We start from the raw sequence: 111,449 nt of genomic DNA, 5'->3' as shown, positions 1-111,449 counted from the left end.
CGCCCGCAGACCGTTCCTCGCCCGCAGACGTCCCTCGCCCGCAGACCGTCCCTTCCCTTCTGCAGGAAGAACGGCGCCGAACGCGGCGTGCCGCCCGTTCCGCCACGGCGTGTCCTCCGGATCTTCCTGCAAAGGCACGTGACGCGCGCGTCCGTGCCGGAAATGCGCAAGGCGCTCTCGCAACTTCACGAAACCAACCGCAAGCTGATGCTTGATTGTTGAAAAGTTGCATCAATCTGTTGCTCTCATTACGTTTCCCCGTATCGACGCCGTCGTCCCCTCGGGAATCGGCGCGCCGCCCGCCCCCGCACCGAGGAGAACGACAGCGTGACCATGCCACTCACGGAACCCGGCACGGTGCCCCCCGCACTGGTGGAGGACCCGCTGTGGTGGCGTGACGCCGTGATCTACCAGGTCTACGTGCGCAGCTTCGCCGACTCCGACGGCGACGGCACGGGCGACCTCCGCGGCGTGCGCAGCCGGCTCGGCTACCTCAAGGAACTCGGCGTCGACGCGCTCTGGTTCACTCCGTGGTACCCGTCGCCGCTCGCCGACGGCGGCTACGACGTGTCGGACTACCGCGGCATCCACCCGACCTTCGGCACCCTCGAGGACGCCGAGCTGCTCATCAGCGAGGCGCTCGAGCTCGGCATCCGCACCATCATCGACGTCGTCCCGAACCACGTCTCGAGCGAGCACCCGTGGTTCCGGCAGGCGCTCACCGCCGGCCCGGGCAGCCCCGAGCGGGAGCGGTTCTGGTTCCACCCCGGCACGGGCGAGGGCGGCAACGGGATGCCGACGAAGTGGGTCTCGAACTTCCAGGGCGACACGTGGACCCGCACGACGAACCCCGACGGCACGCCGGGGGAGTGGTACCTGCACCTCTTCACGCCCGAGCAGCCCGACCTCAACTGGAACCACCCCGACGTGCGCGCCGAGCACGAGGACATCCTGCGGTTCTGGTTCGACCGCGGCGTCGCCGGCGTGCGCATCGACTCGGCGGGCTTGCTCATCAAGGACCCCGCGCTGCCCGAGGTGCCCGAGGTGGTCGCGCCGGGCCAGCATCCCACGGAGGACCGCGACGAGGTGCACGACGTCTACCGCTCGTGGCGGAGCGTCGCCGACTCGTACGAGGGCACCCGGGTGCTCGTCGGCGAGGTCTGGGTGCCGGATGCCGCCCGGTTCGCGGCCTACCTGCGCCCCGACGAGATGCACACGGCGTTCAACTTCGACTTCATGGCCCGGCCGTGGGATGCCGCGGAGCTGCGCGCCTCGATCGACCTCATGCTCGACGCCCACGCGCCCGTCGGTGCGCCCAGCACCTGGGTGCTCTCGAACCACGACGTCACCCGGCCGGTCACGAGGTACGGGCGCGAGGACTCCGGCTTCGCGTTCGCACGGAAGCGGTTCGGCACCCCGACCGACCTCGAGCTCGGCCGTCGCCGCGCCCGTGCCGCCGCGCTGCTCACCGCGGCGCTGCCCGGCTCGCTCTACCTCTACCAGGGCGACGAACTCGGCCTGCCCGAGGTCGAACTGCCGCGCGACGTGCTCGAGGACCCGATGCACTTCCGCTCGGGCGGCGTCGACCCTGGCCGCGACGGATGCCGCGTGCCGCTGCCCTGGCGGGGCACCGAGCCGCCCTTCGGGTTCAGCCCGGCTGCGGCATCCGTGGGCGACGGCCGGGTCGCCGCACCGTGGCTGCCCCAACCGACCGAGTGGGCCGCCCTCACCGTGCAGGCGCAGGAGGCCGACCCGGGTTCGATGCTCTGGCTCTACCGGCAGGCGCTGCGCATCCGCAAGCGCGAGGCCTCGCTCGGCGACGGCGCCCTGACCTGGCTCCCGAGCGCGCCCACGGCGCTCGTCTTCCGACGCGGCGACGACATGGTGAACGTCACGAATCTCGGCAGCGAGCCGATGGCCCTGCCCGACCATGACCGCATCCTCCTCGCAAGCACCCCGCTCGTCGGCGGGCTGCTGCCACCCGACTCCACGGCCTGGCTCCACCGAACCGCCTGACCGTCGAGGCCGCGGCCCGCACCACGCCGCGGCAGTCCCACACCACACCTCAACACAGCACCGAAAGGACCGGACAATGAAGTCACCACGCAGCATCGCGATCGCGGGCATCGCCGCCGTCGCGATGGTGGGCGCGCTCTCCGCGTGCAGCCAGGGCGCCGCCGACGACGGGAAGCTCGAGCTGCGCGTCGCCACGTTCCCGCCCGGGGCCGACCAGGCCGCATACGACGCCTTCGCCGAGCAGGAGCAGCAGTTCGAGGAACTGCACCCCGACATCGACATCGTCGGCCTCGAGTACGAGTGGACCGCCCCGACCTTCGCCGCGCAGCTCGCCGGCGGCAGCCTGCCCGACGTCTTCACGGTGCCGTTCACCGACTCGAAGACGCTCCTCGAGAACGACCAGCTCAAGGACGTGACCGACGAGCTGGAGGAGCTCGGCTACGCCGACAAGTTCAACCCGATCATCATCTCGGAGGTCACCGACGCCGACGGCCGGATCTACGGCTTCCCGCGCCAGGCGTACGCGAACGGCCTGCACTACAACCGCGACCTGTTCGAGCAGGCCGGCCTCGACCCCGACCAGCCGCCGGCGACGTGGGACGAGGTCCGCGAGGCCGCGAAGACCATCGCCGAGAAGACCGGCAAGGCCGGGTACGCGACGATGGCGACCGGCAACACGGGCGGCTGGCAGCTGTCGGTGCAGGCCGACTCGCGTGGCGCCCAGCTCCAGGAGGACAACGGCGACGGCACCTACACGTCGACGATCGACAACGACGCGACGAAGGCCACGCTCGAGTTCCTCCACGACCTCCGCTGGGAGGACAACTCGATGGGCGCGAACTTCGACCTCGACTGGGGCAGCATCAACCAGGAGTTCGCCGCGGGCAACATCGGCATGTACACGTCGGGCTCCGACGTCTACACGGCACTCGTGCGCGACTTCGGCATGGAGCCCGCCCAGTACGGCCTCACCGTCATCCCGACGGAGGACGGCGGCGGCGTGCTCGGCGGCGGCGACATCGCCGTGATGCCGCCGACGCTCGACGACGAGACCAAGGCCGCGGCCGTCGAGTGGATCGACTGGTACTACATGCAGAAGCTCCTGGACGAGGATGCCGCGGTCGCCGACGCCAAGGCGCTCGCCGCGTCCGACCAGGCGGTCGGCACGCCGGTGCTGCCGGTGCTCGACCGCGAGACCTACGACCAGCAGCAGGAGTGGATCGCGCCCTACGTCAACGTGCCGCAGGACCAGATGACCGGATTCATCGACGGGATCTTCGACCAGACCCCGGTCGGCGAGTTCAAGGGCCAGACGCAGCCGATCTACGCCCTGATGGACAACCTGGTGCAGGCGGTGCTGACCGAGCAGAACGCCGACATCGACGCGCTCCTCGGGCAGATCGACGTCGACGCGCAGGCGCTGCTCGACGAGTAGGCCGTTCCGGTCGTCGAGGAGCGCCGCGCGGAGCGCGACGCGTCTCGAGACGCCTCCCCATTCCGGTCGTCGAGGAGCGCCGCGCGGAGCGCGACGCGTATCGAGACGCCTCCCCAGGTCTCGATACGCGTCCGCCTTCGGCGGGCGCTACTCGACCACCGGTCCCGAAAGGATCACCGATGACCCTCACCGCCAAGCCCGCGGCCGCGCGGCCCGCGCCCGACGGGGACGCGCCGCCCGCGGCATCCGCTCGCCCGGCCCGCAGGCGCAACCTGCAGACCTGGATCCGCGGCGGCGGCCTCTGGAACCTCGCCTTCCTGGCCCCGATGCTCATCGTGTTCGGGGTGTTCAGCTGGTCGCCGATCGTGCAGTCGGTCGTCATGAGCTTCCAGCGCACCAACCTCGTGACGACGCCCGAGTGGGTCGGCATCGACAACTTCGTGAACGTGCTGAGCGATCCGAACCTCGGGGTCGCGATCGTGAACACGCTGTACTTCGCGGTGCTGGCGCTCATCCTCGGGTTCCCGCTGCCGCTCATCCTCGCGGTCATGATGAGCGAGGTGCGCCGGGGCAAGGGCCTCTACAGCGCGCTCGCGTACCTGCCGGTCGTCATCCCGCCGGTGGTCGCGGTGCTCCTGTGGAAGGTCTTCTACAACGCGAGCCCCGACGGGGTGTTCAACACGATCCTCGGGTGGTTCGGCATCCCGCCGCAGCCGTGGCTGCAGTCCGCGGCGACCGCGATGCCCTCGCTCGTCATCGAGGCGACGTGGGCGGCGGCCGGCGGGTCGATCATCATCTACCTCGCGGCGCTCATCTCGGTGCCGCCCGAGCTGTACGACGCGGCGGAGGTCGATGGCGCCGGCATCTGGCGCAAGCTCTGGCACGTGACGCTGCCGCAGCTGCGCGGCGTGCTCTTCATCATGCTGATCCTGCAGGTCATCGCGACGTCGCAGGTGTTCCTCGAGCCGTTCCTCTTCACCGGGGGCGGTCCGAACAACGCGACCCTGACGATCCTCCTCCTCATCTACCGCTACGCCTTCCAGAACAGCCTCGGCGGCGACTACGGCGAGGCCACCGCGCTCAGCCTGATGCTCGCGATCTTCCTGGGACTCCTGAGCTGGCTGTACTTCAAGCTCACCGAACGTTGGAGCACGAATTGACCAGCGCACCCGTCCAGCCCCTCCTCGAGCGGCCCGACGGCGCCGAGGCCGACGCCGCCGAGGACTCCGGCCGAGCCGGTCGGACCGGGCGCCGCGGCTCGCGGTGGTTCCTCCGGCGCCGCCGGACGGACGCGACCTACGAGTTCGGCGACCGCGGCGTCCTCTCGGCGTTCGACCGTCGCCGCGGCAGCGTGCGCGGGTCGCTCAGCCTCGTGCACCTGTTCCTCTTCGTCGGTCTCGTCGTGGCCGGACTCGGCCCGCTGCTCTGGCTCGCCAAGGCCGCGGTCACGCCCACCCAGGACACGCTGAGCCAGCCGTTCGCGCTCTGGCCGAACGGCATCGACTGGGCGAACCTCGAGACGGCGTGGAACGACATCCACATCGACCAGTACTTCCTCAACACGATCTGGGTCGCGGCGGGCTCCTGGTTCTTCCAGCTGCTCATCGCCACCACAGCCGGTTACGCGCTGTCGGTGCTGCGCCCGAGGTACGCGCCGATCCTCAACGCGCTCGTGCTCGCGACCCTGTTCATCCCCGCGGTGGTGCTGCTCGTGCCGCTCTACCTCACGGTGCTGCACCCGCCGCTCATCGACGTGTCGCTGCTCAACACCTACTGGGCGGTGTGGCTGCCCGCTGCGGCGAACGCCTTCAACATCCTGCTCGTGAAGCGCTTCTTCGACAGCCTCCCGCGGGAGGTGTTCGAGGCCGCGAAGACCGACGGCGCCGGCCCGTTCCGGGTGTTCTGGTCGATCGTGCTGCCGATGTCGAAGCCCGTGCTCGGCGTCGTGTCGGTGTTCGCGGTGATCTCGGCGTGGAAGGACTTCCTCTGGCCGCTGCTCGTGCTGCCCGACCCGGCGGTGCAGCCGCTGTCGGTCCGCCTCCCGGCGGTGCAGTCGCAGACCGAGCTCGACGTGTTCCTCGCCGCGCTCGCCATCTCGACGCTGATCCCCGTGCTGCTGTTCCTGATGTTCCAGCGGTTGTTCCTCCGCAGCGCCGGGCTCGGGGGCGCGGTCAAGGGGTGAGCGTGACGGTGACGGATGCCGCGGCGGCGGCCCGCGGCATCCGTGCCACGACCCGGCGACGGATGCCGCCGCGCCGGCCTCGCCCGTAGGCTGGCGCCGTGGAGCATCCGCGCGTGGTCGACCCGGGGCATCCGCTCGTCGAGCGGGTGCGGCGGATCTGCCTCGCGCTGCCGGAGGCCGTCGAGGTCGAGGCGTGGGGACGGCCGACGTTCCGCGCCGCGAAGCCGATCTTCGTGCACGTCGCCGCGACGTCGGAGCGGCCGCTGTCGATCGTCGTGAAGACCGACCCCGAGGAGCACCTCGCGCTGCTCCAGGACGGGCGCTTCTCCGGCGTGCCCTACTACAGCCGCGACCACTGGGTCGGCGCCGACCTCGACGCGCCCGACACCGACTGGGAGCTGCTCGCCGAGCTCATCGAGACGTCGTACCGGCAGGTGGCGAACCGTCGCCAGCTGGCCGCGCTCGACGCGCTCCGGCCCGATCACGCCGACCACTGACCGACGAGCGGATGCCGCGGCCGAGCCCGCCCGGCTCGATTGGCGTGAACGGAGCGCGTGGGTTAGAGTTACGTGGTTGCCTGATCGCCGATGACGCGCGGGCGACGTCCCATGCGCCCGTAGCTCAATGGATAGAGCATCTGACTACGGATCAGAAGGTTGGGGGTTCGAGTCCCTCCGGGCGCGCGGTGGAGAAGGCGGTTCGCGATTGCGGGCCGCTTTCGTCGTTCCTGGAGCATCGTGCGCCGTGACGCCCCGAATGGCGAGGGATGCCCCGAACGGGGGGTGCACACCGTCGGACACGCCGGGCAGGCTGGGAATCAGCCGAAGATCGATAGGTGCGTGGTGTAACGCCGATGGCCGGTGTCGTCGGCCGCCGTTATGCTCGGCACACATCTGATTCCCGTGATCGAGAGTTCGGATATGAGGGGTGCGCGGGCTGGGAGCTTCCCGGCGTCGTCGAACCGGGGGGATCGGCGACAGCGGCGCAAGGTCCGCCCGGGCAGCGTCGGCCGTGAGGGGCACGGTCGGCCGTTCAGTGGACCCGCGAGCGGTGCCGGGCTCCGGCGTCCCGACTCGCAGCGGTTCGACCCGATGCGGGCTGCCGCGATCATGCGGCGGGCGTATGCCGCGCTCATCGCGCTCGCGGTGGCCATCATCGCGTTCCACGAGTTCTCGTCGAGTTTCACGAGCGGGGCGGCCGACGACGGAGTCGCCGCCGGACTCGCGCCGATCGGCTTCATGTGGGGGCTGCCGTCACTCGCCGCGGGGGCCGTCGTGGGCGCCGCGCTCGTCGTGGCATCCGCTTCTCGAGGCGGCGTGACCGCGCTGCGGCGGCTCGGACTGCCCGGCCTCGGCCCCGACGCCCGGGCCCGCGCCAACGGCATGACCTGGGGCGCCATCGCGCTGCTCGGCGTGCACTTCACCCGCGAGGCGTTCGAGGTCTTCCCGGGCGGGAACGTGGTAGCGGCCGTCGCGCTCGGGTCGGCGCTCGGCTATGGGACGTTCCGCCTGCACCGCCACGCGATCGACCACGAGGCGTACCGCACCTTCAACCTCGTCGCCATGCTGCTCGCGGCCGGCAGCCTCGCGAGCATGAGCCTCACGCCGACGGGCGAGTGGTGGACGCACAACTTCAGCACGCTCGGCACCTCGGACGACTTCGCCGCGGCGTGCTTCAACATCGCGATCGTCGTGTCGGGTGCCGGCATGGCGGCGATGTCGGCCGGACTCACCCGCGCCGTCTCCGACCCGAGGTACGGGGTGCGGCGTGGCGGCCTCACGGCGATGCGCGTGCTCATCGTGCTGATCGGCCTGAGCCTCATGGGCGTCGGCCTGGTGCCGATCGACGGCGCGACCGACCTCCACAACCTCGCCGCGTGCGGTGCGGCGGCCTCGTTCGCCGTGCTCTGCCTGGGCGTCCAGGTCTGGGCGCGCCGCCTCCCGCGCTCCATGGTGATCGCGTCGTACGGGTCGATCGCGGTGGAGGTCGTCGCCATGGTCGCCTACGACGGCATGGGCGTCTTCAACCTCACGGTCTTCGAGATCGTCGCGTTCACGCTCGTGTTCGCCTGGCTCATCGCCCTCGTCGCGATCACGCACGCCGCGCCCGACCCCGTCGTCGAGCCGCGGCGTCACGTCGGACGCATCCGTGCCGGGGCGGCCCTGCACGCCGGTGCCGTCACGGCCGATCGCCCGCGCACCCGCGTCACCCAGGACCATACGTCCCCGAGGGCGCGGGGCCGGACTCCGCGCGCACCGGCCCGAGCCGCCGCGTCGCACGACGTGCACCGCGCGCTGCGCCGCAACGCGAAGCGAGCCGACGAGCCGCCCGACACCCGAATCGGTCGTGCGCAGGAATTCCGCATGGCCCGTGCCGCGTTGTCCTGAGCAGGAGGACGCATGAACGACACCATCACCATCGAACGCAACGACGCGACCCGTCGCTACGAGGTCACCCTCGGTGACGAGCTCGCCGGCTTCGCGGAGTTCCGCACCACCCCCGACGGCATCGTCTTCACGCACACGGTCGTGCGCCCCGAGTTCGGTGGCCAGGGCCTCGGCACGCGACTCGCGAAGTTCGCACTCGACGACGCCGTGGCACGCGGCGAGCGCATCGTGCCACGCTGCCCCTTCATCGCCGCGTACCTCCGCGAGCACCCCGGTTACGAGGCATCCGTCGACTGGCCGACCGCCTAGCGGTCGCCCGCTTCCGCGCCATCACGCGCGTGCGCGCACGGCGCGCGAAAACCGAATGTCCCTCATTCGGGGCGGTGCGGGTACCGGATGCCGCGATTACGATTCGAGCAAACCCGAGTCGGTCCCGAACCCGACTGATCGTCGCGCGTCGACGACCTTGGCCCGTCCTCCCAAGGATGATCCCTCGGGTCCTGCTCGCCGAGCTCAGTTCGGGTCGCTCGGCGGGAGAGGCCTCCCCTGGAGGCCGCGGCGGGGTGGGAGGTAGGGTTCCCACCCCGCCGTCCTCAGCGAAGCGTCCTCGGTGCCTCGCCTGTGTTCACGGGCGAGTTCAGCGCATGCGTGGCTTCGACTGACGCCGAAGACGGTCGCAGCTGCTGCACGGCTTCGTCCGCTTCGGCGACGATGGCGGCCATCGCGCGCTCGGCTTCCTCAGGTCGGCCTTCCGCGATGTAGGACGCCACGTCCTGGTGGAGGCGCAATGCGACCGGATTCGCTTCAGCCGGCATGAGGGCATGTTGCGTCCGCCCCCGGAGCACCTCGCCGATCACCTCGCCCAGTGCAGCCAGGAACGGGTTGCACGACGCGTCGAGCACCGCTGCATGGAAGGCGATGTCGTGCTCGAGGTACGTCCCTTCGTCGGCGTGGCGCGCGTGCTCGACCATGCCCATGACGGCACCGACGAGTGCGGCGCGTTGCTCCGAGGTCGCGGCCGACGCGGCCAGGCGCGCCGCGAGCGGTTCCACCACGGACCGCAACTGACTGAGCTGATGCAGCACGCCGATGCGATCGGCGCCCGCGAGGCGCCAGCGGATGAGTCGTGTGGCGTACGGGTTCCAGCGCGCCGGTGGCAGGATCTCGACGCCGGCCCGACGACGGACCTCGACCAGGCCCATCGACTCGAGCACCCGCACGACCTCGCGCAAGGCAGCGCGTGAGGCGCCGAAGCGCTCGGCCACATCGGCCGTGAGGACACGCGTGCCGGGCGGCAGTCGCCCCGCGACGATGTCGGCGCCGAGCGATTCGAGCACTTGCTCATGCAGCGCGGACGAACTGCTCAGGGAGGCATCCATGCCTTCGATTATCGGGGAAGATGACACGGTTTCGCCAGACATCTTCGGCTTCGGCTTGCAATAAGTACGACATATTGCTAACGTCCCTCCAACCCAATCCGCCAGACCGAGGAAGCTCATGGCCATGCACTCGACCATCGACGACGTCCGCACCCTGTTGCTCCGGGCGACCGAACCGTTGCCCCCGACCACCACCGCACCCGAATGGCAGCTGATCGTCGCCGCGCTCATCGGGATCACCGTGATCGTGGTGCTCATCACCTGGCTGAAGCTGCACCCCTTCATCTCGCTCATGATCGGCGGCCTGGTCACGGGCCTCGCCGCGGGAATGAGCGCCACCCAGACCATCACGAGCTTCTCGACGGGCTTCGGCAACACCATGGCCGGTGTCGGCGTGCTGGTCGCGCTCGGCGCGATCTTCGGCAAGCTCCTCGCCGACTCCGGAGGTGCGGACCGGATCGTCGACACGCTCATCGCGCGCTCGAGCGTGCAGTCCTTGCCGTGGGTGATGGCGTTCGTGGGTGCCCTGATCGGCTTGCCGATGTTCTTCGAGGTCGGGCTCGTCCTGCTCGTGCCCGTCATCATCCTCGTCGCCCGCCGTTCGGGCCTTCCGCTGATGCGGATCGCGATCCCAACCCTCGCGGGCCTCTCGGCCATGCACGGGCTCGTGCCCCCGCACCCTGGCCCACTGGCCGCGATCGACCTCGTCCAGGCCGACCTCGGCACGACCTTGCTGTTCGGCTTCATCGTGGCGATCCCGACGGTGATCATCGCCGGCCCCGTGTTCTCGCGACTGGCGGCACGCTGGGTCAAGGTGCCCGTGCCGGCGCTGTACGTGACCGCAGAGGACCGCGGCGAGGACGTCGAGCACAAGCCGCGCCCCTCGTTCGGCGCGGCGCTGTTCAGCATCCTGCTTCCGGTCGTGCTCATGCTCGTCGCCTCGATCGCCGATATCGTCGCACCGGCGAGCACCGACGTGTGGGCCGTGGTCGTGGACTTCCTCGGCAAGCCCGTGATCGCGCTGCTCATCGCCGTCATCGTCGGCATGTTCGTGCTCGGGCGCGGCGGCCGGATGGGTCTGAGGCAGGTCGCGGACTCCGTGGGCTCCGCGCTGCCGCCCATCGCCGGAATCCTGCTCATCGTCGGTGCCGGCGGCGGCTTCAAGCAGGTGCTCGTCGATTCGACGATCGGCGCCGTGATCGCCGAAGCGATCTCCGGCTTCGGCGGCTCGCTCGCGGTCGTGCTCTTCCTCGCCTGGCTCGTGGCCGTGCTCATCCGCGTCGCCACCGGCTCCGCGACGGTCGCCACGATCACCGCCGCCGGCATCCTGCAGCCTCTGGTCGCCGACCTCGACATGTCGACCGGCGCCGCATCGTTGCTCGTGCTGGCGATCGGATCCGGTTCGGTGTTCCTCTCGCACGTCAACGACGCCGGCTTCTGGCTCATCAAGGAGTACTTCGGGCTCACGATCGGCCAGACCCTCAAGTCGTGGACCGTGATGGAGTGCATCATCTCGATCGTCGGCCTGGCGGGCGTGCTCGCGATCAGCCCGTTCGTCGGCTGACGGTGAGGGGATGAAGATGGCAACGCGGTCGCGACCGGACGCAGCCCGAGCCCGATCCGCTCCCGAGGCACCGCCGATCCTGGTGATCATGGGCGTCTCCGGGAGCGGCAAGACCACGGTGGCGAACCTGCTCGCCGACCGGCTGAGATGGGACCGGCAGGAGGGCGACGAGCTGCATCCCCGGGCCAACATCGACAAGATGGCGCGCGGCGAGCCACTCACCGATGAGGATCGTGGGCCCTGGCTCGACCGGATCGCCGAATGGATCGACGGCCGCCGCCACGCCGGCCTGCCCGGCGTCATCACATGCTCGGCGCTGAAGGCCGCGTATCGCGAGCGGCTCGCCCGGCCAGAGGTGATCTTCGTCCACCTCGCGGGCGGCCGCGGCGTCATCGCCGACCGACTCGCCAGGAGAACCGGCCACTACATGCCAGCTTCATTGCTCGACTCGCAGCTCGAAACGCTCGAGCCACTCCAGCCGGGCGAGCACGGCCTCGTCGTCGACGCAGCCGGCGCCCCTGAGGGCGAGGTGGACGAGATACTCAGGAGGCTTGCGCTCACGGTACCGCCGATCGATGGTGCGTCCACCAGCTGAACCGACTGATCCACCGGTCGACTCGGTGAACGGTGCGGCCCGCTTCCGCGACGAGACGAGTCGCCGGCAACGAGCGCACGCCTCAGCTGCGCCGGATGATGCGCCGTTCGATCGCAGCCGCGACCGCCCCTGCGCGGGTGTCGACCCCGAGCTTCGTGTAGATGTGCGAGAGGTGCGACTTGACGGTCGCCTCCGACACGAGCAGTTCGCGGGCCATCTCCTTGTTGCCGAGTCCGCCGGCGAGCAGCTCCAGCACCTCGACCTCGCGTTCCGTGATGGTCGGCTCGGGTGAGGCGGTGCGCCGCACGAGCGTGGCGGCGACGGATGCCGCGAGCACCGTCTCACCCCGAGCGGTGGCGCGGATCCCGCCGAACAGCTCCTCGGCGGGGGCATCCTTCAGCAGGTAGCCGCTCGCTCCGGCGTCGAGGGCACGCAGGATGTCGGCCTCGGTGTCGTAGGTGGTGAGCACCAGCACCCGGGGCGGTCGGTCGAGCGCGCGGAGCTCGGCCGTCACCTCGGCGCCGCCCGCGCCTTCGCCGAGGTTCAGGTCCATGAGCACGACGTCGGGATGCCGCTGGGACACCACGGCGCAGGCACTGGCGAGGTCGCTCGCCTCGCCCACGACCTCGAGGTCGTCGGTGCCGCCGATCAGCGCGCTGAGCCCGGCCCGCACCACGGGGTGGTCGTCGACGAGGACGACGCGGACGGTCATCGGACCGCGTCCAGGGGCAATGCGATCGACAGTGTCGTGCCCTCACCGGGTGCGCTCTCCACCGAGGCGCGGCCGCCGAGACCTTCGGCACGGTCGCGGATGCCGGCGATCCCGTGGCCGCGGTCGGCCGGTGCGCGCACCTCGTCGGGCGTGAATCCCGACCCGTCGTCGCGCACGTCGAGGCGCACCTCGTCGGGCTGGAACGTGAGGCTCACCGCCACGTGACGCGCACCGGAGTGCTCGACGACGTTGGCGAGCGCGCCGCGGGCGGAGCGGAGCAGCGCCCCCGCGACATCCGTCGGCAGCGGCGCGGGCTCGCCGTGCACGTGCAGCCGCGCCTGGAGCGGCGCGCGGATCTCGTCGATCAGCTGCCGCAGGGCGATCGGCAGCGCGTCGGCCGTGTCGTCGGCGAGCTCCACCGGGGGCAAGGCGTGCACCACGCGGCGCACCTCGTCGAGGCCGTCGCGAGCGGTCGTGGCGGCGACGCGCACGTGATCATGGGCGAGCGCGGGCCGGCGCTCCCAGTCCTGCTCGGTCGCCGCGAGCAGGAGGGTGATGCTGGCGAAGCGCTGCCCGATCGAGTCGTGGATCTCCCGCGACATCCGATTGCGCTCGGCGAGCGCGCCTGCGCGATGCTGCGCCGAGAGCAGGTCGGCCTGGGCGTCGGTGAGCTCGTCGAGCAGGCGTTGCCGAGCCGAGGCCTCGCGCTGCAGCGCGCGGTAGACGACGACGGCCACGACGGCGATGCCGATCGGCCCGACGATGACGGTGGGGTCGAATCCGTCGGCGAGGCGCAGCTCGGCTGCCGTGACGACGGCCGTCATCAGCACGACCACCCAGACGGCGGCGCGGAACGGGAGCACCTGCAGCACTGCGAACGCCAGCGGCGCGGCGCACCAGGCGAACGACGGCGCGGCAAGGGTGAGCAGGGCCCACAGCACGGTGACGGCGACCACCCAGAGGGCGGGCCACGGTGCGCGGGCCGGCAGCAGCGGGCGGAGCGAGAACGTCGCCGCGAGGAGGACCGCGCCCGCCAGCACGAGAACGCCCTCGGGGCCGAGCCCGTGGCGTTCGAGGTAGCGCAGCACGCACGTTGCGAGCACCGCGAGGAAGACGACGTACAACCAGCGGTCGAGGCGGGCCACCGGGGCGAGGATGCCGCGGACGCCGGCGCGGTCGGGGACGGACATGATCCGCCAGCCTAGGCAATCCCGATGCACGGCGGCATCATCCGATCGGCTATCGAGAAGCAGCCGTTCGCCCGACGTGCCGCACCGCGCGTGCGCCGCACGCTGGGATGACGCGTCGATCATCGGCGTGAACGGACTCGAGGAGCATCATGCAACGCACCATCGCCACCCTGCTCGCCGCGGCGAGCCTCACGACCGGCCTCACCGCGACCGCACTCACCGCCGGCGTGGGCGCGGCGTTCGCCGCCGACGCCGGCCGCCCCGACCGGTACACCCTCACGGCCGACGAGGGCGGGTCGAAGTTCGAGGGCATCGGCGCCGACGAGCGCCGGGGACTGTTCTACGTCAGCGAGGTCACGGGCGGCGAGATCCACCGCGGGAGCATGCAGGACCCCGCTGCCGAGGAGTGGCTCGCCGGCGACGGCACCGACGGCCGCTTCACCGCGCGTGGCGTCACGGTCGACGACGACGGCAACGTCTACATCGCCGGCGGCCCGAACGGCATCGGGCAGCCCGGCCGTCCCGACCTGTGGGTGTACGCACCCGACGGCGAGCTGCTCGCTGCCCTGCGCGTGCCCGCCGGCGAGGCGTTCCTCAACGACGTGGCGATCGGCCCAGACGGCGCGGCGTACTTCACGAACTCCAACGACCCGCAGGTCTTCCGCGTCGCCGACGGCCCGGCCGGCTGGTCGGCCGAGCTGTGGGCGGATGCCACGGGCACGGTCGAGCGGCTCGCGGGATTCAACCTCGGGGGCATCGTGCTCACGGCCGACCGCAGCGCGTTCGTCGTCGCCCAGGGCAACACGGGACGGCTGTGGCGCTTCGCGACCGCCGACGGCGCGGTCTCGGAGGTCGCCACCGGCGGCGCCGATCTCGTGAACGCCGACGGCCTCGTGCGCCAGGGCAACGACCTCACCGTGATCCGCAACTTCTCGAGGATGGTGGCGAGCCTGCACCTCCCCGCAGACGGCTCCGCCGCGACGCTGCGCTCGCAGGAGGCGAGCGACCCCGATCGCGTCTACACCACGGCGAAGATGCTGCACGGCCGCCTCCTCGCCGTCGACAGCAAGTTCGACGAGCCCGTGGCCACCGGCCCGTACGACGTCGTCGGGTCGCCGTGGCGCTGACCATCCGGAGCAGCGTCGTCGCGGCACTCGCGGCGACGCTGCTCCTCTCCGGCTGCGCGACGAACGCCGAGCCACCCGCGGTCGCGGACGGGACCGCCGCGGCACGAGAGGATTTCCGCATGACCGACCCATCCGCACCTCCGCTCGCCGACCCCGACGGCACGCTGCTGGCGGCGGCCGCAGCCGGCGATGCCGCACAGGTGTCGCTGGCCCTGCGCGCGGGCGCCGCGATCGAGGCGCGCGACGATCACCAGCGCACCGCCCTGCTGCTCGCCGCCGCGGCGGACCACGTCGAGGTGGCGAAGGTGCTCGTCGCCGCGGGGGCCGACCCCGACGCGCTCGACGACCGTCACGACACCCCGTGGCTCGTGACCGGCGTCACCGGCAGCGTTCCGATGCTCGAGGTGCTCCTCCCGGCGGAGCCCGACCTCACGATCCGCAACCGCTTCGGCGGCGTCTCCGTCATTCCGGCGAGCGAGCGCGGACACGTCGAGTACGTGCGTCGCGTCGTCGAGACCGGCATCGACGTGAACCACGTCAACGACCTCGGCTGGACCGCGCTGCTCGAGGCGGTCATCCTCGGCGACGGCGGGTCCCGCCACCAGGAGATCGTGCGGATCCTCCTCGACGCCGGCGCCGACCCCTCGATCGGCGACCACGACGGCGTCACCGCCCTCGAGCACGCCCGATCGCGCGGGTACGTCGAGCTCGCTCGCATCCTGGGCGGCTGACGCCGGAGCCGGCCGCGGAAGCGCGCGTGACGGGCGGACCTCGATTGCGGCCGAAGATGCCCCGGATTACACTCCGAGCCAACCGAGCCTCCGCCATCCCTGCCTCCGTGTCGCCACCGGCTCCGCTCCGACAGCCTGATGCGACGCGATGTCCGACCCACGCGTTCCCTCGACACCGGCAGGATCGAGCGGATCGGTTGCGAGGAGGCCTCACCATGGGCGTGCACGACGACAGGATCCTCCTGGATCGTGCGCGCGAGCGTGAGGTGCTGGACGAGCTCCTGACGCACGCGCGAGGGGGTCATGGCGGCGTCCTGGTGATCCGCGGCGAGGCCGGGGTGGGCAAGACCAGCCTCCTGCGCCACTGCGCCGAGCACGCGTCAGGCCTCCATCTTCGCCGGACGGCCGGAGTGCAGTCGGAGATGCAGTTGCCGTTCGCGTCCCTTCATCAACTCTGCCGGCCGATCCTCGATCGAGTGGGCTCGCTTCCTCCGCCGCAGGCGGCAGCGCTGAGCGTCGCGCTGGGGATCAAGGAGGGAGAGACGCCCGATCCGTTCCTCGTGTCGCTCGCCGCACTGAGCCTCCTCTCCGAGTCGGCTGCGCAGCAACCGATGCTCTGCGTGATCGATGATGCGCAATGGGTCGACAGCGCCTCGGGGCAGGCGCTCGCCTTCGTGGCGAGGCGGCTGCTCGCGGACTCGATCGCCATGGTCTTCGCGGTCCGGGAGCCGGCCGTCAACCGCGACCTCGACGGCCTGCCGGACCTGTGGTTGGAGGGTCTCGCCGACGACGACGCTCGTGCACTCCTCCATACGGTCATCCCCGGCCGGATCGATTCGCGGGTGCGCGATCGCCTGCTGACGGAGACCCGTGGCAATCCGCTCGCGTTGCTGGAACTGCCGCGGCGGCTGAGCTCGACGCAACTCCCGGGCGCCTTCGTCGTGGGCGACGAACGCGAGCTTCCCGAGCGGATCGAAGACGCCTTCCTCGCTCGCCTCGATGCACTCTCCCGAGAGGCGCAACTCCTGCTCCTCCTCGCCGCTGCCGATCCGGCCGATGATCCGATCCTGCTCTGGCGTGCAGCGGATCGGCTCGGCATCGATGCCTCGGCCGCGGAGGCGACCGAGGCGGAGGGCCTGCTCACCGTCGACAGCGGCGTGCGGTTCCGGCATCCGCTCGTGCGCTCCGCCATCTACCGCGCGGCGTCGCCGCGGGACCGGCGTGCCGTCCACCTCGCGCTCGCCGAGTCCATCGATCCGACGACCGAGCCCGACCGACGCGCGTGGCATCTCGCGGCGGCGACGATCGGACCGGACGAGACCGTCGCCCAGGAGTTGGAGCGATCAGCAGGGCGAGCGCGCGCCCGAGGGGGACTCTCTGCGGCGGCGGCGTTCCTCAGGCGCTCCGTCGAGTTGACGGGCGACCCGACCGCGCGAGCGGACCGCGCCCTCGCGGCAGCACAGGCCAGCCTGCAGGCCGGCGAGTTCGAGTCCGCGTCGCATGTGCTCCAGACGGCCGAGGAATTCGCGTTCGACGAGCTGCACCGCGCTCGGGCCGACCTCGTGCATGCCCAGATCGTCTCGGCCTCGGGAGCGCTCGACGAGGTGCCTGCCCTCCTGCTCGCCGCCGCAAGACGGCTGGAGCCCCTCGATCCGGTCCGGTCGCGCGAGGCCTATCTCGACGCATGGGGAGCGGCGCTCTTCGCGGGCGACCGCGCCGGCGCGGACATGCGCGAGGTCTCGCGCGTGGTGCGCAGCCGGCGACTCTTCCGAGACGATCAGCACGGTACCGACCTCCTCCTGCACGCGATGTCCGTGCTGATGACCGACGGTCGCCAGGCGGCGGCACCCGGGATCCGCCGCGCGCTCAGCGAATTCCTCGTCGAGGACCTTCCGGTGGACCGGGGCATGCGGTGGAGCGTGATCGCGTCGGCCGCAGCCCTGGAGACGTGGGATTTCGAGACCCGGAACGCGATCACGATGCGGCAGTTGCAGCGGGCGCGAGACGCCGGCGCCCTGACCCCCCTCGCGTTCGGCTTGAACGGTGCCGCGATCACGATGGCCATGACGGGCCGATTCGAAGCGGCCCTCCGACTCTGTGCCGAAGCGAGTGCGGTGAATCAGGCGATCGGCAGCCGGGTTCCTCCATTCGGGGGGATGCTCCTGGCTGCCCTTCGCGGTCGTGAGTCCCCGGCGTTCACCCTGTTCGAGGAGGCCACGCGGAAGGCCGACGAGAGCGGATCGGGCTTCGGGCTCCAGTGGGCGCACTGGACCGGCGCCATCCTGCTGAATGGCCTCCGACGGTATGACGAGGCGCTGGATGCCGCGCAGCGAGCGTGGGATGCGTGGCCGGACTGGTTCGTCTCGATCTTCGCGTCGTCGGAGCTCATCGAGGCGGCGGCGCGGCTCGGCCGACCGAACCGAGCAGCGGAATCGCTCGAGCGACTCACGGCGAGCGCGAGGGTGGGTGGAACCGAATGGGCGGTCGGCATCTCGGAGCGCTCCACCGCCCTGCTCAGCGAGGCGGCCGACGCCGAACCGCACTACGTCGCGGCCATCCGATCCCTCAGCACCACCCGGCTGCGTCCGGAGCTGGCGCGGACGCATCTCGTCTTCGGCGAATGGCTTCGACGCGAGGGCCGACGGGTCGACGCCCGCGAGCAATTGCGGATCGCGCACTCGATGTTCACGGACCTGGGCGCCGAAGGGTTCGCGGAACGCGCTCGGGCCGAGCTGCTCGCGACCGGCGAGACGGTGCGCAAGCGCACCCCGTCGCAGCACGAGGAGCTCACGCCCCAGGAAGCGCATGTGGCACGACTGGCCGCCGACGGGAGGACGAACGCCGAGATCGGCGCCACGCTCTACCTGAGCCCCCGCACGGTCGAATGGCATCTCAAGAAGGTCTTCCTCAAGCTCCAGATCAACTCCCGCAGGGCGCTTCGAAGCTCGCTCCCGAAGTACGAGCCCGTCGCCGGCTAGCGTCATCGCAGACGTGCCGGCCGGGAGCTCGTGGCTCCCCGCCGGCACGTCCGCGGGCGCGGCCTGCTAGCCGCCGGCCACGGCGAGCACCACCTTGCCGGGCCCGCTCCGCCGAGCGTGGGGCCCGTAGGCCTCGGCACCCCTGGCGAGCGGCAGGACGTCCGAGACGATCGACCGGACGAGCCCGGCGTCGAGCAGTCGGCCGATCTCGACCAGCTGTCCGACATCTGGCCGGACGACGAACCAGATCGCCAGTCGACCGTCGCCATCGTCGCGCTCAGGTGGGCGCGGGACGGCGATCGAGACGAGGCGCCCGCCGGGGCGGATCACGTCCCATGAACGCGACCACGTCTCACCGCCGACGGTGTCGAGGACGAGATCCACGTCGGGCACCGCGTCCTCGAAGCGCGTCCCGCGATAGTCGATCACCACGTCGGCTCCGAGCTCGCTCACGAACGACCGATCGCGCTCGGAACTCGTCGCGACGACGCGAGCACCGCGCCAGCGGGCGAACTGGACGGCGAACGTCCCGACGCCCCCGGCCGCGCCGTGGACGAGCACCGCCTGACCGGGCTGCAGGTCCCCGTGATCGAAGAGCGCCTGCCACGCCGTCAGGGCGGAGAGCGGGACCGCCGATGCCTCGACATGGGTCAGCGAGGCGGGCTTGGGTGCGAGCTCGCCGGCGTCGGCCCGGACGGCGACGTACTCCGCGTCCCCGCCGTCACGTCGGACATCGGTGTAGCCGAAGACCTCGTCCGCGACGGCGAAACCCGTCGCGTCGGGACCGACCGCCTCGACGACACCGGAGATTTCGTGGCCCGGAACGATCGGCGGCATGCGAGGCGTGCCGTCATGGTCGAGCCACGCCCCGGGCCAGTCCAGCTCGCCCGGGCTGACGCCGCTGGCGTGCACCCGGACCAGGACGTCGTGGGGGCCGAGCCCGGGCGACGGCGCCCCCTCGTAGACGAGTCGGGCGGCGTCGCTCCGGGCGTAGGCGCGGAGTGCGAACATCAGCGCAGCGACCTGAACGCGGCCCGCACCTCGGCCGTGAAGAGCTCGGGCTCCTCCCAGGCCGCGAAGTGGCCACCGCGGCCGACCGCGTTGAAGTACGTGGTCGTCGGGTAGACGGCCTCGACCCAGGTGCGAGGGGACGGGAAGAGCTCGCCCGGGAACGTCGTGAACGCGACCGGAACCTGCACCGGCGGCGGCGTGTGGCCGTGGGTCGCGGCCAGGAACCGGCCGAACTCCCAGTACCAGCGGGCGGCCGACGCACCGGTGCCCGTCAACCAGTACAGCGTGATGTTGTCCAGGATCTGGTCCCGGGTGAGGTTGCCGACGGGGTCGCCGTCGACGAACGCGCGGCTGATCTTGAGGTAGCTGTCGGTGTCGTGGTCGAGCATCCATGCGGCGAGCCCGATCGGCGAGTCGAGCAGCGAGTAGCCGATGGTCTGCGGCCGCGTGGACTGCTCGAGGAAGTAGCCGAAGCCGTCGGTGGTGAACGTCTCGAGCGCGGCGTGCGCGGCACGCTCCTGCTCGGATTCGGCCGGAAGGATGTCCTTGACGCCGATCGCGAGGGCGAGCAGGTTCATGTGGATGCCGACGAGTCCGTCGGGGCCCTGGCGGCCCATCGCGTCGGTGACCGCGGCGCCGACGTCGCCACCCTGGGCGACGTAGCGCGTGTAGCCGAGGCCGGCCATCAGCTTCGCCCAGGCGCCGGCGATGGGGCCGTTCTCCCAGCCGAGCTCGGTGGGGGCGCTGGAGAAGCCGTAGCCGGGCAGGGACGGGAGGACGACGTGGAACGCATCCTCGGCCGAGCCGCCGTGCGCGGTGGGGTCGGTCAGCGGGCCGATGGTGTCCAGCAGCTCGATGACCGAGCCCGGCCAGCCGTGCGTCATGATCAGGGGCATCGCATTGTCATGCGGCGACCTCACGTGGATGAAGTGGATCTCGACGCCGTCGATCTCGGTCGTGAACTGGGGCAGCGCATTCAGCCGTCGTTCGACCCTGCGCCAGTCGTAGTCGTCCGACCAGTACCGCGCGAGCGCCTGCAGCGTCGCGAGCTGCACCCCTTGGGAGCGGTCCTGGACGAGCTCCCGGCTCGGGAATCGGGTCGCCGCGATCCGCCGGCGCGCGTCGTCGAGCTGTTCCTGCGGGAACTCGACCGTGAAGGGCCGGATGCTGGTGGGGGTGTCGATGATGGTGCTCATGATTTCCTCTCGGTGACCGGGTTCGGTCAGTGACTGCAACGAGACTGCCCGTCGCACCCCGCTCGTCGCGCCCGTCGTCGCTACTGGTCGGAGACCCGGGGGTACGACCCCCGGGGGTCGCGCGGACCCGAGGCGGCGCCAGTGACTCGTGTTCGTTCCGGGTCGTTCAGCGCAGCCTCGATTCGGCCAGTCCGCTGATTCATGGTTTGATGGATTCATCAATCCATGAGGAGTCGCCGTGTTCACGGATGCCAGCCGCCCGCTGTACGAGGTCAAGGCCAACCTGTTCAAGGGCCTCGCGCACCCGCTGCGCGTTCGCGTGCTCGAGGTGCTCGTCGCGGCGAACGGCGAGGAGACGCCGGTCGGCGAGCTCCTCGAGGCGACCGGCCTCGAGGCGTCGCACCTGTCGCAGCACCTCGCGGTGCTGCGCACGCACCGGCTCGTCACCGCCGAGCGACGGGGCAACCAGGTGCTCTACCGGCTGGCCTATCCGCAGGTCGCCGACCTGCTCCGCGTCGCGCGCGTCCTGCTCGGCGAGATCCTCCAGACGACCGAGCAGCAGCTCGTCGCGCAGGCGGAGCTTCCTGAGCTGCCGGAGCGGTCGCAGGCGGCTGCCCGCGCATGACCGGCACGACCGTGCGGCGCGTCGCGAGCGGCATCCGCTCGCTGCTGCCCGCGGCCGCGGACTATCGCGACCTGCGGCGAACCTGGAAGGGCGACCTCATCGCGGGCGTCACCGTGGGCATCGTCGCACTGCCGCTCGCCCTCGCGTTCGGCGTCAGCTCGGGCGCGGGCGCCGAGAGCGGACTCGTCACCGCGATCGTGGCCGGCATCGTCGCGGCGGTGTTCGGCGGGTCGAACGTGCAGGTGTCGGGGCCGACGGGCGCGATGGTCGTCGTGCTCGCCCCCATCATCGCGACGCACGGGCCGGGCGCGCTCGCGGTCGTCGGACTGCTCGCCGGCGCCATGGTGCTCGTCGCCGGCGCGCTGCGCCTCGGCCGGGCGGTCACGTTCATCCCGTGGCCGGTCATCGAGGGCTTCACGCTCGGCATCGCCGTCATCATCTTCCTGCAGCAGGTGCCGTCGGCGCTCGGCGTGCCCGCGACCGAGGGTGCGAACGCCGTGGTCGGGGCGATCCAGGCGGTGCTGCAGGCCTCGTGGCCGGATGCCGCGTGGTCGCTCGCCGTCGTCGCGGTGGTCGCCGCGATCATGCTCGTCGCGCCCCGCATCCACCCGCTCGTCCCGGGCTCGATCCTCGCGATCGTCGTCGTGTCCGCGGTCACGGTGCTCGCGGGCGTGCCCGTCGCGACGATCGGCGCGCTGCCGAGCGGGCTGCCCGCGCCGGCGCTTCCCGTCATCGACCCGGCGACGCTCACCGGGCTGCTCCTGCCCGCAGCCACCGTCGCCGCCCTCGCGGCGATCGAGTCGCTGCTGTCGGCGCGGGTCGCGGCGACCATGGCCGACACCGGGCCGTACGACGCGGATCGCGAACTCGTGGGCCAGGGGCTCGCGTCGATCGCCTCGGCGCTCTTCGGCGGCATGCCGGCGACGGGCGCGATCGCACGGACGGCGGTCAACGTCCGCACCGGCGGGCGCACGCGCGTCGCGGCGATCGTGCACGCCCTGCTGCTCGCCGGGATCGTCGCGGTCGGCGCGGTCGTCGTCGCCTCCATCCCGCTCGCGGCGCTCGCCGGCGTCCTCATGGTCACCGCGACGCGCATGATCTCGTTCGCGACGGTCCGAACCGTCGTCAGGTCGTCGCGGGCGGATGCCGCCGTGTTCGTCGCGACCGCCATCATCACGGTCAGCGTCGACCTCATCACCGCGGTGCTCGTCGGCATCGTGGTCGCCGCGTTCCTCGCCCTGCGCGCGGTCGCGCGCTCGAGCGGCGTGCACCGCGAGGAGCTCCCGGGTCCGGCCGAGCCGGCCGACGAGCGCATCGCCCTGTTCCGGCTCGACGGCGCACTCTTCTTCGGCGCGGCCGAGCGCATGCTCGAACGGGTCGCGACGCTGCGCGACGTCGACGTCGTCATCATCCGGATGTCGCAGCTCCAGCTGCTCGACGCCACCGGTGCGCAGGTGATCACCGAGCTGATCCGCGCGCTCGAGCGCCGGGGCGTCACCGTGCTCGTGAAGGGCGTGCAACCGCGTCACCTCGAGCTCGCACGACGTGTGGGCGTCATCGACTCGCTGCGACACCGCAACCACCTCTTCGACGACCTCCCGGCGGCGGTCGAGCACGCGCGGAGCCACACCCGCCGGGCGGCCGCCGCGACGTGAGGGCGGCGGCCGCGTCGCGTCAGCCCGGACGTCGGAGGCTCATCGGGCCGCCTCCAGTGCGGTGCGGACGGTCTCGAGCAGCTCGTTCCAGGACACGCTGAACTTCTCCACGCCCTCGCGCTCGAGCACGGCGGTGACGTCGTCGTAGTCGACGCCCACCGCCGCGAGCGCGTCGAGCACCGCACCGGCCTCGGCGTAGGACCCGGTCACGGTGTCGCCGCGGATCTCGCCGTGGTCGAAGGTGGCCTCGAGGGTCTTCTCGGGCATCGTGTTCACCACGCCCGGCGCGACCAGCTCGGTCACGTACAGCGTGTCGGGGAGCGCCGGGTCCTTCACCCCGGTCGACGCCCACAGCGGACGCTGCCGCTTCCCTCCTGCGGCCAGGAGCGCGGCGGCCCGTTCGGTCGCGAACGCCTCCTGGTAGAGCTGGTAGGCGAGCTGGGCGTTCGCGACGCCGGCCTTGCTCTTGAGCGCGAGCGCTTCGTCGGTGCCGATCGCGGTGAGCCGCTTGTCGATCTCGGTGTCCACCCGGGACACGAAGAACGATGCGACCGAGTGGATCGTGGACAGGTCGATGCCCGCGGCCTTCGCCTGCTCGAGCCCGGCGAGGTAGGCGTCGATGACCTGCCGGTACCGGTCGAGGCTGAAGATCAGCGTCACGTTGATGCTGATCCCGGCGCCGATCGCCGCGGTGATCGCGTCCAGCCCTTCGACGGTCGCCGGGATCTTGACCATGGCGTTGGGGCGGGCGACCTTGTCCCAGAGTGCGTGCGCCTCGGCCACGGTGCCCTCGGTGTCGTGCGCGAGACCGGGCTGGACCTCGATCGACACGCGTCCGTCGTAGCCGTCGGTGCGGTCGTAGACCTCGCGGAGGTGGTCGGCGGCATCCCGCACGTCGTGCGTGGTGATCTCGAAGATCGCATGCTCGACGTCGGCGCCCTCGGCGGCGAGGTCGTGCAGGGCCGCGGTGTACGACTCGCCGTCGGCGAACGCGTTCGCGAAGATCGTCGGGTTCGTGGTGACGCCCACCACGTCGCGCTCGGCGATGAGACGCTCGAGCTCGCCCGTGGTGATGCGCTTGCGGGAGAGGTCGTCGAGCCAGATGCTGACGCCGGCCTGCGACAGGGCGGCGGTCGGGGTGTCGGTGCTCATGCCAGTAGTCTCCGCCCGTTTCCGGCGGGCGTCGAGCGGATGCCGCGGCATCCGTCGAGGGATCGCCTTCGATCACCGGGCGCGCGGGTGCCCGATCGCCGGTAGCCGTGCGGAGCAGACCCGCGTAGCGTCGAGCCATGGCGAAGGTACTCGAGGGACTGGCGGAATCGCTGCCGACGTGGGGCGCGAAGATGGCGTACGGCGAGAAGACCACACTGAACGGGCAGGACTTCGTGCCCGCCGCGCTCGTGGTCTTCGGGTTCGGCGGCGGCGAGGGCTCGGGGGAGTCCGAGGGCCAGGGCGAGTTCCCCCCGGGCCGTGGCGAGGGCAGCGGCGGCGGGGGCGGCGGCTACGCGATCCCGGTGGGCGCGTACATCGGCGGTCCGAACGGACTGAAGTTCCACCCGAACCCGGTCGCGATGATCGCGCTCGCGGTCCCGCTCGTCTCGGCGGTGGGCTGGGCGGCAGCCGCGGTGGCCCGCCTCTCGTCGGCGCGTCGGCGCCTCCGCTGACCGGCTCAGTCGCGTCGTCGGGTCGAGCCGCGCGGATGGAACCGTGCTCCGGTGAGCACCGGGGCGACGCTCGGTCGGCCGTCGATGCGCGCCTGCAGCAGGTCGAGCAGCGCCGCCGACGTGGCGGCGGTGTCGAGTTCCACCGCTGAGATCGCGGGCCGGCTGTGGCGCGCGTGCTCCGAGTCGGACGCGGTCGCGATCATGGCGTCGTGGGGCACGCGGATGCCGCGCTCGGCGAGCCCCGCGAGCATCCCGGCCGCGTGGCGGCCCGTGAGGCAGAGCACCGCGTCGGGCGCTCCCTCGTCGGCCAGCCGGTGGGCCATCGACCGGCCGCCGGCCTCGCCGTCGCCCTCGGCGACCTCGCGCACGATCGGTGCCGCTCCCCGTGAAGCGCTCCAGCTGCGGTACGCGGCCTCGGCGTCGAGGTTCCACGCGTTCGGCACCGTGCCGCGCACCAGTGCGATGCACCGCGCACCGCGGGCGGCGAGGTGGTCGAGCACCCGGCGGGTGATCGCCGGGCCGTCCTCCGACGCCCAGTCGGTGAAGCCGGGACGGTCGGGATCGCGTCCGAGTGTCACGTACGGGATGCCGCGCCGCTCGAGCAGGCGCACGACGGGGTCGTCGACGGTCGGCAGGTCGACGACGTAGCCGTCGAGCCCGAGGGCCAGCGGGGGAGCGGGCCGCCGGGTGAGGTCGGGCACCAGCATGACGCTGAGGCCGCGCGCCATCGCCTGCGACGAGAGGTCGCCGATGAACCGGGCGAACACGTCGACTCCCGCGGGCGCGTAGTCGCCCAGTAGGTCGAGGGAGCGGATCACGAGCCCGATCGCACCGACCGAGGAGCGCCGCAGTCCGCGGGCGAGCGCGTCGGCCTGGTACTCCATCTCGTCGGCGACCTCGCGCACGCGCGTGCGCGTCGCCGCGCTCAGGGTTCCGGTGCCGTTCAGTGCCATCGAGACCGCCGCGATCGAGACGCCCGCACGCTTCGCGACGTCGCGGATGGTCACGCCGCCCGCTCGTGCCATCAGGCCTCCCGACCTCGTTCCGCCGAGGCCGATTGTATAAAACGTTTTACGCTCCTAGCCTGTAGGCGCCCGACGATGGACCACCACGAGGGCGCGAGCGAGGAAGACCGGAACACGCGATGCGGCTGCACCACCTGACCACCGAGACGACCGACCCGGCCGAGCGCGGCGATGCGATCGGCCGGGCCTACGGCGGGTTCGTCCGCCGGGGCGCCGATCGCTACCTCGCGCACTTCGACGCGCTCGGCATCCCCGCCGACCGGGTCCGTGACATCGTCGAGCGCAGCCGCGTCTCCCTTGACGCGTGGTATCCGGCGCTCGTCGTCGAATCGGATGCCGCGGCCGCCGCCGCGGGCATCCAACCGTGGCGCGCCTTCGCGGTGGCCGCCCGCACCGAGGTGCTCGCCGTCGCGCCATCGGCCGGCGAGGGCGAGTGCTCGACCTCGGTACGGGTGCCCGCTGACGGGGGCGCGCCCGAGACCATCCAGACCTGGGACTGGCACGACCACCTCGCGACCGACGGCCTGCTGCTCCGCCTGACGGCCGCGACGGGTCTCGGCGTGAAGCTGTTCACCGAGTTCGGCACCGCGGCGAAGATCGGCGTCAACGACGCCGGACTCGGCGTGCACTTCAACATCCTGTCGCACCGCTCCGACAGTGACGCGGGCGGGGTCCCAGTGCACGCGATCGCGCGACGCATCCTCGAGGAGGCGACGACGCTCGACGAGGCGCGCCGCATCGCGGCTTCCGCTCGGGTCAGCGCGTCGACCGTGCTCACCGTGGCCGCGTACCACGACGGAATCGCCGAAGCGGCCAGCCTGGAGCTCTCGCCGGCGGGCATGGCGGTGGTGCGGCCAGCGGCCGAGGGCCGGCTCGTGCACACCAACCACTTCCTCGACCCCGCGCTCGCCGAGGGCGACACCAGCGCCGACGACTCGACCACCCGCGCCCGCTACGCGCACGCCTCGGCGGTCGGCGGCGCGATGTCGGGACTCCCGGCCGCCGGGCGCGCGGCGGCGTTCTGCGGCCCCCACGGCGGCTCGGCGCCGATCTGCGTGCGACCGGATGCCGCGAGGCCGGTGCACGAGCAGTGGGGCACGCTGCTCACGATCGCGCTCGACCTGCCCGGCTTCGGGCTCGAGGTGCACCCGGGCACGCCCGACGAGGTCGCGGTGCACGGATTCGATCGGTTCTGATCGCGGTAGTGACGGTTCCCACCGCGCTGGGTACTCTGGATTGAGCGGCTTCACGCCGTGACGGCAGGGACGCGGGGGACCGGCGGGCGAGCGCCTGACGAGCGGCCCGAATGGAGCACCACGATGAGCTGGGACCCGTTCTCCGACGAGGACGACGAGGATCGACGCCCTCGAGCGACGGGGGAGGCCCGGGGTGCGCGGATGTGGCGGGGCACGCGGAGCGTCCTCGGCTGGTCGGGCGTGGTCGCGGGCATCGCCGCCCTGGCCGTCGGTGCCGTCTACGCCGTGAACGTCGCGGGGCTCGGAGCCAAGCCCGGCGGGTTCGACTCGCAGCTCGACAGCGGGCAGAAGATCGCCCGGCCGCTCCTGACCGGCCCGATCGACTCAGCGACGACGACCACCCCGCCCGTCACGCCCCTCGAGGAAGCAGAGGCCCCGGCGGCGCTCTCGAGCTCCGGCGGGTTCCCGATGCCCTGGGTCGATCCTGAGTGGATCGCGCAGGTCGCCGCGGCGACCGGCATCCCCGAGCGAGCGATGAACGCGTACATCGCCGCGCACCTCGCGGTGGCCGCCGAGCTGCCCGACTGCGGTCTCGACTGGACCACGGTCGCGGCCATCGGCTCGATCGAGTCGAACCACGGCCGCTACGGCGGCGCGACGCTCGGCGACGACGGCTATCCCACGAAGCGCATCGTCGGCGTGCCGCTCGACGGCAACGGCGTGGCCGCCATCGCCGACACCGACGGCGGCGAGTTCGACGGCGACACCGTGTGGGACCGCGCCGTCGGACCCATGCAGTTCATCCCGTCGACGTGGGCGCGCTGGGCGAACGACGGCAATGCCGACGGTCTCGCCGATCCGAACCAGATCGACGATGCGGCGCAGGCGACGGCTCGCTACCTGTGCGCCTCGGGTCCGATGACGAGCGTCGAGGGCTGGCGCGCGGCCGTGTTCTCGTACAACCACCTCGACTCGTACGTCGACAAGGTCGCGTCCGTCGCGAACGAGTACGCGGCGGCATCCGACATCGGGGGCTGAGGCTCACGCCCCGGGCGACTCGTCGGACCGCTGCGCCCGCTGCTCCTCGCTCACGCCGAGCCGAAGGCGATCGCACAGCTCGGTGAGCGTGCGCAGCTCCTCCTCGTCGAGCGAGTTGCCGACGTGCTTCGTGATCGCGTCCACGTGCGTGAAGGCGACGCGACGGAACAGGGCGAAGCCCTCCTCGGTGATCGCGACGATGGTGCCGCGCCCATCCTCGGGGTCGTGCTCCTTCGTGACGAGCCCGCGGGCCGTGAGGCGGTCGACGAGGCGGCTCACGCTCGGCTGCGTGATGAGGACCGAGCGGTTGAGGTCCTTCAGCCGGAGCCGGCGCCCGGGCGCCCGGGTGATGTTGAAGAGCACGTCGTACTCGTTGAGCGAGATGACCTCGCTCGGGAACTCCGCCGCCAGGGCCCGCATGATCGTGACCTGGGCTCGGAAGAGCGACTCCCATGCGGCGACCGTGATCGCGCGTTCCGCCACCCTCGGCTCCCCTCGACGTCTTCGATCGTCGTGCCTGTCGACCCGACTGATCCAAGGATAGGGAACCGGTGCCCGGAAACGGGTGAGGGCCGGTCGTAGAGGCTGACGACCGACCCTCTCCCTTGCACCAAGAGTGTCCTGCAATCACATTCCGCACCGACCGCCACAGCAAACAGTCGGTGCTCTAGAAATATATAACGGATCGATAACGGGCGCTAGTTATCGTTCCGTGATTTTTCGGGATTTCGTCCCCCGGGCGGGGGAGGGATCCGCGCGCGCCCCGGCTGCGTCGACGCGCTGCTCGAGAGGCCCGGAACGAGGGCCCGGTCAGAGGGCCATTCGCACGTACTGGTCGACTCGCTTCGTGCGCAGCGTGCCGGGCGCGTACTTCTCCAGCCAGCCATCGTTCTCCGCGAGGGCGAGCGATCCGGCCGTCGCGGGGGATGCCGCGGCGGTCGTGCCACGGCTCGTGCGGTCGACGACTGCGCGGAAGTAGTAGTGGTTGAAGAGCCGGTTGAACTCGGTGAAGTAGATGTCGGCGACGCGCCGGTCGCCGCGGATGATCACCATGTTCTCGTCGTTGCCGGTCGTCGACGCCTCGCTGAAGTTCGCCGACCCGGTGACCACGATCGGGTCGGGCCCGAGCGGGTCGCGCAGCAGGAACTTGCAGTGCATGAACGCGACGTGCGAGTTGAGTCCGAGCCTGCGGTAGTCCAGGTACGCCCCGGCCACCGCCCGGTCGCGGATCCAGTGGCCGACGTTCGCCTGGCCGTGCACGCCGCCGTCGGTGAGGTTGGTCGAACCGGTCCACACCTGCGTGGGCTTCCCGGCCGCGTTGAGCAGCACCATGAACTTGTTGTGGGCGATCGAGGAGCGCCGTGCCTCGCGGCGGACGATCGCCGAGTCGGGGAGGCCCGCATCGGTGATCGCCTGGAGGTTCCGCAGGCGCGGGTCGCTCGCGTGGAACACGGCCTTCGTGCTGCCGTCGCGCTGCTTCTCGTTCGTGGTGTGCTCGTTGACCTTCAGGTCGACGACGAGCTTCACGTCGACGCCCTGGTCGATCGCGTGCTTCAGCTCGGCGAGTACCGGGGCGTAGGTGAACTCGTAGACGCATCCGCGGATCGCCTGGCCCGGCCGTGCAGCTCGAATGAACCGCAGCATCGCCTCGTCGAGATCACGGCTCAGCCACGCGAGCGCCTCCCTGCGCCTGCGCTCGGTCGGCTGACGGTCGGGCGGGAGGTTGCCGAACTTCAGGGCGTACCGCTGGCTCGAGGCGACACCCCTGTTGAAGAAGACGTCGTGCGTGCCGCCGTGGAGCGGCTCCGTCTCGACGTCGAGCTCGACGACCGGGCGCGTGCGATCGAGGTTCTTCGGGGCGCCGGCGAGCGGATGGAAGCGATACGTGTAGGGCCGGCCGGGCTTCGCGGTGAAGTCGTCCCAGACGAGGCTCTGGATCGGATGCTCGAACGTCGAGACCGTGATCGTCGCGTCTGGTGCCGGGATGACGCTCGGGAACACCTTGAAGCCGCTCATGAAGTAGCGCTGGTTCTCGGTCGGGTCGATGCGCTCGACCGCGAACCCGAGCAGCCCGGTCCGCGCCGCGGCATCCGCCTCGATGCCGAACGAGATCGTGTTCGTGCCCGCGACGGCGAAGACGCGGATGCCGCCCGCCGCCGGTGACCTGAAGCGCATCCCGACGCACCCCCTCGGGGGATCCGACGACCCGCACCCCACGGACCCGCACACGAGCGGTCCCCCGGGTTGGAGGCTACTCCGGCCGGGGTTCCGGCGCGAGCGTCGAGCCCGGGCCCGTCGCCCGATCAGTACAGGTCGGGCGACGGCGTCGAGGCCTGACGGATCGAGACGTCGGCGTGGCGGTCGAACCGGTAGCCGACGCCGCGCACCGTGCGCACGATGTCCTGGTAGTGGGCGAGCTTCGAGCGCAGGCGACGAACGTGCACGTCGATCGTGCGTTCGCTCGGGGCCTCGTCGTCGGCGTCCCACAGGCTGTCGATGAGCTCGTGGCGGTCGATGGTGCGGCCCTCGCGGAGCACGAGGTACTGCAGGAGCTCGAACTCCTTGTACGTGAGCCCGGCGGGCTCGCCGTCGAGGAGGACCCGCTTGCGCGAGATGTCGATGATCACGCCGTTGGGGTGGCGGTCGGCGTCGTCGCGGATGCCCTGGCTCTCGCGCTGCTTGGCGAGCGCGGCCGGGTCCTGCAACGCGAGGCGCACGACCTCGACGTCGCGACCGCCGGCGCCCTCGGGAGCGAGCGCGACGGCGGCGTAGGTCTCGGCCGACGGCGCGACGTCGGCGGTGAGGGCGCGGAGCGCCTCGACGATGCGGTGGAGGGTGGTGCCGTCGGCGAGGGCCTTGGCCTCGTCGATGCCCACGTAGAGCACGAAGCCTCGGGCCTCGGTGCCCTCGGGCACGGCGCGGACGCGCGGTGCAGCGCCAGCGGCCGGTGCCGCGGGTGCGGCCGGCGCCGCGACCTCGGCCGGGCGCGGCGCGATCGAGACGGGACGAGCCGGCAAGGCCGGCAGCGACGGGGCGGTGCGGACGGCGGTGGAGCGGACGGGAGCGAGTGCGAGAGACATGACGTTGGTCCTTGTGGAGTCGGTGCAGCGAATGGACCCCAAGACGGTGGCGGGGTCGATGCGAAAGGCCGTTCGGCCGGGGAACCCTGAAGAGCGGGTTCGGTGGAGTCCGAGCCGATCAGGATGTCGATCGGAGACGGGAACTCGGCGGTCGGGTCGCGGTCAGCGGCACATTCGACAACACATGGGCGCACGCGCCGACATCATCATGTCGGCAGTCCTGGTCACCTCGCGGGCGGTCAGGTTGCGTGCGGTGTCAGTCATGGGTGCCAGTGAAACGGATACGCGAGCGTGTGTCAATTCATGACGTCGGTATGACGGGGTGTGACGGCGCAGACGGTGCACGCAGCGGAGCGGCATCCGGGAGGATCGGGTGAGCGGATGACGCGCCAGCAAGAATCTGCGAAAAGATGGCGTTCAGAAAAATCTTCCGCAGTCGCATCCGCGCCAGCGCGTGGAGGCGCGAAGATCCTGCGGCGAAGCCAGTGAAGGGTCGAGGAGTGTACGGGCAGCGCGAGCGGATGCCGCGCCGCGGACTACTCGACCGTGCCGTACAGGCGGTCGCCGGCGTCGCCGAGGCCGGGCACGATGTAGCCGTGCTCGTTGAGTCGCTCGTCGACGGCGCCGAGCACGACGGTGACCTCGCGGCCGTGCAGCGCGTCCTCGACGGCCTTCAGGCCCTCGGGCGCCGCGAGGATGCAGATCGCCGTGACATCCGTCGCGCCGCGCTTCAGGAGGAACTCGATCGCCGCGGTGAGCGAGCCGCCGGTGGCGAGCATCGGGTCGAGCACGAAGCACTGGCGGTCGGAGAGGTCGTCGGGCAGGCGCTCGGCGTAGGTGGTGGGCTCGAGGGTCTCCTCGTTGCGGGCCATGCCGAGGAAGCCGACCTCGGCGCTCGGCAGGAGCTTCACCATGCCCTCGAGCATGCCGAGGCCCGCGCGGAGGATCGGCACGATGAGCGGCTTGGGCTCGGCGATGCGAACGCCCGTGGTGGGTGCCACGGGCGTCACGATGTCGACGGGTTCGACGCGTACCCCGCGGGTGCCCTCGTAGGCGAGCAGCGTCATGAGCTCCTCGACGAGGGAGCGGAAGACCGGCGACGGCGTGTTCACGTCGCGGAGCACCGTCAGCTTGTGGGTGATGAGCGGGTGGTCGGCAACGTGGACTCGCATAGGCTCGAGTCTAGTTGCGGGGGTTCTCGCGGAGGGAGGGGCTCGTGGACGTGCCGATCCACCGCGAGTGGATGCGCCTGGCCCTCGCCGAGGCCGAGCAGGCGCCCGCGACCCGCGACGTCCCGGTCGGCGCGATCGTGGTGCGCGACGGTGTCGTGATCGCGGCGCGACGCAACGAGCGGGAGCTGACGAACGACCCGACCGCGCACGCCGAGATCCTCGCCCTGCGCGACGCGGCCGCGGCGATCGGCGACTGGCGGCTCACCGACTGCACGCTCGTCGTCACCCTCGAGCCGTGCGTGATGTGCGCCGGCGCGATCGTGAGCGCGCGCGTCGGCACCCTCGTGTTCGGCGCATGGGACGAGAAAGCCGGCGCGGCCGGCTCGCTCTACGACATCGTGCGCGACCGGCGGCTCAACCACCGCGTCGAGGTCTACCCGGGCGTCGAGGTCGAGGCATCCGCTCGGCTGCTGCTCGAGTTCTTCGAGGACCCGCTGCGCCGGCCGTGAGTCGGATCGCGCGACCGAGCATTCCGCTCGCTCCTCTTCACCCGTGGAGCGGGATCACCGGGCAGGTGAACGACGCGACGACGCCGACGTCCACGGCGGTGCCGGCCTGCATCGCCGCCATGAGCTCGGCGTCGGAGTCGAGCACGCCGTCGCCGTCGGCATCGCCGGCGGCCACCGCGGCGGCATGGCCGGACGGGAAGGCGAGGGCGTGCACCATCCAGCGTCCGCCGTTGTAGTCGGTGTCGCCGGGCGCGGCGGTGGCGACGTTGAGCTGCGCGCCGCCGAAGTCGTAGATGACGTCGAAGGAGTGCGCCGGTGCGCCGGTCCGGGAGAGGTCGTTCGGCGTGGCGACCGTGCGGTACTGGGTGCCATCGACCCAGAACGCCGGGCCGCCGACACCGCCCGCCCCGGCGGCGTGGGCCGTGGTCGGAGCGAGGATCAGCGCCGCCGCGGCGACGGCTGCGAGCGCGGTGCGCGAGATGCGAGCATGCATGGGATGTCCCTTCCATCGGCCGGAGACCGGCTGGCCGCCGGCGGGCGTGTTCCGCCCACGACGCCAGTCCATCCCCGGGGTGGCGCGAACTCCATGACGGGGCCCTTACCGCCTCCTTACGGAGTCGTGACGGATGCCCCTGGCGGGCGGATTCCGGCCGCAGGCCGTCCCGACGGCTCTACGCTGGGCTCGTGGCACGCGTGCTCGTCGTGGACGACGACGCCACCGTCGCTGACGTGGTGATCGCGTACTTGGAGCGCGCGGGCATCGCGACGGAGCGTGCGACGGACGGGGTCGCGGCGCTTGCTGCCGCGGAGGCATCCGCTCTCGACGCGGTCGTGCTCGATCTGATGCTTCCCGGTCTCGACGGCATCGAGGTCCTGCATCGGCTGCGCACGGCCAGGCCGACGGTGCCCGTGATCATGCTGACGGCCCGCGGCGAGGAGGACGACCGCCTCGTCGGACTCGAGGCCGGCGCCGACGACTACATCGTCAAGCCGTTCAGTCCGCGCGAGCTGGTGCTGCGCGTGCAGGCGGTGCTGCGTCGCACGGGGGCGGGGCAGCCCGTGATGCTGCAGCACGGCGGGCTCTCGCTCGACCCCGTGTCGCACCGCGCCTGGCGGGACGGTCGCGAGCTGCAGCTCACGATGCGGGAGTTCGAGCTGCTGCGATGGTTCCTCTCGCACCCGGGCGCCGTGCACGATCGGGAGACCATCCTGCGGGAGGTGTGGGGCTGGGAGGTCGGCGACCTCTCGACGGTCACGGTCCACGTGCGCCGGCTCCGCGAGAAGATCGAGCCCGATCCGGCTCGGCCATGCCTCCTCGTGACGGTGTTCGGCGTCGGCTATCGCTGGGACGGTGGCGGATGAACCCCGACGTGGTGCCCGCGCTCGTCATCGCGGCGCTCGTCGCCGGGGCCGTGGGGCTCGTCGGCGCCCTCATCGTGCTCGCCGTCGCCCGCCGTCGCCCGGCCGTCGCGGCCGCGCTCGGTCCGCTCGTCGTGATCGCGGCCCTCGGCGGCGGGCTGGCGGTGAGCATCCAGGCGATGGTGCTCCCGGATGCCGCGGTGTCGGCGGTGCTCTGGCTGCTGGCCGCCGCGGTCCCGTCGGCACTCGTCGTCGGGCTCGTCCTCGCCCTGCGAACGCAGCGCCTCGGCGCGGACCGGGCGGCAGCGGTCGCCGCACGCGAACGCGACGCCGCCGCCGAATCGCGACGCCGCGAGGTCGTCGCCTGGATCTCCCACGACCTGCGTACGCCGCTGGCGTCGATGCGCGCGCTCGCCGAGGCCGCCGAGGACGGGGTCGCAGCGCCGGAGGACGCGATCCGCGGCATCCGGTCGGAGGTCGGACGGATGAGTGCCATGGTGGCCGACCTGCTCGACTACTCCCGCTTGCATGCGCCCGGCGTCCGCCTCGAATCCGAGGTCGTCGATGTCGGCGACGTGGTGTCCGACGTGCTCGCGAGCGCAGCGCCGATCGCGCGCGCCGCCGAGGTGCGGCTGGAGGGGAAGGTCCAGGGCGACGCCGTGGCGATCGTCGACCCTCGGGAGGTCTCCCGCGCCGTGGAGAACCTGGTCCTGAACGGGATCCGGCACACGGCTGCCGGTGGCACCGTGCGGACCGACGTCGCGTCGGGCGCCGACGGGGGCATCGTCGTCTCGGTCGTCGACGGCTGCGGAGGGATTCCCGAGGCCGACCTGCCGCGAGTGTTCGAGCCCGGCTGGCGCGGCACGCCGTCACGCACGCCGGGGGCAGGCGGCGGCACGGGAACGGGCCTGTCGATCGTGCAACGGGTGGCGGAGCTGCACGGCGGCGCTTGCTGGGTCGAGAACGTGAACGGCGGATGCCGCTTCACGCTGCGGCTGCCCGGCGCGTCGAGCCGATGACTCGATCCCTCGGAGGCCGCCCTGAGGGTCAGCTCGCGCGCGGAACCACGCGGCGGGCCTCGAGGCCGTCGAGGTACTCCGAGAGGAGGGCAGCGGATGCCGCCTCGGCACGCGGCCCGTTGACGGCGCGCTCCGCGCGCAGCTGCTCGCGGCTGAGCCCGTACTCGGGCAGCTCGTCTCCCCACGCGGCGAGCCAGTCCTCGTGGATCTCGTCGGTGACCTCGGGATGGAACTGCACCGCCAGCAGCCAATCGCCCTTGGCGAACGCCTGGTTCTCGTACTGGCCCGACGTGGCGAGCCGCTCGACGCCCTCGGGCAGGTCGAACGTGTCGCCGTGCCACTGCACGGTCGGCACGCCGTCGAAGTGCCGCACCGGCGACGCGGCGCCCGCCTCGGTCGGCTCGACCGTCAGCCAGCCGACCTCCTTGCGCGGGCCCTTGCGCACGTCGGCGCCGAGCGTCTTCGCGAGCATCTGGGCCCCGAGGCACACGCCGAAGATCGGCGCCTCGGCGTCGATGCGGCGGCGCAGCAGGTCGATCTCGTCGGCGAGGTAGGGGTAGCGGTCGGTCTCGTAGGCGCCCTCGTCGCCGCCGAGCACCACGACGAGGTCGGGGGCCAGCGCGTCGAGCGCGGTGACGTCCTCGCGGGGAGCGTCGACGGTCACGATCCGGTAGCCGTGCGCCTCGAGCGTCGGCCCGAGGTTGCCGAGCCCGATCGCGGAGTCGTGCCGGAGCACGAGGGCCGTGCGGGTGCCGGTTGCGGGCACGGATGCCGCGGGGCGCGCGGCATCCGTCGGTCGGCCGGTCATTCGAGGCCCTTGATGACGATCGCGTCGGTGGCCGGGGCGGCCGCCTTCGGGTCGACGTAGACGTCGGGTTCGAGGTAGATCACCCGCGCGGTGGGCACGGCGTGGCGGATGCGCTCCTCGATGACGTTCGTCGCCGTCGCCACCTCGAGCAGCCGCTGGTCGGCGTGGAAGCCGATCTTCGCTGCGACGAGCAGCTCGTCGGGGCCGAGGTAGAGGGTCTTCATGTGGATGATGCGCTCGGCCTCGGGGCCGGCGAGGATCGCCCGCTCGATCTTCTGCAGGTCCTCGTCGTTCGCGCCCTCGCCGACGAGCAGGCTCTTCGTCTCGATGCCGAGGACGATCGCGACGATGATCAGCAGGGTGCCGATCATGAGGGTGCCGATCGCGTCGAACAGCGAGTTGCCGGTGATGATCGTCAGGCCGACGCCGAAGAGCGCGAACACGAGGCCGAGGAGCGCCGCGATGTCCTCGAGCAGCACGACGGGGAGCTCGGGCGCCTTCGCGCGCCGCACGAACTGCACCCAGCTCTGGCGGCCGCGAACGTGGTTGGACTCCTTGATCGCGGTGCGCAGCGAGAACGACTCGAGCACGATGGCGATCGAGAGCACGAGGATCGGCAGCCAGGGCACCTCGAGCTCGTGCGGATGCTGGAGCTTGTCGATGCCCTCGTAGATCGAGAAGACGCCGCCGACGGAGAACAGGATGATCGAGACGACGAACGCGTAGACGTAGCGCTCGCGGCCGTAGCCGAACGGATGCTCCTTGTCGGCGGCCTTCTTCGCCTGGCGCCCGCCCAGGATGAGCAGCAGCTGGTTGCCGGCGTCGGCCACCGAGTGCACGCCCTCGGCGAGCATCGACGCGGACCCCGAGAAGAACCACGCGATGAACTTCGTGAGGGCGATGCCCGCGTTGGCGAGGAAGGCCGCGATGATGGCTCGGGTGCCGCCGGATGCGCTCATGGCGTCAATCCTAGGATGGTCGCATGAGCGCCGACGCCCCCGTGAAGCTGCCCTCCATCGCCTTCCTCGGAGCCGGGTCGATGGCCCGCGCGATCCTCGCCGGGCTGCTCCAGCCCGGCATCGAGATCGAGGGCGGCATCCGTGCCACCAACCGCTCGCGCGAGCGCGCCGACGAGCTCGACGGCCTGCCCGGCGTCACCTCCTACGCGACCGAGACGGATGCCACGGCGAACCGCTCGGCGGTCGCCGGCGCGAAGGTCGTGGTGGTCGCCGTCAAGCCCGCGATGGTGCCCGACCTGCTGCGCGAGATCGCCGACGCGCTCGACCCCGGCACCGTGGTGGTCTCGGTCGCGGCGGGCGTGACGGTCGCGACGTACGAGTCGCTGCTGCCCGAGTCGGTCGCGGTCATCCGCTCGATGCCGAACACGCCGGCCGTCGTCGGCCGAGCCGTGACGGGCGTCGCGGCGGGCACCCGTTCGACCGACGACGACCTCGCGCTCGCGGTGGCCCTCTTCGAGACGGTGGGCGACGTGATCGTCGTGCCCGAGGAGCAGATCGACGCGCTCTCGACGATCTCGGGGTCGGGGCCCGCGTACGTCTTCTTCCTCATCGAGCAGCTCACGGCGACCGCGATCGACAAGGGATTCACACCCGAGCAGGCGGCGCTCATGGTGGAGGGCACGTTCCGGGGCGCGAGCGAGCTGCTCGCGGCATCCGAGTACGACCCGGCCGAGCTGCGCCGCCGCGTGACGAGCCCGAAGGGCACCACCGAGCGTGCGATCGCGGTGCTCGAGGAGGCGCGACTCAAGGAGGTCTTCGACCGGGCGACGGATGCCGCGCTGGCTCGCGCCCGCGAGCTGGCGGCCGGGGCGTGACCTCGCCGCCATCCCGGTCGTCGAGTAGCGCCGGCCGCAGGCCGACGCGTATCGAGACGCTGGCCCCGCTCCGCCTCACCGGCGAGCCCCGCTTCGCGTGGCGCGGCGTCATGCTCGACGTCGCGCGCCGGTTCCGGCCGCTGCCCGAGCTGCACCGGTTCGTCGACCTCGTCGCGGCCCACGGGCTCAACATGCTGCAGCTGCACCTCACCGACGACCAGGGCTGGCGGTTCGAGGTGCGGCGGCATCCGCTGCTCACCGAGGTGGGCGGTCGGCGGTCGGAGTCCCAGCTCGGGCACGGGCCCGACGCACGCGGCGACGGGGTGCCGCACGCCGGGTGGTACACGAAGGACGAGCTTCGCGGGCTCGTGCGGTACGCGTCCGAGCGCGGCATCCGGATCGTGCCCGAGGTCGACGTGCCCGGGCATGCGCGGGCGATCCTCGCGGCGTATCCCGAGCACGGCGTCGGCGGGGCGGGGGCCGTGCGCGAACGGGTGACCGAGCCGTGGACGCGGTTCGGCATCTCCGACGAGGTGCTGAATGCCGAGGACGCGACGGTCGCCTTCGTGTGCGACGTGCTCGACGAGGTGTGCGACGTGTTCGAGTCCGACGTGATCGGCATCGGCGGCGACGAGGCGCAGAAGACGCGGTGGCGCGAGGACCCGCGCACGCAGGAGCTCATGGCCGAGCGCGGGCTCGCCGACGAGCCGGCGCTGCAGGCGTGGTTCCTCGGCCGCGTCGCGGCGCACCTCGCACGTCGAGGGCGCCGCGTGATCGGGTGGGACGAGATGCTCGAGGGCGGCGGGGCGCCGGCGCCCGACGCGGTCGTCGCGTCGTGGCGCGGACCGGTCGGCGCCGAGCTCGGGGCGCGGCTCGGCCATGACGTCGTGCTCTGCCCCGACCTGTGGACCTACCTCGACTACCGGCAGTCGGACGACCCGCGCGAGCCGATCCCCGTCGGCACGGTGCTCTCGCTCGAGGACGTCGCGTCGTTCGAGCCGCTGTCGTCCGCGTCGTCGGCGGCGCTGCGGCAGCACGTCATCGGCGTGCAGGCGAACGTGTGGACCGAGCACCTCGACACCCGCGAGCGACTCGACTACGCGGTGTTCCCGCGTCTCGGCGCGTTCGCGGAGGTCGCGTGGAACGGCGGACCGCTCGACTGGGACGACTTCGCGTTCCGGCTGCCCGGCTACCTGGCGTGGCTCGAGGAGCAGGGCGTGGACTTCCGGCCGCTCGACGGTCCACGACCCGAGCAGCAGCGGCCGGGGGTTCCGGGAATGCCGCGCGATCGCGCCGCGCGCATCGCCGAGCTCGAGCGGCTCACGGCCGACCTCGACGCTCCAGCAGCACCATGACCTCGAAGTGCGTCGTCTGCGGGAACATGTCGAACACGCGCGCCTTCACCGGCCGGAGCGACGGCATCGCCGCGAGGTCGCGGGCGAGCGAGGCGACGTTGCAGCTCGAGTAGAGCACGTGCGCGGCATCCGATCGCTCGAGCCAGTCGGCGAGCTCGCGACCGATGCCGCGGCGGGGCGGGTTCACCACCACGAGGTCGGGGGCGCGTTCCGCGCCGACGGCGAACGCGGTGGCGTCGCCGGCCGCGAACCGCAGGCGGCTCAGCGCGGCATCCGTGCGGCTGAGCTCGGCGCTCGCGACGGCCTCGACGCTCGTCTCGATGCCGGTGACGTCGGTCGCGGCCGCATCGCCGGGGCCGCCCGCGAGGTGCAGGGCGAAGCCGCCGACGCCGGAGTAGAGGTCCCAGGCGTCCTCGGGTGCGAGGTCGCGGATCCAGGCGCGCGCCTCGGCGTAGAGCGCGGCGGCGATCGCGGTGTTCGTCTGGAAGAAGCTCTGCGGGCGCAGGTGCATGGTCACGTCGTTGAGCCGCATCGGCAGGGTCTGGTGCTCGGTGAGCACGACCTCCTCGGCGCCCTCCAGCACGGCCTTGTGCTCGGGCAGCAGGTTCGCCGTCACGACCCGCGCCTGCGGCAGCTCGGCGAGCAGCGACGGCAGGTGCTTGCGGATGCGCCCGACGGGCTCGGTCGACCGCAGCACGAAGCGCACCATGAGCTCGCCGTCGGGCGACTCGGTCACGATCAGGTGCTTGAGCTCGCCCGTGCGGGTGCCGACGTCGTACGGCGCGATGCGGGCGAGCGTGATGAAGCGCGCGAGCACCGGGAACGCGGCGCGGTGCCCGGGCGAGCAGATGCCGCACGCCTGCAGGTCGACGCCGTGGCCGTCGGCGTCGAGGATGCCGATCGTCGGGGCATCCGTCGTGCCGCCGACCACCATCTTCGCCTTGTTGCGGTAGTCGCGCTCGACGCTCGCGACGGGCGGCAGCCACGCGGGCACGTCGAACGGCGCGAGGAGCTCCTCGGCGTGCGACTGCTTCTCGGCGAGCTGGTCTGAGTAGGGCCGCCCCATGAGGGAGCACGACCGGCACTGCCAGGCGTCGAAGTAGGGGCACTGCACGCGTCAAGGGTACGCGGGGGAGGGCGGGCTACGGCTCGAAGCGGTAGCCCAGGCCCGGCTCGTTGAGGAAGTGCCGCGGCTCCGATGGCACGGGCTCGAGCTTCCGCCGCAGCTGCGCCACGTAGAGCCGCAGGTAGCCCGCGTCGTTGCGGTGGTACGGACCCCACACGTCGGAGAGCAGCATCTCGCGCGTGAGCAGCTTGCCGGGGTTGCGCAGGAAGAGCTCGAGCAGCCGCCACTCGGTGGGCGTCAGGCGCACGGATGCCGCGGAGCCCTCGGCCGCGCCGCTCCCCGCGTCGGCGGCGCCGGGTCCGTCGGGCCCGCCCGCCCGCCGGATCGTCTTCGCCGCCAGGTCGACGACGAGGTCGCCGATCGCGACCGTCGCGGCATCCGCCTCGGCACCGCCCGTCGCGCGGGCCCGCGCCCGGATGCGGGCGAGCAGCTCGTCCATCGCGAACGGCTTCGTGACGTAGTCGTCGGCCCCCGCGTCGAGCGCCTCGACCTTCTCGGCGGAGTCGGTGCGGCCCGAGAGCACGAGGATCGGCACGCTCGACCACGCGCGCACCGCCCGGATCACGTCCATGCCGTCGACGTTGGGCATGCCGAGGTCGAGCAGCACGAGGTCGGGGTGCGCGCTCGCCGCGAGCTCGATGGCCTCGGCCCCGTCGCGCGCCGCCACCACGTCGTAGCCGCGCGAGGCGAGCGTGATGCGCAGGGCGCGCTGCAGCTGGGCGTCGTCGTCGGCGACGAGGATCTTCATTCGGCCTCCTCGGCGGTGGGCAGCGTGACGACCATGGTGAGGCCGCCGCCCGGGGTGTCCTCGACCTCGAGCGTGCCGTCCATGCCCTCGACGAAGCCCTTCGAGAGGGCGAGGCCGAGCCCGAGGCCGGTCTCGTTGTCGATGTCGCCGAGGCGCTGGAACGGGGTGAACACCTCGTTGCGCCGCTCGGGCGGGATGCCCGGGCCGCGGTCGACGACGCGCAGCTCGGTGCGGCCGCGGAAGGTGCTCGCGGCGACCCGCACGCGCTCGCCGTCGGGGGAGTGGCGCACCGCGTTCGCGAGGAGGTTCACGACGACGCGCTGCAGCAGTCCGGCGTCGGCGAGCATCGGCCGCAGGTCGTCGGCGAGGTCGAGCTCCACTTCGGCGGGCCCGAGCTCGAGCTCGTCGAGGGCGGGGAACACGACGTCCGCGACATCCGTCGGAGCGAGCGTGACGGCGAGCGCGCCCGCCTGCAGGCGGCTCACGTCGAGCAGGTTCGTCACGAGGTCGGCCAGCGCGTCGAGGCTCTCGGCCGCGGTGTCGAGCAGCTCGGCGCGCTGCTCGGGCGGCAGCGTCACGTCGGGCGACCGCAGTGCGCTCACGGCGGCCGACGCGGACGTGAGCGGGCGCCGCAGGTCGTGCCCGACCGCGGCGAGCAGCGCCGAGCGCACCTTGTCGGTCTCGGCGAGCTCGCCGGCGGCCTCGGCGGCCGACGCGAGGGCGCCGTGCTCGATGGCCGCGTCGAGCTGGGTCGCGATGACCTGCAGCAGGCGGCGCTCGGATGCCTCGAGGTCGCCGCCGTGCAGCTCGAGCACGCCGCGCGTGCCGATCGGGACCGTGCTCACCCGGTCGTCGTCGGCGGGCTCGCCGTCGGTCACCCGCGGCTCGCCGTCGACGAGGAGGCGGACCCCGCTCAGCCCGAAGGCCTCGCGGGTCTGCGTGACCATGGCCTGCAGCGCGTCCTCGCCGCGCAGCACGCTGCCCGAGATGGTGGCGAGCAGCTGCGACTCGGCCGCGGCCCTTCTGGCCTCGCGGGTGCGCCGCGCGGCCTGGTCGACGACGAGGCTCACGAGCAGCGCGTTCGCGACGTAGAAGACCAGCGCGAGCAGCTGTCGCGGCTCGGCGATGGTCAGTGTGTGGAGGGGCTGGATGAAGAGGTAGTTCAGCGTGAGGCCCGAGAGCACGGCCGCGAACAGGGCCGGCCAGAGGCCGCCCACGAGGGCGACCACGATGACGAGCAGCTGGTAGGCGAGCACGTCGCTCGTGATCGACGACTCCGTGTGGAAGATCGTGAGCACCCAGCTGACCAGCGGGCCGAACACGAGCGCGATCGCGAAGCCGACGAAGAGACGGGTGCGGCTGAGGGCGCCGCCCAGACGTGGCAGCGAGAACCCCGATCCGGCCGCTGCGTGCGTCACGATGTGCACGTCGATGTCGCCCGACTCGCGGATCACCGTCGCGCCGATGCCCGGCCCGGTGAAGGCGGCGGCCAGGCGCGACCGGCGGCTCACGCCGAGGACGAGCTGCGTGGCATCCGATGCCCTGGCGAACTCGACGAGCGCGCGGGGGACGTCCTCTCCGACCACCTGGTGGAACGTGCCGCCGAGCTGCTCGACGAGCGAGCGCTGCCGGTCGAGTGCCTCGGGGTGCCGCGCACGGAGCCCGTCGGGAGTGGTGACGTGCACCGCGAGGAGCTGCCCGCCCGAGCTGCGCGCGGCGATGCGAGCGCCGCGGCGCAGCAGGGTCTCGCCCTCTGGACCGCCGGTGAGGGCGACGACCACGCGCTCGCGCGCCTCCCACTTGCCGGTGATGCCGTGCTCGGCGCGGTACGCCTTGAGCGCCTGGTCGACCTCGTCGGCGAGCCAGAGCAGGGCGAGCTCGCGCAGCGCGGTGAGGTTGCCGAGCCGGAAGTAGTTCGACAGCGCGGCATCGATGCGCTCGGCGGGGTAGACGAGCCCGCCGGCGAGCCGGTCGCGCAGGGCCTGCGGGGCGAGGTCGACGACCTCGATCTGGTCGGCGGCGCGCAGCACCGAGTCGGGGATCGTCTCGCGCTGCTGCGCGCCGGTGATCTCGAGCACGACGTCGCCGAGGGACTCGATGTGCTGGGTGTTCACGGTCGAGATCACGTCGATGCCCGCCGCGAGCAGGTCCTCGACGTCCTGCCAGCGCTTCGGATGCCGCGAGCCGGGCGCGTTGGTATGGGCGAGCTCGTCGACCAGGGCGATCTCGGGCGTGCGCGCCAGCACCGCGTCGACGTCCATCTCCTCGAGCGCGAGGCCGCGATGCTCCTCGTGCCGGCGCGGGACGACCTCGAGCCCCTCGATCATCGCCGCGGTCGCCGCGCGCCCGTGCGTCTCGACGAAGGCCACGACGACGTCGCGGCCCTCGTCGCGGAGGCGCCGGCCCTCCTCGAGCATCGTGTAGGTCTTGCCGACGCCGGGAGCGGCGCCGAGGAGCACTCGCAGCCGCCCCCTCTTCATGTGCGTCAGTCTCCCACCTGCGCGAGCGCGAGGTTGAGCTCGAGCACGTTCACGGTCGGTTCGCCGAGGTAGCCGAGGTCGCGCGACCGCGTGTGCGACTCGACGAGCGCCCGCACGTCGGCCTCGTCGAGGCCGCGGGCATCGGCGACCCGGGCGACCTGCTGCAGCGCGTACTCGGGGCTGATGTGCGGGTCGAGGCCGGATCCCGACGCGGTCACCGCGTCGACGGGTACTTCCGACTCGGGGACGCCGTCGAACGTCGCGACCTGGGCCGTGCGCTCCTCGATGGCGGCGATGAGGTCGGGGTTCTCGGGACCGAGGTTGCTGCCGCTCGACGCGCCGGCGTCGTACCCGTCGCCCGCAGCCGACGGGCGGGGCTGGAACCATTCGGGGAGCGGGTCGCCCGCGGCATCCGTGAACGACTGGCCGATGAGCGCGGAGCCGACGACCTCGCCGTCGGCGTTCCGCAGGACGGAGCCGTCGGCCTGGGCGGGGAGCGCGAGCTGGCCGATCGCGGTCACGACGAGCGTGTACGCGACGCCCAGCACGAGCGTGAAGAGGAGCATGGCGCGGATCGCGACCCAGTGGGTGCGCGCCGTGGTGCGCGTGGTGCTCATGGTGTGGTCCTTTCGAGGTGGGCGCTGCGCCACTTCGGCGGCCGCTGCGCCAGTTGAAGTGGCGCGATGCGTGTCGAAGTGGCGCAGAGCATGGGAATCAGAAGCCGGGGATCAGGCGGACGACGAGGTCGATGAGCCAGATACCGATGAACGGGGCGATGATGCCGCCGAGGCCGTAGACGAGCAGGTTGCGGTTCAGCACCGCGGATGCCCCGAGCGGCCGGTACTTCACGCCGCGGAGCGCGAGCGGGATCAGGAGCACGATGATGATCGCGTTGAAGATGATCGCCGACAGCACCGCCGAGGCCGGGGAGTGCAGCTGCATGATGTTCAGCGCCTGCAGGCCGGGGAACACGCCCGCGAACATCGCCGGGATGATCGCGAAGTACTTCGCGACGTCGTTGGCGATCGAGAACGTGGTGAGCGCGCCGCGCGTGATGAGCAGCTGCTTGCCGATGGCGACGATCTCGATGAGCTTCGTCGGGTCGGAGTCGAGGTCGACCATGTTGCCGGCCTCCTTCGCGGCCGACGTGCCCGAGTTCATCGCCACGCCGACGTCGGCCTGCGCGAGCGCCGGCGCGTCGTTCGTGCCGTCGCCGGTCATGGCGACGAGGTTCCCGCCCGCCTGCTCCTTCCGGATGAGCGCGATCTTGTCCTCGGGGGTCGCCTCGGCGAGGTAGTCGTCGACGCCGGCCTCCGCCGCGATGGCCTTGGCCGTGAGCGGGTTGTCGCCCGTGATCATCACGGTGCGGATGCCCATCTGCCGGAGCTCGCGGAAGCGGTCGACGAGCCCGTCCTTGACGATGTCCTTCAGGTGGACGACGCCGAGGATGCGGGTCGTGCCGTCCGCCGACCGCTGCGCGACGACGAGCGGCGTGCCGCCGTCGACCGAGATCGCGTCGACTCGACGGTCGAGCTCCTCGTGCTCGCTGGACGGGATCCGACCGCGCTCCTCGACCCACGCCGTGACCGCCGACCCGGCGCCCTTGCGGACGACCGTGCCGTCGGCCAGGTCGACGCCCGACATGCGGGTCTGCGCGGTGAACGGCACGACGTCGCCCGCGGGCGCCCCGGCGAAGCGGATGCCGCGTGCCGCCGCCAGGTCGACGATCGAGCTGCCCTCGGGGGTCGGGTCGGCGAGCGACGCGAGTGCCGCCGCCCGCACCAGCTCGTGGTCGGCGACGCCCGGCATCGGCACGAAGTCGCTCGCGCGGCGGTTGCCGTGCGTGATGGTGCCGGTCTTGTCGAGGAGCAGGGTCGTGACGTCGCCGGCGGCCTCGACCGCTCGGCCCGACATGGCGAGCACGTTGCGCTGCACGAGCCGGTCCATGCCGGCGATGCCGATCGCCGAGAGGAGCGCGCCGATCGTCGTCGGGATGAGGCAGACGAGCAGGGCGATGAGCACCGGGATGCTCGCCGGGGCCGCCGCGTAGGACGCGATCGGGTTCAGCGTGAGCACCACGACCACGAAGACGATCGAGAGGCTCGCGAGCAGGATGTCCAGCGCGATCTCGTTCGGCGTCTTCTGGCGCGACGCGCCCTCGACGAGGGCGATCATGCGGTCGACGAACGTCTCGCCGGGCTTCGAGGTGATGCGCACGACGATCCGGTCGGAGAGGACCCGGGTGCCGCCCGTGACCGCGGAGCGGTCGCCACCGGACTCGCGGACGACCGGGGCGGACTCGCCCGTGATCGCCGACTCGTCGACCGAGGCGATGCCGTGGACGATGTCGCCGTCGCCCGGGATCGGTTCGCCGGCCGAGACGATGACGATGTCACCGAGCCGGAGGTCGGCCGAGGAGACGTCGGTGGTGGGCGTGCGCTCGGCCGCGGCATCCGACACCTCGTCGTAGCGGGTCACGACGTGGGCCACCGTCGACGTGCGCGTCTGGCGGAGCGTGTCGGCCTGCGCCCTGCCGCGGCCCTCCGCCACCGCCTCCGCGAGGTTCGCGAAGACCACCGTGATCCAGAGCCAGACGGCGATCGCCCAGGTGAACGAGCCCGGCACCTCGGTGCCGCCCGAGGCCTCGGGTCCGCCGAGGAACGGCTCGGCGATCGCGAGCAGCGTGGTGAGCGCGGCGCCGATCTCGACGATGAACATGACGGGGTTGTGCCACATCTCACGCGGATCGAGCTTGCGGAGTGCGCCGGGAACGGCCCGGACGAGTTGGCCGGGCCCGAAGCCGCCCATCGGGCGCTTCGACGGCGAGCCCATCGGCCGCGGGGTGTGGCCGGTCATCTCGGAAATGGTCTGCGAGGACATGGATCAGTTCAGCCCTTCCGCCAGGGGACCCAGCGTGAGAACGGGGAAATAGGTGAGGGCGGTGACGAGGACCGTCACGCCGACGAGCAGGCCGACGAACTGCGGCCGGTAGGTGGGGAGGGTGCCCGTGGTCGTGGGCACCTTGTCCTGGGCGGCGAGGCTGCCGGCGAGCGCGAGGACGAGCACGATCGGCACGAACCGGCCGAGCAGCATGGCGACGCCGAGCGCGGTGTTGAACCACGGCGTGTTGGCGGTCAGGCCCGCGAACGCGGAGCCGTTGTTGTTCGACGCGGACGTGAAGGCGTAGAGCACCTCGGACATGCCGTGCACGCCGGGGTTCCAGATCGACGTCGACTCGACGTCCTCGCGCACGCCCGGGATCGCGAACGAGAGCGCGGTGCCCACGAGCACGAGGAACGGCGTGACGAGGATGGAGAGGCTCGCGAGCTTGATCTCGCGCGGGCCGATCCTCTTGCCGAGGTACTCGGGGGTGCGCCCGACGAGCAGGCCGGCGATGAACACGGCGATGACGGCGAGCACGAGCAGGCCGTAGAGGCCGGAGCCGACGCCGCCCGGGGCGACCTCGCCGAGCATCATGTTGAGCATCGGCATCATGCCGCCGAGCGCCGTGTACGAGTCGAACATGCCGTTCACCGCACCCGTGGAGGTCAGCGTCGAGGTCGACCCGAACAGCGCGGTGCCGAAGATGCCGAACCGCTGCTCCTTGCCCTCCATCGCGCCGCCCGCGAGCTGCGGGGCGGTGCCGTCACCGGCGGCCTCGAGCGCGCTCACCACGACGAGGGAGATCACGAACAGCGAGGCCATGACCGCGAGGATCGCGTACCCCTGCTTGCTCGAGCCGACCATCCGGCCGAACGTGCGCGGCAACGCGAACGGGATCGCGAGCATGAGCACGTTCTGGAACAGGCTCGTCCATGCGGTCGGGTTCTCGAACGGGTGCGCGGAGTTCACGTTGAAGAAGCCGCCGCCGTTCGTGCCGAGCAGCTTGATCACCTCCTGCGTGGCGACCGGGCCGCCCGGCAGGTGCTGCGTGTCGCCGGCGAGCGTCGTCACCTCGGTGAACCCGTTGAAGTTCTGGATCACGCCGCCGACGAGCAGCACGATCGCGCCCACGAGCGCGAGCGGGAGCAGCAGGCGGAACGACCCGCGGAACAGGTCGACCCAGAAGTTGCCGAGCGTGTCCGAGCGGCGCCGGGCGAAGCCGCGCACGAGCGCGACGGCGACGGCGATGCCGACCGCGGCCGACACGAAGTTCTGCACCGCGAGCCCTGCGAGCTGCACGGTGTAGCCCATCGTGAGCTCGGGCGAGTACGACTGCCAGTTCGTGTTCGTCACGAACGAGGCCGCCGTGTTGAACGAGAGTCCCTCGGGCACGGCCGGCAGGCCGAGCGAGTACGGGAGCCACTGCTGGGTGCGCTGCAGCACGTAGACGAACAGCACGCCGATGACGCTGAACGCGAGGACGCCGCGCAGGTAGGCCGGCCACGACTGCTCGGATCGCGGGTCGACGCCCACGAGGCGGTACAGCCCGCGCTCGATCCGCCAATCGCGTTCGGACGTGTAGATGCGCGCCATGTAGTCGCCGAGGGGCCGGTACAGCAGGGCGAGGATCAGGGCGAGGGTGGCCGCCTGGAGGACGGCGAACAGCGCGCCCATCAGAACCGCTCGGGCTTGACGAGGGCGTACACGAGGTACGCGACGACGGCGACGCCCAGCGCGACGGCGAGGAGCTCGAAGACGATCACAGCTTCTCGACCCCCTTCGCGATGAGGCCGATGAGCGCGAACGTCGCGATGACGACGACGACGTAGACGAGGTCCAGCACGGGGACTCCAGGATCGGGGATGCCGCGGGCCGCGAGCGCGGCAGCGGGCAGCGGCTTCGGCTGCACCCCTGATGCAACACCGCGGATGTCGCGGGGTCGCCGATCCTCACGGAGCCCTAACGCCGGCGCGACGGATCCCAACGCGGTGCTCACGCGCTCCGGGACGGCGGCGTCCGCTACCGTGTGCTCCATGGATGCGTCGGAGGTCGTCTCGGTCGTCGCCGAGGTGATCGGGTGGATCGCCCTCGGCGGCGGTCTCGTCTGCCTCCTGCTCGCTTTGCTGATTCGCCTCGCCGACGGTCGGTGGCTCCCCACCGAGGCGGTCGTCATCGACCAGGAGCACGGAGCGACGATCCGCTGGTTCGCCGAGGGGGCGTTCCACCAGCGACGCCTGAGCGACGAGGAGCGGGCGCACGTGCGGCATCCCGAGGAGGAGCCCGCCTACTTCAAGGAGCGCGAGCCCGACCGCCTGCGCCTGCACGAGGCGCCGCCCGGTCGCCGCATCATCCGGAACGTCGGGCTCATCCTGATCGGGATCGCCGTGGTCGCGGGCATCGTCGGCGTGCTGCTGATGTTCGCCGCCTGATCAGCGCTCGCGCAGTTCCTCCCACTCCCGCATGAGGTCGGGCATCCGCGCGTCGATGAAGCGGTAGAACCTGGCCATCTCACGGGCGCGCGCCGCGCCGGCATCCGTCTCGTCGCCGATCGCGTCGGCCGCACGGTCGCCGAGGTCGGCGATCACGCCGTAGACCGGGCTCTTCGCCATGAGGGCCGTGTACCAGGCGTCGTCGAGGAACTCCCACCGGTCGCGGCGGCTGCCCGCCTGCGGCACGCGGTGGAGGATGCCGATCTGCGAGAGGTACCGCACCGCGCCCGAGATCGCGGCGGCGCTGACGCCGAGCCGCTCGCCGAGCTCCGACGCGGTGAGGCCGCTCGCCTCGGCGACGAGCAGGGCCATGAGCACGCGTGCCGGCATCCGGGGGAAGCCGGCCGCGGTGAGGACCGCGGCCGACTGCTCGACTGCAGCCCTCAGGCCCTGCTCGTCGCGTGGCATCCGCTCAGTCTCCCATCCGGCCGAGCCTCACCCGCCCGGCGCCAGTTCGCGTCGCCGCATCGACCACACCGCGACCGCACCCAGCCCGAGGCCGATGGCGAGCATCCAGAATCCGCCCGTCCAGTCGGTCCCCCCGCCCGACGGGACCGGCGAGTGGTGGAACGGCGAGAGGTTCACGAGCCAGTCGGGGGCCTGCAGGATCGGGCCCCAGACACCGAGGATCGCGGCGACGCCGACGACCGTCCAACCGGCCGGGATGGTCGCGCGCGGCAGGAAGGCGAAGACGAGCAGCGTCAGCCCGAGGAAGACGAGGCACGCGGGCAGCTGGGCCAGCGCGGCCTCGAGGACGTTCGGGATGAGCGACTCGGGATCCGCCGCGTTGCCCGCACCCACGATGCCCGCGAGGGCGGAGGCGGCGAGCACGATCACGATCACGATCACGCCGACCACCCAGTACTCGAGGAGCCAGCGCAGGCGCGGCACCGGCGTGCCGAGCACGAGCTCGGCGGTGCCGTGCGCCTCCTCCTGGCGTGCGCGGATGCCGACCTGCACCGCGCAGCAGGCCGCGAGGATGCCGACGATCGAGTAGAAGACGGCGACGAACGCCTCCTCGATCGAGGCCTCGCTGCCGATCGCGTTCCGCAGGGTCTCGAGGATCTGCGGTGCGTCGGTCGCCGCCTGGTTCACCACGGACGAGAGGGACGTCGCGAGCAGGCCGGTGGCGATGCCGCCCGCCGTCCACGCCAGCAGGATCGACGTGTTCAGGCGCCACGCGAGCCCGAACGAGCTCGACAGCACCGGCCCGGCGGTCGCGCGACCGGCCCGGCCGGCCAGCAGGCTCGCGCCCTGGTCGCGCACCGACTGGAGCGCGAACACGAGCCCGATGAGGGCCGCGGCGAACGCCAGGGGGATGAGCAGCGGCGTGAGGTCGTTCTCGACGTAGGCGCCGGTGAACTGCCCGTAGCCGATCGGCGACAACCAGCTCGGCCATGCGGGCGTGACGTGCAGCAGGTCCTCCGACGGGGTCCCGGCCGCGTCGCCGATGCCGCGCAGCAGGTACGCGGCGAGCACGAACGTGACGGACAGGCTGTTGGCCCCCCGCGAAGTGCGGAACAGCTGGGCGGCGAACAGTCCGAAGGCGAGGAAGGCGAAGCCGGAGACCGTCATCGCGGCGCCCCAGACGAACGACCCGCCGGGCTCGAGGCCCGTCGCCATGAGGGCGAGCGCCGTGAGCAGTCCGAGCGCGACGTTGGCGAGCACGCCGTGGACGACCGTCGCGGTCGTCGGCAGGATCCGCCCGGCAGCGGTCGCCGCGACGGCTTCGGCGCGACCCTCCTCCTCTTCCTTCCGGGTGTGGCGGACGGCGAGGAAGGTGCTCATCAGGCCGCCCATCAGGGCGAGCCAGGCGAAGAGGAGGAAGAAGGCGAACGCGCCGTCGTCCACGCCATTCGGCGTACCGCGGAACACCAGGATGGTGCGGGTCGCGATCGCGACGCCGAGGATCTCCCGGCGGTCCTGCTCCTCGCCGTAGGTCGAGAACACGGCGCTCATGGACGCGTACGTGAGCACCGCGATGCCGACGATCCAGAGGGTGAGCTGCAGGCGGTCGCGACGGATGCGCTGCCGCAGCAGCACCATGAGCGTGGTCACGCTCGGGCCTCCTCCTCGACCGGGGCGAGCTCGTCGCCGTAGTGGCGCAGGAAGAGGTCCTCGAGCGAAGGCGGCGCGACCGTGAGGCCCTGCACGCCCAGTCGTCCGAGGTCGGGGAGGATCTCGGCGACCCGGTCGCTGTCGACCGTGAAGCGCACACGTCCCTCGTCGATGACGAGGTCGTGCGTGCCCGGAATCGCCGAGACGCCCGCCTCCTCGGCGGGATCGTGGACGAACGAGATCTCGGTGCGGGTCAGGTGACGCAGCTCGGCGAGCGTGCCGCTCTCGACGACCCTGCCGGCGCGGATGATCGTGACCCGGTCGCACAGCGCCTCGACCTCGGAGAGGATGTGGCTCGACAGCAGCACGGTGGCGCCCTCGCGGGCGACGCGGTCGATCTCGCGGTTGAACACCTGCTCCATGAGCGGGTCGAGGCCGCTCGTCGGCTCATCGAGCAGGTAGAGGTCGGCGGGCGTGGCGAACGCGGCGACGAGGGCGACCTTCTGGCGGTTGCCCTTCGAGTAGGCGCGGCCCTTCTTGCGCGGGTCGAGCTGGAACACGTCGAGCAGCCGCTGCTTGCGCTCGCGGTAGGCGGCCTTGTCGGTCATGCCGCCGCGCAGTCGCGTGAGGAGGTCGATCGCCTCGCCGCCGGTGAGGTTCGGCCAGAGCGCGACGTCGCCGGGCACGTAGGCCACGCGCTCGTGCAGGTCTGCGGCATCCGTCCAGGGGTCGCGCCCGAAGAGGGTCGCCTCGCCGGCCGACGCCCGGGCGAGCCCGAGCAGGATCCGGATGGTGGTGGACTTCCCGGCGCCGTTCGGGCCGAGGAAGCCGTGGATCTCGCCGGCGTCGACGGAGAAGTCGAGGCCGTCGAGGGCGATGGTGCGCCCGAAGCGCTTCTCGAGGCCTCGGGTGCTGATCACGGTGGTCATGCGCGCGATGCTACGCGCGATTCACAAATTTGTGAATCTTCTTAACGGATCCCTAACGGGCTCGGTGCGTCGCGGCATCCGACGCAGGATCGCAGGCCGCCGTCGTGGCATCCGATCGCCGTTATTCGAGCGCTGCGAACTTCTCGATGTCGCCCTCGGTGCCCGACACGATGATGAGGTCGTGGTTCGACACGACGGTCTTCTCGGTCGCGTACGTGAACGGCTTGCCCGGGCTCTTCACGCCGACCACGGTGACGTTGTGGCGCGAGCGCACGCCCGACTCGGTGAGGTTCTTGCCGCGGATGGGCTTCGGCGGGTACATCTTCACGAGCGCGAAGTCGTCGTCGAACTCGATGAAGTCGAGCATGCGGCCGCTGACGAGGTGCGCCGTGCGCTCGCCCGCCTCGCGCTCGGGGTAGATCACGTGGTTCGCGCCGATGCGCTCGAGGATCTTGCCGTGCGAGGCCGAGATGGCCTTCGCCCAGATCTGCGGGACCTTCAGGTCGACGAGGTTCGCGGTGATGAGCACGGATGCCTCGATCGACGATCCCACGGCGCACACGGCGATGGAGAAGTCCTGGGCGCCGATCTGCCGGAGCGCGTCGATCGAGCGCGCGTCGGCGACCACCGCGTGCGTGACGCGCTCGGCCCACTTCTGCACGAGCGTCTCGTCGTCGTCGACCGCGAGCACCTCGCGACCGAGCCGGTCGAGCTGTCCGGCGGTCGCCGCGCCGAAGCGGCCGAGGCCGATCACGAGGACCGGCGCGTCGTGCTTGATCCGATCAACCAACGATGGGCCTCTCTTCCGGACGGCGGTACAACTGCCGGCGCTGGCTGGCGGCCAGGGCCGCGGCGAAAGTCACTGTACCAACCCGCCCCAAGAACATGGTGGCGCCCATGACGTACACCCCGGCGGGTGGGAGTTCGGCGGTCAGCCCGGTCGAGAGCCCGCACGTGGCGAACGCCGAGATGACATCGAAGAGCACGTAGTCGAAGGGCTCCTTGGTGATCTGGAGGATGGCGATCGACGACACCGCGACGATGGTCGCGCCCCAGAGCACGACGCTCACCGAGAGGCGGAGCATGTCGCGCGGGATGCGCCGTCCGAACGCCTCCATCGCGGGCGCGCCGCGCGCCTCGGCGAAGGCGGCGAGGAACAGCACGGCGAGCGTCGTGACCTTGATGCCACCGGCCGTCGACGCCGAGCCGCCGCCGATGAACATCAGCATGTCGGAGACGAGCAGGCTCGATCCGTTGAGGTCGTGCATGTCGATGGTCGCGAAGCCGCCCGACCGCGTCATGGCCGACATGAAGAGCGACTGGAAGACGGTCGGTCCGGCATCCAGCTGGCCGTACGTCCGCGGGTTGTTGTACTCGAGCAGCAGGAACATGCCGGCGCCGAGCACGAAGAGGATCACGGTCGTCGTGATCGTGAGCTTGACGTGGAGGCTCCAGCGTCGCGGGGTGCGCCACGAACGGGCGAGCGCGAAGATCACCGGGAAGCCGAGGCTTCCCACGAAGACGCCGATCATGAGCAGCGTCTGCATCCAGTAGTCGTGCTCGAAGGGGGCCATGCCGCCGGGGTTCGGACTGAAGCCCGTGTTCGTGAACGCCATCGCCGAGTAGTAGAAGCTGTACCAGATCGAGTGGAACCAGTCGTATCCCGCGCGGAGCATGCTCGGGATCATCGCCACGGCGATCGCGAGCTCGATGACGAGGGCGGTGATCGCGACGGTGGCGAGCAGGCCGCCGACCTCGCCGAGCCGCACCGCCTGACGTTCGGCGACCGGGCCGACGTGGATGCGCGACGGGTTGGTGTCGCTCGCCGCGATGAGCTTCGCCCGCAGGCCGAGTCGGCGCGAGATCACGAAGCCCAGGATGGAGGCCAGCGTGAGCACGCCGACGCCGCCGATGTTCACGCCGATGAAGACGAGGGCGTTGCCGAACGGCGACCAGTAGGTCGCCATGTCGACCGTCGCGAGGCCCGTGACGCAGATGACCGAGACGGCCGTGAAGAAGGCGTCGTGCAGCGGTGCGCCCGAGCCCGAGCCGGCCCGCGCGATCGGCAGCGAGAACAGCAGCGTGAAGAGCAGGATCAGCGCCGCGAACACGAGGATCGCGAACCGCGACGGCGAGCTCTTGACGAGGGCATCGACGGCGTCGCGCAACCTGCCGAGCCATGACCGCCGATCCGTCCGACCGAGGCGGTCCATCGCCCGTGCGTGCATCGAGCCCCCTCAGCCGCCGTCACCGAATGCGTGAGTCATGGTACTCCTCGGCGGGAATGACTACCCTTGACGCATGGCGGACATCTTCGACGTGGTGGCGGACACGACCCGGCGCGACATCCTCGGGGTGCTCCTCGACCGCGAGACGTCCGCACCCGAATCCGGCGGCGAGATCAGCGTCTCCGAGATCGTCTCGACGCTCGGCCTCAGCCAGCCGACCGTCTCGAAGCACCTCAAGGTGCTGCGCGAGGCGGGCCTCGTCGGCGTGCGCGAAGAGGGCCAGCACCGCTACTACCACCTCGACCGCCGCCCGCTCGAGACCCTCGAAGACTGGCTCATTCCGTTCGTGTCATCCGATGCCGCAGCGGATGCCGCGACCCTCGCCGAGGCCGAGGCGCAGGGCGTGGCGCTCAACGACGACCAGCTCGCCTGGGCCTCCGCGATCGGCCAGCGCTTCGCCGAGGCCGCCCACGCGGTCGTCGGCCAGAAGAAGCGTCGCTGACCCGTCCTCCGGTCGTCGAGTAGCGCCCGGGCCGTCCCGGTCGTCGAGTAGCGCCGCGCGAAGCGCGACGCGTATCGAGACGCGAGGGGTTCCATCCCGGCCGTCGAATAGCGGCCGCTGTCCGGTCGTCGAGTAGCGCCCGGCGGAGCCGGACGCGTATCGAGACGCGACGTTTCCGTCGCCCGGTCGTCGAGTAGCGCCCGGCGGAGCCGGACGCGTATCGAGACGCAACGCCGCCCGGCGTCCATTCCTCAACATGGTCGCCTCGATGAGATCCGCATCGCCAGCGAACCGGATGCCGCAACGCCTTCGCCCGACCCCGCAGTCTGGGCGACATGCCGCACTTCTACATCCTCGAATGCATCGACGGCACGATGTATGTCGGCAGCACGATCGACCTCGATCGGCGGGTCGCGCAGCACCAACGCGGGGAGGGATCCGCGTACACCCGACGCCGGCTCCCGGTCCGGCTGATCTTCAGCAGGGAGTTCGACCGCATCGACGAAGCATTCGCCCTCGAGAAGCAGGTGCAGGGATGGAGTCGCGCGAAGCGAATCGCGTTGATCGAGGGTCGGTTCGATGCGCTGCCCGGGTTGTCGCGGAAACGGTGGGCGCGTGGCGAATAGGCAGGTGACGTGCTGCGTCTCGATACGCGTCCGGCTCCGCCGGGCGCTACTCGACGACCGGTCGTGCTGCGCGCGGCGCTGCTCGACGACCGGATGGCTCGTGCTGCGTCTCGATACGCGTCGCGCTGCGCGCGGCGCTACTCGACGACCGGGAGGGCGGGTCAGCCCGCCGCGAGCAGGGCGAGCGCGAAGCCGAGGCAGGCGAGCGCCGAGGTGATGGTGCGCACGTGGTTCCACGACTGCCAGCCCGGGCGGAACGCCGTCCACGCGGCGGCCAGCGCCGCGGCATCCGTCGCCGAGGTGGCGACGAGCCGGTTGTTGCGGGGCACGTTCGCGGCGCCCGTCACGCCGATCGCGCCGACGAGGTAGGCGGCGGATGCCGCGATCGCCCACCACATGCCGTCGCCGAGCGACCCGAGCAGGGCGAGCACGAACACGACGGCCGCGACGAGCGCCGTGCCGAAGAGCTCGAGCATGAGCGGTGCGCGCACGGCCGCCACATTGATCTCCTGCATGGCCCGCGCGGCATCCGATGGCGGCAGCCGATCGAGCCCCTGGGTCACGAAGCCCGAGAAGGCGTAGAAGACCCCGGCGGCGATGCCGGTGCCGAGGATCGCGGCGATGAGCAGCACGTGGATGAACGCGGTCATCACGCCAGTCTGCCGCGCGCCCCCGTCGCTGCGGCGTGCCCCGCCGTCAGCGCAGCGGCTTGACCATCTCGAGCTCGAGTCCACCCGGCGCGAGCTCGTACTCGCGGCTGCGGCCGGTGAGCGTGAAGCCGAGCTTCTCGTAGAAGCGGCGGGCACGGGGGTTGTCCTCGTGCACCTCGAGGCGCAGCGTGTCACCGTGCCCGCGCGCCCAGTCCTCGACGGCGTCGAGGAGCCGGCGGGTGACCCCGAGGGCGTCGCCTCGGTAGTCGGGCGACACGTAGACGCCGACGAGCAGCGGGCCCGTCCTCGCGTCGGGGATGTACCCGCCCATGTGCCCGACCCAGCGGTCGCCGTCGATCGCGACGATCGAGGTCTGCCCGGGCGTGGTGCCGCGCGCGGCGCGCACGCGCCAGCCGGCCTCGTCGACCCGCTCGGCGTGCTCGAGCGTCTCGCCGTAGGCGAGCGGGTAGTCGCGCAGCATCTCGAGGCGCAGCGTGCGCACCGACGGCCAGTCGTCCTCGGTCGTCGTGCGGATCACGAGGTCGTCGGCGCGCATTCCTCGACGGTAACGCATCCGAACGGCGCCGCCGCGCGGATCCGCTAGACTATCCCGAGGCTCTCCGCCCCGGGCTGCGGCACGCGCGCCCGACTGATCTTTTTCTGTGAGGTTTCGATGGGTTCCGTCATCAAGAAGCGCCGCAAGCGCATGGCGAAGAAGAAGCACCGCAAGCTGCTTCGCAAGACGCGTCACCAGCGTCGCAACAAGAAGTAGTCGTCTCCGCACGACCGGCTGAGCGTCGGGCCCACGGGCCTGGCGCTCTTCGCTGTTCCTGCCGACGTACGCTGGACACGTGACCCGAGAGCTCCACCTCACCCTCATCGGCAAGCCCGGCTGCCACCTCTGCGACGACGCTCGCGAGGTCGTGCAGGCCGTGATCGCCGAGGTCGAGGCGTCGGATGACCCGCCGCGCATCACCCTCGAGGAGCAGTCGATCCTCGACGACGCGGCACTCGCCGAGCGCTACGCCGAGGAGATTCCCGTGCTGCTCATCGACAGCGAGGTGCACAACTACTGGCGCATCGACCCGGTGCGGCTGAAGACGGCGCTGCTGGCCTGATTGCCGGCGACTGCCCTGTCGGGGCATGGGGAGACCCGGCCGCATCGATCACGGCGCGGCCGCCAGGCTCCGCACGGCGCGCTCGACGACGGGTCGCACCTCGAGGGCGGGGTCGACGGTGAGCCGGTGCATCATCAGGCCGTCGCCGAGCGCCATGAGCGCGCGGGCGGCGGGCACCGGGTCGGGGATGCCGGCCGCGGTCACCAGCTGCTCGGTCCATCGTTCGAACTCACCGCGTTGCCGGCGCAGCGGCTCGCCGAGCTCGGGATCGGGGGCGAGCTCGAGGAACAGCGCGTAACGCGCCCGGGTGCGGGCCGCGTAGGGACCGGTCTGCAGGTCGATCACGGCGCACAGGCCCTCGATGAGCGCCTCGGGCCCGGGTGGCATCGGCGTTTCGCCGGCGTCGAACTCCGCGCGTTCGAGCTCAGCCATCCAGTCGACGACGCCGATGAGGAGCGCCCGCCGCGTGCGGAACCAGTTCGACGTCGTCCCCGGCGGAAGCCCCGCGCGGGCGTCGACTCGCGCGTGGGTCAGGGCTCGCATCCCGTCGGACCCGAGGAGTTCGACCGCCGCCTGGAGTGCTCGATCCCTCGTCGCAGCCATGGACACCTTCCTCGAACCCGTTTACTATGAACATAGTAGACCTACTATGACCATAGTAGGGAGGGCACGACGAAGGAGTCATCATGCGTGCACGCGAATCCCGCCTCGTCTCGACCGCCGAGACCGCCGCGTGGGTGCCGCCGCTGCCCGATGCGCCCGGCTTCGACCACCTGGTCGTCGAGACGCCGGGCCTGCGAACCCACGTCGCGACCATCGGCGCCGGTGAACCCGTCGTCATGCTGCACGGCTTCCCCCAGCACTGGTGGCAGTGGCATCGCGTCGCCCCGCGGATCGCCGAGCAGGGCTACCGGGTGATCTGTCCCGATCTCCGCGGGTCGGGATGGACCGAAGCCGACGAGCCGGGCATCGAGCGGGAGACGCGACTGCACGACCTGCTCGCGGTCTTCGAGGCACTCGGCGTCGAACGCGCACACGTCGTCAGCCACGACATGGGGGCGGTCACGGCGGCGCAGCTCGCCTATGCCCATCCGCGACGCGTGGGGCGGGCGGTGCAGTTCTCGATGCCGCCCGTCTTCATGTCGTTCAGCCCGAGGCTCGTCCCCGCGTTCCGGCACCTGCCGTCGTTGGTCTGGCATCGCCCGGGAAGCTCGCTTCGCCGCGTGTTCACGGGGCCGTACAACGCGGAGGTCCTGCCGGATGCGACCATCGCCGCGCACCTCGCGCCAATGCGACGACCCGAGGTCGACCAGGCGGTGCGCCGCCTCTACCGCGGCATGGTGCTCCCGGAGTCGATGCGGCTCAGCCGGGGCGTCTACCGGCGGATGCGCCTGACCGTCCCCACGCTCGTGGCCTTCGGTCGACTCGACACGCGGTTCGAGGAGTCGCTCATCCGCCGTGTCTGCTCCCACCCCGAGCGCTTCGCCGACCGCATGGAGCTCGCCTTCGTCGACGGCGCGGGGAAGCTCGTCCCCGACGACGCGCCCGACACCGTCGCGGAGCTCGCGCTCGACTGGATCCGCCGAGCCGACTGAGGCGGCGGCGCGCTCGCGCGTAGCCGCGGCATCCGCGCCCGTCAAACCCTTGCCGGTGCACGGCACCGGGCGTTGACTGGGCGCATGGGCTCGCTCTGGAGGGACCTCGCAGCGGCCGCCGCGAACGGCGACGCCGCACCGACCGCCCGCTACGAGGGCGCCGTGTCGCCGGGGGAGCGGTTCGACGTCGCCGTCGTCGGCGCCGGCATCACCGGATTGTCGACCGCGCTCACGCTCGTCGACGCCGGCATGCGCGTCGTGGTGCTCGAGGCGCGGGACGTCGGCGCGCTCGCGTCGGGCCTCAACACGGGCAAGGCGAGCGTGCTGCAGGGCGCGATGCTGCAGCGGCTCCGCGCGGCGCATCCGGCCCGGCTGGCGCGCGCGTACGTCGAGGCCAACCTCGACGGGCAGGCCCTCATCGCCGACTTCGCACAGCATCACGGCGTGCCGTACACCGAGGAGACCGCGTACAGCTTCGCCACCTCCGACGACGGGCTCCGCACGGTCGACCGCGAGTTCGCGGCCGCGACCGAGGCCGGCCTGCCGGTCGAGCGCGTCGAGCGGATGCCGCTGCCGTTCCCGTTCGCGGGCGGTGTCGCGCTGCCCGGGCAGCTCGGACTCGACCCCTACCGGCTGCTCGTGGCGATGGCGCGCGCGTTCGTCGCCGCGGGCGGCGTGCTGCTCGAGGACATGCGCGTGCAGGGCGTGCACGCCGGGAGGCCGGTCGAGCTGCACACGCCGAACGGTGTGGTGCGAGCGGATGCCGCGGTGATCGCCACGGGGCATCCGGTGCTCAATCGCGGGCTGTACTTCGCGAAGGTGCGCCCGTCGCGCTCGTACCTCACGACCTACCGCGTCGATGGACCGCTGCCCGAGGGCCTGTTCATCTCGGTCGACGGCGAGACCCGGTCGCTGCGCACCGCGCCCGACCTCGACGCCGACGCGCCGCCCCTGCTCATGGTCGGCGGCAACCACCACGCGCCCGGGCGCGTGCCGTCGACCGAGGCGAAGGTGCAGGACCTCGTCGACTGGACCGGCCGGCACTTCCCCCGCGCGGAGCTCACCCACCGCTGGGCCGCGCAGGACTACCACTCGGCGAACCTCATCCCGTTCGTCGGTCGGATGCCGCGCGGCTCCGGCCGGGTCTGGGTCGCGACCGGCTACGCGAAGTGGGGACTGACGAACGGCGCCGCGGCCGGGATCCGCATCAGCGAGGAGATCCTCGGCGTGCCGTGGCGCGAGCGCCGCCCGTGGATCCGCGTGATCGGCTCGCGCACGACGATGCCGTCGGACCTCGGGCGCGGCGTCGCGGAGGGATCGCGTGTCGGGAAGTGGATCGCCGTGGGCTGGGCGGAGGCCGAGGGTCGGCGGGCGCCGGCCGAGCGTCCGGGCGAGGGGCAGGGCGTCGTCGTCACGCGTGGCGGCGTGCCGCACGGGATCTCCACGGTCGACGGTCGCACGGTCGCGGTGCGCGCGGTGTGCACGCACCTCGGCGGGGTGCTGCAGTGGAACGACGCGGAGTGCACCTGGGACTGCCCGTTGCACGGCTCGCGGTTCGAGGCATCCGGAGTGCGCATCGAAGGGCCCGCGGTGCATGACCTGCCCGAGGAGCCGCGGATGCCGCGGAGCGCGGGGGTCAAGGGTCGGAGCCTGCCCGACGCGTGAGTTCCTGCGGCGGCGCTTCGCGCTTCGCGCGGCGCTCCTCGACGACCGGGAGCTGAGCTTCGCTCGGGGCTCGTTCCTTGCCTCCACGGATGCCGCATGGCAACGTGAATGGCACGGCCGCCGAACCCCTCGGCGGTCGGTCTGGGGGAAGGGGTACGCATCGTGGCGAAGGAATTCACGGGGACCATCAAGCTCGACGTCCGGGACTCGGTCGGGGACTGGGACGCGTTCCTGCCCGACGCCGCGCCGAAGGGCGCGCCGAACGTGCTGGTGGTGCTCTACGACGACACCGGGCAGGCCGCGTGGTCGCCGTACGGCGGGCGCATCCAGATGCCGACGATGGAGCGGCTCGCGAAGGACGGGCTCACCTACACGCAGTGGCACACCACGGCGCTGTGCTCGCCGACGCGGTCGACGTTCCTCACCGGACGCAACCACCACGCCAACGGCTTCGCGACCATCTCCGAGTCGTCGACCGGCTTCCCGGGCTACAACTCGCACATCCCGCCCGAGAACGTGCCCATGGCGCACCTGCTGCGCGACGCGGGCTGGGCCACGTTCTGGGTCGGCAAGAACCACAACGTGCCCATCGACGAGTGGACCGCGGGCGCCTCGAAGAAGAACTGGCCGCTCGCGCAGGGGTACGACCGCTTCTACGGCTTCGTCGGCGGCGAGACGAACAACTGGTACCCGTCGCTCGCCGAGGACAACCACTACATCGAGCAGCCGTACACGCCCGAGGAGGGCTACCACCTCTCGAAGGACCTCGCCGACCAGGCGCTGAAGATGATCCGCGACGTGAAGCAGACGGAGCCCGACAAGCCCTGGTACCTCTGGTTCTGCCCTGGCGCCAACCACGCGCCGCACCACGCCCCGCAGGAGTACATCGACAAGTACAGGGGCGCCTTCGACGACGGCTACGAGGCCTACCGGGAGTGGGTGCTCGCTCGCATGATCGAGAAGGGCATCCTGCCCGAGGGAACCGAGCTCACGCCGCTCAACCCGATGCCCGATGGCACGTTCTCGGAGTCCGACCGCGTCCGCCCGTGGGACGAGCTCGGCGACGAGGAGAAGGCCATGTTCAGCCGCATGGCGGAGGTCTACGCCGGCTTCTCCGAGTACACCGACGCGCAGGTGGGCCGCATCATCGACTACCTCGAGGAGTCGGGCCAGCTGGAGAACACGCTCGTGATCTACGCGGCCGACAACGGGGCATCCGGTGAAGGAAGCCCGAACGGCTCGGTCAACGAGGGCAAGATCTTCGGCGGCTACCCCGACTCGCTCGAGGAGAACCTGCGACAGGTGGACAAGCTCGGCAGCCCCGACACGTACAACCACTACCCGACGGGGTGGGCGGCCGCGTTCTCGACCCCGTACCGCATGTTCAAGCGGTACGTGTACCAGGGCGGCGTCTGCGACCCGCTCGTCATCTCGTGGCCGGCCGGCATGAAGGCGCGCGGCGAGATCCGCAACCAGTACCACCACTCGACCGACATCGTCGCGACGATCCTCGACGCGTGCGGCCTCTCGCTGCCCGAGAGCTACAACGGCGTGACCCAGCGTCCGCTCGACGGCGTCTCGATGCGGTACTCCTTCGACGCCGAGTCCGACGGCGCGACGCAGAAGGAGACCCAGTACTACGAGATGTTCGGCAACCGCGGCATCTGGCACCAGGGCTGGAAGGCGGTCACCGAGCACGGGCCGGTGAGCGGCCGCGGACGCTTCGACGACGACACGTGGCAGCTGTTCCACACCGACGTCGACCGCGCCGAGGCGCACGACCTCGCGGCGGAGCACCCCGACAAGGTCGAGGAGCTGAAGGCGCTGTGGCTGGACGAGGCGAAGCGCAACCTCGTGCTGCCGCTCAACGACCTCCAGATCATCGGCAACCCGGAGGACTTCGAGACCTTCCTGAAGATGGAGTTCCACGTGCCCGTGCCGCCGTCGGGCCAGTACACCTACTACCCCGGCACCTCCGAGGTGCCCGAGCGGTCGGCGGCGAACACGCACGGCGTCTCGTACAAGGTGCTCGCCGAGGTCGACCTCACGCCGCAGACCGAGGGCGTGATCTTCGCCCACGGATCGCGGTTCGGGGGCCACGGGCTGTTCATCAAGGACGGGCAGGTCGTCTACGTGTACAACTTCCTCGGCATCCCGCCGATCTACCGAATCGCCGCACCGGCGCCGACGTCGGGGGCGCACGTCATCGGCGTCGACTTCACGAAGGAGAAGACGGGGGAGTACCGCGAGGGCGTCGGGCCGCTGCGGCTGCACATCGACGACCAGCAGGTCGCCGAGACCGAGATCCGCACGGTGCTCGGGCACTTCTCGCTGTGCGGCGAGGGGCTCTGCATCGGCTACGACTCGGCCGACGCGGTCGCGGCCGACTACGCCGGCTCGAACTTCCCGTTCGCGAACGGCGAGATCCGCAAGGTCGTCTTCGACATCGCCGACGACGCCTACGTCGACCTCGAGGCGCACCTGGCCGCGGCGATGGCCAGGGACTGACGAGGCACCGGATGACCCGCACGCTCCCGTCGTGGTCCGACGGGCCGACGCGCGACGCGATCATCGCGTTCGCCGCATCGGTCTCGTCGGGCCCCGACGCCGTGCCCGAGGCGGAGCGCGTCGCCGTCTTCGACAACGACGGCACCCTCTGGACCGAGAAGCCCATGCCGACGCAGTTGCACTTCATCGTGCAGCAGTGGAAGGCGGCCGTCGACGCCGACCCGTCCCTCGCCGACCGGCAGCCCTACCGGGCCGCCGCGACGGGCGACCTCGCGTGGCTCGGCGGCGCGATCGACAAGCACTACGCGGGCGACGACTCCGACCTGCACGCGATGGTCGGTGCGATCCTCGCGTCGACGGCGGGGGAGAGCGTCGACGACTACGAGGCGCAGGTCGCGATGTTCTACCGCGACGCCCAGCACCTCACGCTGCACCGGCCCTACCGGTTCGCGATCTACCAGCCGATGATCGAGCTCCTGCGCTTCCTCGAGTCGCACGGGTTCACGTGCTACATCGTGTCGGGCGGCGACCGCGACTTCATGCGCCCCATGACGGTCGAGTACTACGGCATCCCGCCCGAGCGGGTCGTCGGGTCGGCCGTCGGGCTCACCTACGACGACGACGCGAGGGCGGTGCGCTACGGCTCGACGTTCGACTTCATGGACGACGGCCCCGAGAAGCCCATCCGCATCTGGAGCCGCATCGGGCGCCGCCCGCTCCTCGCCGCGGGCAACTCGAACGGCGACGTGCCGATGCTGCGCTACGTACAGGGGCATCCGCGCTCGCTGTCGCTGCTCATCCACCACGACGACGACGGCGGACGCGGCGACGCGCCCTACGACAAGGGGGCCGAGCAGGCGCTCGCCGCGGCATCCGACCACGGCTTCACCGTCGTGAGCGTCAAGCGCGACTGGTCGACCGTCTTCCCCGAGGCGTAGCGGATGCCGCGCGCCGAGGTCCCGGCGGTCGCTGCGCCGCGCGGCTTCCGCCTGTTCCCGACGCTCGCGGGCTACCGCCTGGGCTGGCTCGGCCCCGACGTGCTCGCAGGGCTCTCGGCGGGCGCGGTGGTCATCCCGCAGGCGATGGCGTACGCGACCATCGCGAACCTGCCCGTGCAGCTCGGCCTCTACACGTGCATGGTGCCGATGCTCGTGTACGCGATGCTCGGCGGCTCGCGCGCGATGAGCGTCTCGACCACGTCGACGATCGCCACCCTCAGCGGCACGACGCTCGTGTCGGCCGGGGTCGCCGCCGGGTCCGACGACCCGGTGCCCGACCTCATGGCGCTCACCCTGCTCGTGGGCCTGATCCTGCTCGTGGCGCGCGTCGCGCGGCTCGGGTCGCTCGTCGAGAACATCTCGAAGGCTACGCTCGTCGGCATCCAGGTGGGGGTCGGCGCCACCGTCGCCGTCGGGCAGCTGCCGAAGCTGCTCGGCGAGACCGACGACCTCAGCACGCATGGGTTCATCCGCTCGGTCGTCGCCGTGTTCGAGGCGATCCCCGGCGCGAACCCCGCTACGATCGCGCTGTCGGCCGGGTCGATCGCGGTGCTGCTCCTGCTGAAGCGATTCCTACCGAGGGTGCCGGGCCCGCTCGTGGTCGTCGCGGGCGGCATCCTGCTCGTGGCGTTCGCGGGGCTCGGCGACGCCGACGTTGCGCTCATCGACCCCGTGCCGCAGGGGTTCCCCGCTCCCGAGCTGCCGTCGTTCGCGAACCTCGGCGCGCTGCTGCCCGGGGCGATCGCGATCGCGATCATGGCGTTCCTCGAGTCCGCGGCGGTGGCGCGCGGCATCCGCAAGCCCGGCGAACCGCAGGTCGACAGCAACCAGGAGCTGCTCGCGACCGGTGCCGCGAACACGCTCGGGTCGTTCTTCCAGGTGCTGCCCGCGGCGGGCGGCTTCTCGCAGAGCGCCGTGAACCAGGGCGCCGGCGCGCGCACGCAGCTCGCCTCGATCGTCACGGTCGTGCTGGCGGTGCTCGTCGCGCTGTTCCTCGCGCCGGTGCTGAGCCTGCTGCCGCAGGCGACGCTCGCGGCCCTCGTGTTCGTCGCCGTGATCGCGCTCATCGACGTCGGGTCACTCGTGCGATTCTGGCGCATCAGCCGCAACGACTTCTGGATCGCGGTCGTCACGGCAGCGGTGGGCCTCACGGCCGGGCTGCTGCTCGCCGTCGCCGTCGGCATCGTCGCGACGCTCGGCGTCGTGCTGCGCGAGCTGAACCGACTCCGCATCGAGGTGGACGAACCCGTCGACGGCGTGCTGCCGATCCGGCTGCTCGGTCCGCTCTACACCGCGAATGCACTCGCCTACGAGAACGCGGTGCTCGACGCGGTGCGGTCGCGCGGCGACGGCGGCGGGCACGCGGTCGCGCTCGAGCTCACGCACATGGGCGTCACGTCGATCACGGTGCTCGACACGCTCGCAGACCTCGATCGCGAGCTCGCCGGGCACGGGGTCGAGCTGCGGCTCGCGGCGGTCCCCGAGTCGGGCGCGGCGGTGGCACGCCGGGGGAGCTGGTTCCACGGGCTGGAGACGGCCGGGCGGGTGTACCCGACCCTCGCCGACGCGGTCGCGGGTACACCGGTCGTCGAGTAGCGCCCGGCGGAGCCGGACGCGTATCGAGACGCGGCGAGAGATCTCGATACGGGTCGCGCTGCGCGCGGCCCTACTCGATCACCGGACGCGTCAGGCGACGCTGCGCGCGCAGCGGAAGCCGATGTGCGTCGTCGCGGTGTCGTCGGCCTGCGGCGATCGGGCCGCGGGACGGTAGCGCAGGCAGTACTCGGGCGAGCACAGGTGCGAGCCGCCCTTGAGCACCCGGCGGGGGATGCGCGACCCCGGCTCGGCGGAGGTCGCGGCGAGCAGGTTCTCGCGCGCGCCGGCGTCGACCGGCTCCTGGCCGGGCACCTCGTGCCGCGTCGTGTAGTAGTCGGTCGTCCACTCCCACACGTTGCCGGTCACGTCGAAGAGGCCGTAGCCGTTCGCCGGGAACGTCATGACGGGCGACGTGCCGGCCCAGCCTGCGGCGCCCGTGTTGCGGTAGGGGAAGGAGCCTTGCCAGCGGTTCACCATGAGCTTCCCGTCGGGGAACTCCTCGTCCCCCCACGCGAACCGGGCTCCGTCGAGGCCTCCGCGGGCCGCGTACTCGAACTCGGCCTCGGTGGGCAGGCGCCGGCCGGCCCAGGCGGCGTAGGCCGAGGCATCCTCGAAGCTGACCTGCACCACCGGGTGGGCGGGTCGCTCCTCGAGGGCGTCGACGCCGTCGGGCCCGAGCGGATGCCGCCAGCTCGCGCCTTCGCCCCAGCGCCACCACTGCCGCCAGTCGCGCAAGTCGACCGGGCCCGGCGTCGGCGTGAACACGAGCGCGCCGGGCACGAGCCCGGCCGGGTCGTATCCGGGGAAGTCCGCCGGATCGAGCGGGCGCTCGGCCACGGTCACGTAGCCGGTCGCCTCGACGAACGCGGCGAACTGCTCGTTCGTCACGGGGTGCAGGTCGAGCTCGAACGGGTCGACGGTGCGCTCGTGCACGGGCGTCTCGTCGGGGTAGAACTCCGCGGAGCCCATGCGGAACGTGCCGCCCTCGATGCGGACCGTCGGGGTGAGGTCGACCATCCCTCGAGCCTACGACGTGCGGGTGGCCGCGGGTCCGGTGATCGAGGAGGGCGGCGCGCTGGAACCCGCCGGTGATCGAGTAGGGCAGCGCACAGCGCGACCCGTATCGAGATCCCTCGCCGCGTCTCGATACGCGTCCGGCTCCGCCGGGCGCTACTCGACGACCGGGGGTGGGTCCGGCTGCGCCGGGCGCTACTCGACGACCGGGGGTGGGTCCGGCTGCGCCGGGCGCTACTCGACGACCGGTGGAGGACTAGGGGAGCAGGCGGGTCGGGCCGCGGAAGAGGTAGGTGGTCTCGCGGATCGAGCCCTCGCCGAGCATGAGCATCAGCACGCGGGCGAGGCCCATGCCGAAGCCGCCGTGCGGGGGCACGCCGTACTTGAAGAACTCGAGGTAGGTGCCGAGCTCCTCGGGGTCGAGGCCCATCGACTCGGCCTGCGCGACCAGCACCTCGACGCGGTGCTCGCGCTGAGCGCCCGTGGAGATCTCGGTGCCGTTGTAGATGAGGTCGTACGACTTGGTCAGCGACGGGTCGTCCTCGTGGCGCATGTGGTAGAACGGCCGGATCGTCGACGCGTAGTCGGTGAGGAACACGAAGTCGTGCCCGTACGTCTCCTTGACGTACTGGGAGATGCGACGCTCTCCCTCGGGGTCCATGTCGGCGTCCGCACGCGGAACCACGTAGCCGTGGTCGGCCACGATCTGCTTCGCCTCGGCGAGCGGGATGCGCGGGAACGGCGTCGTCGGCACCGTGAGCTCGATGCCGAACAGCTCGGCGACCTCGGCGCCGTGCTTCTCGACGACCGCGGTGAAGCCCGCGACCATGAGCTCCTCGTGGAGGCGCATGACGTCCTCGTGGGTGTCGATCCAGCTGACCTCGGTGTCGATCGACGTGAACTCGGTCGCGTGGCGCGACGTGAACGACGGGTCGGCGCGGAACGCGGGGCCGACCTCGAAGATCTTGCCGAAGCCCGCGGACTGCGCCATCTGCTTGAAGTGCTGCGGGCTCTGCGCGAGGTAGGCGGTCGTGTCGAAGTACTCGAGCTGGAAGAGCTCGGCGCGAGACTCGGACGGCGAGGCCATGAGCTTCGGCGTCTGGACCTCGACGAACTCGTGCTCGACCCAGTACGTGCGCAGCGCGTGTAGGAACGTGGTCTGGATGCGGAAGATGAGGTTCTGCTTCGGGTGGCGCAGGTCGAGGAAGCGCCAGTCCATGCGCTTGTCGAGGCCCGAGTCCGCCGCGATGGGGATCTCGAGGGCCGCCGTGACGACCTCGAGGTCGCCGATCTTCACCTCGAGCCCGCCGAGCTTCACGCGCTCGTCGTGCTTGAGCTCGCCCATGACGCGCACGAACGTGCCGTGGGAGAGGCCGGAGATGGACTCGGTGAGGGCGAGCGCCTCGGCCGCGCCGACGCTGACGCCCTCGGGGTCGAGCTCGCGCACCGCCGGGTTCACGAGCTGCACCGCGCCGGTCTCGTCGCGCAGGATGACGAACTGCACCTTCTTCTGGTCGCGCACGGTGTCGACCCATCCGGCGACGGAGACGGGGCCGTCGGGAAGCGCGGCGAGGTTCTTGATGAGGGTGCGGGAAGTCACGGGCACCCATCCTACCGTCGAGCGCATCCACGGGTTGAGGAGCAGCCGCTCCGCGGCACCTCCACCAGCGGGTCCGACCCTCGGCGGATTCAAAGGGAACCGCTCTCTAGACTGGAGACCGTGCCGGCCGAGCAGATCCATCTCGTGCGCCATGGCGAGGTGTTCAACCCCCAGGGCGTGCTCTACGGCCGACTCCCGGGCTACGGCCTCTCCAGCCTCGGCCACGAGATGGCGCAGTTCGCCGCCGACGACCTGCTCTCCCGATCCCGCCCGGTGACGACCCTCGTCTCGTCGCCGCTCCAGCGCACGCAGCAGTCCGCGGAGCCCATCGCACGGGTGTTCGGACTCGAGACCGAGCTCGACGACCGGGTCATCGAGCCCGAGAACCGATTCGAGGGCAAGCGCATGAGCGGGCGGGACGGCGCGTTGCGCGATGTGCGCAACTGGGTGTTCCTCGTCAATCCGTGGGAGCCGAGCTGGGGAGAGCCGTTCGGCTCGATCGCCCGTCGCATGCTGCACGCCATGGACGACGCCTGGAGCGCGACCGATGGCGGTGACGCGGTGATCGTCAGTCACCAACTGCCGATCTGGATGGTGCACCGCAGCGTCGCGGGCAAGCCGCTCGCGCACGACCCGCGCCGCCGGCGCTGTGCGCTGTCGAGCATCACGACGTACGAGCGCCGCGGCGAGCGGTTCGTCGAGGTGGGGTACCGCGATCCGGCCGCCGGGCTGTCGGCCACCGCGACCGATGTGGGGGCGGTGTGATGAAGCGCTCCGCGATCGTCGCGCTCGTCGCGGCATCCGCCCTGCTGCTCGCGGGCTGCGCGAGCGACCCGCTCGCCGACCAGTACCGCGAGGGCAGCGGCAAGAACTACATCGCGGGCGACGGCACGATCTCGGAGTTCGACGCGTCGCAGCGCGGCGAGCCCATCGAGTTCTCGGGCGAGACCGTCGAGGGCGGCACGTTCGACTCCGCCGACACGCTCGGCGGCGTCACGGTCGTGAACTTCTGGTACGCGGGCTGCGCCCCGTGCCGGGTCGAGGCGCCGATCCTCGAGGAGGTCTCGCAGTCGTTCGGCGTCGGCGAGCAGGCCCAGGGTGAGGCGGCCGTCGAGAACCCGGGCGTCGCGTTCGTGGGCGTCAACGTGCGCGACCAGGCCGGCACCGCGGCATCCTTCGAGCAGACCTACGGCGTCAGCTACCCGTCGATCCTCGACGTGAACGAGGGCACCGCGCAGCTCGCCTTCGCGGGTGACGTGCCGCCGGCGGCGGTGCCGACGACGATCGTGCTCGACCGCCAGGGCCGCGTCGCGGCTCGCGTGCTCGGCCAGCTCACGGACGCGTCGATCCTCGAGTCGATCATCGACGACCTCCTCGCCGAGCAGGCCTAGGAGGGCGACGGGAGCGTGGGAGGCGTCGGCGACATCGTGCTGAACGGGCAGCTGCTCGCGGCCATGCCGATCGCGCTCGCCGCCGGCGTCGTCTCGTTCCTGTCGCCGTGCGTGCTGCCGCTCGTGCCGGGCTACCTCGGCTACCTCGGCGGGTTCACGGATGCCTCGGCCGAGCCCTCGGAGGAACGGCGCCACCGTCGGCGACTCGTGCTCGGCGTGCTGCTGTTCATCGCCGGGTTCACGCTCGTGTTCGTCACCTTCAACCTGCTCGCGGGCGTCGCCGGCGCGTGGTTCAACGCGTACGGCGAGACCATCACGCGCGTGCTCGGCGTCGTGCTCATCCTCATGGGACTCGTGTTCATCGGCCAGTTCACGTTCCTGCAGCGCACGTTCAAGCCGTCCTGGCGCCCGGCGACCGGGCTCGCGGGCGCCCCGCTCCTCGGAGTCGTGTTCGGCCTCGGCTGGACGCCCTGCATCGGCCCGACCCTCGCCGTCGTGCTCACGCTCAGCGCCGACTCGGCGTCGGCCGGCCGCGCGGTGCTGCTGGGCCTCGCCTACTGCCTGGGCCTCGGCATCCCGTTCCTGCTCGTCGCGCTGGGCTTCGGCTGGGTCACCGGCTCGCTCGCGTTCCTGCGCCGGCACATCCGCACGATCAACATCATCGGCGGCTCGCTGCTCATCGCGATCGGCCTGCTCATGGTGTCGGGCCTCTGGAGCATCTGGATGTACGAACTGCAGGCGGTGATCACCGGCTTTGTCCCCGCGATCTGATCCCGACGCGCTGTCGCGTCCCGACGACCACATCGACGCCCCCGTGCGCGATGACGGGTCGACGGATGCCGCGACTCCTCGACCGGCTCCGGGCGACGCGGTCGCGCAGCCGAAGCTGGGGCTCGTCGGCTGGCTGCGCTTCGCCTGGCGGCAGCTCACGAGCATGCGCACGGCGCTGCTCCTGCTGCTCCTGCTCGCGATCGCCGCGGTGCCCGGATCGCTCGTGCCGCAGCGCTCGAGCGACCCCAACGGCGTCACCCAGTACTTCGCCGACAACCCCGGCCTCGCGCCGGTGCTCGACGGGTTCCAGCTGTTCGACGTCTACACGTCGGCGTGGTTCTCGGCGGTCTACCTGCTGCTGTTCGTGTCGCTCATCGGCTGCGTCATCCCGCGCACGAAGCACCATTTCGACGCGCTCCGGGCGCGGCCGCCGCGCACGCCCGTGCGACTGCAGCGGCTCGCGGGGTACACCGAGAGATCTCTGACCGGTTTCGAGACGGCGCAGGGCGCCTCCTCGACCACCGATGCAGCGGATGCCGCGATCGCCGCCGCGGCGACGCAGCTCAAGCAGGCGGGCTACCGGGTCGAGCGTTACGAGCTGCGCGGCGAGGCATCCGTCTCGGCCGAACGCGGCTACCTGCGCGAGACCGGCAACCTCGTGTTCCACACGGCGCTGCTCGGCGTGCTCGTGGCCGTGGGCATCGGCGGCGGGTTCGGGTTCTCGGGCCAGCGCGTCGTGGTCGAGGGCCAGTCGTTCGTGAACACGCTCGCCGCCTACGACTCGTTCAACCCGGGGCGGTTCTTCGACGACACGCGCCTCGACCCGTACCGCCTGTCGCTCGAGGAGCTCGACGCCGTCTACGAGACGCAGAACCAGGAGGCGATCGGGCAGCCGATCGACTTCACCGCGCGCGTGACCGTGCAGGCGCAGGGCGGCGAGCCGGCGGAGGGCGTCGTCAAGGTCAACGAGCCGCTGCGCGTGCACGGCACCGACGTGTACCTGCTCGGCAACGGCTACGCGCCCACGATCACGGTGCGCGACCCCGACGGGAACGTGGTGTTCACCGACTCGGTGCCGTTCCTGCCGCAGGACGCGAACCTCACCTCGATCGGCGTCGTGAAGGTGCCCGACGGCCTCGCGGACCAGCTCGGCATGGTCGGGTTCCTCTACCCGACGCAGACGACGCTCCCGTCGGGCGCCTACACGTCGAGCTACCCCGACCTCGTCTACCCCGTGCTGACGCTCAACGTGTACCAGGGCGACCTCGGCATCGACGGCGGGACCCCCACGTCGGTCTACACGCTCGACCCGTCGACCATGGAGCAGCTCACCGGCGGCAGCACCGGCGTCGACTCGCTCGAGCTGATGCCCGGCGACACCGTCGACCTGCCGAACGGGCTCGGCTCCATCACGTTCGAGAACGCAGATCCGGATGCCGCGGACGACGACTTCTCGCACAGCGTCTCGCGCTTCGCCAGCTTCGACATCCACAACGACCCCTCGCAGGGCTGGGTGCTCGTCTTCGCCGTGCTCATCGTCGGCGGACTGCTGCTCTCGCTGTTCGTGCCGCGCCGGCGCATGTGGGTGAAGGCCGCCCGCCGGCCCGACGGCACGTTCGTGCTCGAGTACGCAGGCCTGGCCCGCGGCGAGGACCCCGGCCTCGAGGACGCCGTGGCGGCGTTCGCCGACAAGCACGCGGGGAAGGCCGACGAATCGCCCGATGACCCCGCGAATCCCCCGACGTAAGGTAGTCACGTGACGCTCGACGAGATCTCCATCATCCTCGTGTACTCGGCGATGGCCGTGTACGCGCTCGCGTTCATCGCGTACGCGATCGACCTCGCGCGTCGCTCGGCCGTGGCCGCCAAGGCGGCCGACGATGCCAAGGCGACCTCCGTCGAGGCCGCGTCGGTCGAGGCATCCGGAACCACGGCTGCCGACGCGGCCGGCGGCGGCACGATCGTGGCCGCACCGCCGAAGCGCGCGGCATCCCGATGGGCTCAGGACGGCGCCGTCGCCTACGGCCGCTCGCCGTCGCTGCGGGTCGGCGTCGCCCTCACGGTCGTCGCGTGGGCGCTGCACCTCGCGGCCGACATCACGCGCGGCCTCGCCGCCGGGCGCGTGCCGTGGGCCAACATGTACGAGTTCGCGCTCACGGGCACGCTCATCATCACGAGCGTCTACCTGCTCGTGCTCGTCGTCTCGAAGCACGACCTGCGCTTCCTCGGCACGTTCGTGACGGGCCTCGTGCTCGTGCTCCTCGGCATCGCGACCGTGAACTTCTACGTCAGCGTCGTGCCGCTGCCGCCCGCGCTGCAGTCCGCGTGGCTCGTGATCCACGTGTTCGTCGCGACCTCGTCGGTGGGCTTCCTCGCGCTCGGATTCGCGCTCTCGGTCGTGCAGCTCATGCAGGCGCGGCGCGAGTCGATCGCGGCATCCGGCACGGCTGCGAAGCAGTCGTTCCTCGCGACGCTGCCCGATTCGGCGACGCTCGAGAACCTCGCCTACCGGGTCATCATCATCGGGTTCATCCTCTGGACGTTCACGCTCATGGCCGGCGCGATCTGGGCCGAGGCGGCCTGGGGCCGGTACTGGGGCTGGGACACCAAGGAGGTGTGGACCTTCATCATCTGGGTGGTCTACGCCGGGTACATCCACGCCCGGGCGACGCGCGGCTGGCGCGGCTCGCGGTCGGCGTGGCTCGCGATCATCGGATTCTCGACGGTGCTGTTCAACTTCACCATCGTCAACCTGTTCTTCAAGGGCCTGCACGCGTACTCGGGGCTCTGATCCCCGCGGCCGCCGCGCAGTGACCGCCGCACCGCGAGGTCGCCGCGCCGCTTCCCGGGTTCCGGGCGCGCTCGGTTGCGTGGCGGGTGGCGCGCGGGCATGCTCGCACTATGCGCAGGGACCTGCTCGAGCGCGAGCCCGAGCTCGCCGAGCTCCGTGATGCCGCCGGTGAGGCGGTGAGCGGTCGCGGTCGCGTCGTGCTGCTGCACGGCGAGGCCGGCATCGGCAAGACGAGCCTCGTCGAGGCGCTGCGTGCGGATCCCCCCGCGGGCACGCGCGTGCTCGTCGGCTCGTGCGATGCGATGTCGACGCCGCGCACCCTCGGTCCGCTGCGCGACCTCGCCCTCGACGTCGGACCGCGGCTCCGCGACGCCCTGCGCGGCGGCGACCGCGAGGACGTCTACGCGGCGCTGCAGGACGAGCTGGCGGATGCCCCGGGGACGATCCTCGTCGTCGAGGACGTGCACTGGGCCGACGAGGCGACGCTCGACGTGCTCCGCTTCCTCGCGCGCCGGATCGACGCCCTGCCCGCGGCCCTCGTGCTCACCTACCGGAACGAGCTCGACCGCAACCACCCCCTGAACCGCCTGCTCGGCGACCTCGGTCCCCGCGAGCGCGTGGAGCGCCTCGCGCTGCAGCGACTGTCGCCCGCGGCGGTCGGCGCCCTCACCGCCGGCAGCGGCCTCGACGCCCGACGCGTGTTCGCGATGACCGAGGGCAACCCGTACTTCGTGAGCGAGCTCGTCGCGTCGGCCGACGAGGTGAGCGTGCCGCCCACCGTGGTCGATGCCGTCACGGGACGCCTCCGGCGGCTCGACGCTGCCACGCAGGAGCATGTCGAGCAGCTGGCGGTCGTGCCGTCCGCGGTCGACGCCGACCTGCTCGCGCGACTGGTGCCCGGCTCGGCGGGCGCCCTGCGCGCGGCCGAGGAGGGCGGGCTGCTGGCGGTCAGCCCCGACGGGGTGCGGTTCCGACACGAGCTCACGCGGCGGGCGGTCGTCGACTCGCTGCCCGCGTCGCGGCGGATCGAGCTCGAACAGCGCGCGCTCGAGGCGCTCGTCGCCTCGGGCGTGGCCGACCCCGCCCGGCTCGTGCACCACGCGCTCGCCGCCGGCGACGTCGGCGCCATCGTGGAATGGGCGCCGCGCGCCGCACGCGATGCCGCTGCATCAGGAGCGCACCGGCAGGCGGCCGCGCACTACCGCGTGGCGCTCGAACACGCCGGACGCTACGACGCGGCCACGCTCGCGGATCTGACCGAGCAGTACGCGATCGAGGCGTATACCGTGGGTGCCGCGCACTCGGCGATGCTCGCCCAGACGGATGCGGTCGCGCAGCGTCGTGCGCTCGGCGACGCGCGGCGGCTCGGGGCGAGCCTGCGCTGGCTGTCGCGATTCCAGTGGTTCGACGGGCTCCGTGCACCGGCCGAGGCGTCGGCGCAGGAGGCATCCGCCGTGCTCGTCGACGCCGGCGACGAGGGCCTCTACGCGATGGCGCTGAGCAACGAGTCGCAGCTCGCCCTGCTCGCCCACGACACGCGGCGCGCGATCGAGCTCGCCAGCCGCGCGATCGCGATCGCCCGCGAGACGGGCGACGCCGGGGTGCTCTCGCACGCCCTGAACAACCACGGCACGGCGCTCATGTTCCTCGCCGACGACGCCGGCATGGCCGAGCTCCTCGAGGCCGCCGACGTCGCGCTCGCCGTCGACGACATCGAGGATGCCGCGCGCGCCTCGGTCAACCTCGTCTGGGGGCTGCTCGACCAGTACCGGCTCGACCTCGCCGAGGTGCACCTCGAGCGGGCCATCGAGATCACCGAGCGGGCGGAATTCATCGGCTTCGTGAGCTACCAGCAGATGGAGCAGGCGCGGCTGCACCTGGCGCGCGCGCGATGGGACGACGCCCTCGCCGTCATCGACCCGCTGCCCGGGCCGCCGCACGCCCGCTGCGTGGCGCTGACCGTGCAGGGCACCGTGCGGCTGCGCCGCGGAGACGAGGGCGCCGACGAGGTGCTCGACGAGGCGCGGCGACTCGCGGAGCACCTCGGCGAGCTGCAGCGACGCGGCCCGGTCGCCGTGGCCCGTGCTGAGGCGGCCCTGCTCCGCGGCGACGCGGCCGCTGCGCGGGCCATCGCGCGCCCCGAGTACGAGGAGGCCGCGAGCCGGGACGCGGCGTCGCTGCGGGCCGAGCTCGGGGACGTCCTGCGCCGGGCCGGCGACGCCGACATCGAGGTGCCCGAGCACGAGGGGTTCCCGGCCGCCGTGCAGGCGCGCGGCGACTGGCGCCGCGCCGCCGAGCTCTGGCGGGAGGCGGGTGCGCCCTACCACGAGGCGGCGGCGCTCGCCGAGAGCCCCGACGAGGCGGACCTGCTCGACGCGCTCGCCATCCTCGACCGCATCGGGGCCGTGCCGCTCGCCCGCCGCGTGCGCGCCGACCTCCGCGAGCGGGGCGTGCGCAGCATCCCGCGCGGTCCGTCGAACCTCACCCGGCAGAACCCCGAGGGGCTCACCGACCGCCAGGTGGGGGTGCTGCGGCTGCTCGCCGAGGGCCTCACCAATGCGGAGATCGCCGAGCGACTCGTCGTGTCGGTGCGCACGGTCGACAGCCACGTCGCCGCGGTGCTCGCGAAGCTCGGGGTGCAGTCACGCCAGGACGCGGTGCGCGCCGCGCGCGAGCTCGGCCTGCTCACGGCGTGAGCTCCCGGGATCTCGGTAGCCCGCATCGGCGATCTCGGTAGCCGTCGCCGATGAGGCGACACCCCGGTCGGCGCTGTACTGGGTGCACGGCTCGCAACCGGCGGGCTCCGAACCATCGAGGATCGTCATGAACACCGCACTCACCATCAGCTCCTCCGCCCCGGCGACCGAGGTCGGCGCGGTCCACGGCCTCGCCCGGATGGCGCGGGCGATCCGCGCTGGTGTGCTCGCCATGTTCGCCGCGTCGCGTCAGCCGCTCAGCCGTGAGGAGCTCGCAGAGCTCCATGAGCGCCGCCGCGAGGGGGAGCGCCTGCGCGACGAGATGCGCCGCTCCGTCTACCTGGGCCACACGTTCTGACGTTCACGCTCGGACGCCGACCACGAGAGGACGCAACATGCCCGGCGCGCGAACGCGCCCACGGCGTGTTGCGTCCTCTCGTCGCCGCCGTTCGGGATGAACGGCGGGGCGGGGGCGGGGGCGGCTCGGCGGTCGGCGCTCGGCGGGCGGGCGGACGGCGGGCGGGCGGACGGCGGGATGGCCCCGATGGCGAGCAAACAGTGCGTGAGAACGCTTGCACTGCGGATGCCGCCACGACGCGGCATCCGCAGTGCTGTGCGTCACATCTATTGCAAGCGCTTGCATTAACGCGAGCTCCGCTGCTAGCGTCACCCCCAGCCGGGTGGCACGTCGACGTGCCCTGAGAACTGGAGTCGAGGATGACGCGGAGCGCGAAGCAGCGCAGGTGGTTGGCGGCGATCGTGACGGGAGCGCTCGCGGCATCCGCTGCGGTGGTGCTGCCCGTGCTTCCCGCGCAGGCGGAGGACCGGTCGTTCGCGCTGGTCGGGAGCCTGCAGTCCGAGCTCGGCTGCTCGGCCGACTGGCAGCCCGACTGCGCCGCCACCGACCTCGCGCCGACGGCCACCCCCGGCGTCTACGCCGCGGACTTCACCATCCCGGCCGGCACCTGGGAGTACAAGGTCGCCGTGAACGACAGCTGGGCCGAGTCCTACGGACTGAACGGCGGCGACGGCAACATCCCGCTGACCGTCGAGGGCGACACGCCCGTGCGCGTCGTGTTCGACGACACCTTGAAGCGCGTCGGCCTCGAGGCGACGGGCCTGCGCGGCGCGTACGACGAGGCATCCGACGCCGCACTCGTGGCCGACCCGGTGCGCCAGCCCGGCAGCGACGAGGTGTTCTACTTCGTCATGACCGACCGCTTCGCGAACGGCGACGCGACGAACGACCAGGGCGGCCTCACCGGCGACGCCCTCACGACCGGCTTCGACCCGACGCACAAGGGCTTCTACCAGGGCGGCGACCTCGCCGGCCTGCGCTCGCAGCTCGACTACATCGACGGCCTCGGCACCACGGCGATCTGGCTCACCCCGAGCTTCGAGAACCGCCCGGTGCAGGGCGAGGGCGCGAACGCGAGCGCCGGGTACCACGGCTACTGGGTCACCGACTTCACGCAGATCGACCCGCACCTCGGCACGAACGACGAGCTGAAGACGCTCATCGACGACGCCCACGCCCGCGGCATCGACGTCTACTTCGACATCATCACGAACCACACGGCCGACGTCATCGACTACCAGGAGCAGCAGTACTCGTACATCGACACGAAGACCGCGCCCTACACGGATGCGAGCGGCAACGTCATCGACGTCGCCGAGTACGCCGACGGCTCGAAGCCGTTCCCGGCGCTCGACGCGGCGACGAGCTTCCCGTACACGCCGACGGTCGCGCCCGAGGACGCCGACCTCAAGGTGCCGGCGTGGCTCAACGACCCGACGCTGTACCACAACCGCGGCGACTCGACGTGGGAGGGCGAGTCGGTCACGTACGGCGACTTCGTCGGCCTCGACGACCTCATGACCGAGCACCCCACCGTCGTGAACGGCTTCGTCGACGTGTACGAGGACTGGATCGACCTCGGCATCGACGGCTTCCGCATCGACACGGCCAAGCACGTGAACTTCGAGTTCTGGGAGCAGTGGGCCACCGACGTGCTCGACTACGCGCACGCGCAGGGCAAGCAGGACTTCTTCATGTTCGGCGAGGTCTACGACGCCGACCCGCAGAAGCTCTCGCCCTACGTGCGCAAGACCGACATGAACTCGGTGCTGGACTTCACGTTCCAGTCGCAGGCCGTGAGCTTCGCGGCGGGCAACTCGGCGAAGAACCTGCAGTCCCTGTTCGCGGGCGACGACTACTACACCACGCCCGACTCGTCGGCGACGGCGCTGCCGACCTTCCTCGGCAACCACGACATGGGTCGCGTCGGCTACTTCCTGCAGTCGACGGATGCCCCGCTGCAGCGGGACGAGCTCGCCCACGAGCTGCTCTTCCTCACGCGCGGGCAGCCCGTGGTCTACTACGGCGACGAGCAGGGCTTCGCGGGCATCGGCGGCGACCAGAGCGCGCGCCAGACCCTCTTCCCGACCCAGGTCGTTGAGTACCAGGGCCAGTCGCTCGTGACCGGCGAGACCTTCGGCACGGGTGCGCACACCGGCACCGACGTGCCGCTCTACGGCCACATCAGCGAGCTGTCTGCGCTGCGCCAGGCGCACCCGGCCCTCGCGACCGGCGCGCAGGTCGAGCGCTACGTCGACAACGGCGCGGGCGTCTACGCGTTCTCGCGCATCGACCGCACCGAGAAGGTCGAGTACCTCGTCGCGGCCAACAACTCGAACGCCGCGAAGACCGTCGACGTCCCGACGCTCACGAAGGGCGGCGTCTTCGCGCCGCTCCACGGCACCGACGGCCCGGGCGTGACGGCGAACGCCGACGGCGTGGCATCCGTGACCGTGCCGGCGCTCGGCACCGTGGTGCTGAAGGCCGACCGCACGGTGAGCGCGCCCGACGCGGCATCCGCCATCTCGGTCGCGACCCCCGCAGCGGGCGCCGGCGTCACCGGCATCACGCCGGTCGTCGCCGACGTCGACGACGCCACCTGGGCCGAGACGAGCTTCTCGTGGCGCGTCGCGGGCAGCGACGCGTGGCACGCGCTCGGCACCGCAGAGGACACCACGCCGCGCGTCTTCCACGACACGGCGGGCCTCGCGGACGGCACGCTCGTCGAGTACCGCGCCGTGTCGACGGATGCCGCAGGCCACCGCTCGGCCGCCTCGACCTACGCGTCGGTGGGCAACGCCGTGAACCTCGTCGAGGAGGAGGAGCCCGAGCAGCCGATCGACCTCGTCACGGTGCCCGGCAACCACAACTCCGAGATGAACTGCGCGGGCGACTGGACCCCCGGCTGCGAGGCGGCGAAGCTCACGAAGCGCGCCGACGGCATCTGGGAGGGCACGTTCACCCTGCCCGCCGGCACCTACGAGTACAAGGTGGCGATCAACGGCAGCTGGGACGTCAACTACGGCGCGAACGGCGAGCCGAACGGGCCGAACATCACCTACACGACCGACGGAACGAAGCCGGTGACGTTCTTCTGGAACCCCGTGACCAAGGTCGTCTCGTCCACGGCCGAGGGTCCCGTCGTGACGCTGCCGGGCAGCTTCCAGTCCGAGGTCGGATGCCCCGGCGACTGGCAGCCCGAGTGCCTCGCGACGCTCATGCAGGACGGCGACAAGGACGGCGTGTACACGTGGTCCAGCTCGGCGATCCCGGGCGGCAACTACGAGGTGAAGGTCGCCCACGACCGCAGCTGGGCCGAGAACTACGGCGTCGGCGGCGCTCGCGACGGTGGGAACTACTCGTTCACCGCGACCGACGGCAAGCTCGTCGAGTTCCGCTACACGGTCGCGACGCACGTGCTCGAGATCGTCGTGACGGATCCGCCGCTCGCGGGCACGGGTCAGTCGCGCGCGCACTGGGTGAGCGAGGACACGCTCGCCTGGCCGGCCGACCTGCTCGGCGGGGCATCCGCCGACTCGGCGACCTGGGCGCTCGAGCACGCGGCGGACGCCGGACTCGCGGCAGCCGAGGGCGCCGTGACCGGCGGCGGCGAGCCGATCGAGCTCCAGCGGGACCCGGCGGGCCTCACCGACGAGCAGCTGGCGAAGTTCCCGGCGCTCGAGGGCTTCATCGCCCTGCACCCGGTCGGGCTCGACCGCGCCGAGGTGCAGCAGCTCCTCACCGAGCAGCTTGCGGTGTCGCAGGTGACGACAGCGGCCACTGGACCTGGCGCGCTGTCCGCGTTCACCGGCGTGCAGCTGCCGGGCGTGCTCGACGACCTCTACGCCGACGCCGTGGCATCCGTGCCGCTCGGTGCGACGGTGAGCGGCCAGGACGCGACCCTGCGCCTCTGGGCGCCCACCGCGCAGTCGGCCTCGCTCGAGGTCTGGCCCGCCGGCGGCACGGGCGACCCCACGGTCGTTCCCGCCGAGTGGAACGCCGCCGACGGCACGTGGAGCGTCGACGGACGCACGGTCGGCGAGGAGTACCGCTGGTCGGTCGAGGTGTTCGCCCCGACCACGGGCGCGATCGAGGTCAACTCGGTCACCGACCCGTACTCCGTGGCGCTCACCACGAACTCGGCACGCACGGTCGTCGTGAACCTCGACGACGACTCGCTCGCGCCCGAGCAGTGGGCGAAGACGCCCGCGCCGAAGGTGGAGCGACCCGTCGACCGGGCGATCTACGAGCTGCACGTGCGCGACTTCTCGATCACCGACGAGTCGGTGCCCGAGGCGGAGCGAGGCACGTACGCGGCCTTCACGCGCGACTCGGCCGGCACGGCGCAGCTGCGCCAGCTCGCCGACGCGGGCATCAACACCGTGCACCTGCTGCCGACGTTCGACATCGCCACGATCGAGGAGCGCCGCGACCAGCAGGCGACGCCCGCGTGCGACCTCGCGTCGTACGGTCCGGCGTCGACCGAGCAGCAGGCGTGCATCGACGTGATCCGCGACCTCGACGGCTTCAACTGGGGCTACGACCCGTTCCACTACCAGGCGCCCGAGGGCTCCTACGCGGTGGATCCGAACGGCGGCGCCCGGGTGGCGGAGTTCCGCGGCATGGTCGGCGCGCTGCACGGCATGGGCCTGCAGGTCGTGCTCGACGAGGTGTACAACCACACCGCTGAGGCAGGTCAGGGTCGGAAGTCGGTGCTCGACCGGATCGTGCCCGGCTACTACCAGCGGCTCAACGGCGCCGGCAACGTCGAGACCTCGACCTGCTGCCAGAACATCGCCACCGAGCACGAGGTCGCCGAGAAGCTCATGGTCGACTCCGTGGTGCTGTGGGCCAGGGAGTACAAGGTCGACGGCTTCCGCTTCGACCTGATGGGCCACCACTCTCGCGACAACATGCTCGCGATCCGCGCGGCGCTCGACGAGCTCACGCTCGCGGAGGACGGCGTGGACGGCTCGGCGGTGTACCTCTACGGCGAGGGCTGGAACTTCGGCGAGGTCGCGGACAACGCGCTGTTCGAGCAGGCCACGCAGGGCCAGCTCGGCGGCACGGGCATCGGCACGTTCAACGACCGTCTCCGCGACGGCGTGCACGGCGGCAGCCCCGTCGACGCGGGTTCGAAGTTCGACCAGGGCTTCGGGACCGGTCTCGCGGGCGACCCGAACGGGCACCCCGTTCGCGACGGCACCCGCACGCTGGGCCAGCAGACCGACCTCGTGAAGCTCGGACTCGCGGGCAACCTGCGCGCGTTCGAGTTCACCGGCTCCGACGGCACGGTGAAGCGCGGCGACGGGTTCGACTACAACGGCTCGCCTGCGGGCTACGCCGACCAGCCCGACGAGGTGATCAACTACGTCGACGCGCACGACAACGAGACGCTCTTCGACCTCGGGATCCTCAAGCTCCCGACGGACACGTCGATGGCCGACCGCGTGCGCATGAACACGCTGTCGCTCGCGACCGTGACGTTCGCGCAGACGCCCTCGTTCTGGCACGCCGGCACCGAGCTGCTCCGCTCGAAGTCGCTCGACCGCAACAGCTACAACTCGGGCGACTGGTTCAACCGCATCGACTGGACCGGTCAGGAGTCGACGTTCGGGTCGGGCCTTCCGAACAAGGCGGACAACGGCGACCACTGGAACGACATGGCGCCGCTGCTCGCCGACCCCGCGCTGAAGCCGACCGCGGCCGACATGGCGGCGGCCGAGGCATCCGCCCTCGACCTGCTGCGCGTGCGCGGCGACGTCGACCTGCTGCAACTGGGCTCGGCCGAGCTCATCGACCAGAAGGTGACGTTCCCGAACAGCGGGGCGGATGCCACGCCGGGCCTCATCGTGATGCAGATCGACGACCTCGTGGGCGACGACGTCGACCCCGAGCTCGACGGCGCCCTGGTGGTGTTCAACGCCTCGCCCGAGGCGATCACCGAACAGGTCGACGGCCTCGCCGGACGCGAGTTCGCGCTCGCCGACGCGCTCGCGAACGGCTCCGACCCGGTCGTGAAGTCGACGGCGTGGAGCACCGCGTCGGGCACGCTCACGCTGCCGGCCCGTACCGCTGCCGTGCTCGTCGACGAGCAGGAGCCGCCGGCCGTGGGCACCTCGGTGCTCGCGGTGCCCAGCAAGGTGCTCGCGAAGGCGGGCTCGGCGATCAAGGTCGCCGGCCAGGTCACGGCGGCCGACGGGACGACGCCGGTCGGGACGGTCACGATCTCCGACGGCGGCACGGCGATCGCGACGACCCAGGTCGCGGTGGACGCCCGCGGGCGGTTCGAGGTGAAGCTGCCGAGGCTCGGCGCCGGGGCGCACCTGCTGACCGTCGAGTTCGACGGCGGCGAGGGCTACGCCGACTCGGACTCGGTGCCCATGATGGTGGTGCTCTGGTAGCCCGGCTGCGAGCAGCCGCGGCATGAGAGAGGTCCGGGCGGAGCGGGTGTGCGCCGCTCCGCCCGGACCCATCCGTCGATCTGCTGGGCGTCGATCAGAACGGGGCCGGGATCCCGCAGCTCTCGAAGGCGAAGCCGATGTCCGCGCCGTGGGCGGCGAAGATCTCGTCGATGCCCTTGCCGTCGCCGGCCTTCTCGGGGTGCGGGTTGTTCCCGGCGATGACGCCGTCCTGGCCGTTCACGCCCTTCACGTGGATCGTGAACGACGACGGCGCACCAGTCGACGCGTAGGCCTCGAGGAAGCAGGACGCGTCCTCCTCGGACATGCCCTCCGTGATTTCCTCGACGTGCACCGTGAACCACGCCTGCGAGTTCGAGGCGCCGGCGTTGCCCTGGTCGGAGCGGTTGGGGTTGAAGCACTCGTGCGCGTAGGCGGCGGCGCCGGTGGCGAGCACGCCCGCGGCGGCGAGCGCGACGCCCGCGCCGATGTTGGTCAGGGTTCGCTTGAACATCTGGTCTCCTCTGTGTCGGGTGATCACGTCGTGAACGCCGCGTGCGGCGCGCACATCCCTCCACGGTCGCGTCATCGTCGACGCGAGACATCCGTGCCACCCCTGACTAGCCGAGTCCCGTCTCGTCCGTGAGTGCCCAATCCGGGGGGTTGACGCCGGCCCACGTCGTCGCCGCGCAGTCGCGATCCGGCCGGTGTTAGCCTCGGACCAGGCCGGGCGACGCCGTCGCGATCGCCCACGCTTCGTGAGGTGCCGCATGGCTCAGTGGACCGTGAACCGCCTGGTGAGGATCGGCGCCGGCTCTGCGCCGGGGCGGTTCGCACTCCGCGTCGCCCGCGATCTCGGCGACCTCGAGCTCTTCGATCGCGGCATGACGCTCGCCGCGCACGCGTTCACGTCCGTCCTGCCGATCCTCATCGTCGCGGGTGCGCTGCGTGCCGAGCTCGCTCCCGTCGACGGCGCGATCCTCGCCGAGCACCTCGGCCTGAACCATGCGACGGCCGAGATCCTGGAGAGGTCCCTGCCCGGTGGGGCGCAGGAACTGGCGGCGACGGGCGTCGTCGGCATCCTGCTGCTGGTCATCGCGGCCACGTCGTTCGCGCGTGCGCTCGAACGCTGCTTCCGCCGGATCTGGCGCACTCCAAGGGTCGGCGTCAGGTTCGCGTGGCGGTGGCTCCTCGCGATCCTCGCGGTACTCATCGGCATCGCGCTGATCGTGATGACGCGCACGGTGCTGCGTGGCGGCGGTGCGATGCCCGTGGTCGAGTTCATCCTCGAGGCCGCCGTCTGGAGCGCGCTGTGGTGGTGGACCTCGTGGATCGTGATCAACCGGAGCGTCCGGCTGATCGAGCTCCTGCCCGGCTCCGTGCTCGCCGGAATCGGATTCGCGGCCGCCGGCGCGCTGGGCCGCGTCGTGCTCCCCGAGATCCTCGCGACGTCGGCGCAGCGGTTCGGCGTCCTCGGGATGGCGTTCAGCTACGTCGGCTGGCTGTTCTCCCTGATGTGCGTGCTCCTCATCGCTGCGACGGTCGGTCGCGTCGTCCGCCTCACGGTCAGCGGGCAGGCGTGGCGACGCTCCGTCGCGCTCCCTCGAGCCGAGGCGACGGTGCTCGGCGGGCGTTCGGCGCCGCTCGGCGGCGGTGAGGCGGGGAACGCTACGACGCGGACGTGAGCACCGCGTAGGCGCGGCCGAGGCGCTCCAGCCACCAGTCGGTGTGCGCCTCGTCGGCGGCGTAGCGATCGAGCAGCTCGGGGTCGGGCACGACCCGGCGCACCGCGATCGACCCGTCCTCGGGCAGCAGCGGCGCGCGCGTGACATCCGCCGCCAGCAGCGACGCCGTGCCGAGGCCGCAGTCGTAGTCGAGGCCGGGCACGGATGCCGCGAGGTGCGCGCCCATCGCCAGGCCGATGCTCGTGTCGAGGGCGCTCGAGACCACCACGGGGAGCCCGGCGCGCTCGATGATCCGCAGCGCACGGTGGATGCCGCCGAGCGGCTGCGCCTTGATGACGAGCAGGTCGGCCGCGCCCGCCTCGGCGACCGCGAGCGGGTCGGACACGCGCCGCACGCTCTCGTCGGCGGCGATCGGGATGCCCATGTACTTCGTGCGACGGCGGATCTCGGCGAGCTCGTCGATCGACGGGCACGGCTGCTCCACGTACTCGAGGTCGAACGGCGCGAGCGCGTGGATCGCGTGCTCGGCCTCGTCGACGTTCCAGCCGCCGTTGGCGTCGATGCGGATGCGACCCTCTGGGCCGAGGGCCTCGCGCACGGCGCGCACGCGCGCGACATCCGTCGACAGGGGCTCGTCGCCGCCCGCGACCTTGACCTTCGCGGTGCGGCACCCGGGGAAGCGTTCGAGCACGGTGCGCACGCTGTCGGGGTCGACGGCGGGCACGGTCGCGTTGACCGGGATGCGGTCGCGCAGCGCCGGCGGCGGGGCGCTCCAGCCGAAGTCGATCGCCGCGGCGAGCCAGGCGGATGCCTCCTCGTCGTCGTACTCGGCGAACGGCGAGAACTCCGTCCAGCCTTCGGGGCCCTCGAGCAGCATCGCGTCGCGCACCTCGACGCCGCGGAACCGCGTCACCATCGGGAGGGCCACGACCCGCGCCGTGGCGAGCAGCTCGTCGAGGGACGGGAGGGCGCCGGAGGCGGGCGGTGCGGCGTCGTCGGTCACCCTCCCATCGTGGCACCTGTGAACCGGAGAACGCTCGTCTGTTAGCGTGAGGTTCCTTGGGGGTGCCTATGTCCGACGATCTCGACCAGCTCGGCGTCGAGGAGACCGAGGTGCGCCGCGACTCCGCTGGCCGCAACGTGGTGATCGCCGTCATCGGGCTCGTGCTGCTCATCGCGGCCCTCATCCCGCTCACCTACGGCGCGATCTGGGTCGGCTCGGTGGTCTACGCCGGCGTCGTCGCGTTCTTCACGGGCGGGCCGCCGCCCGAGTCGCCGCTTCCGGTCACCTGATCCGGAGCGGCGCCCCGGCCCCGCCGCTCCTGCGGGAACGGCGGGAATAGGCTGGACGCATGGCGCGCGAGGTCTCCGAACTGTTCGATGCGAGCGAGTGGGCGGATGCCGCACCCGGCGTCCCGGGCGGACGACCCGAGGGCTTCACCGACATCACGTACCACCACTCGAACGACGGGCGGATCGCCCGGGTCGCGTTCGACCGGCCCGAGGTGCGCAACGCGTTCCGCCCGCACACCGTCGACGAACTGTTCCGCGCGCTCGAGGACGCCCGCACGAACCCGCGCATCGGCGTGGTGCTGCTCACCGGCAACGGCCCGAGCCCGAAGGACGGCGGCTGGGCGTTCTGCTCGGGCGGCGACCAGCGCATCCGCGGCCGCGACGGCTACAAGTACGAAGAGGATCCCGGTGGTCGAGTAGCGCCGCCGGAGGCGACGCGTATCGAGACCCATGATGAGGCCGCAAACACGCACACTTCCCGCGACCCTTCGCTCTCCGCCCTCGGCCGCCTGCACATCCTCGAGGTGCAGCGCCTCATCCGCTTCATGCCGAAGGTCGTCATCGCGGTCGTGCCCGGCTGGGCGGCCGGCGGCGGTCACTCGCTGCACGTCGTGTGCGACCTCACGATCGCGAGCCGCGAGCACGGCCGGTTCAAGCAGACGGATGCCGACGTCGGCTCGTTCGACGCCGGCTACGGCTCGGCGTACTTCGCCCGCCAGATCGGCCAGAAGTTCGCCCGCGAGGTGTTCTTCCTCGCCGAGGAGTACTCGGCGCAGCGCGCCTGGGAGATGGGCGCCGTGAACCGGGTCGTGCCGCACGCCGACCTCGAGCGCGAGGCGCTGGCGATGGCGCGCACGATCCTCACGAAGTCGCCGACGGCGATCCGCATGCTGAAGTACGCGTTCAACGCGGTCGACGACGGCATGGTGGGGCAGCAGGTGTTCGCGGGCGAGGCGACGCGCCTCGCCTACGGCACCGACGAGGCGGTCGAGGGCCGCGACGCGTTCCTGCAGAAGCGGGACCCCGACTGGGGTCCCTACCCCTGGCATTACTGAGGCCTCGATGAAGCCGCTGATCCGCGTTCCGGCGTCCGATGTGGGCGCGGTCGCCGACGCGCTCCGCGCCGCGCTCGCCGGCGGGCCGGGGGTGTGGCCGGCCGCTTCCCCTCGACCACCGAGCCCTGACGAACCCGCCTGGCTCGTCGACGACGGCATCGCGCTCGTGGTCGAGACGAGCGGGTCGACGGATGCCCCGAAGCGCGTGCTCCTGTCGGCCGACGCCCTGCGCGCGAGCGCCGCAGCGACGGAGGCCGCGCTGCACGGTCCCGGCCAGTGGCTGCTCGCGCTGCCGACGCACTACATCGCGGGTGCGCAGGTGCTCGTCCGATCGATCGTGGCGGGCACCGAGCCGGTGCTGCTCGACGGCGAGCACTTCGACCCGGCCGAGTTCGCCGCGGCATCCGCTCGGCTCGACAGGCGGTACCCGCGCTACACGTCGCTCGTGCCGGTGCAGCTGCAGCGGCTCGTCGACGCCGCGCGCACCGACCCGACGGTCGCCGATGCGCTGCACGTGTTCGACCGCATCCTCCTCGGGGGACAGGCCGCGTCGCCCGCCCTCACCCTCGCCGCCGACACGCTCGGCGTGCGCATCACGCGCACGTACGGCTCGAGCGAGACGGCGGGCGGATGCGTCTACGACGGCCGCGCGCTCGATGACGTCGCGGTGCGCATCACCGAGGGCGCCGTGGAGCTGTCGGGCCCGATGCTCGCCGACGGCTACCTCGGCGACCCTGAGCGCACCGCGGCCGCCTTCACGACCGACGCCGGCGGCGTCCGGTGGTACCGCACGGGCGACCTGGGTGAGCTCACGCACGACGGCACCCTCCGCATCCGCGGACGGGCCGACGACGTGCTCATCTCGGGCGGCGTCAAGGTCTCGCTCGGCGAGGTCGAGCGCGCGGTGCGCACGGTCCCGGGGTTCGCCGACGCCGTCGCGCTGCGCGTGCCCGATCGCGAGTGGGGCGAGCGTGCGGCGGTGGTGGCGACGGGCACGGATGCCGCCGCGGCATCCGGTGCCCGCGAGGCCCTGGCCGCGGCGACCGACGCCGCCGGCCTCCCGCCGGCCGCCCGGCCCGTGCGCGTCGAACTCGTGGACGCCCTGCCGCTGCTCGCGTCGGGCAAGCCCGACCGCCGCGCCCTCGAGGCGAGGATGCGCGGCGGCCGGGGCGAGTAGGTCACGCGACGGGCGTCGGCTCCACGGCCTCGGCGTCGACGTCGGCCTCCGCGAGGCGGCGGGCCTCCTCGAGGTGCGCCCGCACCCGACGGCGGCTCGGCAGCAGCAGGCTGGCGAGGGCCGCGATCGCGAAGCCGGCGACCGACACCCAGACCGAGGCCTGCAGCGCGGTGAGCACGTGCTCGCGGCTCCAGTCGTCGCCGACCACGGAGAAGAACACGGTGGTCGACACCGCGACGCCCGCGGCCGCCCCCAGCTGCTGGAAGGTGCTGTAGGCACCGGATGCCGCGCCGGCATCGGCGACCGGCACCGTCGCGAGCGCGACGTCGACGAGCGGGATGATGAGCAGCGCGAGTCCGAGGCCCGACAGGAGCATCGGCCAGACCGCGGCCCAGCCGGTGAAGTCGGCCCCGGTCTCGGCGACCACCGCGAAGACCCAGAGCACGCCGGCGGCGAGGATCACGGCGCCCGCGGTCACCAGGTACTTGCCCACGCGCCCGACGAGGGGGATCACGACGCCGGTGCCGACGAGCGCGCCGAGGCTGAACGCCAGCAGGTTGAGGCCCGCAGTGAGGGCGTCGAAGCCGAGCCCGACCTGCAGGTAGATGATGAACGGCAGCGTGAAGGCGTTGAGCGAGCCCTGGAACGCGGCCTGCGTCACGATGCCCGCCGAGAAGCCGCGGTCGCCGAACAACGGCATCGGAAGCAGCGCGGAGCCGTCGCGGTGCATGCGCCGGCGCTCGTATCCGACGAACACGGCGAGCAGCACGGCTCCCACGGCGACCGGCAGCCAGAGCCATGCCGGCCAGCCGAGCGACTGCCCCTCGACGAGCGGCACCATGAACGCGAGCACGACGGCGCTCAGCAGCGCGACGCCCACGAGGTCGAGGCGCATCGGGCGGGGGGAGCGCGTCTCGGGCACGAACCGGGCGGCGAGCACGAAGATCGCGATGCCCACCGGGATGTTGATGAGGAACACCGTGCGCCAGCCGAGGCCCCACAGGTCGGCGTCGACGAGCCATCCGCCGAGCACCGGGCCGAGCACGGCGGCGAGGCCGCTGACGCCGCCGATGAGGCCGTACATGGGCGCACGCTCCTTCGGCGAGAACAGCGCCTGCACGGACGCCAGCAGCTGCGGCACCATGAGCGCGGCGAAGAGGCCCTGCGCGATGCGGGTGACGACGAGGGCGTCGCCCGACCAGGCGAACGCGGCGGCCGCCGAGGCGATCGTGAACCCGGCGACGCCGACGAGGAAGATGCGGCGACGGCCGAACAGGTCGCCCAGGCGGCCGCCCGTGATGAGCGCGACGGCGAACGCGAGCATGTAGCCGCTCACGATCCATTCGAGCTGTGCTTCGGATGCCCCGAGGTCGGCGCCGATCGACGGCAGCGCCACCTGCACGATCGTGACGTCGAGGAGGTCCATGAACGAGGCGAAGAGGAGGATGCCGATGGCGAGCCCTCGGCGCGGGGTGGTGGCCATGCTCGTCGTCCTTTCGTATGCTGAAGTTGCTTCCATTACGGGATAGTCCCGATATGGGATAATCCCATAACGGGAACGATAAGGAGTCGGAGCGCAGATGTCAAGCAAGGCCGAGGTCACCGGGCGCATCGCGGGACTCATGCAGCTCGTCATCGCCTCGTCGGTGATGACGAACGAGCGCATCGCGCGCTCGCTGGGGCTCAACGTGGTCGACTTCCAGGCGTTCGGCTACATCGCCCGCAACGGCGCGCCGATGACGGCCGGCGAGGTCAGCCAGCAGACCGAGCTGCCGACGAGCACGACGACCCGCGTGCTCGACCGCCTCGAGCAGCGGGGGTTCATCGAGCGCACGACCGACCCGAACGATCGACGTCGTGTCGTCGTGCGCGCCCGGCCCGACGTGATGGCGGGCGCCGGCGGGGGCGGCGAAGACGACCCGTACCGCGGCATCCTCGACGGGATGAACCGGGTGCACGAGCAGTTCACGGTCGCCGAGCTCGAGGTGGTGGCGCGGTACCTCGAGGCCGTGAAGGACGTGCGCTGAGCGAGAGCCCATCATCGGCCACCTCGTCGCGACGATCGGGTCGGCCGAGGTCCAAGGCGCCCCCCGTGCGAACGGTGCCGGGCTACGATGCACGCATGACGGTGCAGACGGCCGACGTCCGCGCGGCGATCGCCCGTTCCTCGCTGGCCGGCCTTCCCGTGTCGACGGTCGACCGGCTGCTCGGATCGGCGGTGCGGGTCCTGATCCCGGCCCGGGCCACCATCCTCTCCGAGGGCGGCTCCACCCCGCATTTCGATCTCGTCCTGCGAGGTCTCGTGCGTGTCCAGGTGTCCGCGCGTGACGGGCGGATGTGGACGGTGAGGTATGGTCGGCCGGGGGACGTCCTCGGCGCCGCAACGCTCTACTCGCCCGTCGTTCGCCCGTTCTTCAGCGTGCAGGCGATATCGGACGCCGAACTACTGCGGTTCCGACCCGAGGTGGTCCGGCATGAGGCGGATCGCGACCTGCCGGTGGCGCTCGCGCTGCTGACCGAGACCAGCGAGCGGGTGATGGGCTTCGTCGGCGAGTTCTCCAGCCAGGCGTTCGCGTCCGTGCGCGAGCGGGTCGCGCACCACCTCCTCGACCTCGCACTCGAGGACACGGGCACCGGAGACCTCGTCGCACCGATCAGCCAGCAGGCGCTCGCGGAGGCCGTGGGCTCGGTCCGCGAAGTGGTCGTACGTGCGCTTCGGGAGCTGCGCGATGCGGGCGCGATCGCGACGGGTCGCGGCGGCATCCTGATCACCGACCCCGGCCGTCTCGTGTCGTTCAGCGGCCTGGGGTGGAACAGAGGTTCCTGACATCCCGTTGCGGTCACTTCATGCTCGGGACCATGGACGACGTGATGGCAGCGAGCCTGGAGCACCCCCGCGCCGGACGAGTGGTCGCGCCCAGCGACCCCGACTACGACGAGCTGCGACGCGTCTGGAACGGCTCGATCGACCGGCATCCTGCGCGCATCGTGCAGTGCGCCACGGCGTCGGATGTCGCGTCTGCGCTGCAGTCCGGGCGCGACGCCGGGTGGCCGATCGCCGTCCGCTCGGGTGGGCACAGCTTCCCCGGTCACTCCGTCTGCGACCACGGCATCGTCATCGACCTCCGTCCGATGAAGTCGATCGAGGTGGACCCCGTGGCGCGGATCGCCCGGGTGGGCGGCGGGGTGCTGCTGGGCGAGCTCGACGCGGCCACGCAGCGTCACGGTCTCGCGGTGCCCCTGGGGTCCGTATCGCACACCGGGGTGGCGGGTCTCACGCTCGGCGGCGGATTCGGCTGGCTGATGCGCCGACTCGGCCTGGCGATCGACCAGCTCGTCGCCGTGGAACTGGTCACCGCCGGCGGAGCGGTGCTCCGAGCCTCGGCCGAGGAGAACGCCGACCTCTTCTGGGCGGTGCGCGGCGGCGGCGGCAACTTCGGCGTCGTCACGCGCTTCGAGTTCCGCCTGCACGAGGTGGGACCGTACGTGCTCTCCGGCATGCTGCTCTGGCCGATCGAAACGGCCGAGGACGTCGCCGCGTTCTACCGCGAGTGGTCGGCGACGGCGCCCGACGAGCTCACGACCGCGCTCCTCTTCCGCCGCGCGCCCGCGCTCGACATCGTCCCCCGTGAGCTCCACGGCCGTCACGTCGTCGGCGTCCTCTTCTGCTGGTCGGGGGAGCTCGGCGAGGGCGAGCGGGTGGCGGACCCGATCCGGCGGTTCGGCGGCGCGGTCGACCTGACTGCCCGGCGACGGTACGTCGACCACCAGTCGATCCTCGACCCGAGTTTCCCGAAGGGGATCTGGATCCACTCGAAGGCGGCCAACGTCCAGTCGCTCGACGGCTCAGTGGGTGACGCACTGATCGCGTCGGCTCACGACATCACGTCCCCCCGGACCTGCATCGTGGCGTGGCAACTCGGTGGCGCGGTCGCCCGGGTCGGGCGGTCCGAGACGCCGTTCGCCGGTCGCGCGGCCGGGCACCTCGTCGACCTGCTCGGGGCGACGGACGGCCCCGACGGATTCGAGCGCGAGCGCGATTGGGCACGCCGAGCATGGGAGATGCTCCAGCCGCACCGTTCCGGTGCCTACGTGAACTGGCTCATGGACGACGGTCGCGACCAGGTGGAGCAGGCGTACGGCCGAGAACACTACGAGCGCCTACGGCAGGTGAAGCGGCGGTATGACCCCGACAACGTGCTCCGGCTGAACCAGAACATCCCACCAGCCTGATGGCGACACGTTCGAGATCTGTCATAGGGTCGCGAACTAGCATGGCCGTGTGGCACGCCCGAAACCCCAGCGAGTGAACCCCGACGACGTCCGCGCCCGCAGCTACGGGAAGTCGGGCAATCCGGCGCGGGCAGCCTCCGGCCCGCGCGCCGTGCGCGGCCCGGCGACCGCCGCCGACTGGGTGGCGGGAGCGCGCCTGCGCACCCTGCCGCTCGCGATCGCGCCGGTCGCGCTCGGCACGGGAGCGGGCGTCGTGGCCATCGCCGACGGCCCGTGGCATCCGGCCCGTGCACTGCTCGCGCTCGTGGTCGCGCTGGCACTCCAGATCGCCGTGAACTTCGCGAACGACTACTCCGACGGCATCCGGGGCACCGACGACCATCGCGTGGGGCCCGCTCGCCTCACCGGTTCGGGGGCGGCGAAGCCGAGGCAGGTGCTCGCGGTGTCGCTGAGCTTCTTCGCGCTCGCAGCGCTCGCCGGCCTCGCGCTCGTCATCGTGACGCAGCAGTGGTGGCTGCTCGCGGTGGGCGCCGTCGCGATCGTCGCGGCGTGGTTCTACACGGGCGGGAAGCACCCCTACGGCTACTACGGCCTCGGCGAGCTGTTCGTGTTCGTGTTCTTCGGCCTCGTCGCCACCGCCGGATCGGCCTACGTGCAGGCGCTCACCGTGAACCTCGAGGCGTGGCTCGGCGGCGTCGGCGCAGGCCTGCTCGCCTGCGCCGTGCTCATGGCGAACAACCTCCGCGACGTCGCGCAGGACAAGGCCGCCCGCAAGCGCACCCTCGCGGTGCTGGTCGGGCCCCTCGCCGGCCGGATCCTGTTCGCCGTGTTCATGCTCGTGCCGTTCGCGTTCGTGGTGTTCTTCGCGCTGCTGTACCCGACGGCGTGGCTGGTGATGTTCGCGCTGCTGCTCGCGATCCCGGCGAGCATCATCGTGCTCTGGGCGAAGACGACCCGGGAGCTGCTGCTCGCGCTGCAGCTCGCGAGCTTCACCGCGCTGGCGTACGGCGTGGGGCTGGGGCTGGCGTTCGCGCTCTGAGCGCGCCTCAACCGGCGGAGGGCGCCTGGCGCTCCTCATCGCGGGGGGTCGACTCGGTGGCGTCGACCGCGGCGTCCTCCTCCTCGTCGTCCTCCCGCACCGCGGGCTTCTCGCGGTGGCGGGCGGCGTAGAGGTCGCCCGCTATCTCCTCGCGCTGCCGGCGCAGGAAGATGAGCGACGCGCTGAGCCCGAACAGGGCGGCGACGGCCGCCGACACCCACGGATTCACGCCCGCGATGAGCAGCACGGCGAGCGGGACCGCGAAGAGCAGGACGCGCAGCGCGGTGTACCAGATCCAGGTGGGCACGGATTTCACCATGACAGTGTAGGTCGACGCTCCCTGAGCGCTCTCACAGCCCGAGGGGGCGCCGACGCGCCTAGACTGTGAGAATGGCCCGGCTGCTCTTCGGACTCGGCGTCGCTGCCGTGATCTTCACGATCTACGCCGTCGCCGACTGCGCGTTCTTCGACCGGACGCGCATCCGGGGTCTGCGCCGCGGCTGGTGGATCGTCGTGATCCTCTTCGTGCCGATCATCGGCGCCCTGCTCTGGTTCATCATCGGCCGCGGGCGGGCCAATCGCGTGGGCTCCGGCCGGGGTCGCACGATGGCTCCCGACGACGACGCGGAGTTCCTCCGGCAGCTCCGCGACGATGCAGCGCAAGACGAGCGCATCCGCCGCCTCGAGCAGGAGCTCGCCGACCTCGACGCCGACGATCCGGCGAACCCGCCGAAGCCCGGCCGCACGCAGGGCCGCGCCGCGGGCGAGGGCTCGACCGACGGATTCGAGTCGGGCGGCGGCGACACGCTCGGCACCGAGCGCAAGCGCCCCGACGCCCCCGACGCCCCCGGCGAGGCGGGTCCCTCCGGGCGCCCGAATGGGTGATGCGGAGCCCCGACGGGTCGTGACCCGGCGGAGTCCCGCGAGCGATGCCGCGACGGCGCTCCTTGGCGCGCTCGTGCGCGAGGGCGTCCGCGACGTGGTCGTCGCACCCGGCTCCCGGTCGCAGGCGCTCGCGCTCGCCGCGGCGGAACTGGAGCGCGTCGGCGCCATCCGCCTGCACGTCCGCATCGACGAGCGCGGCGCTGGGTTCCTGGCGCTCGGCACGGCCGTCGAGTCGGGCCGTCCGGCGGTGGTCGTGACTACTTCGGGCACCGCGGTCGCGAACCTGCATCCCGCGGTGCTCGAGGCGCACCACGCCGGCGTGCCGCTCATCGTGTGCTCGGCCGACCGCCCGGTGGAGCTCCGCGGCATCCGCTCGAACCAGACCACCGTGCAGCCGGGCATCTTCGCCGGGGCCATGCGGCTCGAGCGCGACGTCGCCGCACCCGACGGCAGCGCGGGCGAATCGGATGCCGCGACGCGCCTCGCCCGCGAGGCCGTCGACGCGGCGCTCGGACGTGACGCATCGGGGGATCCCGTGCCGCACCCCGGCCCGGGTCCGGTGCACCTGAACCTCCAGTACCGCGAACCGCTGTCGGCGGTGGTCGCCCTCGACGAGCCGCTCCGGCCGAGCCTGCGGGGCGAGCAGGCGGTGCTCGATGCCGACGGTGCGGGTGCGGCGGCATCCGTCGACGCGGCGGTCATCGAAGCAGGGCCGCGCACGGTGGTCGTCGCCGGCGCGGGCGCCGGACCGTACGCCGAAGAGTTCGCGCGCGCGGGCGGCTGGCCGCTCATCGCCGAGGTCACGAGCCGCGCGCACTTCGGTCCCAATCTCGTGGTCGCCTACCGCGAGCTGCTGCGCGAGCCGGGGTTCGGCGACGACGTCGAGCGCGTGATCGTGTTCGGGCATCCGACGCTCTCGCGCGAGGTGCCCGCACTCGTGCAGCGCGACGGCGTCGAGGCGATCGTCGTCGCGCCGTGGGGGAGCGAGTGGTACAACCCCGGACGCACGGTGCGCCGGTTCGAGCGCGCGGTGCGCGCCGCCGACCACGCGCCGACGCCCGAGGAACGCGGGTGGACCGGCCGGTGGGTGCGGGCGAGCCGCATGCTCGTCGACGAGGGGCTCCCGCCCGTGGCATCCGTGCGCGACGGCATCGACGAGACCGGGCACGTGTCGGACTTCGCGGCGCAGCGGGAGTACATGCGCGCGCAGCTCGCGGTGGTGCGCGCGCCCGTCACGCGGCGGATGCTCGTCGACGCGCTGTGGGCCGCGACCTGGCCGCACGACCGGCTCGTGTTCGGCGCGTCCCGGCTGATCCGCGACGCCGATCGTGCCGTGCCCGGGCGGCGCATCACGGTGCACGCGAATCGCGGACTCGCGGGCATCGACGGGACGGTCGCGACGGCGCTCGGCATCGCGATCGCGAGCCAATCGCCCGCTCCGGGCACCTCGGCCGGCGGAAGCGGCGTCACGCGCGCGCTCATCGGCGACCTCACGCTGCTGCACGACGTCGGCTCGCTGCTGCTGGGGCAGGGCGAGTCGCGCCCCCGCATCCAGGTCATCGTGGGCAACGACGGCGGCGGCACGATCTTCGACGCACTCGAGGTCGCCGGCTCGGCGCCGCCCGAGGCGTTCGACCGGGTGCAGTTCACGCCGCAGCAGGTCGACCTCGCGGCGCTCGCCGCGGCGTACGGCTGGGGCTACGTCCGCGTGACGACGCGCGGCGAGCTCGACGAGGCGCTCACGGGCCGCATCGATGGGCCGCAACTCGTCGAGGTGCCGCTCGAGCGGTGACGCAGTGCGCCACCCCTTGCCGCGGCATCCGCCCGCTCGACAGGATGGAACCTGCGCGTCGCCGCGTCGCGCGAGGGGAGCGTGACATGAGCCGCGAGTCGTTCTGGACCGAGGACCCGAAGCTGCTCCTCCGCGTCGAGCCGGGGTTCCAGCTGATCACCTCGCCGACGGACACGCATCCGGGGTTCGAGGGCAACAAGGCCGGCGGCGTCGCGGCCCTCGCCGAGGGTGCGCTCGTGCTCGCCGACCTGCAGGAGCGCCTCTACGCGAACCACCAGGCCGGCGACGACGGGCGCCGGGTACTGCTCGTGCTGCAGGCCATGGACACCGCCGGCAAGGGCGGGATCATCAAGCACGTCATGGGATCGGTCGACCCGCAGGGCGTGCAGCTCGCGGCGTTCAAGAAGCCGACCGAGGAGGAGCTCGCGCACGACTTCCTCTGGCGCATCCGCAAGGAGGCGCCCCAGGCGGGCAAGATCGGCGTCTTCGACCGCTCGCACTACGAGGACGTGCTCATCGGCCGGGTGCGCGAGCTCGCGCCGCCCGAGGAGATCGAGCGCCGCTACGGGGCGATCAACGAGTTCGAGGCCGAGCTCGTCGACGAGGGCACGACGATCGTCAAGGTCATGCTGCACATCTCGGCCGCGGAGCAGAAGGTGCGCCTGCTCGATCGGCTCGACCGCCCCGAGAAGCAGTGGAAGTTCAACCCGGGCGACATCGAGGAGCGCATGCTCTGGCCGAAGTACCAGGACGCCTACCAGGTGCTGTTCGACCGCACGTCGACGCCGATCGCGCCGTGGTACGTCGTGCCGGCCGACCGCAAGTGGTACGCGCGCCTCGCCGTGCAGCACCTGCTCATCGACGCGCTCGAGGCCATGGACCTGCAGTGGCCGGCCGTCGAGTACGACGTCGAGGCGGAGAAGGCGCGGCTGCTCGCGGCGACGTGACTTCCGGTGGTGGTCGCGGCGGTCAGCCGCCGAAGGCCTCCACGATCGGGCGGAACTTCATGACGGTCTCGGCGAGCTCGTCGGCCGGCACGGAGTCGTGCACGATGCCGCAGCCGGCGTAGGCGGCCACGGTGCCGTCGGGCGCGACCTGCGCGCAGCGCAGCGCGATCGCCCACTCGCCGTCGCCGTCGCCGTCGATCCAGCCGACGGGTCCGGCGTAGCGGCCGCGGTCGAACCCCTCGAGCTCGGCGAGCACCTTCAGCGCCACGCGTCGCGGTGTACCGGCGACCGCGGCGGTCGGATGCACCGCCTGCACGAGGTCGAGCGAGCTCGATCCGTCGCCCAGCGTACCCTTGAGGTCGGTCGCGAGGTGCCAGAGGTTCGGCAGCTGCAGCGTGAACGGCTCGGGACTCGCGTCGAGGCGGGCGGTGTGCGGCTCGAGCCGCTTCACCGCGCTCGCGACGGCGAGGGCGTGCTCGGCCAGGTCCTTCGCCGACGCGGCGAGGGCCGCCGCACGCTCGCGATCGGATGCCTCGCCCGCACCGCGTGCGGTCGTTCCGGCCAGCACGCGCGCCGAGACGGTGCCGTGGTCGACCCGCACGAGCGTCTCGGGACTCGCGCCGATGAGGCCGTCGACCGCGTACACCCACGTGTCGGGGTAGTCCTCGGCGAGGCGGTTGATGGTCGCGCGCAGGCCGTCCTCCTCCTGCAGCTCGCCGAGGAGCTGCCGGGCGAGCACGACCTTCTCGAGGTCGCCCGCGTCGATGCGGCGCACGGCATCGGCCACGGCGGCCTGGTACTGCTCGGGCGGCACGGCGCCGGGGGAGAACGTCACCCGGGGCACGCGACGCCTCGGCGCCGGCTCGGGGATCTCGAGCTCCTCGGATGCCGCGGCATCCGCTGCCTCGTCGTCGCCCGTCGCGAGCGCGATGCGGGTGACCCAGGCGCGACCCTCGCGGATGCCGAGCACGAGCTCGGGCACGACGAGCACGCTCGTCGACTCGGACTGGTCGGCGAACGCGAATGCGCCGAACGCGACGAGTCCCGTGCCGGGCAGCCCGACGCGGTCGTCGATGTCGGCCTCGGCGGCGAGCGACGTCCATGCGGCGGCGGCGTCGACCACCCGGTCGTGGCCGCTCGTCTCGATGCGCAGCGTCTCACCCAGGCCGACGATGCCCTCGCCGCGTCGCATCCAGAGCAGCGGATGCCGCGGGTCGGCGCGTTGGATCAGTGGGGCGAGCTCGTCGACGGGCTCGGTCCGCACGACGAGCCGTGGCCGTGCGGCGTGCGACGCCGAGGCATCCGGGTGAATCACCGCACCAGCCTACGTCCGTGCTATGCGGCGACGACCTCCACGCCGTGCCAGAAGGCGACGTGTCCGGCGATCTCGGAAGCGGCGTCGGAGGGCGTCGGGTAGAACCAGGCCGCGTTCGGGTTGCGCTGGCCGTCGACCTCGACGTGGTAGTAGCTGGCGGTGCCCTTCCAGTGGCAGACGCTCCGGTTGCCGCTCGACGAGAAGTGCTGGTCGACGAGCGACTCGCGCGGGAAGTAGTGGTTGCCCTCGACCACGATCGTGTCGTCGGACTCCGCGATCACCGCGCCGTTCCAGATGGCCTTCATGGATTCCTCCCCGCGGGCGTGCCGCCCGCATTCGCTTCCGGGTGATGGAACGCGGCGGCATCCGAGTGCATTCCGATGCATGGAGCGCACTCAGGACCTTCGCAGGGTGGCCGACCGCGCCCGGGGCGCCGGCCGTTCGCGCCGTAGACTCGAGGGATGACACGCGCGGACCTCGGCAAGGATCCCGACCAGGTCTCGGCCATGTTCGACCGGGTCGCCGCCCGCTACGACCGCACCAACAACGTGCTCTCGGTGGGCAACGCCCCGCTCTGGCGGGTCGCCACGACGAAGGCCGTCGCGCCGAGGGCGGGGGAGCGCATCCTCGACGTCGCGGCGGGCACCGGCACCTCGAGCGCCAGCCTCGCGAAGTCCGGGGCATCCGTCGTGGCCGCCGACTTCTCGCCCGGCATGATCGAGGTCGGGCGCCGCCGCCAGGCGGGCATGCCGAACATCGTCTTCGTCGAGGCGGATGCCACGAAGCTGCCGTTCGGCGACGACGAGTTCGACGCCGTCACGATCTCGTTCGGCCTGCGCAACGTGAACGAGCCGAAGCTCGCGCTCGCGGAGTTCTTCCGCGTCGCGAAGCCCGGCGGACGCCTCGTGATCTGCGAGTTCTCGCATCCGCCTACCGGCGTCGTGCGGGCGGGGTACCACGCGTACCAGCGCTACGTGATGCCGCCGCTCGTGAAGCTCTCGAGCTCGAACGACACCGCCTACGAGTACCTCAACGAGTCGATCAACGCGTGGCCCGACCAGCGCACGCTCGCCGGCTGGATCCGCGACGCCGGCTGGGTCGACGTCGAGTGGCGCAACCTCTCGATGGGCATCGTCGCGCTGCACCGCGCGCGCAAGCCGGTGGTCGAGTAGCGTCCGGCGCAGCCGGACGCGTATCGAGACCCTTGTCCGGCCTCGATACGCGTGCTTCGCTCGCTACTCGACCACCGGTACCCCTCGCCCGCACGGCGAGTGACGAGGCATCCGCTCGCCGTCATCGACACGGCTCACAGGAACCGCACCGGTAGGCTGGGAAACGTGAAACCGAGCACTCCGGTCGCGCGACGCGGCTCCGCGCTCGCCGCGAATCTCGGCTTGAGCGAGCGGGTCTTCGCGTCATCCGCCGACAAGGCCATGGCCAGGGCGATCGACGCGGGCATCGAGCGCGTCGAGGCCGGCCTGGTGCGCGAGGTGAGCTTCGCCGACTCGATCGCGGATGTCTCGACGCGCTACCTGCTCGAGGCGGGCGGCAAGCGCGTGCGTCCCATGCTCACGCTGCTCACCGCGCAGCTCGGCGCCGGCACCACCGACGACGTCGTGACCGCCGCCGAGGCCATCGAGATCACGCACCTCGGCTCGCTGTACCACGACGACGTCATGGACGACTCCGAGCGACGTCGCGGCGTGCCCAGCGCGCAGACGGTGTGGGGCAACTCGGTCGCGATCCTCACCGGCGACCTGCTCTTCGCCCGCGCCAGCCAGCTCATGGCGAGCCTCGGCGAGCGGGCGATCCGCATGCAGGCCGACACGTTCGAGCGGCTGGTGCTCGGCCAGCTGCACGAGACCGTCGGGCCCACCGACGGCGAGGACCCGATCGCGCACTACATCCAGGTGCTCGCCGACAAGACCGGCTCGCTCATCGCCGCCGCCGCGCAGTCGGGTGTCGTGTTCTCGGGCGCCGACCCGGCGTTCGAGAAGCCGATCGTCGAGTTCGGCGAGAAGATCGGCGTGGCGTTCCAGCTCATCGACGATGTCATCGACCTCTCGCCGCAGCCCGAGGAGACCGGCAAGGTGCCGGGCACCGACCTGCGCGCCGGGGTCGTCACGCTGCCGCTGCTGCGGCTCGCCGAGCTCGCACGCACGGATGCGGCATCCGCCGACCTGCTGCGGCGCATCAAGCGCGACGTGGTCGTCGAGACCGGGCCGGTCACCGCGTTCGACCCGCATGACACGAACACGCAGGCCGCGCGCGTCGTGCCGTCGCGCCGCACCGTGGACGCGATCGTCGCCGAGCTGCGCGAGCACGAAGCAACGCGCGCTACGCTCGCTGAGGCCCACCGGTGGGCGCGCGAGGCCGTGGATGCGCTCGCGCCGCTGCCCGAGGGCAGCGTGAAGAAGGCGCTCACGCGATTCGCCGAGACGATCGTGGAGCGACAGAGCTGATCACAGCCAGACCTGATGGAGAGACCACGCACGTGACGAGGAACAAGCTGCGACTCGCGATCGTCGGAGCCGGCCCCGCCGGCATCTACGCCGCCGACATCCTGCTGAAGGCCGAGCGGAACTTCGACGTCTCGATCGACCTCTTCGACCACCTCCCGGCGCCCTACGGCCTCGTGCGCTACGGCGTCGCGCCCGACCACCCCCGCATCAAGGGCATCATCACCGCCCTGCGCGAGGTGCTCGACCGCGGCGACATCCGCATCTTCGGCAACGTGCGCTTCGGCACCGACATCACGCTCGACGACCTGAAGAAGCACTACAACGCGGTGATCTTCGCGACGGGTGCCGTTCGCGACGCGTCGCTCAACATCCCGGGCATCGAGCTCGACGGCTCCTACGGCGCCGCGGAGTTCGTGAGCTGGTTCGACGGGCACCCCGACTATCCGCGCACGTGGCCGCTCGAAGCCAAGGAGGTCGCGGTCATCGGCAACGGCAACGTGGCGCTCGACATCTCGCGCATCCTCGCGAAGCACGTCGAGGACCTGATGCCGACCGAGATCCCCGCGAACGTCGCGGCCGGCCTCGCCGAGTCGCCCGTGACCGACGTGCACGTGTTCGGCCGGCGCGGCCCGACATCGGTGAAGTTCACGCCCCTCGAGCTGCGTGAGCTCGGCGAGCTGCGCGACGTCGACATGATCGTCTACGACGAGGACTTCGAGTACGACGATGCCGCGCGCGCCGCGGTCTCGGGCAACAAGCAGGTCTTCGTCATCGACAAGGTGCTGCAGCAGTGGCGGCAGCGCGAGGTCGGGCAGGCGTCGCGTCGCCTGCACCTGCACTTCTACGCGAAGCCGCTCGAGATCCTCTCCGACGGCAACGGTCGCGTGGGCGCCATCCGCTGGGAGCGCACCGAGCCCGACGGCGCCGGAGGCGTGCGCGGCACGGGCGAGATCCGCGAGCTGCCCGTGCAGGCCGTCTACCGTGCGGTCGGGTACTTCGGGTCGCCGCTGCCGGGCATCCCGTTCGACAAGAAGTTCGGCGTGATCCCGAATCACGAGGGCCAGGTGCTCATCCGTGACAAGGAGTCGGGCGATCCGCGCCAAATGTACGGCGTCTACGCGACCGGCTGGATCAAGCGCGGACCCGTCGGCCTCATCGGGCACACGAAGTCCGACGCGATGGAGACGATCCGTCACCTCATCAACGACCTCGGCAACTGGTGGCGCCCCGAGTCGCCGTCGGAGGAGTCGGTGATCGAGATGCTCGAGTCGCGCGGGATCGAGTGGACCGACCTCGACGGCTGGCACCGCCTCGACGAGCACGAGCTCGCGCTCGGCGCGGCCGAGGGTCGGGTGCGCGTGAAGGTCGTGCCCCGCGACGAGATGGTCGAGATCTCGCGCGACGAGGTCGCGTAGCGAGTCGCGCAACGGAGCTGCGGCGCAGCGACGCGCGGGTGGTCGTGCGGCGTCGGGGCGATCGGTGTGTCGTGCGCGGCGGATGGCGTCAGCGACGTCGGGCGGGCGCAACGTGCAGGCCGCGATGGCGGCGGAATCTCCCGCTGCGAGCCGGCGGCGTTTCCAAACCGCTGCGCGCCGGCGCGGGCGACACCTCAGGCGGCCAACAGGTCGAGGCGTGTAGCGCGGCGACCCGGTCGTGGGCGCTGCTCGGGATCGAGGTGCGGCGGCGGCACGAACCAGACGGCGCCGTCGCGTATGAAGATCTGCCATCCGTCGTGATGGATCATCCAATGATGGAACGCGCAGAGCAGGACCCCGTTCGACAGGTCGGTCGGGCCGCTGTGTGCGAGCCACCACAGGATGTGGTGCGCCTGGGTATGCGCGGTCGGGCGAGCGCAATCGGGATGGGCGCACCCGCCGTCGCGTTCGGCCAGTGCGATGCGTTGGGCCTTGGTGAAGAGGCGCTGACGGCGCCCCAGGTGCAGCACCTCGCCGTCACCGGTGGTGACCATCGGGATGAGCCCCGCGCCGGCGGCGATGCCGAGGGCGGTGGTCGTGGAGATCGGCTGGTCGATGTCGTCGATGGTCGCGAAGCCGACCCCGCTCATGAGGTCGTCGTTGTCGATGCGCACGACAACCGTCGCGGACGCGAGCGCCGGCGGCGCCTGTTCGACCGTGATGGCGAGTCGGGCGAGGTCGGCGAGGGCGTCGGCGGTCATCTGCTCGAGAGTGCGGGTGTCGACGAGGGCCCGGTCCGCCGCGTCGGGCAGGGGAATCACGGGCGCCGTGGCATCCGATGCATTGGTCACGCCCGAGGCCGCGGCATCCGATGCGTGGGCCGAACCCGGGGCCGCGGCATCCGATGCGTGGGCCGAACCCGAGGCCGCGGCATCCGAGGCGTGGGCCGAACCCGGGGCCGCGGCATCCGATGCACCGATCGCGGCTGAGGCGGCGGCCGTAGCGCGAGCCGCGAGTCGGCTCTTCGCGTCGCGTGCGGCATGGAGGTCGGCGGACACGAGCGTCTCGACCGCGAGCTTGATCGGTGCGGCCGTGGCCGGATCGAAGCATCCGCGCAGGTGGATGAGCCCGTGCTGGTCCTCCCAGATGCGAAGCGACCGTCGCGCGTGCAGCTCGTCTTCGCGTGCTGCGACGCCGGGCTTGTCGAGCTGTGCTCGGATGAGCTTGAAGTAGCGAGCGAGGCCGTCGACGCCGACGGCGCCGGCCCGCTCGAGCAGCTTCAGCTCGGTGGGCTCGAGGTGGTCGGCGTCGATCGTGAGCCGCAGCGAGTCGAGGAACGTGGTGATGCGGTGCGCGACCTCGACCGAGGTGGTTCCGGCGGAGATCGCCGCGGCGACGTGTGCGTAGCGCGGCCCTCGAGCGGGCAGCGCGCCGATCGACTCGCGGGTCGAGGTGGCCGCGGCGACCGCGATGAGCTTGGTGGTCTCGGACGTGCTCGCGCCGGTGGTGGCGGCGATGAACCGCTCGGGTGTCGCGAAGCCGTGTCGACCCGCGAGCCCGTCGTGCCGGGATTCGCCCGCCGAACGCCTGGCGATCGCCGAGGAGCACTGCAGCTTCAGCGCCTCGATCGCTCGTTCGAGGCGAGCGATCGCCCTGAGCGCCTCGACGAGTTGATCGTCACTCAGGGCATCGGCACCTCGGGATGGAGTCGCAGCGGCATCCGCTTCAGGTGTGGCATCCGTCTCAGCGGTGGCATCCGTCTCAGGTGTGGCATCCGTTTCAGCGGCGGCATCCGTCTCAGCCGCGGCATCCGACGCCGGAAACCAGGCTGCGACGAGCTCTCGAAACCCCTCACCGACGCGCCCCAGGGCCCCGCCGCCGCTGATCGCCGAGACCAGGACGTGCGGCTGCGATGCCACCTGGTCGCCCTGCGTCGTCATGCTTCGATATTCGCATGATCCTCCGACATTCGTTCGAAGATGTGGAGGAATGAGGCGAGTGAATATCGAGCATACATGCGAATACCGCCGCGGCCGCGGTGACGCCGGCAGTCTCGCCGGAACGTGCTTCTACGACTGATGTCCCACGGGCGGCTCGCCGACGAACTGGTGCGCCTCCCGCGCCAGCTCCGACCAGAGCTGCAGGTCGGCGACACGCACCCAGTTTCGGCTGTCGCCGCCCTTCGTCGAGTGGAACGCCACCGCGATCCCGCGCTCCCGCAGGTCGGATGACCGCGCCTCGGGCAGCTCGACCACCAGGTCGTCGCCGTCGAGGAAGGCGAACAGCCGCCCCTTCACGAGCAGGCCGTCGGGCGTCAGGTCGACGTCGTAGTCCTCGTCCATCAGCAGTTCGCGCGTGACCGCGTCGTATGCCTGCTCGACCTCTGCGCTCATCTCGTCCCCTCCGCGTGGTCCCTCCACTGTGTCAGCCACGGCGAACGCTGTCGATGGGTCGAGCCGCTACGCTGCACATCATGCCGTTCGAGACCGTGACCACCGCCGTGGTCGCGGCCATCGTCGGGGCCGCGCTCGGGTGGTGGCCGCTCGCTGCGTGGACGCAGCGTTCGACGAAGGGCGAGCGGATGCCGCTGCGCAACGTCCGCGTCGCCGGCGCCGTGATCACCGCCGTCACGTTCGGTGCGCTCGCACTGCGGTTCGGCTTCGTGTGGATCCTGCCCGCGCTCCTGGCGTTCGCCGCGGCATCGACCGTGCTCGGGCTCGTCGACCTCGCCGAGAAGCGCCTTCCGAATGCGGTGATCTTCCCGACGCTCGCTGGTGTCGGGGTGCTGCTGGTGCCGCCGCCGTGGGTGTCGGGGGAGTGGATCGCGCTGCTCTGGGCGGCGATCGGGTCGGTGGCGATGTTCGCCGTGTACTTCGTGCTCGCCCTCATCTCGCCGTCGTCGATGGGCATGGGGGACGTGAAGCTCGCGCTCGTGATCGGCCTGCTGCTCGGATGGTTCGGACTGAGCACGTGGCTCATCGGCCTGCTGGCGGCATTCGTGGTGGGGGGCTTGGTGGCCGTCGTGGCGCTGCTGCTTCGGCGCGTGACGCTCCGCGGGTCGATCCCGTTCGGGCCGTCGATGCTGATGGGAGCGTTGATCGCGGCGCTCATCGTCGGAGGGTGAAACGGACGGAAACCTCCGGAGTCAACCCCGGTGGGGTACAACGACGTACCCCCAGACCGGGGGACCACGATTCGGTGAATCCGCGGTTTTCCGTGCTTTCCCATAGGTCCGTGTGCTGCATATCCGCTCGTACCCCCAAACGGGGGCATGGCTACGTATGCATACGCACAGTTACCTTCGCTTAGCCGCTGGTGCCCACCAGTGGCACGTTTTTACCTCCTGAAACCCGAAGGACACAGCAATGCTCAAGGCATACTCGCGCCTCCAGGCGCGTCTCAACTCCGTTCGCAGCGAAGAGGAAGGCGCGACCGCGGTCGAGTACGCCCTCATCATCGGTCTGGTGTCGCTCGCGCTCATCGCCGCGGCGTTCCTGCTCATCCCGGGCATCCAGAACCTCTTCGGGGACATCAGCACGGCCCTCAACGGTGCCACGGTTCCGACCCTCGGTCCGGCCGTCCCCGCCACCTGAGCCGGCGATCTGTGACTTGGCCGGGGGCGGCGTCCGCCCCCGGCCTTGGAGGGTTTTAAGACATGTCGAGACTTCGAGGTGAACGTGGCGCAGCTGCGGTCGAGTTCGCGTTCATCCTGATCCCGCTCCTGCTCCTCGTGATCGGCATCTTCGAGTTCGGTCGCGTCTACATGGTCCAGCTGACGATGACGAACGCCGCCCGCGATGCGGTACGTATGTACGCGGTCTCCGATGATGTCACCCGAGTCGCGAACACCAATCTCACCCTCGCCAAGGCGCTTCGTCTGGACCTGTCCGGGACGATGACTGCGGCCGCTGCTGCAACGGCCCTGGATGGCTATCTCGACAGCATGCCCGGCATCGTCCAGACCTGCGACACGGGTACGCCCGCCGCACCAGGAGAGGTCTCGGTGACGCTCGTGCGGACCGAGAGCATCTTCGGGTTCCTCACGGGAAGCGGCGATCCGCTCCTGCCCATCACGCTTCATGGAAAGGCCGTCATCGTATGCAACGGTTGATCAGGAAGCTCCGCCGTGATCGCGGAGCGACCGCTGTGGTGTTCGCTTTCCTCGCCATCCCGATCCTCGGCGGAGTGGCCTTGGGCGTCGACGTCGGCGCGCTGTACTTCGAGAAGGCGCAACTGCAGAACGGTGCGGATGCGGCAGCGCTCCGCGTAGCCATGGCATGCGCCGATGTCGAAGAGAGCGCCCCCGACCCGTGCATCCCGGGATCCTCCTCGATGAACGGCATGGCGCTCACCTCCGCGGAGGCGAACGCCAACGACGGAGCGGCCGATGCCGCAGTGACGTTCCGGACCAACCGGAATGAGGTGACCGTCACCACGACGACGCGGACCGATGAAGGGGAGGACGCTCTGCGCCACCCGCTGGCGTCGCTCATCGGAATCGACCCCACGACGGTCAACGCGTCGGCCACTGCCGAATGGGGGCCGGTGTTCAGTGGAAAGACGTTGGCGCTCACGATCGACCAATGCGAGTTCGACCAGTTCGGCCCCGAGTCGCCCACACCACTCACCGCCGGATCGAAGGTGCTGCTCCGTTACGACGAGAACGCCCAGAAGTCGCCTGGGTGCCAGGACGCACGCGGCGGGTTCGGCTGGCTGGTGAGTCCCGACCAGAACTGCCTGGTGGAACTCGAGATCGAAGACGGTGCAGGCATCATCGAAGGCGTCCTTGATGGCACCACGGGCAACAACTCGAAGAAGTCGGGATGCAGCGAAACGGTGCTGCAGGACCTCATCGACGCCGGTGAACCGGTGCTCGTGCCGATCTATTACGACCTCGACGGCAACGGTTCAGGAACCGACTATCGCGTGAAGTTCTTCGCGAGCATCCTCCTGCTCGACTTCAAGATCTCCGGTAGCAACAAGATCGAGAACCCGGACCCGAGCAATGGGCTCGGAAACGACCTCTGTAAGGGAAACTGCCGCGGCATCTACATCCAGTTCGTCGAATGGATCAGTGTCAGCGATCTCGACGTGACCCTTGGTGGCTCAGGGCCCGGGGGGAGCGCTGAGGCCGTCCGTCTGATCCCCAGTCCGCGCCCCTGACCCAACCCTGTGATCCCGCCGTCAGGCGGGGAGAGAACCAACCATGAAGACCCGAATCATCGGCGCGATCGTCGCGCTCATCCTGGCCGCGGTCGGCGCTTTCGTGCTCGTTACCTACGTCCGTGGGGCTGATGCTCGCGCTGCGGACGGTGCGGAGCTTGTCGAGGCCTACATCGTCGACGAAACCATTCCCGAGGGAACGCCCGGCGAGAGCGTCAAGGACTTCCTTCGAGTCGACGAGATTCCCAAGCGGAACCTGGCCGGCGAGAACGTGACCGATCTCGAAGAGCTCGCCGGCCTCGTTGCCGACGCCGACCTCCTTCCCGGAGAGCAATTGCTGGCCACCCGATTCATCGACCCCGCCACGCTCGCAGCACGCGGCGACGTCCAGGTGCCGGCCGGGATGCAACTCGTGTCGTTCACGCTTCCCGTCGAGCGCGTCGTCGGAGGGGCGGTTCGTGCGGGAGATCAAGTCGGTATGGTCGCGACGCTCGAGCGAGTCGCTGGCGAGGGAGCACAATCACAGTTCGCCTTCCACGACGTGCTCGTCACCAAGGTGCAGGGACTCGCCGTGACGGAGGAAGGTGAGCCCGCGGAGCAAGCCGCCGGCAACTCGCTCATGCTCACGATCGCGCTTTCGACCCACGACGTCGAGCGCTGGGTCTGGGCGGTGGACGGCGGTGCCAGCATCTGGCTCACCCTCGAGAACGACGCGACGGACAACGGTGGTTCCTCACCGGCGGATGAAGGCAATCTGTTCGGGTGACTCCGTTCCTGCTCGTAAGCCGATCGTCCGAGTACGAGTCCCGCATGAGGACCGTGCTCGGCGCTCGGCTGTCCGTCGTGACGGGGGAGTTCCTCACATTCGGGACTGACGAGGTATTGAATCGGGTCGACGGCAACCCTCGAATAGCACTCCTCGGACCGGTCTTGAACTACGAGGAAACGCGCGCTCTGGTCGAAGGCCTCAGCGAGCGGTATCCCGGAGTGGGCCTCATCGTCGTCCGCGAACAGCGCTCGGACTTGGAGGACTGGGTCGACGAGCTCGCGCTGCATGCGGTTCTCAGCCCTGCTGCGACCGATGAGACGACGATGGAACTCATCGATCGCCTCTCCGCTTGGCTCATCTCGACAGGTCACGCCCAAGAGTCCGACTTCGAGATCCAGGACGTACCTGTCACGGAATTCGCCCCTACGTCAGAACCCGACCCCGAGTCCTTCGAAGCTCTTCTCCTGGGAGATCAGGAGGAAGAGGAGCCGGAGTCGTTCGAGCCCTTCGAATACGATCCGCTCACCGAGGCTGAGCCGGATCGTGCGTGGGCCTTTCCGCCGCTCGACGCAGGGTCGCCCACGGAAGCAATCGCCGTCGTGGCCCCGAAGGGTGGTCAAGGCAAGACGACGATCGCGATCAACCTTGCCACGGGCCTCGCCGAGGTCGCGCAGAACTCGGTCGTGCTCGTCGACGCGGACCTTCAATTCGGCGACATCTCGGCCGCGCTGGGCCTGACGCCAGAGCGGACCATCGTGGATGCTGCATCCGCCGACGCCGGGGACGAACTGGTCCTGAAGACGACCCTGACCCACCATCCCGACGGCTTCTTCGTCGTTGCCAGTGCTCCTTCGCCGGATCTGGGTGACACCGTCGATCCGCGTGCGCTCGGTGCTCTGGTCGAGCGGCTTCGCGCATACTTCCGCTACGTCGTCGTCGACACCACCCCGGGACTCGGCGAGCACACGCTCGTCGCTTTGGAACATGTGACCGACGCCATCTTCGTGACGAACATGGGCGTACCGAGTCTCCGCGCCTTGCGCACCGAGTTCGAACTCCTTTCGACGATCGGCTTGATGCCCGCCAATCGACTGGTGGTGCTGAATCAGGCCGATCGGCAGAGTGGGCTCTCCATCCGGGACGCCGAGAACATCATCGGCGCACCGATCGATGTCGAGGTGCCACGCTCGTCGGCGGTCCTCCTGGCGAGCAATCGAGGTGTACCCCTCATCCACGATGACGTGCGGGACCCGGCCGCGAAGGCGATTCGATCGATCGTCATGCGCGTCGCGCCCGATGCATTCCCGAAGCGAAGCAGGATCCACAGAAGGCGGCGATCGAATGAACCTGAATGATCGACTGAACGCACTTCGCAACCCGGGGTTTGCAGACCTCGAGCGCGAGCTGGCCCCAGCCGAACTGAGCGATTCCTCTGCAGAGCCGAGCCGTGAGGCGGCGTTCGATTCCGAACAGTCAGGGGCGGCACCGACCGAGGCCTTCTTCCATCCGCCGATGCCCACTCGGCCGCTCGGCGTGGCGCCGACGGCGCCGACAGTGGATCTCAAGCGAGAGCATTCGGCACCTGCTGATCCCCTGGCCGCGGTGAAGGAGAAGGCCGCGCAGGAGCTTTTCGTTCGAATCGGCGCTCGTATGAACGATTCCAGCCTGACCGAACAGCAACTCCACGCGATCGCACGAAGCGAACTTGCGGAGATCGTGGCTGCAGAGCAGCTTGCCCTGTCGACTGCGGAGCGTAATCGGCTCATCGACGATATCGGCGCTGACGTTTTGGGGTACGGCCCGGTCGAACCGTTGCTCGAGGATCCGAGCGTGAGCGAGATCATGGTCAACCGTTTCGATCAGATCTACGTGGAGCGCCACGGAAAGCTGGTCGAGACTTCACATCGATTCACTGGTGAGCCGCAGCTCAGACGAGTCATCGAACGCATCGTCTCTCGGGTCGGACGGCGAATCGACGAGTCGTCACCTCTCGTCGACGCGCGGCTCGAGGACGGATCGCGGGTGAACGCGATCATCCCTCCGCTCGCAGTGAACGGCTCGTCGCTGACGATTCGTAAGTTCGCCGGCACGCCGTACACCGTGGACGACCTCATGCGATTCGGCACGATGACCCGCGAGGTCGCGACTGTGCTCGACGCGGCCGTTCGGGCGAAGCTCAACATCATCGTTTCGGGTGGAACCGGCACGGGCAAGACCACGCTGCTCAATGTCATCTCCGCGTTCATTCCGGCCGATGAGCGAATCGTCACCATCGAGGACGCGGTCGAGCTTCAGCTTCAGCAGCAGCACGTCGTGCGCTTGGAGTCGCGCCCACCGAACATCGAAGGTCGTGGTGAGATCACCATCCGCGACCTCGTACGAAACTCGCTTCGCATGCGACCGGATCGGATCGTGGTCGGTGAGGTGCGTGGCGCCGAGAGTCTCGACATGCTGCAGGCGATGAACACCGGCCACGAGGGGTCCATCTCCACCATCCACGCGAACTCTCCGCGCGACGCGATCGCGCGTCTCGAGACGCTCGTGCTCATGGCCGGGATGGATCTTCCGCTTCGAGCGATTCGTGAACAGATCTCTTCAGCCGTCGACATCATCGTGCAGATCACTCGGCACAAGGACGGTGTCCGTCGAGTGACGCATGTGACCGAGGTGCACGGCATGGAGGGCGAGGTGATCACGCTGCAGGATGCGTTCACCTTCGACTACTCCGCTGGATTCGACACGGAGGGTCGCCTGCGTGGCCGCATCCAGCCGACTGGAGTCCGACCGAGATTCGCCGAGCGGATCGCTGATCACGGCATCGACCTCCCGATCGCGCTCTTCCACCCCGAGCTTCGAGAGATCCTGGGGGAGATCCGGTGAGTCCCGGCATTCTCATCGCGGGACTCTCGGTCTGCCTGCTGGCTGCCCTGGTCATCCTGTTCTTCGTCATCGCTCCGCCGCCGCCGCGGGTTGCCAGGGACCGGCGTCGGGCGCCCGGCGTCGAGCATGTCTCCACTCTCACGAAGGTCACACAGCGGACGACCGCGGTCATCGATTCGACGTTCACGAAGCAGCGGGCTCGGCTGTTCGGCGCCGAGGAGCTCGAGCTCGCCGGCATCAAGTCAGAGCCTTCGTCCTTCGTCTTGATCGTCGGCTCCGCGGCGAGCATCGCTGCCCTCGTGGGCGCGCTCCTCGGATGGGCCAGTGGTTCCGCAATCATCCTCGCTCTCCTCTTCGCACTGCTGACCCCGATCGTTGCGAAACTCGTGGTCATACTCAGGACATCGCGCAGAAGGAGCAAGTTCTCCGACCAGATCGACGACACCGTCCAGCTCATCGCCGGAGGCCTTCGGGCCGGACACGGGTTGTCTCGGACCGTCGCTGCCGTCGCGTCCGAGGCGGAAGCGCCGATGAGCGAAGAGCTCGCCCGAGCTGTGAACGAGACTCGACTCGGTCGCAATCTCGCGGAGGCCCTCGCGGTCGCCGCTCACCGCATGCGCAGCGACGACTTCGAATGGGTCGCTCAAGCGATCGCGATCAACATGGAGACCGGCGGCAACCTCGCCGAGGTGCTGGACCAGGTCGGCAAGACGATCCGAGAACGGAACGAGATCCGGCGGCAGGTGAGTGCACTGAGCGCCGAAGGGCGATTGTCTGGGATCATCCTGGTCGCGCTGCCGGTCGGGGTCTTCTTGTTCCTCTCGATCACGCAGCCAACACTCATCGCGGGCTTCTTCAACAACATCATCGGCATCATCGCAATGATCGTCGCGATCATCCTCCTCATCGTCGGCAGCTTCTGGACGGCTGCATCGGTCAAGGTGAAGTTCTGAAATGCCCATCACCACACTTCTCGCGTATCTGGCGGCGGGTCTGGTCGCGATCGCCGCTGGTGCGTTCGTGTTCCTGCTGCTCCCGTGGCGTCGCACGGAGCGAGAGCCTGCCATCGACTCCGGAGCAGCTCCGGTTCCAGTGCAGCGCTCCAGCTTCAGTGAATCGCTGGTTGCTGCGGCACCGCGTGGATACATCGGCTGGATCGAACGCCAAGTCGTCGTCGCGGGCCGGCCCATCGGCTGGAGCGTCAGTCGCATTCTGACGTGGAAGATCGTGCTCGCATCGGTCGGCCTGATCCTCGGGCTCCTCTTCATCGCCGCCG

The 111,449-nt window shown here is 71.2% G+C and carries 103 protein-coding genes and 1 tRNA gene (1 of these 104 cut by a window edge); 64 read left to right on the top strand and 40 right to left on the bottom strand.

Going from position 1 to position 111,449, the window contains the following annotated elements; genetic code table 11:
- The first annotated feature begins 333 nt into the window (after positions 1-333).
- The 8 genes from FYC51_RS06215 (at position 334) to FYC51_RS06180 (ending at position 8,329) form a co-directional block, all read left to right on the top strand.
- Positions 334-2,016, top strand: coding sequence for a glycoside hydrolase family 13 protein (locus tag FYC51_RS06215; RefSeq protein WP_148734160.1), 1,683 nt, complete (start codon positions 334-336; stop codon positions 2,014-2,016).
- 76 nt (positions 2,017-2,092) lie between these two features.
- On the top strand, positions 2,093-3,451 hold the full coding sequence (locus FYC51_RS06210; RefSeq protein ID WP_148732748.1) for an ABC transporter substrate-binding protein: 1,359 nt from the start codon (positions 2,093-2,095) through the stop codon (positions 3,449-3,451).
- 179 nt (positions 3,452-3,630) lie between these two features.
- Positions 3,631-4,611 carry a carbohydrate ABC transporter permease gene (locus tag FYC51_RS06205; RefSeq protein ID WP_187432515.1) on the top strand — a complete coding sequence of 327 codons (981 nt, stop codon included), beginning with the start codon at positions 3,631-3,633 and terminating at the stop codon, positions 4,609-4,611.
- Complete coding sequence (locus tag FYC51_RS06200; RefSeq protein WP_148732747.1) at positions 4,608-5,633, top strand: carbohydrate ABC transporter permease; 1,026 nt, start codon at positions 4,608-4,610, stop codon at positions 5,631-5,633. The genes FYC51_RS06205 and FYC51_RS06200 overlap by 4 nt, the downstream gene beginning before the upstream one ends.
- A 98-nt stretch (positions 5,634-5,731) precedes the next feature.
- Complete coding sequence (locus FYC51_RS06195) at positions 5,732-6,130, top strand: MmcQ/YjbR family DNA-binding protein (protein ID WP_148732746.1); 399 nt, start codon at positions 5,732-5,734, stop codon at positions 6,128-6,130.
- Between the two features lie 113 nt (positions 6,131-6,243).
- A tRNA-Arg gene (locus FYC51_RS06190) sits at positions 6,244-6,316 on the top strand.
- Between the two features lie 408 nt (positions 6,317-6,724).
- On the top strand, positions 6,725-8,020 hold the full coding sequence (locus FYC51_RS06185) for a DUF998 domain-containing protein (RefSeq protein WP_148732745.1): 1,296 nt from the start codon (positions 6,725-6,727) through the stop codon (positions 8,018-8,020).
- Positions 8,021-8,032: 12 nt separating this feature from the next.
- Entirely contained in the window at positions 8,033-8,329 is a 297-nt protein-coding gene (locus FYC51_RS06180) for a GNAT family N-acetyltransferase (RefSeq protein WP_148732744.1), read from the top strand.
- 284 nt (positions 8,330-8,613) lie between these two features.
- Here the strand turns inward: FYC51_RS06180 and FYC51_RS06175 are convergent, their stop codons facing one another.
- Positions 8,614-9,399 carry a FadR/GntR family transcriptional regulator gene (locus tag FYC51_RS06175; protein WP_148732743.1) on the bottom strand — a complete coding sequence of 262 codons (786 nt, stop codon included), beginning with the start codon at positions 9,397-9,399 and terminating at the stop codon, positions 8,614-8,616.
- 118 nt (positions 9,400-9,517) lie between these two features.
- Between FYC51_RS06175 and FYC51_RS06170 the strand changes: the two genes are divergently transcribed.
- Together FYC51_RS06170 and FYC51_RS06165 are read left to right on the top strand one after the other, a co-directional pair.
- Entirely contained in the window at positions 9,518-10,963 is a 1,446-nt protein-coding gene (locus FYC51_RS06170) for a GntP family permease (protein WP_238476237.1), read from the top strand.
- Between the two features lie 88 nt (positions 10,964-11,051).
- Positions 11,052-11,558, top strand: coding sequence for a gluconokinase (locus tag FYC51_RS06165; RefSeq protein ID WP_238476236.1), 507 nt, complete (start codon positions 11,052-11,054; stop codon positions 11,556-11,558).
- 82 nt (positions 11,559-11,640) lie between these two features.
- Here FYC51_RS06165 and FYC51_RS06160 read toward each other — a convergent pair whose 3' ends face one another.
- Positions 11,641-12,270 (bottom strand): response regulator, encoded by a 630-nt coding sequence (locus FYC51_RS06160; protein ID WP_148732741.1) that lies wholly within the window; start codon positions 12,268-12,270, stop codon positions 11,641-11,643.
- Positions 12,267-13,460, bottom strand: coding sequence for a sensor histidine kinase (locus FYC51_RS06155; protein WP_148732740.1), 1,194 nt, complete (start codon positions 13,458-13,460; stop codon positions 12,267-12,269). Before FYC51_RS06155 ends, FYC51_RS06160 begins: the two co-directional genes overlap by 4 nt.
- A gap of 149 nt (positions 13,461-13,609) precedes the next feature.
- On the opposite strand from FYC51_RS06155, the gene FYC51_RS06150 reads away from it, so the two are divergent.
- From FYC51_RS06150 to FYC51_RS06140, 3 genes are all read left to right on the top strand, one after another.
- On the top strand, positions 13,610-14,587 hold the full coding sequence (locus tag FYC51_RS06150) for an SMP-30/gluconolactonase/LRE family protein (protein ID WP_148732739.1): 978 nt from the start codon (positions 13,610-13,612) through the stop codon (positions 14,585-14,587).
- 119 nt (positions 14,588-14,706) lie between these two features.
- Positions 14,707-15,318: an ankyrin repeat domain-containing protein gene (locus tag FYC51_RS06145; RefSeq protein ID WP_187432514.1), complete on the top strand. Its 612-nt coding sequence runs from the start codon at positions 14,707-14,709 to the stop codon at positions 15,316-15,318.
- A 56-nt stretch (positions 15,319-15,374) separates the two neighbouring features.
- Positions 15,375-18,296 carry an AAA family ATPase gene (locus FYC51_RS06140; protein ID WP_338014674.1) on the top strand — a complete coding sequence of 974 codons (2,922 nt, stop codon included), beginning with the start codon at positions 15,375-15,377 and terminating at the stop codon, positions 18,294-18,296.
- Between the two features lie 66 nt (positions 18,297-18,362).
- On the opposite strand, the gene FYC51_RS06135 is transcribed toward FYC51_RS06140, so the two are convergent.
- The gene (locus FYC51_RS06135; protein ID WP_148732736.1) at positions 18,363-19,307 is read right to left on the bottom strand and encodes an NADP-dependent oxidoreductase; all 945 of its coding nucleotides are present in this window, start codon (positions 19,305-19,307) and stop codon (positions 18,363-18,365) included.
- Entirely contained in the window at positions 19,307-20,503 is a 1,197-nt protein-coding gene (locus tag FYC51_RS06130; RefSeq protein ID WP_148732735.1) for an epoxide hydrolase family protein, read from the bottom strand. The genes FYC51_RS06135 and FYC51_RS06130 overlap by 1 nt, the downstream gene beginning before the upstream one ends.
- Before the next feature lie 238 nt (positions 20,504-20,741).
- Here FYC51_RS06130 and FYC51_RS06125 point away from each other — a divergent pair, with 238 nt between their 5' ends.
- Both FYC51_RS06125 and FYC51_RS06120 read left to right on the top strand, forming a co-directional pair.
- The gene (locus tag FYC51_RS06125; RefSeq protein WP_148732734.1) at positions 20,742-21,128 is read left to right on the top strand and encodes an ArsR/SmtB family transcription factor; all 387 of its coding nucleotides are present in this window, start codon (positions 20,742-20,744) and stop codon (positions 21,126-21,128) included.
- Positions 21,125-22,783 (top strand): SulP family inorganic anion transporter, encoded by a 1,659-nt coding sequence (locus tag FYC51_RS06120; RefSeq protein WP_148732733.1) that lies wholly within the window; start codon positions 21,125-21,127, stop codon positions 22,781-22,783. The genes FYC51_RS06125 and FYC51_RS06120 overlap by 4 nt, the downstream gene beginning before the upstream one ends.
- Before the next feature lie 39 nt (positions 22,784-22,822).
- Here FYC51_RS06120 and tal read toward each other — a convergent pair whose 3' ends face one another.
- A complete protein-coding gene (tal, locus tag FYC51_RS06115) occupies positions 22,823-23,935 on the bottom strand; it encodes a transaldolase (RefSeq protein ID WP_148732732.1) in 1,113 nt (370 codons plus the stop codon).
- Between the two features lie 137 nt (positions 23,936-24,072).
- Here tal and FYC51_RS06110 point away from each other — a divergent pair, with 137 nt between their 5' ends.
- Complete coding sequence (locus FYC51_RS06110) at positions 24,073-24,447, top strand: hypothetical protein (protein WP_148732731.1); 375 nt, start codon at positions 24,073-24,075, stop codon at positions 24,445-24,447.
- A 5-nt stretch (positions 24,448-24,452) separates the two neighbouring features.
- Here FYC51_RS06110 and FYC51_RS06105 read toward each other — a convergent pair whose 3' ends face one another.
- On the bottom strand, positions 24,453-25,472 hold the full coding sequence (locus tag FYC51_RS06105; protein WP_148732730.1) for a LacI family DNA-binding transcriptional regulator: 1,020 nt from the start codon (positions 25,470-25,472) through the stop codon (positions 24,453-24,455).
- A gap of 119 nt (positions 25,473-25,591) precedes the next feature.
- Between FYC51_RS06105 and FYC51_RS06100 the strand changes: the two genes are divergently transcribed.
- Both FYC51_RS06100 and FYC51_RS06095 read left to right on the top strand, forming a co-directional pair.
- Entirely contained in the window at positions 25,592-26,668 is a 1,077-nt protein-coding gene (locus FYC51_RS06100) for a C45 family autoproteolytic acyltransferase/hydrolase (protein ID WP_148732729.1), read from the top strand.
- Positions 26,669-26,791: 123 nt separating this feature from the next.
- Positions 26,792-27,706: a lytic transglycosylase domain-containing protein gene (locus FYC51_RS06095; protein ID WP_238476235.1), complete on the top strand. Its 915-nt coding sequence runs from the start codon at positions 26,792-26,794 to the stop codon at positions 27,704-27,706.
- A 3-nt stretch (positions 27,707-27,709) separates the two neighbouring features.
- Here the strand turns inward: FYC51_RS06095 and FYC51_RS06090 are convergent, their stop codons facing one another.
- The 4 genes from FYC51_RS06090 to upp all read right to left on the bottom strand — a co-directional run bounded on the left by FYC51_RS06090 (position 27,710) and on the right by upp (position 31,958).
- Positions 27,710-28,189, bottom strand: coding sequence for a MarR family winged helix-turn-helix transcriptional regulator (locus tag FYC51_RS06090; protein WP_238476234.1), 480 nt, complete (start codon positions 28,187-28,189; stop codon positions 27,710-27,712).
- Between the two features lie 327 nt (positions 28,190-28,516).
- On the bottom strand, positions 28,517-29,881 hold the full coding sequence (locus FYC51_RS06085) for a phospholipase D-like domain-containing protein (RefSeq protein WP_148732728.1): 1,365 nt from the start codon (positions 29,879-29,881) through the stop codon (positions 28,517-28,519).
- Between the two features lie 128 nt (positions 29,882-30,009).
- Positions 30,010-30,786, bottom strand: coding sequence for a winged helix-turn-helix domain-containing protein (locus FYC51_RS06080; RefSeq protein WP_148732727.1), 777 nt, complete (start codon positions 30,784-30,786; stop codon positions 30,010-30,012).
- Between the two features lie 536 nt (positions 30,787-31,322).
- Positions 31,323-31,958: a uracil phosphoribosyltransferase gene (gene upp / locus FYC51_RS06075; protein ID WP_148732726.1), complete on the bottom strand. Its 636-nt coding sequence runs from the start codon at positions 31,956-31,958 to the stop codon at positions 31,323-31,325.
- Between the two features lie 71 nt (positions 31,959-32,029).
- Here upp and tadA point away from each other — a divergent pair, with 71 nt between their 5' ends.
- Positions 32,030-32,467 carry a tRNA adenosine(34) deaminase TadA gene (gene tadA, locus FYC51_RS06070; protein ID WP_187432643.1) on the top strand — a complete coding sequence of 146 codons (438 nt, stop codon included), beginning with the start codon at positions 32,030-32,032 and terminating at the stop codon, positions 32,465-32,467.
- Positions 32,468-32,504: 37 nt separating this feature from the next.
- Here the strand turns inward: tadA and FYC51_RS06065 are convergent, their stop codons facing one another.
- The gene (locus FYC51_RS06065) at positions 32,505-32,960 is read right to left on the bottom strand and encodes a hypothetical protein (protein ID WP_148732724.1); all 456 of its coding nucleotides are present in this window, start codon (positions 32,958-32,960) and stop codon (positions 32,505-32,507) included.
- A 191-nt stretch (positions 32,961-33,151) separates the two neighbouring features.
- Between FYC51_RS06065 and FYC51_RS06060 the strand changes: the two genes are divergently transcribed.
- A complete protein-coding gene (locus FYC51_RS06060; RefSeq protein ID WP_148732723.1) occupies positions 33,152-33,829 on the top strand; it encodes a response regulator transcription factor in 678 nt (225 codons plus the stop codon).
- Positions 33,826-34,845 (top strand): sensor histidine kinase, encoded by a 1,020-nt coding sequence (locus FYC51_RS06055; protein WP_148732722.1) that lies wholly within the window; start codon positions 33,826-33,828, stop codon positions 34,843-34,845. Before FYC51_RS06060 ends, FYC51_RS06055 begins: the two co-directional genes overlap by 4 nt.
- Before the next feature lie 28 nt (positions 34,846-34,873).
- Here the strand turns inward: FYC51_RS06055 and FYC51_RS06050 are convergent, their stop codons facing one another.
- Together FYC51_RS06050 and FYC51_RS06045 are read right to left on the bottom strand one after the other, a co-directional pair.
- Entirely contained in the window at positions 34,874-35,653 is a 780-nt protein-coding gene (locus FYC51_RS06050; RefSeq protein WP_148732721.1) for a glutamine amidotransferase-related protein, read from the bottom strand.
- On the bottom strand, positions 35,650-36,612 hold the full coding sequence (locus FYC51_RS06045) for a cation diffusion facilitator family transporter (RefSeq protein WP_148732720.1): 963 nt from the start codon (positions 36,610-36,612) through the stop codon (positions 35,650-35,652). The genes FYC51_RS06050 and FYC51_RS06045 overlap by 4 nt, the downstream gene beginning before the upstream one ends.
- Positions 36,613-36,635: 23 nt before the next feature.
- Here FYC51_RS06045 and proC point away from each other — a divergent pair, with 23 nt between their 5' ends.
- On the top strand, positions 36,636-37,487 hold the full coding sequence (proC, locus tag FYC51_RS06040) for a pyrroline-5-carboxylate reductase (RefSeq protein WP_148732719.1): 852 nt from the start codon (positions 36,636-36,638) through the stop codon (positions 37,485-37,487).
- A complete protein-coding gene (locus FYC51_RS06035; protein WP_274379477.1) occupies positions 37,484-38,842 on the top strand; it encodes a beta-N-acetylhexosaminidase in 1,359 nt (452 codons plus the stop codon). The genes proC and FYC51_RS06035 overlap by 4 nt, the downstream gene beginning before the upstream one ends.
- Here the strand turns inward: FYC51_RS06035 and rlmC are convergent.
- The 8 genes from rlmC to FYC51_RS19160 form a co-directional block, all read right to left on the bottom strand.
- Positions 38,808-39,956, bottom strand: coding sequence for a 23S rRNA (uracil(747)-C(5))-methyltransferase RlmC (gene rlmC / locus FYC51_RS06030; protein WP_148732717.1), 1,149 nt, complete (start codon positions 39,954-39,956; stop codon positions 38,808-38,810). The two genes, FYC51_RS06035 and rlmC, sit on opposite strands and share 35 nt — an antisense overlap.
- Before the next feature lie 28 nt (positions 39,957-39,984).
- Positions 39,985-40,716: a response regulator gene (locus tag FYC51_RS06025; protein WP_148732716.1), complete on the bottom strand. Its 732-nt coding sequence runs from the start codon at positions 40,714-40,716 to the stop codon at positions 39,985-39,987.
- Positions 40,713-43,196, bottom strand: a complete 2,484-nt coding sequence (locus FYC51_RS06020) for an ATP-binding protein (protein WP_148732715.1) — start codon at positions 43,194-43,196, stop codon at positions 40,713-40,715. Before FYC51_RS06020 ends, FYC51_RS06025 begins: the two co-directional genes overlap by 4 nt.
- Before the next feature lie 5 nt (positions 43,197-43,201).
- On the bottom strand, positions 43,202-43,813 hold the full coding sequence (gene kdpC / locus FYC51_RS06015) for a potassium-transporting ATPase subunit KdpC (RefSeq protein WP_148732714.1): 612 nt from the start codon (positions 43,811-43,813) through the stop codon (positions 43,202-43,204).
- A 97-nt stretch (positions 43,814-43,910) separates the two neighbouring features.
- Entirely contained in the window at positions 43,911-46,028 is a 2,118-nt protein-coding gene (gene kdpB, locus FYC51_RS06010) for a potassium-transporting ATPase subunit KdpB (protein ID WP_274379490.1), read from the bottom strand.
- A gap of 51 nt (positions 46,029-46,079) precedes the next feature.
- Positions 46,080-47,753 (bottom strand): potassium-transporting ATPase subunit KdpA, encoded by a 1,674-nt coding sequence (kdpA, locus tag FYC51_RS06005; RefSeq protein ID WP_148732712.1) that lies wholly within the window; start codon positions 47,751-47,753, stop codon positions 46,080-46,082.
- Positions 47,753-47,842: a potassium-transporting ATPase subunit F gene (locus FYC51_RS06000; protein ID WP_148732711.1), complete on the bottom strand. Its 90-nt coding sequence runs from the start codon at positions 47,840-47,842 to the stop codon at positions 47,753-47,755. The genes kdpA and FYC51_RS06000 overlap by 1 nt, the downstream gene beginning before the upstream one ends.
- Complete coding sequence (locus tag FYC51_RS19160; protein ID WP_187432513.1) at positions 47,839-47,988, bottom strand: hypothetical protein; 150 nt, start codon at positions 47,986-47,988, stop codon at positions 47,839-47,841. Before FYC51_RS19160 ends, FYC51_RS06000 begins: the two co-directional genes overlap by 4 nt.
- 124 nt (positions 47,989-48,112) lie before the next feature.
- Here FYC51_RS19160 and FYC51_RS05995 point away from each other — a divergent pair, with 124 nt between their 5' ends.
- The gene (locus FYC51_RS05995) at positions 48,113-48,508 is read left to right on the top strand and encodes a hypothetical protein (RefSeq protein WP_148732710.1); all 396 of its coding nucleotides are present in this window, start codon (positions 48,113-48,115) and stop codon (positions 48,506-48,508) included.
- Here the strand turns inward: FYC51_RS05995 and FYC51_RS05990 are convergent, their stop codons facing one another.
- The 5 genes from FYC51_RS05990 to FYC51_RS05970 all read right to left on the bottom strand — a co-directional run bounded on the left by FYC51_RS05990 (position 48,509) and on the right by FYC51_RS05970 (position 53,783).
- Positions 48,509-48,976: a GbsR/MarR family transcriptional regulator gene (locus FYC51_RS05990; RefSeq protein WP_148732709.1), complete on the bottom strand. Its 468-nt coding sequence runs from the start codon at positions 48,974-48,976 to the stop codon at positions 48,509-48,511.
- A gap of 27 nt (positions 48,977-49,003) precedes the next feature.
- A complete protein-coding gene (locus tag FYC51_RS05985) occupies positions 49,004-50,626 on the bottom strand; it encodes an ABC transporter permease (protein WP_238476233.1) in 1,623 nt (540 codons plus the stop codon).
- Entirely contained in the window at positions 50,623-51,555 is a 933-nt protein-coding gene (locus tag FYC51_RS05980) for an ABC transporter ATP-binding protein (RefSeq protein ID WP_187432512.1), read from the bottom strand. Before FYC51_RS05980 ends, FYC51_RS05985 begins: the two co-directional genes overlap by 4 nt.
- Before the next feature lie 121 nt (positions 51,556-51,676).
- Positions 51,677-52,345 carry a potassium channel family protein gene (locus FYC51_RS05975; RefSeq protein WP_148732708.1) on the bottom strand — a complete coding sequence of 223 codons (669 nt, stop codon included), beginning with the start codon at positions 52,343-52,345 and terminating at the stop codon, positions 51,677-51,679.
- Positions 52,338-53,783: a TrkH family potassium uptake protein gene (locus tag FYC51_RS05970; RefSeq protein WP_420797215.1), complete on the bottom strand. Its 1,446-nt coding sequence runs from the start codon at positions 53,781-53,783 to the stop codon at positions 52,338-52,340. Before FYC51_RS05970 ends, FYC51_RS05975 begins: the two co-directional genes overlap by 8 nt.
- 73 nt (positions 53,784-53,856) lie before the next feature.
- Between FYC51_RS05970 and FYC51_RS05965 the strand changes: the two genes are divergently transcribed.
- A complete protein-coding gene (locus tag FYC51_RS05965) occupies positions 53,857-54,285 on the top strand; it encodes an ArsR/SmtB family transcription factor (protein WP_148732706.1) in 429 nt (142 codons plus the stop codon).
- A 335-nt stretch (positions 54,286-54,620) separates the two neighbouring features.
- Positions 54,621-54,911 (top strand): GIY-YIG nuclease family protein, encoded by a 291-nt coding sequence (locus tag FYC51_RS05960; RefSeq protein WP_148732705.1) that lies wholly within the window; start codon positions 54,621-54,623, stop codon positions 54,909-54,911.
- A 161-nt stretch (positions 54,912-55,072) separates the two neighbouring features.
- On the opposite strand, the gene FYC51_RS05955 is transcribed toward FYC51_RS05960, so the two are convergent.
- Complete coding sequence (locus FYC51_RS05955; RefSeq protein ID WP_148732704.1) at positions 55,073-55,561, bottom strand: anthrone oxygenase family protein; 489 nt, start codon at positions 55,559-55,561, stop codon at positions 55,073-55,075.
- 46 nt (positions 55,562-55,607) lie between these two features.
- Entirely contained in the window at positions 55,608-56,117 is a 510-nt protein-coding gene (locus FYC51_RS05950) for a GNAT family N-acetyltransferase (protein WP_148732703.1), read from the bottom strand.
- 117 nt (positions 56,118-56,234) lie between these two features.
- Between FYC51_RS05950 and FYC51_RS05945 the strand changes: the two genes are divergently transcribed.
- Positions 56,235-56,333 (top strand): 30S ribosomal protein bS22, encoded by a 99-nt coding sequence (locus tag FYC51_RS05945; RefSeq protein WP_003792170.1) that lies wholly within the window; start codon positions 56,235-56,237, stop codon positions 56,331-56,333.
- A 79-nt stretch (positions 56,334-56,412) separates the two neighbouring features.
- The gene (locus FYC51_RS05940) at positions 56,413-56,679 is read left to right on the top strand and encodes a glutaredoxin family protein (RefSeq protein WP_148732702.1); all 267 of its coding nucleotides are present in this window, start codon (positions 56,413-56,415) and stop codon (positions 56,677-56,679) included.
- Between the two features lie 48 nt (positions 56,680-56,727).
- Here FYC51_RS05940 and FYC51_RS05935 read toward each other — a convergent pair whose 3' ends face one another.
- Positions 56,728-57,282, bottom strand: coding sequence for a TetR/AcrR family transcriptional regulator (locus FYC51_RS05935; RefSeq protein WP_148732701.1), 555 nt, complete (start codon positions 57,280-57,282; stop codon positions 56,728-56,730).
- Between the two features lie 83 nt (positions 57,283-57,365).
- On the opposite strand from FYC51_RS05935, the gene FYC51_RS05930 reads away from it, so the two are divergent.
- The 5 genes from FYC51_RS05930 (at position 57,366) to FYC51_RS05910 (ending at position 65,041) form a co-directional block, all read left to right on the top strand.
- Positions 57,366-58,274 carry an alpha/beta fold hydrolase gene (locus FYC51_RS05930; RefSeq protein ID WP_148732700.1) on the top strand — a complete coding sequence of 303 codons (909 nt, stop codon included), beginning with the start codon at positions 57,366-57,368 and terminating at the stop codon, positions 58,272-58,274.
- 84 nt (positions 58,275-58,358) lie between these two features.
- Positions 58,359-59,939, top strand: coding sequence for an FAD-dependent oxidoreductase (locus FYC51_RS05925; RefSeq protein WP_148732699.1), 1,581 nt, complete (start codon positions 58,359-58,361; stop codon positions 59,937-59,939).
- A 162-nt stretch (positions 59,940-60,101) separates the two neighbouring features.
- Positions 60,102-62,447 carry an arylsulfatase gene (locus FYC51_RS05920; protein WP_148732698.1) on the top strand — a complete coding sequence of 782 codons (2,346 nt, stop codon included), beginning with the start codon at positions 60,102-60,104 and terminating at the stop codon, positions 62,445-62,447.
- Positions 62,448-62,458: 11 nt separating this feature from the next.
- On the top strand, positions 62,459-63,385 hold the full coding sequence (locus tag FYC51_RS05915) for an HAD family hydrolase (protein WP_148732697.1): 927 nt from the start codon (positions 62,459-62,461) through the stop codon (positions 63,383-63,385).
- A 3-nt stretch (positions 63,386-63,388) separates the two neighbouring features.
- Complete coding sequence (locus FYC51_RS05910) at positions 63,389-65,041, top strand: SulP family inorganic anion transporter (protein ID WP_148732696.1); 1,653 nt, start codon at positions 63,389-63,391, stop codon at positions 65,039-65,041.
- 90 nt (positions 65,042-65,131) lie between these two features.
- Here the strand turns inward: FYC51_RS05910 and FYC51_RS05905 are convergent, their stop codons facing one another.
- Positions 65,132-66,058 carry a formylglycine-generating enzyme family protein gene (locus FYC51_RS05905; protein WP_148732695.1) on the bottom strand — a complete coding sequence of 309 codons (927 nt, stop codon included), beginning with the start codon at positions 66,056-66,058 and terminating at the stop codon, positions 65,132-65,134.
- A gap of 253 nt (positions 66,059-66,311) precedes the next feature.
- Complete coding sequence (gene aspS / locus FYC51_RS05900) at positions 66,312-67,655, bottom strand: aspartate--tRNA(Asn) ligase (protein ID WP_238476232.1); 1,344 nt, start codon at positions 67,653-67,655, stop codon at positions 66,312-66,314.
- A 120-nt stretch (positions 67,656-67,775) separates the two neighbouring features.
- Between aspS and FYC51_RS05895 the strand changes: the two genes are divergently transcribed.
- From FYC51_RS05895 to pulA, 8 genes are all read left to right on the top strand, one after another.
- A complete protein-coding gene (locus FYC51_RS05895; protein ID WP_148732693.1) occupies positions 67,776-68,420 on the top strand; it encodes a histidine phosphatase family protein in 645 nt (214 codons plus the stop codon).
- The gene (locus FYC51_RS05890; protein ID WP_148732692.1) at positions 68,420-69,046 is read left to right on the top strand and encodes a TlpA family protein disulfide reductase; all 627 of its coding nucleotides are present in this window, start codon (positions 68,420-68,422) and stop codon (positions 69,044-69,046) included. Before FYC51_RS05895 ends, FYC51_RS05890 begins: the two co-directional genes overlap by 1 nt.
- A gap of 63 nt (positions 69,047-69,109) precedes the next feature.
- Positions 69,110-69,817, top strand: a complete 708-nt coding sequence (locus FYC51_RS05885; RefSeq protein WP_148734153.1) for a cytochrome c biogenesis CcdA family protein — start codon at positions 69,110-69,112, stop codon at positions 69,815-69,817.
- Positions 69,818-69,827: 10 nt separating this feature from the next.
- Positions 69,828-71,564 carry a cytochrome c biogenesis protein ResB gene (resB, locus tag FYC51_RS05880; protein ID WP_148734152.1) on the top strand — a complete coding sequence of 579 codons (1,737 nt, stop codon included), beginning with the start codon at positions 69,828-69,830 and terminating at the stop codon, positions 71,562-71,564.
- 51 nt (positions 71,565-71,615) lie between these two features.
- Positions 71,616-72,608, top strand: a complete 993-nt coding sequence (gene ccsB / locus FYC51_RS05875; RefSeq protein WP_148734151.1) for a c-type cytochrome biogenesis protein CcsB — start codon at positions 71,616-71,618, stop codon at positions 72,606-72,608.
- Positions 72,609-72,718: 110 nt separating this feature from the next.
- On the top strand, positions 72,719-75,304 hold the full coding sequence (locus FYC51_RS05870; RefSeq protein ID WP_148732691.1) for an ATP-binding protein: 2,586 nt from the start codon (positions 72,719-72,721) through the stop codon (positions 75,302-75,304).
- Between the two features lie 127 nt (positions 75,305-75,431).
- Entirely contained in the window at positions 75,432-75,662 is a 231-nt protein-coding gene (locus tag FYC51_RS05865) for a hypothetical protein (RefSeq protein ID WP_148732690.1), read from the top strand.
- 359 nt (positions 75,663-76,021) lie between these two features.
- Complete coding sequence (pulA, locus tag FYC51_RS05860) at positions 76,022-82,066, top strand: pullulanase-type alpha-1,6-glucosidase (protein ID WP_148732689.1); 6,045 nt, start codon at positions 76,022-76,024, stop codon at positions 82,064-82,066.
- Between the two features lie 94 nt (positions 82,067-82,160).
- On the opposite strand, the gene FYC51_RS05855 is transcribed toward pulA, so the two are convergent.
- Positions 82,161-82,577: a hypothetical protein gene (locus FYC51_RS05855; protein WP_148732688.1), complete on the bottom strand. Its 417-nt coding sequence runs from the start codon at positions 82,575-82,577 to the stop codon at positions 82,161-82,163.
- Between the two features lie 256 nt (positions 82,578-82,833).
- Here FYC51_RS05855 and FYC51_RS05850 point away from each other — a divergent pair, with 256 nt between their 5' ends.
- A complete protein-coding gene (locus tag FYC51_RS05850; RefSeq protein WP_148732687.1) occupies positions 82,834-83,748 on the top strand; it encodes a YhjD/YihY/BrkB family envelope integrity protein in 915 nt (304 codons plus the stop codon).
- Here FYC51_RS05850 and FYC51_RS05845 read toward each other — a convergent pair.
- Positions 83,732-84,751 (bottom strand): o-succinylbenzoate synthase, encoded by a 1,020-nt coding sequence (locus tag FYC51_RS05845; RefSeq protein WP_148732686.1) that lies wholly within the window; start codon positions 84,749-84,751, stop codon positions 83,732-83,734. The genes FYC51_RS05850 and FYC51_RS05845 overlap by 17 nt on opposite strands.
- 68 nt (positions 84,752-84,819) lie before the next feature.
- On the opposite strand from FYC51_RS05845, the gene FYC51_RS05840 reads away from it, so the two are divergent.
- Genes FYC51_RS05840 through FYC51_RS05830 form a run of 3 tightly spaced genes read left to right on the top strand, consistent with a single transcriptional unit; the run spans position 84,820 to position 87,273 of the window.
- Positions 84,820-85,041 (top strand): hypothetical protein, encoded by a 222-nt coding sequence (locus FYC51_RS05840; protein WP_148732685.1) that lies wholly within the window; start codon positions 84,820-84,822, stop codon positions 85,039-85,041.
- Between the two features lie 59 nt (positions 85,042-85,100).
- Entirely contained in the window at positions 85,101-86,096 is a 996-nt protein-coding gene (locus FYC51_RS05835; RefSeq protein ID WP_148732684.1) for a 1,4-dihydroxy-2-naphthoyl-CoA synthase, read from the top strand.
- Positions 86,097-86,103: 7 nt separating this feature from the next.
- On the top strand, positions 86,104-87,273 hold the full coding sequence (locus tag FYC51_RS05830) for an AMP-binding protein (protein WP_148732683.1): 1,170 nt from the start codon (positions 86,104-86,106) through the stop codon (positions 87,271-87,273).
- A gap of 1 nt (position 87,274) precedes the next feature.
- Here FYC51_RS05830 and FYC51_RS05825 read toward each other — a convergent pair whose 3' ends face one another.
- Positions 87,275-88,756: an MFS transporter gene (locus tag FYC51_RS05825; RefSeq protein ID WP_222863206.1), complete on the bottom strand. Its 1,482-nt coding sequence runs from the start codon at positions 88,754-88,756 to the stop codon at positions 87,275-87,277.
- A gap of 97 nt (positions 88,757-88,853) precedes the next feature.
- Here FYC51_RS05825 and FYC51_RS05820 point away from each other — a divergent pair, with 97 nt between their 5' ends.
- From FYC51_RS05820 to FYC51_RS05805, 4 genes are all read left to right on the top strand, one after another.
- Positions 88,854-89,300 carry a MarR family winged helix-turn-helix transcriptional regulator gene (locus FYC51_RS05820; protein WP_148732681.1) on the top strand — a complete coding sequence of 149 codons (447 nt, stop codon included), beginning with the start codon at positions 88,854-88,856 and terminating at the stop codon, positions 89,298-89,300.
- A gap of 95 nt (positions 89,301-89,395) precedes the next feature.
- Positions 89,396-90,100 (top strand): Crp/Fnr family transcriptional regulator, encoded by a 705-nt coding sequence (locus FYC51_RS05815; RefSeq protein ID WP_148732680.1) that lies wholly within the window; start codon positions 89,396-89,398, stop codon positions 90,098-90,100.
- Positions 90,101-90,132: 32 nt separating this feature from the next.
- A complete protein-coding gene (locus tag FYC51_RS05810; protein WP_148732679.1) occupies positions 90,133-91,506 on the top strand; it encodes an FAD-binding oxidoreductase in 1,374 nt (457 codons plus the stop codon).
- 49 nt (positions 91,507-91,555) lie between these two features.
- Positions 91,556-92,545, top strand: a complete 990-nt coding sequence (locus FYC51_RS05805; protein ID WP_420797214.1) for a 1,4-dihydroxy-2-naphthoate polyprenyltransferase — start codon at positions 91,556-91,558, stop codon at positions 92,543-92,545.
- A gap of 7 nt (positions 92,546-92,552) precedes the next feature.
- On the opposite strand, the gene FYC51_RS05800 is transcribed toward FYC51_RS05805, so the two are convergent.
- A complete protein-coding gene (locus FYC51_RS05800) occupies positions 92,553-92,861 on the bottom strand; it encodes a DUF4229 domain-containing protein (protein ID WP_148732678.1) in 309 nt (102 codons plus the stop codon).
- A gap of 74 nt (positions 92,862-92,935) precedes the next feature.
- Here FYC51_RS05800 and FYC51_RS05795 point away from each other — a divergent pair, with 74 nt between their 5' ends.
- The 3 genes from FYC51_RS05795 to FYC51_RS05785 all read left to right on the top strand — a co-directional run bounded on the left by FYC51_RS05795 (position 92,936) and on the right by FYC51_RS05785 (position 96,169).
- Positions 92,936-93,430, top strand: a complete 495-nt coding sequence (locus tag FYC51_RS05795) for a PLD nuclease N-terminal domain-containing protein (protein ID WP_148732677.1) — start codon at positions 92,936-92,938, stop codon at positions 93,428-93,430.
- Complete coding sequence (menD, locus tag FYC51_RS05790; protein WP_148732676.1) at positions 93,423-95,222, top strand: 2-succinyl-5-enolpyruvyl-6-hydroxy-3-cyclohexene-1-carboxylic-acid synthase; 1,800 nt, start codon at positions 93,423-93,425, stop codon at positions 95,220-95,222. Before FYC51_RS05795 ends, menD begins: the two co-directional genes overlap by 8 nt.
- An 86-nt stretch (positions 95,223-95,308) precedes the next feature.
- A complete protein-coding gene (locus tag FYC51_RS05785; RefSeq protein ID WP_148732675.1) occupies positions 95,309-96,169 on the top strand; it encodes a polyphosphate kinase 2 family protein in 861 nt (286 codons plus the stop codon).
- Positions 96,170-96,191: 22 nt separating this feature from the next.
- On the opposite strand, the gene FYC51_RS05780 is transcribed toward FYC51_RS05785, so the two are convergent.
- The gene (locus FYC51_RS05780; protein WP_238476230.1) at positions 96,192-97,484 is read right to left on the bottom strand and encodes an isochorismate synthase; all 1,293 of its coding nucleotides are present in this window, start codon (positions 97,482-97,484) and stop codon (positions 96,192-96,194) included.
- A 20-nt stretch (positions 97,485-97,504) separates the two neighbouring features.
- Positions 97,505-97,789 carry a DUF427 domain-containing protein gene (locus tag FYC51_RS05775; RefSeq protein ID WP_148732674.1) on the bottom strand — a complete coding sequence of 95 codons (285 nt, stop codon included), beginning with the start codon at positions 97,787-97,789 and terminating at the stop codon, positions 97,505-97,507.
- Between the two features lie 156 nt (positions 97,790-97,945).
- On the opposite strand from FYC51_RS05775, the gene FYC51_RS05770 reads away from it, so the two are divergent.
- The 3 genes from FYC51_RS05770 (at position 97,946) to FYC51_RS05760 (ending at position 101,361) form a co-directional block, all read left to right on the top strand.
- On the top strand, positions 97,946-98,656 hold the full coding sequence (locus FYC51_RS05770; RefSeq protein WP_148732673.1) for a class I SAM-dependent methyltransferase: 711 nt from the start codon (positions 97,946-97,948) through the stop codon (positions 98,654-98,656).
- Between the two features lie 165 nt (positions 98,657-98,821).
- On the top strand, positions 98,822-99,946 hold the full coding sequence (locus FYC51_RS05765; protein ID WP_148732672.1) for a polyprenyl synthetase family protein: 1,125 nt from the start codon (positions 98,822-98,824) through the stop codon (positions 99,944-99,946).
- A gap of 32 nt (positions 99,947-99,978) precedes the next feature.
- Positions 99,979-101,361, top strand: a complete 1,383-nt coding sequence (locus tag FYC51_RS05760) for an FAD-dependent oxidoreductase (protein ID WP_148732671.1) — start codon at positions 99,979-99,981, stop codon at positions 101,359-101,361.
- Between the two features lie 194 nt (positions 101,362-101,555).
- Here the strand turns inward: FYC51_RS05760 and FYC51_RS05755 are convergent, their stop codons facing one another.
- Together FYC51_RS05755 and FYC51_RS05750 are read right to left on the bottom strand one after the other, a co-directional pair.
- Positions 101,556-103,301: an HNH endonuclease signature motif containing protein gene (locus tag FYC51_RS05755; RefSeq protein ID WP_148732670.1), complete on the bottom strand. Its 1,746-nt coding sequence runs from the start codon at positions 103,299-103,301 to the stop codon at positions 101,556-101,558.
- 129 nt (positions 103,302-103,430) lie between these two features.
- Entirely contained in the window at positions 103,431-103,754 is a 324-nt protein-coding gene (locus FYC51_RS05750; protein WP_148732669.1) for a hypothetical protein, read from the bottom strand.
- A gap of 80 nt (positions 103,755-103,834) precedes the next feature.
- Between FYC51_RS05750 and FYC51_RS05745 the strand changes: the two genes are divergently transcribed.
- From FYC51_RS05745 to FYC51_RS05705, 9 genes are all read left to right on the top strand, one after another.
- On the top strand, positions 103,835-104,485 hold the full coding sequence (locus FYC51_RS05745) for a prepilin peptidase (protein WP_187432511.1): 651 nt from the start codon (positions 103,835-103,837) through the stop codon (positions 104,483-104,485).
- A 241-nt stretch (positions 104,486-104,726) separates the two neighbouring features.
- Complete coding sequence (locus tag FYC51_RS05740) at positions 104,727-104,954, top strand: Flp family type IVb pilin (protein ID WP_148732667.1); 228 nt, start codon at positions 104,727-104,729, stop codon at positions 104,952-104,954.
- Positions 104,955-105,016: 62 nt separating this feature from the next.
- Positions 105,017-105,472: a TadE/TadG family type IV pilus assembly protein gene (locus FYC51_RS05735; RefSeq protein WP_148732666.1), complete on the top strand. Its 456-nt coding sequence runs from the start codon at positions 105,017-105,019 to the stop codon at positions 105,470-105,472.
- A complete protein-coding gene (locus FYC51_RS05730; RefSeq protein ID WP_187432510.1) occupies positions 105,469-106,524 on the top strand; it encodes a TadE/TadG family type IV pilus assembly protein in 1,056 nt (351 codons plus the stop codon). The genes FYC51_RS05735 and FYC51_RS05730 overlap by 4 nt, the downstream gene beginning before the upstream one ends.
- A gap of 43 nt (positions 106,525-106,567) precedes the next feature.
- Positions 106,568-107,290, top strand: a complete 723-nt coding sequence (gene cpaB / locus FYC51_RS05725; RefSeq protein WP_148732664.1) for a Flp pilus assembly protein CpaB — start codon at positions 106,568-106,570, stop codon at positions 107,288-107,290.
- A 44-nt stretch (positions 107,291-107,334) separates the two neighbouring features.
- On the top strand, positions 107,335-108,648 hold the full coding sequence (locus FYC51_RS05720) for a CpaE/TadZ family protein (RefSeq protein ID WP_148732663.1): 1,314 nt from the start codon (positions 107,335-107,337) through the stop codon (positions 108,646-108,648).
- Positions 108,635-110,173: a TadA family conjugal transfer-associated ATPase gene (locus tag FYC51_RS05715; protein WP_148732662.1), complete on the top strand. Its 1,539-nt coding sequence runs from the start codon at positions 108,635-108,637 to the stop codon at positions 110,171-110,173. The genes FYC51_RS05720 and FYC51_RS05715 overlap by 14 nt, the downstream gene beginning before the upstream one ends.
- Positions 110,170-111,126, top strand: coding sequence for a type II secretion system F family protein (locus tag FYC51_RS05710; protein WP_148732661.1), 957 nt, complete (start codon positions 110,170-110,172; stop codon positions 111,124-111,126). The genes FYC51_RS05715 and FYC51_RS05710 overlap by 4 nt, the downstream gene beginning before the upstream one ends.
- A gap of 1 nt (position 111,127) precedes the next feature.
- Positions 111,128-111,449: the 5' end (the start) of a type II secretion system F family protein gene (locus tag FYC51_RS05705; protein ID WP_148732660.1), read on the top strand. The gene runs 545 nt beyond the window's last position; 322 of the gene's 867 nt are visible here — the first part of the coding sequence; its start codon is at positions 111,128-111,130; its stop codon lies off the right edge, out of view.

The sequence above is a fragment of the Agromyces mariniharenae genome (genome assembly GCF_008122505.1).
GTDB classification, from domain to species: Bacteria; Actinomycetota; Actinomycetes; order Actinomycetales; family Microbacteriaceae; genus Agromyces; species Agromyces mariniharenae.
This window is presented reverse-complemented; position numbering and strand designations above follow the sequence as displayed.

What these genes read in the sequence shown, in the direction of transcription:
- FYC51_RS06215 (WP_148734160.1), top strand. Translation starts at nt 334, where the DNA reads ATGCCACTCACGGAACCCGGCACGGTGCCCCCCGCACTGGTGGAGGAC.
- FYC51_RS06210 (WP_148732748.1), top strand. Translation starts at nt 2,093, where the DNA reads ATGAAGTCACCACGCAGCATCGCGATCGCGGGCATCGCCGCCGTCGCG.
- FYC51_RS06205 (WP_187432515.1), top strand. Translation starts at nt 3,631, where the DNA reads ATGACCCTCACCGCCAAGCCCGCGGCCGCGCGGCCCGCGCCCGACGGG.
- FYC51_RS06185 (WP_148732745.1), top strand. Translation starts at nt 6,725, where the DNA reads ATGCGGGCTGCCGCGATCATGCGGCGGGCGTATGCCGCGCTCATCGCG.
- FYC51_RS06180 (WP_148732744.1), top strand. Translation starts at nt 8,033, where the DNA reads ATGAACGACACCATCACCATCGAACGCAACGACGCGACCCGTCGCTAC.
- FYC51_RS06175 (WP_148732743.1), bottom strand. Translation starts at nt 9,399, where the DNA reads ATGGATGCCTCCCTGAGCAGTTCGTCCGCGCTGCATGAGCAAGTGCTC.
- FYC51_RS06170 (WP_238476237.1), top strand. Translation starts at nt 9,518, where the DNA reads ATGGCCATGCACTCGACCATCGACGACGTCCGCACCCTGTTGCTCCGG.
- FYC51_RS06165 (WP_238476236.1), top strand. Translation starts at nt 11,052, where the DNA reads ATGGGCGTCTCCGGGAGCGGCAAGACCACGGTGGCGAACCTGCTCGCC.
- FYC51_RS06160 (WP_148732741.1), bottom strand. Translation starts at nt 12,270, where the DNA reads ATGACCGTCCGCGTCGTCCTCGTCGACGACCACCCCGTGGTGCGGGCC.
- FYC51_RS06155 (WP_148732740.1), bottom strand. Translation starts at nt 13,460, where the DNA reads ATGTCCGTCCCCGACCGCGCCGGCGTCCGCGGCATCCTCGCCCCGGTG.
- FYC51_RS06150 (WP_148732739.1), top strand. Translation starts at nt 13,610, where the DNA reads ATGCAACGCACCATCGCCACCCTGCTCGCCGCGGCGAGCCTCACGACC.
- FYC51_RS06145 (WP_187432514.1), top strand. Translation starts at nt 14,707, where the DNA reads ATGACCGACCCATCCGCACCTCCGCTCGCCGACCCCGACGGCACGCTG.
- FYC51_RS06140 (WP_338014674.1), top strand. Translation starts at nt 15,375, where the DNA reads ATGCCCCGGATTACACTCCGAGCCAACCGAGCCTCCGCCATCCCTGCC.
- FYC51_RS06135 (WP_148732736.1), bottom strand. Translation starts at nt 19,307, where the DNA reads ATGTTCGCACTCCGCGCCTACGCCCGGAGCGACGCCGCCCGACTCGTC.
- FYC51_RS06130 (WP_148732735.1), bottom strand. Translation starts at nt 20,503, where the DNA reads ATGAGCACCATCATCGACACCCCCACCAGCATCCGGCCCTTCACGGTC.
- FYC51_RS06120 (WP_148732733.1), top strand. Translation starts at nt 21,125, where the DNA reads ATGACCGGCACGACCGTGCGGCGCGTCGCGAGCGGCATCCGCTCGCTG.
- tal (WP_148732732.1), bottom strand. Translation starts at nt 23,935, where the DNA reads ATGAGCACCGACACCCCGACCGCCGCCCTGTCGCAGGCCGGCGTCAGC.
- FYC51_RS06110 (WP_148732731.1), top strand. Translation starts at nt 24,073, where the DNA reads ATGGCGAAGGTACTCGAGGGACTGGCGGAATCGCTGCCGACGTGGGGC.
- FYC51_RS06105 (WP_148732730.1), bottom strand. Translation starts at nt 25,472, where the DNA reads ATGGCACGAGCGGGCGGCGTGACCATCCGCGACGTCGCGAAGCGTGCG.
- FYC51_RS06100 (WP_148732729.1), top strand. Translation starts at nt 25,592, where the DNA reads ATGCGGCTGCACCACCTGACCACCGAGACGACCGACCCGGCCGAGCGC.
- FYC51_RS06095 (WP_238476235.1), top strand. Translation starts at nt 26,792, where the DNA reads ATGAGCTGGGACCCGTTCTCCGACGAGGACGACGAGGATCGACGCCCT.
- FYC51_RS06085 (WP_148732728.1), bottom strand. Translation starts at nt 29,881, where the DNA reads ATGCGCTTCAGGTCACCGGCGGCGGGCGGCATCCGCGTCTTCGCCGTC.
- FYC51_RS06080 (WP_148732727.1), bottom strand. Translation starts at nt 30,786, where the DNA reads ATGTCTCTCGCACTCGCTCCCGTCCGCTCCACCGCCGTCCGCACCGCC.
- upp (WP_148732726.1), bottom strand. Translation starts at nt 31,958, where the DNA reads ATGCGAGTCCACGTTGCCGACCACCCGCTCATCACCCACAAGCTGACG.
- tadA (WP_187432643.1), top strand. Translation starts at nt 32,030, where the DNA reads ATGCGCCTGGCCCTCGCCGAGGCCGAGCAGGCGCCCGCGACCCGCGAC.
- FYC51_RS06065 (WP_148732724.1), bottom strand. Translation starts at nt 32,960, where the DNA reads ATGCATGCTCGCATCTCGCGCACCGCGCTCGCAGCCGTCGCCGCGGCG.
- FYC51_RS06055 (WP_148732722.1), top strand. Translation starts at nt 33,826, where the DNA reads ATGAACCCCGACGTGGTGCCCGCGCTCGTCATCGCGGCGCTCGTCGCC.
- FYC51_RS06050 (WP_148732721.1), bottom strand. Translation starts at nt 35,653, where the DNA reads ATGACCGGCCGACCGACGGATGCCGCGCGCCCCGCGGCATCCGTGCCC.
- FYC51_RS06045 (WP_148732720.1), bottom strand. Translation starts at nt 36,612, where the DNA reads ATGAGCGCATCCGGCGGCACCCGAGCCATCATCGCGGCCTTCCTCGCC.
- proC (WP_148732719.1), top strand. Translation starts at nt 36,636, where the DNA reads ATGAGCGCCGACGCCCCCGTGAAGCTGCCCTCCATCGCCTTCCTCGGA.
- FYC51_RS06025 (WP_148732716.1), bottom strand. Translation starts at nt 40,716, where the DNA reads ATGAAGATCCTCGTCGCCGACGACGACGCCCAGCTGCAGCGCGCCCTG.
- FYC51_RS06020 (WP_148732715.1), bottom strand. Translation starts at nt 43,196, where the DNA reads ATGAAGAGGGGGCGGCTGCGAGTGCTCCTCGGCGCCGCTCCCGGCGTC.
- kdpC (WP_148732714.1), bottom strand. Translation starts at nt 43,813, where the DNA reads ATGAGCACCACGCGCACCACGGCGCGCACCCACTGGGTCGCGATCCGC.
- kdpB (WP_274379490.1), bottom strand. Translation starts at nt 46,028, where the DNA reads ATGGGCTCGCCGTCGAAGCGCCCGATGGGCGGCTTCGGGCCCGGCCAA.
- kdpA (WP_148732712.1), bottom strand. Translation starts at nt 47,753, where the DNA reads ATGGGCGCGCTGTTCGCCGTCCTCCAGGCGGCCACCCTCGCCCTGATC.
- FYC51_RS05995 (WP_148732710.1), top strand. Translation starts at nt 48,113, where the DNA reads ATGGATGCGTCGGAGGTCGTCTCGGTCGTCGCCGAGGTGATCGGGTGG.
- FYC51_RS05990 (WP_148732709.1), bottom strand. Translation starts at nt 48,976, where the DNA reads ATGCCACGCGACGAGCAGGGCCTGAGGGCTGCAGTCGAGCAGTCGGCC.
- FYC51_RS05980 (WP_187432512.1), bottom strand. Translation starts at nt 51,555, where the DNA reads ATGACCACCGTGATCAGCACCCGAGGCCTCGAGAAGCGCTTCGGGCGC.
- FYC51_RS05970 (WP_420797215.1), bottom strand. Translation starts at nt 53,783, where the DNA reads ATGCACGCACGGGCGATGGACCGCCTCGGTCGGACGGATCGGCGGTCA.
- FYC51_RS05965 (WP_148732706.1), top strand. Translation starts at nt 53,857, where the DNA reads ATGGCGGACATCTTCGACGTGGTGGCGGACACGACCCGGCGCGACATC.
- FYC51_RS05960 (WP_148732705.1), top strand. Translation starts at nt 54,621, where the DNA reads ATGCCGCACTTCTACATCCTCGAATGCATCGACGGCACGATGTATGTC.
- FYC51_RS05955 (WP_148732704.1), bottom strand. Translation starts at nt 55,561, where the DNA reads ATGACCGCGTTCATCCACGTGCTGCTCATCGCCGCGATCCTCGGCACC.
- FYC51_RS05950 (WP_148732703.1), bottom strand. Translation starts at nt 56,117, where the DNA reads ATGCGCGCCGACGACCTCGTGATCCGCACGACGACCGAGGACGACTGG.
- FYC51_RS05945 (WP_003792170.1), top strand. Translation starts at nt 56,235, where the DNA reads ATGGGTTCCGTCATCAAGAAGCGCCGCAAGCGCATGGCGAAGAAGAAG.
- FYC51_RS05935 (WP_148732701.1), bottom strand. Translation starts at nt 57,282, where the DNA reads ATGGCTGCGACGAGGGATCGAGCACTCCAGGCGGCGGTCGAACTCCTC.
- FYC51_RS05930 (WP_148732700.1), top strand. Translation starts at nt 57,366, where the DNA reads ATGCGTGCACGCGAATCCCGCCTCGTCTCGACCGCCGAGACCGCCGCG.
- FYC51_RS05925 (WP_148732699.1), top strand. Translation starts at nt 58,359, where the DNA reads ATGGGCTCGCTCTGGAGGGACCTCGCAGCGGCCGCCGCGAACGGCGAC.
- FYC51_RS05915 (WP_148732697.1), top strand. Translation starts at nt 62,459, where the DNA reads ATGACCCGCACGCTCCCGTCGTGGTCCGACGGGCCGACGCGCGACGCG.
- FYC51_RS05910 (WP_148732696.1), top strand. Translation starts at nt 63,389, where the DNA reads ATGCCGCGCGCCGAGGTCCCGGCGGTCGCTGCGCCGCGCGGCTTCCGC.
- FYC51_RS05905 (WP_148732695.1), bottom strand. Translation starts at nt 66,058, where the DNA reads ATGGTCGACCTCACCCCGACGGTCCGCATCGAGGGCGGCACGTTCCGC.
- FYC51_RS05890 (WP_148732692.1), top strand. Translation starts at nt 68,420, where the DNA reads ATGAAGCGCTCCGCGATCGTCGCGCTCGTCGCGGCATCCGCCCTGCTG.
- FYC51_RS05885 (WP_148734153.1), top strand. Translation starts at nt 69,110, where the DNA reads ATGCCGATCGCGCTCGCCGCCGGCGTCGTCTCGTTCCTGTCGCCGTGC.
- ccsB (WP_148734151.1), top strand. Translation starts at nt 71,616, where the DNA reads ATGGCCGTGTACGCGCTCGCGTTCATCGCGTACGCGATCGACCTCGCG.
- FYC51_RS05870 (WP_148732691.1), top strand. Translation starts at nt 72,719, where the DNA reads ATGCGCAGGGACCTGCTCGAGCGCGAGCCCGAGCTCGCCGAGCTCCGT.
- FYC51_RS05865 (WP_148732690.1), top strand. Translation starts at nt 75,432, where the DNA reads ATGAACACCGCACTCACCATCAGCTCCTCCGCCCCGGCGACCGAGGTC.
- pulA (WP_148732689.1), top strand. Translation starts at nt 76,022, where the DNA reads ATGACGCGGAGCGCGAAGCAGCGCAGGTGGTTGGCGGCGATCGTGACG.
- FYC51_RS05855 (WP_148732688.1), bottom strand. Translation starts at nt 82,577, where the DNA reads ATGTTCAAGCGAACCCTGACCAACATCGGCGCGGGCGTCGCGCTCGCC.
- FYC51_RS05850 (WP_148732687.1), top strand. Translation starts at nt 82,834, where the DNA reads ATGGCTCAGTGGACCGTGAACCGCCTGGTGAGGATCGGCGCCGGCTCT.
- FYC51_RS05840 (WP_148732685.1), top strand. Translation starts at nt 84,820, where the DNA reads ATGTCCGACGATCTCGACCAGCTCGGCGTCGAGGAGACCGAGGTGCGC.
- FYC51_RS05835 (WP_148732684.1), top strand. Translation starts at nt 85,101, where the DNA reads ATGGCGCGCGAGGTCTCCGAACTGTTCGATGCGAGCGAGTGGGCGGAT.
- FYC51_RS05830 (WP_148732683.1), top strand. Translation starts at nt 86,104, where the DNA reads ATGAAGCCGCTGATCCGCGTTCCGGCGTCCGATGTGGGCGCGGTCGCC.
- FYC51_RS05825 (WP_222863206.1), bottom strand. Translation starts at nt 88,756, where the DNA reads ATGGCCACCACCCCGCGCCGAGGGCTCGCCATCGGCATCCTCCTCTTC.
- FYC51_RS05820 (WP_148732681.1), top strand. Translation starts at nt 88,854, where the DNA reads ATGTCAAGCAAGGCCGAGGTCACCGGGCGCATCGCGGGACTCATGCAG.
- FYC51_RS05815 (WP_148732680.1), top strand. Translation starts at nt 89,396, where the DNA reads ATGACGGTGCAGACGGCCGACGTCCGCGCGGCGATCGCCCGTTCCTCG.
- FYC51_RS05810 (WP_148732679.1), top strand. Translation starts at nt 90,133, where the DNA reads ATGGACGACGTGATGGCAGCGAGCCTGGAGCACCCCCGCGCCGGACGA.
- FYC51_RS05795 (WP_148732677.1), top strand. Translation starts at nt 92,936, where the DNA reads ATGGCCCGGCTGCTCTTCGGACTCGGCGTCGCTGCCGTGATCTTCACG.
- menD (WP_148732676.1), top strand. Translation starts at nt 93,423, where the DNA reads ATGGGTGATGCGGAGCCCCGACGGGTCGTGACCCGGCGGAGTCCCGCG.
- FYC51_RS05785 (WP_148732675.1), top strand. Translation starts at nt 95,309, where the DNA reads ATGAGCCGCGAGTCGTTCTGGACCGAGGACCCGAAGCTGCTCCTCCGC.
- FYC51_RS05775 (WP_148732674.1), bottom strand. Translation starts at nt 97,789, where the DNA reads ATGAAGGCCATCTGGAACGGCGCGGTGATCGCGGAGTCCGACGACACG.
- FYC51_RS05770 (WP_148732673.1), top strand. Translation starts at nt 97,946, where the DNA reads ATGACACGCGCGGACCTCGGCAAGGATCCCGACCAGGTCTCGGCCATG.
- FYC51_RS05755 (WP_148732670.1), bottom strand. Translation starts at nt 103,301, where the DNA reads ATGACGACGCAGGGCGACCAGGTGGCATCGCAGCCGCACGTCCTGGTC.
- FYC51_RS05750 (WP_148732669.1), bottom strand. Translation starts at nt 103,754, where the DNA reads ATGAGCGCAGAGGTCGAGCAGGCATACGACGCGGTCACGCGCGAACTG.
- FYC51_RS05745 (WP_187432511.1), top strand. Translation starts at nt 103,835, where the DNA reads ATGCCGTTCGAGACCGTGACCACCGCCGTGGTCGCGGCCATCGTCGGG.
- FYC51_RS05740 (WP_148732667.1), top strand. Translation starts at nt 104,727, where the DNA reads ATGCTCAAGGCATACTCGCGCCTCCAGGCGCGTCTCAACTCCGTTCGC.
- FYC51_RS05735 (WP_148732666.1), top strand. Translation starts at nt 105,017, where the DNA reads ATGTCGAGACTTCGAGGTGAACGTGGCGCAGCTGCGGTCGAGTTCGCG.
- cpaB (WP_148732664.1), top strand. Translation starts at nt 106,568, where the DNA reads ATGAAGACCCGAATCATCGGCGCGATCGTCGCGCTCATCCTGGCCGCG.
- FYC51_RS05720 (WP_148732663.1), top strand. Translation starts at nt 107,335, where the DNA reads ATGAGGACCGTGCTCGGCGCTCGGCTGTCCGTCGTGACGGGGGAGTTC.
- FYC51_RS05715 (WP_148732662.1), top strand. Translation starts at nt 108,635, where the DNA reads ATGAACCTGAATGATCGACTGAACGCACTTCGCAACCCGGGGTTTGCA.